Genomic DNA, 115343 nt, shown 5'->3' with positions numbered 1-115343 from the left:
GCGGACCTCGGAGCGCTGCTGCTGCGCGACCGGGACGAACCGGCCGACGCGTTCGCCGCGGCGGGGGTGCCGTGGCGGCTCGGACTGGCTCCGGCCGAATCCCTGTGGGCCGCCAGGATGGCGCTGCCGCTCGGGACCGGGCTGGCCGCGGCCACCCTGCGCACCCTGGCCCGGACCCAGACCGGAGGCAGCGGCCCCGACGCGGGCAGGATTCCGGGGCCGCTGCGCGGCGGGGGCCCGCACCTCCCGCCGGGGTGCACCGGCACGGAGGCGACCCTCGCCTTCCCGGCGGTGCTCGCCGAGGCCCGGCGCTGGGGACTGCCCGAGGAGGAGGTGGCGCGGCTGCTCCCGGCGGCGGAGCGGTGCCTGGGCTGGCTGCGGGCGGCGTTGGGGGAGGACGGGTTGCTCGCCGATCCCGACCCGGGGCCGCGGCGCTGCGAAACCCAGGCCCACGCCCACCGGGCCGCCCTGCTCGGCGCCGACCTGCTGGAGGGGTGCGGGCGGCCCGGCGCCGACGCGTGGCGGGAGTGGGCGGCGCAGCTGCGCGAGCGGTTCCGCGAGAGCTTCTGGCTCGACGGCCCGGACGGCGGACGGCCCGCCGCCGCCCTGCACCCCGACGGGCGGCCCCTGCCCCGCCTGACCGGGGCCGCCGCCCACCTGCTCGACACCGGACTGCTGGGCGGCGGCGCCCTCGCCCCGGGGCTGCTCGACCGGGTGCGCACCGAACAGCTCGCCCGCCTCCTCGGAGCGCCGGCCATGGATTCCGGGTGGGGGCTGCGGAGCATGGCCTCCCGGGAGCCGGGGCACAACCCGTTCGGCCACCGCTCGGGCGCGGTGCGTGCGTACGAGAGTGCGGTCGCGGTCGCCGGGCTCGCCCAGGCCGGCTTCGAGAAGGAGGCCGCCGGGCTGCTGCGCGGGCTGCTCGACGCGGCGGAGAGCTTCGGGTACCGGCTGCCGGAGATGTACGCCGCCGAGCAGCGCACCTTCGGCAGTGTGCCGCTCCCGCACCCGGCGGCCTGCCGCCCCGCGGCCGTGGCCGCGGCTGCCGGGGTGCACGCCCTGACGGCCCTCGCCGGGATCCGGCCGGATGCCCCCGCGGGCACGGTCACACTCGTCCCCCTGGCCGGTGCCCCGCTCGGCGCCCTGAGGCTCTCGGGACTGCGGGTGGCGGGAGAACCCTTCGCCGTCCGGATCAGCCGGCTCGGCCTGGGCATGGTGGAGGAGGCGGCAGATGCGCTCCAGCTGGGCGGGTAACCCGTGGATTGCCGCCTTCAGGATCACCAAAGCTCTGTTTATCGTCAGGCAGACGACTATGATCGCGGCATGTCGCCCTACGACCCGTCGGCCTATCCGCCCTTCGCTGTCACCGTCGACCTGGTCGTGCTCACCGTGCGGCGCCATGCGCTCTGTGCGCTGGTCGTCCGGCGGGGTGAGCAGCCGTTCCAGGGACGCTGGGCCCTGCCCGGCGGCTTCGTCCGCGGGGACGAGGACCTGGCGGCAGCCGCCGCCAGGGAGCTCTCCGAGGAAACCGGCCTCTGCGCGCACGACCCCGCCCAGCCCGGCGCTGGCAACGGGGCGCATCTGGAGCAGCTCGCCACGTACGGCGATCCGAAGCGCGATCCGCGGATGCGCGTCGTCAGCGTGGCGCACCTGGTGCTCGCTCCGGACCTGCCCGCGCCGCGCGCGGGCGGCGACGCCAACAGCGCGCGGTGGGCCCCGATCGACGAACTGCTGGCCGTGGAGGACCAGGAGGCCGCCGGGCTCGCCTTCGACCACGCCACCATCCTCGCCGACGGCGTGGAACGGGCCCGCTCCAAGATCGAATACTCCTCCCTGGCCACCGCGTTCTGCCCGCCCGAGTTCACCGTCGGCGAGCTGCGGCGGGTCTACGAAGCGGTGTGGGGTGTGGCGCTCGACCCCCGCAACTTCCACCGCAAGGTCACCGGCACACCCGGGTTCCTGGTGCCGGCCGGGGGGACGACGACCCGTCAGGGCGGGCGGCCCGCACAGCTGTTCCGTGCCGGCGGGGCGACCCTGCTCAACCCGCCGATGCTGCGTCCGGAAGTCTGACGCGGCGACACCGGGGACGGCTCCCGCGTCGACACGGGAGCGCATGCGGGCCCGGTGCCTCGAAAATCGGACATATCGCGTTATCTTGCTGCTGGTATTCACGCTGCCGCAGAGCGGTCTCACACCCCGCGAGAGAAGCGATGATCCAGGCCATCGGACTCACCAGCACCCCCCGTCGAGACCTCCCGCCCCTCGTGGACGACCTCAGCTTCGAGGCCCGCCCGGGAGCCGTGACCGCCCTGCTCGGCGAGCCGGGTTCGGGTAAGACCACCGCTTTGCGGCTCATGCTCGAACTCGAACCGGGCCGCGGCGTCACCTACTTCCGCGGTCGCCCGCTGCACCGGATCCCGTATCCCGGCCGTGAGGTCGGCGTGCTGCTCGGCGACGTCCCCGGCCATCCGTCGCGGACGGTGCGCAGCCAGCTGCGTATGCTGTGCGCCGCCGCCGGGGTCCCGGCCTCCCGAGCCGACACCACGCTCGAAGTCGTCGGCATCGCGGGCCTGCGGGACCAGCGGCTCGGTTCGCTCTCCCTCGGCATGGAACGCCGGGTGGGGCTGGCTGCGGCGCTGCTCGCCGACCCGTGCACCCTGCTGCTCGACGAGCCCGCCGCCGGAATCCCGCCCCGCGAACGCGGCTGGCTGCACGGGCTGCTGCGCGGGCACGCCTCGCTCGGCGGCGCGGTCCTCTTCACCACCGACGATGCGAAGGAGGCCGTCCGCGTGGCCGACCGGGTCGTCAGCATCGAGGCCGGCCGGCTCGTCGCCGACCAGGACGCGGCCGAGTTCGCCCGGACCCGGCTGCGGCCGCGCGTCGCCGTGCGCACCCCGCACGCCGCCCGGCTGGCCGACGTACTGGGCCGGGAGGCGAGGGCCGCCCAGCGCGCGGTCGAGATCGTCGAGGAGAGCGGGAGCCGCCTGTCGGTGTACGGCAGCACCTGCGCCGAGGTCGGCGAGGCGGCCTTCCGGAACGGCGTCCTGGTCCACCAGCTGGCCGACGAGACAGGGCCGACGGGAGACACCGGCGCGACGGGCCGCCCGGTACCCTCGGCCCGCACCGAACCGGGCGCCGCCGTCCCCGCCGACCGCAGTGCCCCCGCCGTCCCCGCCGACCGCAGTGCCCCCGCCGTCCCCGCCGAGGGCGCCGCCCCCGCCGAGGTGTCCGCCACCGAAGCCGGTGACCTGCCCGCCCCGGGAAACCCGCGGTCGGCGGAAGCGCGCTCCGGCCGCCCGCCATCGGCGGTGCGCAGGGTCGGCGGGCCGCTGCGGCCGCTGCGCTACGAGGTGCGCCGTGTCTCCAGCACGTCCGCCCCCGTCCTGACCGCGGCCGTGGTCGTCGCCGTCTCCGCCGTCACCTCCCTCGTGCTGGCCCGTGCCGGCCACACCCCGCAGAACCGGCTGCTCGCCGCCTGGCCCGAGCTGCTGCCCCTGCCGCCCGCCGCGCTCGGCGCCGGGCTGCTCGGTGCCCTGGCCTTCGGTGAGGAGTACCGCTACCCCGCGCTCGCCGCCGACCGCGGCACCGTGCCGCGCCGCCTGGGCCTGCTCGCCGCCAAGCTCTCCGTCGGCGCGGCCCTCGCCCTCCTGCTCGGTGCCCTCGCGGTCGCCGTCGACGCCGCTGCCCTGCGGCTCGTCTTCGACAGCGGCCCCCTGCGCACCCCCGCCGAGTGGGTTTCACCGGCCGTGAGTTGGGCCGGACTGCTCATCGGCTGCTCCTGGGCCGGTGTGCTCGCCTCGGGCGTCTTCCGGTCGGCGACCGCAGGGCTGGCCGCGGTGCTAGCCGTGCCCGTGATGGTCGTCCCCCTCGTGCGCAAGGCGCTGGACGGGCCCTCCGCGTACCCCGTCACAGGGCTCGCGGCGCGGCTGCGCGGACTGGCCTGGGCGCAGTGGCCCCCGGAGGCGGACCGCCTGGTCATGGGGGCCTTGCGGGTGATGGCCCAACCCGTCGGCACCGCACTGGTGTTGTCGCTGATGGTCCTGTTGTGCGCCTATGGGTTCACAGGACTGCGCAGTCGAGTCCGATGGTGATCGTTCAGGCGCCGGTAAAGGCCCTCGCGGGACCGATCGTGCCCGCATCATGCGAAGCGGACCGCAACTCCCCGCAATAGGCCCGGTTCTTTACGATAAGTCGTCAATTGCGCAGGTGGCACCGATCACCCTTTCGTGTGCTTTTCACCAAAGACCTCAAGGGACATCGAGGCACGACCGACAAAGGATTCGTGAGTACCCTTGCGCACACCATGATGACCGCCGCCCGCCACGCCGATTCCGGCCTCGCCGGCCCGGGCGAACTCGACCGCTACCCCTACGCGGAGACCCCCGGGTCCGACCGCGCCGGAGCGCCCCACTGGGACGGCGCCGACGTCGAGTTGAGCCGCGTGGGCCGCCGCGCGGCAGGCAGCCGCGGCCGCGGACTGCACGGCCAACTCGTCCAGCAGCTCGGCCAGATGATCGTCTCCGGCGACCTCGGCGCGGACCGCCCGCTCGTCCCCGAGGAGATCGGCCAGCGCTTCGAGGTCTCCCGCACCGTGGTCCGCGAATCGCTGCGGGTCCTGGAGGCGAAGGGCCTCGTCAGCGCCCGCCCGAACGTCGGCACCCGCGTCCGCCCCGTCGCCGACTGGAACCTGCTCGATCCCGACATCATCGAGTGGCGCGCCTTCGGGCCCCAGCGCGAAGACCAGCGCCGCGAGCTCAACGAGCTCCGCTGGACGATCGAGCCCCTCGCCGCCCGTCTCGCCGCCGGCCACGGCCGCCCCGACATCCAGCAGCGTCTCGCCGACATGGTCGAGATCATGGGCCACGCGCTCGGCCAGGGTGACGCGATCACCTTCGTCCGCGCCGACAACGAGTTCCACGCGCTCCTCATCCAGGTCGCCGGCAACCGCATGCTGGAGCACCTCTCCGGCATCGTCTCCGCCGCCCTCCAGGTGTCCGGGAGCCCCGCCACCTCCTGTGACCGGCCCAGCGAGGCCTGCGTCGCCCACCACGCACGGATGGTCGAGGCCCTCGCCGCCGGCGACGCCACCGGGGCCGAGAGCGCCATGCGCCAGCTCCTGACGGTGCACCCGGAGGTCGAGCGCGTGGTGCCCGCTCCGCGCGAGCACTGAGGGCGGTCGGGCGGGCCGCGGGGGTACGCGTACGTGTCGCCGGGTCCGGTTCGGGCCCGGCGACAGCAGCATCCGGGACCCTCTGGAGCCGCCCGGCACCGGCTCCGCGCCGGGCCAGCGGCCGGGCTTCGGACGGGCCGTGCCGGGCCGCGCGTACCAGCCGACCGGCATCCGCCCATCGGGGTGTGACTCGGGCCACGAAGATTGGGGCGTAACACTCCGCGAGGTCACGCGATGACCTAGAGAGGTGATGGCCGACGGAGGGAAGACAGCAGCCCTTGCGGGTGCTGTGCAGCTCCCCGGCCCCTGCCCGCGCCCCCGGCCCATTCCGTCGGTGGTCGTCGGCTCCGGTCCAGCACCACCAGGCCGGGGTCGGAAGCCGTTTCCATCGTTCCGAGAGGTTGTTCGTGTCGGCCAGCACATCCCGTACGCTCCCGCCGGAGATCGCCGAATCCGAGTCTGTGATGGCGCTCATCGAGCGGGGCAAGGCCGAGGGGCAGATCGCCGGCGATGACGTGCGTCGGGCCTTCGAGGCTGACCAGATTCCTGCGACCCAGTGGAAGAATGTCCTGCGCAGCCTCAACCAGATCCTTGAGGAAGAGGGTGTGACGCTGATGGTCAGTGCCGCGGAGTCGCCCAAGCGCGCCCCCCGCAAGAGCGTCGCAGCGAAGACCCCGGCGAAGCGGACGGCCACCAAGACCGTCGCGGCCAAGACGACGGCTGCGCGGACCGCCGCCGCCGAGGCCGCGGCTGCCGAGACGGCGGAGCCCGAGCCCCTGGACGCCCTCGCCGAGGAGCCGGGCACCGAGCCCGCCGCGAAGAAGACGGCAGCGAAGAAGACGGCGGCCAAGAAGGCCGCACCCGCGAAGAAGACCGCCGCGAAGAAGACCGCGGCGAAGAAGACCGCCGCCAAGAAGGACGCCGACGAGGCCGGCGAGGAAGAGGTCCTTGAGGAGGGCCCCGGCCCGGTCAAGGCCGAAGCCGAGGACGAGGAGGACGGCGGCGAGAGCAAGGGCTTCGTCATCTCCGACGACGAGGACGACGCCCCGGCCCAGCAGGTCGCCGTGGCCGGCGCCACCGCCGACCCGGTCAAGGACTACCTCAAGCAGATCGGCAAGGTCCCCCTCCTCAACGCCGAGCAGGAGGTCGAGCTCGCCAAGCGGATCGAGGCGGGCCTGTTCGCCGAGGACAAGCTGGCCAACTCCGACAAGCTGGCGCCCAAGCTGAAGCGTGAGCTGGAGATCATCGCCGAGGACGGCCGGCGCGCCAAGAACCACCTGCTGGAGGCCAACCTCCGCCTCGTGGTCTCCCTGGCCAAGCGCTACACAGGCCGCGGCATGCTCTTCCTGGACCTGATCCAGGAAGGCAACCTGGGTCTGATCCGCGCGGTCGAGAAGTTCGACTACACCAAGGGCTACAAGTTCTCCACGTACGCGACCTGGTGGATCCGGCAGGCGATCACCCGGGCCATGGCCGACCAGGCCCGCACCATCCGCATCCCCGTGCACATGGTCGAGGTCATCAACAAGCTCGCCCGCGTGCAGCGCCAGATGCTCCAGGACCTGGGCCGCGAGCCCACCCCCGAGGAGCTGGCCAAGGAACTCGACATGACCCCGGAGAAGGTCATCGAGGTCCAGAAGTACGGCCGTGAGCCGATCTCCCTGCACACCCCGCTCGGCGAGGACGGCGACAGCGAGTTCGGCGACCTGATCGAGGACTCCGAGGCGGTCGTCCCGGCCGACGCCGTGAGCTTCACGCTCCTGCAGGAGCAGCTGCACTCGGTGCTCGACACGCTGAGCGAGCGCGAGGCCGGAGTGGTCTCCATGCGCTTCGGCCTCACGGACGGCCAGCCGAAGACCCTCGACGAGATCGGCAAGGTCTACGGCGTCACGCGCGAGCGGATCCGCCAGATCGAGTCCAAGACGATGTCGAAGCTGCGCCACCCGTCCCGCTCCCAGGTGCTGCGCGACTACCTGGACTGACCGGGCCGCAGAAGCGGCGGTGGCCGTGCGCGGGTGCGCACGGCCACTTGGCGTCCCACTCTGGGTGGAGTCATGCACACCCAGAGTCAGGAGGCCCCATGCGTCGTCCCTTTGCCCGTGTCCTGGCAGGCGCGCTGGCCCTGGTGGCGGGAGCGGCCGCAGTGCCCTTGGCGCAGCTGCCCGAGGCGGCCGCGGACAGTGTGGTGATCGGTGGGAAGCCGGTCAAAGCGGCCGACAGCCCTTGGGTCGTGGCCCTCACCAGCCGTGACCGGTTCGGGGGTACGCGAGCCGGGCAGTTCTGCGGGGGCGTCGTCGTGGCGCCGACCAAGGTGCTGACCGCGGCCCACTGCCTGGCCCGCCAGGTGCTCGGCACCACGGTCGAGGCCGTTCCCGACCTGCGCGTGGTTGCGGGCCGCACACAGCTGACGGCGGGTGACGGCCGTGAGATCGCGGTACGGGCCGCCCGGGTGAACCCCGCCTACGACCCCAGGACCAATGTCGGGGACCTGGCGGTCCTGGAGCTCGACGAGGCCGTGCCCGCGGGGTACGTGCTTCCCATGGCGGGGGAGGGGGATCCCCGCTACGCACCGGGCTCCGAGGCGGCCGTGTACGGCTGGGGCGACACCAGCGGGTTCGGTGACTATGCGTACGGCCTGCGTGCGGCCCGGGTGACCGTGTTGGACGACGAGGTCTGCCGCCGGGCGTATCCCGGAAGCGCGGAGGGCCAGTACCGGCCGGAGTCCATGCTGTGTGCCGGACACCCGGGCGGCGGCCGGGACGCCTGCCAGGGGGACAGCGGCGGGCCGCTGGTCGCACAGGGCCGGCTCATCGGCCTGGTGTCCTGGGGGCGCGGCTGCGGCCGGGCCGACAGCCCGGGGGTCTACACCAAGATCGCTCCGCTGGTCGGCTTCGTGACGGCTGCGGAGACGGGCTCGCAGCCTGCGCCGGGTCCCGAGGCCTGGTGGGAGGCGCCCAGGCACCTTGGACCGGCCGCACGGGCCGTACAGGGGCAGGCGGCGGGCGCCTCCGACGGCTCCGCCCGGGACGAGGGCGGCGCCCCCTGACCGTGGGCACGGGGACGGCGCGGTGACGGCCCGCGGCGGAGTCGGAGGGCAGATGTGAGGACGGGCGGCGTCTCTGGGTCTCAGAGACGCCGCCCGTCGCCCGGCCTGGCCGGGCTGTGGCTCGTCGGATGCGAGGTGCAGGCCTGTGTCAGCGGTCCTCGGTGTCGGCGTTCGCCGCCGGAGCGGACGTAAGCCGCTCGGTCTCATCCTGTATTTCCGCGGCGATCTTCTTGAGTTCCGGCTCGAACTTGCGCCCGTGGTGGGCGCAGAAGAGCAGTTCACCGCCGCTCAGCAGGACGACGCGCAGATATGCCTGGGCGCCGCAACGGTCGCATCGGTCAGCGGCCGTCAGCGGGGTCGCGGGTGTCAGAACAGTAGTCACGTCGCCTCTTCTCTAGCTCGACGAGCTGTCGTACCAGGGTCAACATCCAACCAGGCCGAAAACGTTCCCGCTCTCGGCTTTTCCTCGAAACTTCCTTCCGAAGCTGGCCGGCTGTTGCCGGTTGGCGGCGAAGGAGCCGTATTGCGTTGCTTTACGGTTTCGCGTTGTCAGTCGTTCGCTTGCTGCAGTCCGTCCTCCCCGGCGTGAGTGCCGGTTTGTTCATGAGGACGTGCCCGAACCCTAAATGGTTCATGCGTGGAAGGGAACGTGATGTTTGCTTCACCCCTGCGGAGGATCGAACATCCGTGCGGATCTGCACTAGGCTGATGAAGGGCGAGGGTGGCGTTGCATCCGCTCTACCAGGCCTCGGTACCCTTCGACGGGCAACCGAGCCACCCTGCGCCCAACCGGGCCAGAAAAAGAAATTCAGCGAGGAGCGAACTGCGTGACCGCCGACACGTCCGTGCCTTCCAGCGCGCTGCTGTCCGGAGCAGACCGGGACGGCTCCAACTACACCGCGCGGCACCTCCTCGTCCTCGAAGGCCTTGAGGCCGTCCGCAAGCGCCCCGGCATGTATATCGGCTCCACCGACAGCCGGGGCCTCATGCACTGCCTCTGGGAGATCATCGACAACGCCGTCGACGAGGCCCTGGGCGGGTACTGCGACCACATCGAGGTGATCCTCCACGAGGACGCCTCCGTCGAGGTCCGGGACAACGGCCGCGGCATCCCCGTGGACGTCGAGCCCAAGACCGGGCTGTCCGGCGTCGAGGTCGTGATGACCAAGCTGCACGCCGGCGGCAAGTTCGGCGGCGGCTCCTACGCGGCCTCCGGCGGCCTGCACGGCGTCGGCGCCTCCGTGGTCAACGCGCTCTCCGCCCGTCTCGACGTCGAGGTCGACCGGGGCAGCTCCACGCACGCGATCAGCTTCCGCCGCGGCGTCCCCGGGATGTTCACCGAGCAGGGCCCCGACAGCCCGTTCGACCCGTCCAACGGCCTCCACAAGATCAAGCGGATCCCCAAGGGCCGGACCGGCACCCGCATCCGCTACTGGGCGGACCGCCAGATCTTCCTCAAGGACGCCCGGCTCTCCCTGGAGACGCTCTACCAGCGCGCCCGCCAGACCGCCTTCCTCGTCCCGGGCCTGACGATCGTCGTCCGCGACGAGCGCGGCATCGACGGCGCCGGCAAGACCGAGGAGACCTTCCGCTTCGACGGGGGCATCAGCGAGTTCTGCGACTACCTGGCCCAGGACAAGGCCGTCTGCGACGTGCTGCGGCTGACCGGCCAGGGAACGTTCAAGGAGACCGTGCCCGTGCTCGACGAGCGCGGCCACATGACCCCCACCGAGGTCACCCGCGAGCTCGGCGTGGACATCGCCCTGCGCTGGGGCACCGGATACGAGACCCAGGTCAAGTCCTTCGTCAACATCATCGCCACGCCCAAGGGCGGCACCCACATCGCCGGCTTCGAGCGCTCGGTCACCAAGACCGTGAACGAGGTGCTGCGCTCCGCGAAGCTCCTGCGCGTCGCCGAGGACGACGTGGTCAAGGACGACGCGATGGAGGGCTTGACGGCGGTGGTCACCGTCCGGCTGGCCGAGCCGCAGTTCGAGGGCCAGACCAAGGAGGTGCTCGGCACCTCGGCCGCCACGCGCATCGTCGCCGCGGTGGTCGCCAAGGAGCTCAAGGCCTTCCTGACCTCCACCAAGCGCGACGACAAGCAGCAGGCCCGCGCCGTCCTTGAGAAGGTCGTCGCGGCCGCCCGGACCCGGATCGCGGCCCGTCAGCACAAGGAGGCGCAGCGCCGCAAGACCGCGCTGGAGTCCTCCTCGCTGCCCGCGAAGCTGGCGGACTGCCGCAGCGACGACGTGGAGCGCAGCGAGCTCTTCATCGTCGAGGGCGACTCGGCCCTCGGCACGGCCAAGCTGGCCAGGAATTCGGAATTCCAGGCGCTCCTGCCGATCCGCGGCAAGATTTTGAACGTCCAGAAGTCGTCGGTCTCGGACATGCTCAAGAACGCCGAGTGCGGGGCGATCATCCAGGTCATAGGAGCCGGCTCGGGCCGGACCTTCGACATCGACGCCGCGCGCTACGGGAAGATCGTCCTGCTCGTCGACGCCGATGTCGACGGCGCGCACATCCGCTGCCTGCTCCTGACGCTCTTCCAGCGGTACATGCGGCCGATGGTGGAGGCGGGCCGTGTCTTCGCCGCCGTTCCGCCGCTGCACCGCATCGAGCTCGTGCAGCCCAAGAAGGGCCAGGACAAGTACGTCTACACCTACTCGGACAACGAACTGCGCCAGACCCTGCTGGAGTTCCAGCGCAAGAACATCCGGTACAAGGACTCGATCCAGCGGTACAAGGGCCTCGGTGAGATGGACGCCGACCAGCTGGCCGAGACCACCATGGACCCGCGCCACCGCACGCTGCGCCGGATCAACATCGGCGACCTGGACTCGGCCGAGCAGGTCTTCGACCTGCTGATGGGCAACGAGGTGGCGCCCCGCAAGGAGTTCATCACCGGCTCCGCGGCGACCCTCGACCGCTCGCGCATCGACGCCTGAGCGGAAGGCGTCCCGGTCCACGGCACACCGGTGGTCCTCGCTCCCTCACCTGAAGGAGTGAAGACCACCGGTACACCAGTCCGGAAACCGTCCATACCGCACATCCTTGTGGGCACGCGGCCAATGCGGCAGCGGACAAGGAGAGTTCGGTGGACAAGCACGAAGGTCCCGACGCCGGAACGATCCGGCTGGACGATCCCTGGTACGACGCGCTCGCCGTCGGCTGGGGCGAAGGCGAGGACGCCCCTGTGCCGCGCCCGGCCACCGGCGGGCGGGCCGCCCCAGGGACATCCGACATCTATCTGGAAGTGCAGCGCAGCGCCGCCTTCCAAGAGGTCCGCAGCCGCTACCGGAGGTTCGTCCTCCCCGCGACGGCCTGTTTCTTCCTCTGGTACGTCGCCTACGTGATCGCCGCCACCACGGCGCCCGGGCTCATGGCCCGGCCCGTCGCCGGGGCGGTCAACGTGGCCCTGCTCGCCGGCCTCGGCCAGTTCCTCAGCACCTTCCTGCTGACCTGGGCGTACGCCCGGCACGCGCGGCTGCGCCGGGACCGGGCGGCGCTGGACCTGCGCTGGACGGTCTTCGAGCAGGAGCGCGGCCAGGAGCGCAACAAGGGCCGGGAGGAGGGCCGGTGAACACCGAACACCAGATGCTCGCGCTGTCCCTCTTCAGCGTCGTCATTGCGGTCACCCTGGGCATCACCACCTGGGTGAGCCGCAACCGGCACGGCTCCGCCGAGGAGTTCTATGCGGGCGGCAGGCTCTTCTCGCCGCTGGAGAACGGGTTCGCCATCGCCGGGGACTACATGTCGGCCGCGTCCTTCCTCGGCATCTCCGGGCTGATCGCCCTGTTCGGCTACGACGGGCTGCTGTACTCGGTGGGCTTCCTCGTCGCCTGGTTGGTCGTGCTGTTCCTCGTCGCCGAACTGGTCCGCAACTGCGGCCGCTTCACCCTCGCCGACGTGATCGCGGCCCGGATGAGCGAGCGGCCCGTCCGGATCGCCGCCGGGATCTCCTCGGTCACGGTCTCGGTGCTCTACCTCGTGGCGCAGATGGTCGGTGCAGGCAGCCTGGTGGGGCTGCTGCTCGGCGATTCGGGCACCGCGGCCCGCACCCTGACCGTGGTCGGGGTCGGGGCGCTGATGGTGGTCTACGTGTCCTTCGGCGGGATGCGGGCCACCACCTGGATCCAGATCGTGAAGGCGGTGCTGTTGATGGGCGGGGCCGTCGCCCTCACCGTGCTGGTGCTGCTGCGCTTCCACGGCAACTTCGACCAGCTGCTCAGGAGCGCCGCCGAGCGCAGCGGCCACGGCCTGCGGTTTCTGAGCCCGGGGCTCAAGTACGGCGCCGACTGGACCGCCCGCTTCGACTTCATCAGCCTCGGCCTCGCACTGGTCCTGGGGACCGCCGGGCTGCCGCATATCCTGTCGCGCTTCTACACGGTGCCGACCGCACGGGCGGCCCGCCGGTCGGTGGTGTGGGCGATCGGCCTGATCGGCGGCTTCTACCTGATGACCATCGTGCTCGGCTTCGGGGCGGCCGCGCTCGTGGGCCCCGACGCGGTGCGGGCGTCCAACGCCTCGGGGAACACGGCAGTGCCCCTGCTGGCCGCCTTCCTCGGGGGCGGCGCCGAATCCACCGGGGGCGCGGTGCTGTTCGCCCTCGTGGCCGCGATCGCCTTCGCCACGATCCTGGCCGTGGTCGCCGGGATCACCCTCGCGTCGTCCGCCTCCGTCGCGCATGACCTGTACGCCTCGCTGAAGCGCCGCCACGCCAGGCAGCGCAGCGAGGTCGCGGTGGCCAGGGTCGCGGCCGTCGGGGTCGGCGCGGTGGCGATCGCCCTCGGGCTGCTCGCCCAGGACCTGAACGTGGCGTTCCTGGTGGGGCTCGCCTTCGCCGTGGCGGCCTCGGCCAATCTGCCCGTGCTGCTCTACTCGCTGTTCTGGAGCGGCTTCACCACGCGGGGAGCCGTCTGGTCGGTGTACGGGGGGCTCGTGCCGGCCGTGGTGCTGGTGGTCCTGTCGCCGGTGGTGTCCGGCAGTGCCGAGTCCCTCTTCCCCGGTGTGGACTTCCAGTTCTTCCCCCTGCAGAATCCGGGGCTGATCTCGGTCCCGCTGGGCTTCCTGGCGGGCTGGATGGGGACGGTCACCTCGGTGGAGGAGCCGGACGCCGCGAAGCACGCCGAAACGGAGGTCCGTTCGCTGACCGGCGCGGGAGCCGTGTGAGCCGCATGCCGCCTTCCGTCAGCCGCCTTCCGTCGGGCGCCAGGAGTACCGGTGCTCGGGGCGGCCCGTCTCGCCGTAGCGCAGGGCCAGGGTGATCCGGTCGGCGCGTTCCAGGAGCTTCAGGTAGCGCTGGGCGGTCTGGCGGCTGATGCCGGCACGGTCGGCGATCTGCTGGGTGGACAGCGGCCCTTCCGCGGAGCGCAGGACCCGGCGGACCAGGTCGGCGGTGGTGGGGGAGTGGCCCTTGGGCAGCTCGTTCGGGGTGCCGGCGGCGGCGAGCGCACCGAAGATCCGGTCCACTTCGGCCTGTTCGGCCTCGCCGCCGGTCCCAAGGGTGCGGCGCAGGCCGGCGTACGCCTCCAGCCGGGCGCGCAGACCGGCGAACGTGAACGGCTTGACGAGGTACTGGAGGGCGCCGAGGCGCATGGCGGCCTGCACGGTGGCCAGGTCACGGGCGGCGGTGACCATGATCACATCGGTGTGGTGGCCGAGCTGGCGCAACCGGCGGACCAGGTCGAGGCCGTTCTCGTCGGGGAGGTAGTGGTCGAGCAGGACGAGGTCCACGGGGTGGGCGGCGAGGAAGTCCAGTGCCTCCGCCGCGGAATGGGCCCGGGCCGCGACGCGGAATCCGGGAACCTTCGCCACGTACGCAGCGTTGATCCGGGCAACACGCACGTCGTCGTCGACGACCAATACGTGCATCGGGGTCTCGTTCATCGCAGGGCCTCCGGGAGTACGACGGAGAACTCCGCCCCTCCGTCCGCTGCCTCGCCGGCCCGGACCGTGCCGCCCTGCCGCTCCGCGAGGCGGCGTACGAGCGCGAGCCCGAGCCCGCGCTCCCGGTGGCCGCGGGGCTGCTTGGTCGACCAGCCCTCGGTGAAGATCTCCTCGCGCCGGGCGGGCGGCACACCCGGGCCGCTGTCCCGGACCCGGAGGATCGCCGTACGGCCTTCGGAGCGCAGCTCGACCTCGACGAGCGGCGTGGCCGAGCCCACGGCCGCGTCCAGGGCGTTGTCCACCAGGTTGCCGGTGATGGTGACGAGACCGCCGGGATCGACCAGGCGGTCGGGCAGGAGCGTGGCGTCGGCGAGGCGAAGCGGCACGCTGCGCTCGGCCGCCACGGTCGCCTTGCCCACCAGAAGGGCGGCCAGCAGGGGGTCGTGCACCCTCTCGGTGACCTGCTCGGCCGTGGTGCGGTGGACGCCGACGACCTCGGTCACGAAGGCCACGGCTTCCTCGTGCAAGCCGAGCTCCAGCAGCCCGAGGAGGGTGTGGAGGCGGTTGGCGTGCTCGTGGTCCTGGGCGCGCAGGGCGTCGATGAGGCCCCGGGTGGAGTCGAGCTCGCGGCTGAGGTGTTCCAGCTCCGTGCGGTCGCGCAGGGTGGCGACGGCCCCGCCGTCGTCGGTGGGCATCCGGTTGGCGATCAGCACCCGCGGGCCCTGGACGGTCAGCAGGTCGCGTCCGGTGACCCGGCCGGTGAGGACGTCGGCGGTGCGGCCCGCGCCGAGGACCTCGTCCAGCGGGCGGCCGGCAAGGGTGCCGGCGGTGTCGACGCCCTCGGGGACGAGGCCGAGCAGCCGGGCGGCCTCGTCGTTCAGGAGGCGGATCCGGCCGTCGCGGTCGAGGGCGATCACGCCCTCGCGGATCGAGTGGAGCATGGCCTCGCGTTCGGCGAGCAGTCCGGCGATGTCCGAGAAGGCGAGGTCGCGGGTCTGCCGCTGGATCCTGCGGGAGAGCAGGTAGGCGGCGAGCGCGCCGGCCGCCAGGGCGCCACCCGCGTAGGCGAGCAGGCCCGGGATGGCGCCGAGCAGCCGGTCGTGGACGCTGTCGTAGGCGATGCCGACGGAGACCGCCCCGATGATCTCGCCGTCGGCCGCGAGGAGGGGGACCTTGCCGCGGGCGGAGCGGCCCAGGGTGCCCTCGTCGATCTCCATGACCTCGTGGCCCGCGAGGGCCTGGCCGGGGTCGGTGGAGACGGGCCGGCCTATCCGGTCGGGGCTGGGGTGGGAGCGGCGGATGCCGTCGAGGTCGACCACGACCACGTACTCGGCGCCGGTGGCGCGGCGGATCCGCTCGGCGGAGGCCTGTACGGGGCTGTCCGGCGTCGGCCCCGAGGCGAGGAGCCCGGCCGCCAGGGACGGGTCCGCGGCCGCGCTCTGGGCGATGGCCAGGGCGCGGCGCATGGCCTGGTCGTCGAGCTGCGCGCCCAGCGGTGCCAGGAACAGGCCGGTGGCCAGCACGACGACCCCGGCGGCGATGGCCAGCTGGGTCAGCAGGATCTGTGAGACGGCCCGTCTGGGCAGCCCGAGGCGCCGTGAGCGCGGGGGGAGGAACCGCATGGGCAGCAACGGTAGGCGGGCACGGCTCCAAGCGGAATGCCAAGCCGTTCCCCGCGGAGCCGATCCGGGGCTACGGCGACACCGCCGGCGCCCGCGTCCGCCGGGACCCCCTTGGCCGCCGAGGGGCCGGCCGACCCGGCCCGGCCTGGTAGGCCGCGGCTCGCGGGCCCTGGCCGGGCCCGTGCGGGAGTGGCCGCACGGCGGCCTGTTGACCGGAGGGTGCGGGGGCCCGGGCAGGGGAGGGCTTGGCATGCGGAAGCCGCGTTCGGCCTCCCGGGCCGCGGTGCGCGGGGCCTGCTTGCCGGGCCGGGGCGGCGGCTCAGGGGAGGGGCTGAGGCGGGCGGGGGCCCGTGTAGTGGCCGGTGGGGCGCATGCGGAGGGGGCGCTCCTGGTACTCCTCCAGGGCGTGCGCGATCCAGCCCGCCGTGCGGGCCACCGCGAACACCGTCTCGCCCGCCTCGGCCGGCATCCCGAAGGCCGTGGTGACCACCGCCAGCGCCAGGTCCACATTGGCGTGCAGCCCGCGCCCGTCGCGGGCGGCCACCGCTGCCACCTCCCGGGCGGCGGCGAGCGCCGGCTCCGCCTGGGGCAGTCCTTCGAGCCGGGCGAACACGGCGGTGGCCCGCGGGTCCTCCCGCTGGTAGAGCCGGTGGCCGAAGCCGGGGAGCCGCCGCCCCGCCCGCAGGTACTCCGCCACCACCGGCGCGGCCCCGCCGCGTTCGAGGACCTCCGCCAGCATCCGGTGGGCGAGCCGGCCCGCCGCTCCGTGCAGGGGGCCTTCCAGTGCACCGAGGCCGGCCGACACCGCCGCGTACGGATGGGCCCGCGCCGAGGCGGCCACCCGTACGGCCAGGGTGGAAGCGGCCAGGTCGTGGTCGACCAGCAGCGCCAGCGCCAGGTCCAGTACGGCCAGGGCGTCCGGGTCCGGTTCCTGCGCCGTCAGCCGGGACCACAGCTGCCGGGCCAGCCTGCCGTCACCGCGCCACTGCGCCGGGGCGGCCTCGGGCAGGGCGCCGACCAGCGTGGGGATCAGGCCGCGCGCGGAACCCAGTACGGCCTGCTCGGACAGGTCGAAACGCAGCGGATCGACGACCGCCGCCGCGGCCACCGCCACCCGGAGCCGGTCGATCGGACCGCTGTGGTCCGGGAGTGCGGCCACCGCGCGCCGGGCTGCGGCCAGCAGCTCCGGGGGTGCGGTGAACCGGGCTCCGCGGTGCACGGTCCCGGTCCAGAGCCACTCGGCGACCTCCTCGTAGCGGAAGGCGGTGGCCAGCTCCACCGCGTCCACCCCGCGGAAGTAGTACCGGTCGGACTCGATGGCGGTGAGCGCGGTGCGGACGGAGAGCTCCCCGGCGGGAGCGGCCGCCTCACGCCTGCTGCGCCGGGCCAGCGCCTCCACCTCGTGTGCGTCGAAGGTGCTGCCCCTTCCGACCGCATCGCGGCGGCTCGTCAGCTGACCGCGGCTGACGTACGCGTAGACGGTGGCGGGCTTCACCCCGAGCAGCTCCGCCGCTTCCCGGGTGGTGAGCCGCCGGCCGCCCGCTGCCTGATCGTCCGTCCGGGGCGGGTGCTCGTTCATGAACACCACCCTATACATATTGATTCAATCAATATTGACAAGTATTGAGTCAAGCATGGATGGTCAATCCATGAACACCACCGTCGATGTACCCCGCGGCCTCGCCGGAGTCGTGGTCACCGAGACCGAGCTCGGTGACGTCCGCGGCCGCGAGGGCTTCTACCACTACCGTCAGTACTCGGCCGTCGAGCTCGCCGCGGGCCGCACCTTCGAGGACGTGTGGCACCTGATGTTCCGGGGCGCCCTGCCGGGTGACGCCGCCGAGCAGGCGGCCTTCGCCGCCGAGGTCACCCCGCTGCGCCGGCTGCCGGCAGAGGTCCGCGACGCCCTGCCCGCCCTCGCCAGGGCCACGGCGCTCTCCGGCCCCCTCGCCGGGCTGCGGACCGCGCTCTCGCTGCTGGGCGCCTCCGCCGGCTTCCGCCCCGTGTACGACATCGATCCCGCGCGCCGGGCCGCGGACGCGCTGGCCGCCTGTGCCGCCGTCCCGACCCTGCTCACCGCGCTGCACCGGCTGGGACAGGGCCTGGAGCCGGTCGAGCCGCGCGCCGACCTCCCGTACGCCGCCAACTACCTCTACATGCTCACCGGGCAGGAACCCGACCCGGTCAAGGCGCGGGCCGTGGAGCAGTACCTGATCTCCACCGTCGACCACGGCTTCAACGCCTCCACCTTCACCGCCCGCGTGATCGCGTCCACGGGTGCCGACGTGGCGGCCTGCCTCACCGGGGCGATCGGAGCGCTGTCCGGGCCCCTGCACGGAGGCGCCCCCAGCCGGGCCCTGGACACGCTGGACGCGATCGGTACGACCGACCGCATCGCGCCGTGGATCCGCGAGCGCGTCCTGGCCGGCGACCGGATCATGGGTTTCGGACACCCCGTGTACCGCACCGAGGACCCCCGCTCCCGGATGCTGCGCGAGATCGCCCTCCGGTTCGGCGGCCCGCTGGTGGACTTCGCCGTCGAGGTGGAGCGGCAGGTCGAGGACATCCTCGCCGAGCTCAAGCCCGGGCGGGAGCTCCACACGAACGTGGAGTTCTATGCGGGCGTGGTCATGGAGCTGTGCGGGCTGCCGCGCGAGATGTTCACCCCCACCTTCTGTGCGGCCCGCGTGGTCGGCTGGAGCGCGAACATCCTCGAACAGGCCGCCGATTCGAAAATCATCCGTCCGGCCGCCCGTTACACCGGCCCGACCCCGCCGCAGCCCGTCCCGTCCCTCGGCTGACTACGATCGGCGGGGTGAACAGCAGGCAGCCCGTCCCGAGCGTCCCGTCCGCCCAGCCCATTCCCGTCGTCGTCCTTGCCGGTTTCCTGGGATCCGGCAAGACGACCCTGCTCAACCACCTCCTCGGCAACCGCGGAGGCACCCGGATCGGTGTCGTCGTCAATGACTTCGGGTCGATCGAGGTCGATGCGATGTCGGTGGCCGGACAGGTCGGCGACTCGATGGTCTCGCTGGGCGGCGGCTGCCTGTGCTGCGCGGTCGACGGCAGCGAGCTCGACGCCTACCTGGAGAAGCTCTCCGCGCCCGTCCACCGCATCGATGTGATCATCATCGAGGCCAGCGGCCTGGCCGAGCCCCAGGAACTGATCCGGATGCTGGTCGCCAGCGAGAACCCCGCGATCCGGTACGGCGGGCTGGTGGAGGTCGTGGACGCGGCGGAATTCGACGCCACCCGGGCGAAACACCCCGAGACGGACCGCCACCTCGCCGTGGCCGACCTGGTGGTCCTGAACAAGACCGACCGGGTGGACGCGGCCGAGCGGGCCCGTATCCAAGCCGAGCTGGCCGCTCTGTGCCCCGGCGTGCCTCTCGTCACCGCCGATCACGGCAGGATCGACCCGGAACTGCTCTTCGACCGGCGCCCGTGGACCGAGACCCGGGGCCAGCTGTCCTTCGAGGACCTCCTGTCGCAAGCCGCGGACGAGGAGGACCACACGGACCACGTCCACACGGCGTACGAGAGCACGGAGTTCCACTCGGAGCAGGCCTTGAGCCCGCGCCGGTTCATCGACTTCCTGGACAGCCGCCCGGCCGGGCTGTACCGGGTCAAGGGCTTCGTCTACTTCGGCGTACCCGGCCACGAGGAGCGCTACGAGGTCCACGCGGTCGGCCGCTTCCTCCGCTTCGCCCCCGGCCCCTGGGCCGGAGGCGAACCCCGCCGGAGCCGACTGGTCCTGATCGGCTCCGGCACCGACGGCCCCGCGCTCCTGCGTGAGCTGGAAGCCTGCCGCGAACCGGCGCCGCAGCACGCCCCGCCCGAGAGCATGTGGGGCATCCTGCGCTACGTCGCCCGGCCGCCGGAGCCGGAGGACGGCGCCGAGGACCGGGCCGACGCGGTCGCCGACCCCGAGGACCTCATGGACGTCGGGGATCCGGCGGAGTTCTAGGCGACCTCGACGCCGTACTCGCGCAGGAGGTCCTCCAGCCCGCCGCGGTAGCCCTTGCCGCCGATCACGAAATCCCAGTCTCCGTTGGAGCGGCGACGGAAGGAGCCGAGGACCAGGGCGGTTTCGCCGGCGCGGCCGTCGGAGACGTCCAGACGGCCGAGTTCCTCACCCGAGGCCGACAGGAGGCGGATGCCGGCGTCGGTGAAGCCCGCCAGGTCGGCGTGCGGATCGGCCTCCGGGTCGATGGCGGCGACGAGGACGAGCCGGTCGGCGGGCTGCGGCAGGGCGTCGAAGGCGACCTCCAGTGCTGCCTTGTCGGGTGCGGTGTGCGGGCGGGTCCGGACCGAACCGTCGGGGGTCCGCGGGTTGTTGTAGAAGACGAAGTGGTCCTCGCTCAGCACCCGCCCGCCCTCGCAGACGAGCGCGCACACGTCCAGCGCCACCGCCCCCGACCAGGACATGCCCAGCACGTTGTGCTCCGCCGAAGCCGAAGCCGAAGCCGAGGCCGAAGCCGAGGCCGAAGCCGAGGCCGAAGAGGCCGCGGGGGTCCTGCGGGCCGCCTCCGTGCCGCCGCCCAGCCGGCCGCGCAGTCCGTACCGGTGCAGCAGTTCCACGAGATCGGCCCCGGGAACCAACTCCAGCGGCTTGCCGTTGGCAAAGGTGTACGACCCCGGTCCGAAGGACGCCGTGGTGACCAGCACGCCCTTGTTGGCCCCCTTGTCCTGGACCGTGCCGTACAGATCGCGCACGGCCGTCGGCGGCACCGTGCTCCGGTAGCGCTTGACCTGCACCACGATCCGCCCGCCCCGGATCGGAGCGGGGTCCAGCGCCTCCACGTCCACCCCGCCGTCACCCGACCGCTGCGTGGTCACCGCCTCCATGCCCATCGCCCGGAAGAGCTCCGCCACCAGGTTCTCGAAGGCGATCGGGTCCATCTCGAAGAGGTCGGGCTCGTCCTCATCGCCGCCGGCGTGCCCGCCATGGCTGACGACGCCGCCGACCTCGCCCGGCCGGCGCCCGGGACGTACGGCGGTCAGTTGGTCGGGCCGCGCCGACAGCTGTCCGCGCAAACCCTCCACCAGGCAGTCCACCGCGCTGACCTGCTCCAGCCGCAGGCCGGCGAAAGCCGTGCGCGCCGCCGGGACGGTGGCGAGCACGAACTGCGCCTCCTGCCCGGTCACCGGATCGTGGCAGTCCACGAAGCCGTTGACCACGACCGAGTCCAGCACGCCGAACTCGTCCGCCGCGTACAGCTCGCGCACCACGAGCAGCATGCACTGCGCCAGCAGGTCCCGGTACAGTGCCCGCCGCTCTGTGACCGGGCGGGGTCTCACCTTGTCCTGGTCCGTGCTCGGCAGGTACTGCACCGACCTGGCCTCCGGCACCACCGCGAACCCGGGTAGCTCCCAGTCGAGCACCAGCTGGCGCGCCGCCGGATCGTACGCGGCCGCCACCTGCCTCGGCAGCGCCTCGGGCCAGGCCGTCGAGGCGTACAGGGCCGCCGAGAAGTACTCCACCGCCGCCTCGGCATCGCCCGCGCGCAGGGCGGCGGCCAGCTCGGTGAGCCCGCTGTTGTGCGCCCGTATCCCGGCGAGCTGCTCGGCTGCCCACCGGTCGTACTGTCGGCGGTACGCCTCCAGTTGCTGCTGCCGCTGCGCCTCCGCGGCGTTCGCGGCGTGCCAGGCCTCGGTGTACCGCGCGTGGGCTTCCCGCTCCGCCTGGGCCCGGTGGTTCGAGCCGAGGGTCCAGCCGCTGCTCTGCTGCTGGAACTGCTCGATGCGGGGCAGCGGCACCGGCTGGGCCAGAGCCCCGGGGTTGAACGGCTCCAGCTGCTCCGGCCGGATCAGGGAGGTCATACGGAACGCCGGTGCCCGGCAGCCCGCGACCAACAGCCCCTGCAGGGCCGCGACCTCGGCATCGAGCTGTTCCGTGCGCCGCCGGGCCTCGGCCTCGCGGTGCTGCCGGTGGCTGCGGGCCGCGTCCCGCTGGTAGGCCCGCTGCCGGCGCTCGGCCTCCCGCTGCTGGATCAGCAGGGTCTGCTGCTGCCGGCGCTGGGCCTCGGCCCAGTCCCCGATCAATCCGCCCGACCGACGACTCATCAGCTGTGTACTCCCCCCACCAACACCGAGGGGCAAAACACTAGTCGGCATTCGGGTTGTACGTCCCGCGGGTCGCACCACCCGAACGCCGTCGTACGTCCTACAGCGCGCCCCCCGCCAGAGCGGCGACGGATGCGGGCAGCGCGGCCCCCGAGCCGTCGCGGCGCGGGTCCACGGCCGGCAGTTCGGCCGGGCTTCCGTTCGCCGATGCCGCGCGGACCGGCGCGTTGCCCGTCCAGGCCAGCACCAGCAGGTCCTCGCCCTTCAGGAAGCGCTGGCAGCGCACGCCGCCGGTGGCCCGGCCCTTGCGCGGGTACTGGTCGAACGGGGTGAGCTTGCCGGAGAGCATCGAATCGTCCAGCGTCCCGTGCGAGCCCGCCACCGTGAACACCAGTGCGTCCCGGGCCGGGTCCACCGCCGAGAAGTGGATCACCTTGGCGTTCTCGGAGAGCTTGATGCCCGCCATACCACCGGCCGGGCGGCCCTGCGGGCGCACCTGGGCCGCCGGGTAGCGCAGCAGCTGGGCGTCGTCCGTGATGAAGACGAGGTCCTCCTCACCGGTGCGCAGCTCGACCGCGCCGACGATCCGGTCGCCCTCCTTGAGGGTGATGACCTCCAGCTCGTCCTTGTTCGCCGGGTAGTCCGGCACGACCCGCTTGACCACCCCCTGCTCGGTGCCCAGTGCCAGGCCCTGGGAGGACTCGTCGAGCGAGGTCAGGCAGACCACCTTCTCGTCCGCCTCCAGCCCGGAGAGGAACTCCGAGACGGGGGCCCCTCCCGCCAGGTTCGGAGCGCTGTGGGTGTCCGGCAGCTGCGGCAGGTCGATCACGGGCAGCCGCAGCAGCCGCCCGTACGAGGTGACCACACCGACATCGGCCCGGGCGGTCGCCGCCACCTGCGAGACGATCAGGTCGTGCTTGGCGCGGGGCCCGTCCTCCTCGGGCAGCGGTTCGCCCGTCACCGTGCGCGCCAGCAGGCCCGTCGAGGACAGCAGCACCCGGCACGGGTCGTCCGCGACCTCCAGCGGCACCGCCCCGACCGTCGTGCCCGCCGACTCCAGCAGGACTGTACGCCGCTCGGTGCCGAACTTCTTGGCGACGGCCGCCAGTTCCGTGGAGACCAGCTTGCGCAGCTCCGTGTCGGACTCCAGGATCCCGGTCAGCTCGTCGATCTCGCCGGTCAGCCGGTCCCGCTCGGACTCCAGCTCGATCCGGTCGAAGCGGGTGAGCCGGCGCAGCGGGGTGTCCAGGATGTACTGGGTCTGGATCTCGCTGAGCGAGAAGTGCTCGATGAGCCGCTCCTTCGCCTGCGCCGAGTTGTCGCTGTCGCGGATGATCCGGATGACCTCGTCGATGTCGAGCAGGGCCACCAGCAGCCCCTCGACCAGGTGCAGCCGGTCGCGCCGCTTGCCGCGCCGGAACTCGCTGCGCCGGCGCACGACCTCGAAGCGGTGGTCGAGGTAGACCTCCAGCAGCTCCTTGAGGCCGAGCGTCAGCGGCTGGCCGTCGACCAGCGCCACGTTGTTGATGCCGAAGGACTCCTCCATCGGCGTCAGCTTGTAGAGCTGCTCCAGCACGGCCTCCGGGTGGAAGCCGTTCTTGATCTCGATGACCAGGCGCAGGCCGTGCGAGCGGTCGGTCAGGTCCTTGACGTCGGCGATGCCCTGGAGCTTCTTCGAGCCGACCAGGTCCTTGATCTTCGCGATGACCTTCTCGGGACCGACCGTGAAGGGCAGTTCCGTGACGACGAGGCCCTTGCGGCGCGCGGTCACGTTCTCCACGGTGACCGTCGCGCGGATCTTGAAGGTGCCGCGGCCGTTCTCGTAGGCGTCCTTGATCCCCGAGAGGCCCACGATCCGGCCGCCGGTGGGCAGGTCGGGGCCCGGCACGAAGCGCATCAGCGCTTCCAGGTCCGCGTGCGGGTAGCGGATCAGGTGCCGGGCGGCCGCGATGACCTCGCCCAGATTGTGCGGGGGCATGTTGGTGGCCATGCCGACCGCGATTCCGGACGCGCCGTTGACCAGCAGGTTCGGGTAGGCCGCGGGCAGCGCGACGGGCTCCCGCTCCTGGCCGTCGTAGTTGGCGGCGAAGTCGACGGTGTCCTCGTCGATCGACTCCGTCATCAGTGACGTGGCGTCCGCCATTTTGCACTCGGTGTAGCGCATGGCGGCCGGCGGGTCGTCGTTGCCGAGCGAGCCGAAGTTGCCGTGCCCGTCGACCAGCGGGAGCCGCATGGAGAAGGGCTGGGCCATGCGCACGAGGGCGTCGTAGATCGACGCGTCGCCGTGCGGGTGCAGCTTGCCCATCACCTCGCCGACGACGCGGGCGCACTTCACGTACCCGCGGTCGGGACGCAGGCCCATCTCGTTCATCTGGTACACGATGCGGCGGTGTACCGGCTTCATGCCGTCCCGGGCGTCGGGCAGGGCCCGGGAGTAGATCACCGAGTACGCGTACTCAAGGAAGGAGCCCTGCATTTCGTCGACGACGTCGATGTCGAGGATCTTCTCCTCGAACTCCTCCGGCGGCGGGGTCTTCGTGCTGCGGCGGGCCATCGCTGCGCGGCTCCTTAACCAAGAATGACGGTGTACGGGTGTGTGACAGGGGTTGACGCGGACCATTGTGGCCCGAGGCACGGACAACGCCCACTCCGACCCCGGGGCTCACCCAGGACGGAGTCCGGGGGAGTGCCCCGGGAACTTCTCCGGCCGCCGACGCGCTTGCATACAGTGGCAGGTCTGACAGAAATCTCTGCATCGCGATCGAAGGGACCACATGCCCATGGGTCACACGGCCACCGCCCAGGCCGGCTCCGGCGGCCTGACAGCGACCGAGCACCGGCTGGCCAACGGCCTGCGCGTGGTGCTCTCCGAGGATCACCTGACCCCGGTCGCCGCAGTCTGCCTCTGGTACGACGTCGGCTCGCGCCACGAAGTCAAGGGGCGGACCGGTCTGGCTCACCTCTTCGAGCATCTGATGTTCCAGGGCTCGGCGAGCGTACCGGGCAACGGGCACTTCGAGCTGATCCAGGGGGCCGGCGGTTCCCTGAACGGCACGACCAGCTTCGAGCGCACCAACTACTTCGAGACCATGCCGGCCCACCAGCTGGAGCTCGCGCTCTGGCTGGAGGCGGACCGCATGGGCTCGCTGCTGGCCGCCCTGGACGACGAGTCCATGGAGAACCAGCGCGACGTGGTCAAGAACGAGCGCCGCCAGCGGTACGACAACGTCCCGTACGGAACGGCCTTCGAGAAGCTGACCGCCCTCGCCTACCCCGAGGGCCACCCGTACCACCACACGCCGATCGGCTCGATGGCCGACCTGGACGCGGCGTCCCTGGAGGACGCCCGCACCTTCTTCCGTACGTACTACGCGCCCAACAACGCGGTGCTGTCGGTGGTCGGCGACATCGACCCCCAGCAGACGCTCGCCTGGATCGAGAAGTACTTCGGCACCATCCCCGGCCACGACGGCAAGCAGCCGCCGCGCGACGGCACGCTGCCGGAGATCATGGGCCGCGAGCTGCGGGAGGAAATCACCGAGGAGGTCCCGGCCCGCGCGCTGATGGCCGCCTACCGGCTCCCGCACGACGGCACCCGCGAGTGCGACGCCGCGGACGTCGCGCTGACCATCCTCGGCGGCGGGGAGTCCTCCCGGCTGCACAACCGCCTGGTACGCCGCGACCAGAGCGCCGTGGCGGCGGGGTTCGGCATGCTGCGGCTCGCCGGCGCCCCCTCGCTGGGCTGGCTGGACGTGAAGACCTCCAGCGGGGTCGAGGTGCCCGCCATCGAGGCGGCCGTCGACGAGGAGCTCGCGCGGTTCGCCGCCGAGGGCCCGACGGCCGAGGAGATGGAGCGCGCCCAGGCGCAGCTGGAGCGGGAGTGGCTGGACCGGCTGAGCACTGTGGCCGGCCGCGCCGACGAACTGTGCCGCTTCGCGGTGCTGTTCGGCGACCCGCAGCTCGCCCTGACCGCCGTCCAGCGCGTCCTCGACATCACCCCCGAGGAGGTGCAGGCCGTGGCCGCGGCCCGACTGCGCCCCGACAACCGCGCGGTGCTGGTGTACGAGCCGCTCGCGGCCGATGCGGCCGGCGGCTCCGCGGCGACCGAGACCGAGACCGAGAACGAGGGGGCGGAGCAGTGAGCGACACCGCAGCCGTCACGATGACCTTCCACCCGCAGCCGCAGGCCGGGCAGCCCAAGCCGTGGGCCTTCCCGGCCCCCGAGCGCGGCGCGCTGCCGAGCGGCCTGACGGTGCTGCGCTGCCACCGGCCCGGCCAGAAGGTGATCGCGGTCGAGGTCAACCTCGCCGCCCCGCTGGACGCCGAGCCGCAGGGCCTGGACGGGGTGGCGACCATCATGGCCCGCGCGCTGTCCGAGGGCACCGACAAGCACTCCGCCGAGGAGTTCGCGGCCGAGCTGGAGCGCTGCGGCGCCACGCTCGACGCCCATGCCGACCACCCCGGCCTGCGCCTCTCGCTGGAGGTCCCGGCCTCCCGGCTGCCGAAGGCGCTCGGGCTGCTCGCCGATGCCCTGCGCGCGCCGGCTTTCGCCGACAGCGAGGTCGACCGGCTGGTGCGCAACCGGCTCGACGAGATCCCGCACGAGCTGGCCAACCCGCAGCGCCGCGCCGCCAAGGAGCTGTCCCGGCAGCTCTTCCCGGCCTCCCTGCGGATGTCGCGGCCCCGCCAGGGCACCGAGGAGACGGTCGCGCGGATCGACTCCGCGGCCGTACGCGCCTTCTACGAGGCCCACGTACGCCCCGCCACCGCCACCGCGGTGGTCGTCGGCGACCTGACCGGAATCGACCTGGACGCCGTCCTCGCCGACACGCTGGGCGCCTGGACCGGCAACACCGCGGCCCCGCACCCGGTGCCCCCGGTTACCGCCGACGACACCGGCCGCGTGATCATCGTGGACCGGCCCGGCGCGGTCCAGACGCAGCTGCTCATCGGCCGGATCGGGCCGGACCGCCACGACCGGGTCTGGGCGGCGCAGGTGCTCGGCACGTACTGCCTGGGCGGCACCCTCACCTCGCGCCTGGACAAGGTGCTGCGCGAGGAGAAGGGCTACACCTACGGCGTGCGCGCCTTCGGCCAGGTGTTGCGCTCCACCGCCGACGGCAAGGGCGCCTCGATGCTCGCCATCAGCGGCTCGGTGGACACGCCCAACACCGGCCCGGCGCTGGACGACCTCTGGAAGGTGCTGCGCACCCTCGCCGAGGGCGGCCTCACCGACGCCGAACGGGACGTGGCCGTACAGAACTTGGTGGGGGTGGCCCCGCTGAAGTTCGAGACGGCGGCGGCCGTCGCGGGCACCCTGGCCGACCAGGTCGAGCAGGAGCTTCCGGACGACTACCAGGCGCAGTTGTACGCCCAGCTGGCCGAAACCGGCACGGTGGAGGCGACTTCGGCGGTCCTGGCGGCCTTCCCGGTGGACCGCCTGGTCACGGTGCTGGTCGGTGATGCGGCGCAGATCGAGGAGCCGGTGCGCGCCCTCGGGATCGGCGAGGTGACCGTCGTCGGCAACTGACCGATACGTCCAGGGCTCCGGCGGGCTTGTCCGCCGGAGCCCTTTTTGTCTGTTTGGCGGAGAGCGGGCTCGTATGGGCTGTGGCGTACGCAACAAAAGAGCGCGTCTGTTTGGCGATTGACTGATGATCCGCCTAGCGTCGGGCGTGCTGTCCGTCAGTTGTACGCGCCGCACCCGCGGCACCGGGCAGCGATCGCCGAGTCCCCGTCAGGCGCGAGCCTGGGGAGCCGGGGACCCACAAGCGTCCCTGGGGTGAATCGGACCGCCTCGCCAGAGGGGGCCCGTAGGAGACCTTCCTGCTCCGAACCCGTCAGCTAACCCGGTAGGCGAGAAGGAAGGAAAGGATCAGCCCCTTCATGGCGTTTGGCAGTCGTGCCGCCGGTAAGCACCGTGGTTCCAGCCGTCTGAGCCGCAAGACCGCCGGTTACGCCGGCATCGCCGCCCTCGCCACCACCGGTGTCGTGGGCTCCCTGGCCGGACCGGCGTTCGCCGCCTCGGACAAGGCCCCCTCGATGGAGGACACCGGCCTGAACGCCGTGGTCACCGCCGAGGACCTCGCGGGCGAGATCGAGGCCCAGGCCGAGGCGCAGCAGAACGCGGCCGATGCCGCCGCCGCCAAGGCGAAGGCCGAGGCCGACGCCAAGGCCCGCGCCGCCGAGGCCAAGCAGAAGGCCGAGGAGAAGGCCAAGGCGGAGCGCGAGGCCGCGGAGCGTGCGGCCCGCGAGGAGGAGCGCAAGCGCCTCAACACCTTCGTCTCCCCGCTCGACGAGTCGTACGTCAGCACCCAGTACCACGCGGGTGGCGGCATGTGGTCCTCCGGCAGCCACACCGGCATCGACTTCCACGCGGCCTCCGGCACCTCGGTGCACGCGGTGGGCTTCGGCACCGTGGTCGAGGCCGGCTGGGGCGGCGCCTACGGCAACAACGTCGTCATCAAGCACAACGACGGCACGTACACCCAGTACGGCCACATGTCCTCGCTGAGCGTCTCCGTCGGCGAGCAGGTCACCCCGGGCCAGCAGATCGGCCTGTCGGGCTCCACCGGCAACTCCAGCGGTCCGCACCTGCACTTCGAGGCCCGTACCGGCGCCAAGTACGGCTCGGACATCGACCCGGTCGCCTACCTGCGCCAGCACGGCGTCGACGTCTGACGGACGGGCCGGGCCTGCAACGCCCGCCTGCCGCGCACCACATCCTTTCGCAGACCCCGGCTCACCGAGCCGGGGTCTGCGCGTTGTGGCCATAAATATCCGTGGAATTTCTGTCCGTGCTCGGAAAATATCGCGTGTTGCAATAGAGTCGCACTGCGGCCCACAAGGTCGCGCCAAAATGACGTCGGCAGTCGGAAATAGGCGGAGGTCCGGTCTTGCGTATTCCTGCGCACGCGGTATGCACAGCGATCCGCGACGACATCGTCTCCGGGGTGTTCGAGCCGGGCGGCAGACTGACCGAGGAGGTCCTGGCCCGCCGCTACGGGGTCTCCCGCGTCCCGGTCCGCGAAGCGCTGCGCACTCTGGAGTCGGAGGGCTTCGTCACCACCCGGCGGCACGCCGGCGCGTGCGTCGCCGAGCCGACCGAGCAGGAGGCCGCCGACCTGCTGGAGGTGCGGATGCTGCTGGAACCGCTCGCGGCCGCCCGCGCGGCCCGCCGTCGCACGGAGGCTCATCTCAAGGTGCTGCGCGGTCTGGTGCGGCTGGGTCAGGAGCGGGCCAGGCGGGGCCAGGGGGAGGACCTGCGGGCCCTCGGAGGCTGGTTCCACGAGACGCTGGCCCAGGCCTCGGGCAGCCCCGGGCTGATCGCGCTGCTCACCCAGATGCGGCACAAGATCGCCTGGATGTACGCCGTCCAGGCCCCGGCGCGGCCGGTGGAGTCCTGGGCGGAGCACGGGGCGATCGTCGACGCGGTCGCGCGCGGAGACGCGGAACGGGCCCGCGCGCTGACGGCGGTCCACGCCGACCGGGCGGCGGGGGCGCACCGGCTGCGGGTGAGGACTTCGCAACCTGTCGTAAACATGGCGAGCGGCCCCCATTAACAAAGCCCGGATAAAAAGGACGGATATCCGGGCGAGGGATATGCGGGCTGCGGATATTCGGGTGACGCATATCCCGCGGATGCGTATGAGCGGGTCGGATTATGGGCGGGACGGAAATGCGCGCGCCCGCGTCCGTACGCCTTTTCGCCGGGCGGCCGGCGCGGCGCCCCTGCGCACCACCCGGGCAAGCGGAATCCCCGAGGGCGGAACAGGACGAAGCCGCGGCCACCGCACACCGGTGGCCGCGGCTTCGCCGCACGCGGACGCGAACCCGAAGGGGCCGGGGTCAGACGGTTTCCGGGAGCTCCTCAAGGCCCTCGGCGACCAGCTTGGCGAGGCGGTCCAGCGCCGCCTCGGCACCCTCGGCGTCGGACGCGAGGACGATCTCCTCGCCACCCTGGGCGCCCAGGCCCAGCACCGCGAGCATGGACGCGGCGTTGACGGGGTTCCCGTCGGCCTTCGCGATGGTCACCGGGACCCCGGAAGCGGTCGTCGCGCGGACGAAGATCGAGGCGGGACGAGCGTGCAGGCCCTCGGCCCAGCCGACGTTGACGCGGCGCTCTGCCATGGTGATGCCCTTCAGGTTCTAGCGGTTGTCTAGACCAGTCTCTCACGACGCCCCGAATGCTCCGACCGACCTTCGGCCCCTTTCGTCCGCCGTTCGATGCTCCCCAGCTTGCACCGATTTATCCTGGCTTGCCTCATGCGCCGCGCAGGAGCAGTTGGGCCGGCGCCGGCCTTAGGATCACCGCATGACCACCGCGTCGGATCCTTCGTACCCGGCCCACTGGGAGGCCGACGTCGTCCTGCGCGACGGCGGCACCGCCCGGATCAGGCCCATCACCACCGAGGACGCCGCCCGGTTGGTCAGCTTCTACGAGCAGGTCTCGGACGAGTCGAAGTACTACCGGTTCTTCGCCCCCTACCCGCGGCTCTCCGACCGGGACGTGCACCGCTTCACGCACCACGACTACGTGGACCGGGTCGGCCTCGCGGCGACCGTCGGCGAGGAGTTCATCGGCACCGTCCGCTACGACCGCATCGGCCCCGACGGCCGGCCCGCCTCCCTGCCCGCCGACGAAGCCGAGGTCGCGTTCCTGGTCCAGGACGCCCACCAGGGCCGCGGGGTCGCCTCGGCGCTCCTCGAACACATCGGCGCGGTGGCCCGGGAGCGGGGCATCCGCCGGTTCGCCGCCGAGGTGCTGCCCGCCAACACCAAGATGATCAAGGTGTTCACGGATGCGGGCTACCAGCAGAAGCGCAGCTTCGAGGACGGCTCCGTCCACCTCACCCTCGACCTCGAACCCACCGAGGAGTCCCTCGCCGTCCAGCGGGCCCGCGAACAGCGCGCCGAGGCCCGCTCGGTGCAGCGGCTGCTGACCCCCCGCTCGGTGGCGGTGATCGGAGTCAGCCGCTCCGGCGGCGGCATGGGCGCGGCGGCGCTGCGCAACCTCCGGGACAGCGGCTTCCACGGCCACCTCTACGCCGTGAACGAGGCCGTCACCACCGACCTGCTGGAGGGCGTGCGGGCCTACCGGGCCCTCGCCCAGGTCGACGCCCCGGTCGACCTCGCCGTGATCGCCGTGCCCGCCGAGCGGGTCCCGGAGGCGGTGGCGGCCTGCGGGGAGCACGGGGTGCAGGGGCTGGTGGTGCTGTCCGCCGGATACGGGGAGAGCGGCCCGGCCGGACTCGACCGGCAGCGCGAACTGGTGCGCCAGGTGCGCTCGTACGGGATGCGGCTGATCGGCCCCAACGCCTTTGGTGTGATCAACACCGCGCCGGACGTGGGGCTCAACGCCTCGCTGGCCCCGGCCCCGGCGCCGCTGCGCGGCCGGATCGGGCTGTTCACCCAGTCCGGGGCGATCGGTATCTCGCTGCTCTCGGCGCTGCTCCGGCGCGGCGAGGGCCTCTCGTCGTTCGTTTCGGCGGGCAACCGGGCGGACGTCTCCGGCAACGACATCCTCCAGTTCTGGTACGACGACGAGGCCACGGACGTGGCGCTGATGTACCTCGAAACCCTGGGCAACCCGCGGAAGTTCACGCGGCTCGCCCGCCGGACGGCGGCCGTCAAGCCCGTGGTCGTCGCCAAGGGGGGCCGCCACACCCCGGCGGGGCACGTGGTGCCCGGGACCAGGCTCGCGGAGACCACCGTCTCGGCGCTGCTGCGGCAGGCGGGCGTGATCCGGGTCGACACGGTGACCGAGCTCGTGGACGTCGGACTGCTGCTGGCCTCGCAGCCGCTGCCGGCCGGGCCGCGCGTGGCGATCCTCGGGAACTCCGAGTCGCTCGGCGTCCTCACCTACGACGCCTGCCTCACGCAGGGGCTGCGGCCGGGTACCCCGCTGGACCTGACGACGGCGGCCGGTCCGGCCGAGTTCCGGGCGGCCCTGGCCGCCGCGCTGGCCTCGGACACCAACGACGCGGTCATCGTCACGGCGATCCCGTCCGTCAGCGAGCGCCCCCTGGTGGACGACCTGGCCGGTGCGCTGCGTGAAGCGGTGGCTGAGCACCCCGGGAAGCCGGTGGCGGTGGTCCACGTGGAACTCGCCGACCTCGCGGACGCCCTCTCCCCGGCAGGAGGCTTCGCCGCCACCCCGCCCGGGGACGAAGCCGGGACCGGGGCCGGGGCCGTGCCCGGGACCGGGGACCCCCGGTCCGAAGCGGCGCCCCGGCCCCGCGCGGCGGATGCGGTGCGCCTGCCCGCCTACCCGGCAGCCGAGCGGGCCGTACGGGCCGTGGCCGAAGCGGTGCGGTACGGGCAGTGGCGGCAGGCCAACGCCCACGCCGGCCAGGTGCCCGCGTACGAGGACATCGACGAGGCCGGAGCCGCGGCCCAGCTCGCCGGGCTGCTGGCCGACCTCGGGCCGGGCGGTGACCCCGGTGCCGGTGCCGGTACCGGCACCGGGGCCGACCCCGGCGCCCTCACCCTCGGCGAGGCCGACGCCGCCGAGCTGCTCGCGCGGTACGGCATCCGCGTGCTGCCCACCCTGCCCGCTCCCACCGCCGACGCCGCGGTGCGGGCCGCCGAGACCCTCGGCTACCCCGTCGCGCTCAAGACCACCGCCCCGCACCTGCGCCACCGCGCGGACCTGGGCGGCGTACGCCTGGACCTGACGACCGAGGCGGAGCTGCGCCGCTCGTACGACGAACTGACCGACCTGCTCGGCACGCCCGCCGAGCTGCTCCCCGTCGTCCAGGCCATGGTGCCCCGCGGGGTCGACACCGTCGTGCGGTCCGTCATCGACCCCGCCGCGGGCGCCGTCCTCTCCTTCGGGCTCGCCGGGGTCGCCTCCGAGCTGCTCGGCGACACCGCACACCGGCTCGTCCCGGCCACCGACCGGGACGTCGCCGGACTGATCCGGTCCATCCGGACCGCTCCCCTCCTCTTCGGCTGGCGCGGGAGCGAGCCCGTGGACACCCCGGCCCTGGAGGAGCTCCTCCTGCGCCTGTCCCGGCTCGTGGACGATCACCCGGAGGTCGTCGGCGTGACCTTGGAACCGGTCGTCGTCGCGACCGAGGGGCTGTCCGTCCTCAGCGCCACCGTGCGCATCGCCCACCCCCCTGCCCGCACCGACCTCGGTCCCCGGATACTCCCCAGCTACTGAGGGCGGCCGGGGCGCCCGCCCAGGGCCTTAGGATGGACCCCATGGCGAAATCCGGTACGACGACCCAGGGGCTGCGCACGGCGATCGAGCGCAGCGGCTACTACCCGGCCCTCGTGGCCGAGGCCGTGGAGGCCGCGGTGGGCGGCGAGCCGATCTCGTCGTACCTGGTCCACCAGGAAACGACCTTCGACTCGAACGAGGTCCGCCGGCACGTCACGGTCCTCGTCCTGACCGGCAACCGCTTCATCGTGAGCCACACCGACGAGCAGGCCGCCGACGCCGGGTCCCCGTCCCCGTACGCGACCACCTCCACCGAGTCGGTCAAGCTCGCCAGCATCTCCTCGGTGGTGCTCAGCCGCGTCGTCGCCAACCCCGAGTCGTACACCCCCGGCACCCTGCCCCGCGAGGTCGTCCTGACCATCGGCTGGGGCGCGGTCTCCCGGATCGACCTGGAGCCCGCCGCCTGCGGCGACCCGAACTGCGACTCCGACCACGGCTACACCGGAAACTCCACCGCCGACGACCTCAGCCTGCGCGTCAGCGAGGCCGGCGACGGCCCGGAGGCGGTCCGCCAGACCCTCCTCTTCGCGCAGGCACTCTCCGAGGCGACGGCGGCAACCGCCGCCGGCCCCCGCTGATGGCCTACTCCGCAGCGCAGGACTGGCAGGAGCCGGAGCTCCTGGAGCCCGCGGGCGCCCCGGTGCCCGAGTACGGAGCCGGCTCGCTCGCCGATCTGCTGCCGACGCTGGTGGCCGGTCAGGGCGTCCCCGGGTTCAGCGCCGCCATCGCCGAGCTGACCCCGGCCGACCGCAACTGCGTGTTCCTCGTCGACGGCATGGGCTGGGAGCAGATCAAGGCCCACCCGGACGAGGCCCCGTACCTGACCTCCCTGCTCGGCAGTTCGCGCGGCGGCACCGGCCGCCCGCTCACCGCCGGGTTCCCGGCGACCACCGCGACCTCCCTGGCCTCGGTCGGCACCGGCCTCGCGCCCTCGCGGCACGGCCTGCCCGGCTACGCGGTCCGCAACCCGGCCACCGGCGAGCTGATGAACCAGCTCCGCTGGCAGCCGTGGACCCCGCCGGCGCCCTGGCAGCCCTACCCGACCGTCTTCCAGCAGGCCGACGCGGCCGGTGTGGCCACCGCCCAGGTGTCCTCGCCCGCCTTCCAGACCACCCCGCTCACCAAGATCGCACTGAGCGGCGGCACCTTCCTCGGCCGGATGACCGGCGAAGAGCGGATGGACCTCGCCGCCGAGCGGCTCGCGGCCGGCGACCGCTCGCTGGTGTACACGTACTACAGCGAGCTCGACGGGGCCGGACACCGGCACGGGGTGAACTCCGACGCCTGGCGCGGCCAGTTGATGTACGTCGACCGGCTGGTCCAGCGGCTGGCCGAGCAACTGCCGCCGCGCACCGCGCTGTACGTGACCGCCGACCACGGGATGGTGGACGTCCCGTTCGACGAGGACTCCCGGATCGACTTCGACGAGGACTGGGAGCTGGGCGCGGGCGTGGCCCTGCTCGGCGGCGAGGGCCGGGCCCGGCACGTGTACGCCGTACCGGGCGCCGAGGCCGACGTCCTCACGGTGTGGCGCGAGGTACTGGGCGACCGGTTCTGGGTCGCGAGCCGGCAAGAGGCCCTGGACCTGGGCTGGTTCGGTGCGCCGGGGGAGTGCGACGAGCGGGTGCTCGGCCGGATCGGCGACGTGGTCGCCGCGGCCCACGCCGACGTGGCGATCACCGCGTCCGTGAACGAGCCCAACGAGTCGGCGCTCGTCGGCATGCACGGCTCGATGACCGCGGCTGAGCAGCTGGTCCCGCTGCTCGAAGTCCGCACCTGACCCGCCGACTTCCCGGCCGCCGTTCCCCTCCTGCTCCCCCTGACCCGAAAGGTCCCGCTCCCTCCATGCCTGAACTGGTCTTTTTCTCCGGCACGATGGATTGCGGGAAGAGTACGCTGGCGCTCCAGATCGGCCACAACCGGTCGGCGCGGGGCCTGCAAGGCGTGATCTTCACCCGTGACGACCGTGCGGGCGAGGGCAAGCTGTCCTCCCGCCTCGGCCTGGTCACGGAGGCGGTCGAGGCCGGCGAGGGCATGGACCTGTACGCCTACCTCGTGGACCAGCTGTCCAGGGGCGGCAAGGCGGACTACGTGATCGTGGACGAGGCGCAGTTCCTCGCCCCGGAGCAGATCGACCAGCTGGCCCGCATCGTCGACGACCTCGACATGGACGTCTTCGCCTTCGGCATCACCACGGACTTCCGCACCAAGCTGTTCCCCGGCTCCCAGCGCCTGATCGAGCTCGCCGACCGGATCGAGCAGCTCCAGGTCGAGGCCCTGTGCTGGTGCGGCGCCCGCGCCACCCACAACGCCCGTACGGTGGGCGGCGCGATGGTGGTCGAAGGCGCGCAGGTCGTGGTGGGTGACGTGAACCGCCCGGCGGAGGAGATCGGCTACGAGGTCCTCTGCCGCCGACACCACCGCCGGCGGATGACGAGTGCCGCGTCGCGGGCGGGTTCGCTGTCGCCGGACGTGCTGCCGGTGGCTTCCGGCTGATTCCCGGTGCGGCCGGGGCCGGGCAGCCGGGCGCGTGCGGCTGAAACCCGCCCTGACCCGGGCACGTCGGTCATAGCCTCGTGCCATGACCGCGCTCAGTGACACGACGTACGAGTTCCGCATCGCCCGTCCCGAGGACGCCGAGGCCATCCAGGCCCTTGACGGGTCCTTCACCACCAGCACCGTATTCGATGTCGTCGCGACCGGCGACGGTTTCGCCCTCCGCGAGGTTCCGGTTGACCCGCCGCTGGTCAAGGTGTTCCCCGAGGACGAGGACGGCGACGACGGGGAGACGGACGGCGAGGACGCCGACGCCGACAGTCGCACCTTCGTCGCCGTCGGCGCCGACGGGGGCCTCGCCGGCTTCGCCGCCGTCTCCTACTCCGCGTGGAACCGGCGGCTGACCATCGAGGACATCGAGGTCGCCCCCGGCCACCGGGGCCGCGGCGTCGGCAGGGCGCTGATGGGGCACGCGGTGGACTTCGCCCGCGAGCGGGGCGCCGGGCACCTCTGGCTGGAGGTGACCAACGTCAACGCCCCGGCCATCCACGCCTACCGGAGGATGGGCTTCGCCCTCTGCGGCCTGGACACCGCCCTGTACCTGGGCACCGCATCCGAGGGCGAGCAGGCGCTCTACATGAGCATGCCCTGTCCCTGAGCCGCCAGCAGCCGGCCCACGGCGGGCTCGGAGCCGTCGCCCGGCGCGACGGTGACGGTCAGCAGCCAGGCGGCGGCCCCGTCGGGCGCCGCCGCCGGCGCGTACCACTCCACGCGCGCGTCCAGCAGCCGGTCCCCGGCCTCCCGGCAGGCGGCGTACCACGTGCGGAACGGACCGGTCCGCCACACCGTCAGCGGCACCGCCCGTTCGCCGGCGGTGCGCACGGAGCCCGGCCCGACCGCCCGCAGTGCGGCCTCGGCAGCGCCCGCCGGCGTCCGCTCCACCGGGACCCCCAGGACGGCGGCGAAGTGGAGCAGGTACTCCATGCGTTCGGCCTCCGGCGGCGCCCCGAGCACGGCGCGGCCCGAATCGCACCACGCGCCCCACTTGATGTTGGACACCAGGCCCGGCAGCCGGGCCATGTCGCGCGGGATCCAGAACAGGACCACGTCGGACCGGTGCATGGCGTCCTCCTCCCATGCGATCTGGTCCCCGTACGCCGGGTAGCCGCCGCCGGGCGCCGGTTCAGGCAGGAACACCACCAGCCGTCCGGCACCGGACCACGCGGACCGCAGTGCCGCCACGGCGGCCGGCCGCCACGACGGCTCGACGGGGTCGGTCGGGGTCGGGCCGCACAGGTACACGGCCGCCGCCCAGGAGTCCGGCGGCTCCTGGCCGACGTGGACGACCTCGACCTCTCCGGGGGCGGGGGCGGGGGAGTGGGGCTCAGGGGACACGGGACACTCCTGGGTCGGTCGAGGCCAAGGCGGCGAGGAAGTCCAGCAGGACGGTGTTGAACGCCCCGGGCCGTTCCAGGAACCCGAGGTGGCCGGTGTCCGGCAGCTCCGTGTAGCGGGCGCCGGGGATCGCGGCGGCGACCTCCCGGCCCAGCGGGGCGGGCGCCAGCACGTCGTCGGCGAACCCCACCACCAGGACGGGCACGGGGATCCGGCCGTAGTCCGCGAGCCGGTCGCGGACCGGGGGGCCCGGCTGGTACGCGGCCGACCCGCCGGTCAGCGCAGCGAATTCGAACAAGTCGAGCCATTCTGCGGTCGCGCCCTCGTCGGCCAGCGTCCTGGGGGAGAGGTGCTGCACCAGCCGGACGAAGGCCTCGTACTCCGCCGGCAGCCGGGTGCCCGCCCCGGCGAAGGCGGCCTCCGCACGGGCCACGGCCTCCCCCACCGCGTCGGGCCGGCCACGGGTCGCCACGAGCAGCGCCCCGCTCGCCCGGTGCGCATCGGTCAGGAGCAGCTCCTGGACGGCGAGCGCGCCGAGGGAGTGGCCGACCAGCGGGCAGGGCGGCAGGTCGAGGGCCCTCAGCACCTCCCGCGTACGAGCGGCCAGGTCGGCCGGCCCGGTGGCCGGCGCAGGCCCGTGGTCGAAGGTGACCACCCGCCGGCCGGCGGCGGTCAGTGCCGGCACCTGGTGGTGTTCCCAGATCCGTCCGGTGCCGCCCGCGCCCGCGACCAGCACCACCGGCAGGTTCCCGGTCCCGTGCAGGGCGTACGCCGTCCCGCCGGGCGTGTGCCCCGTCGTACGCGCGGAGCCCGCCGCGCCCTCCGTGCCGTCCGCCCCCTGAGGGCGCCGCCCCGTGCCCCTCACGGCGCCATCCTGCGCAGTGCCGTCTGCACCCATGCGGGGCGGCCGGTGTCCAGACCCCGCAGCGCCACGTGGACCCACAGGAAGGAGGCGCGTGCCAGGATGTGTGCCCGCATGCCGTCGCGCACCTCGCCGCCCGCCGCCCGGTAGGCCTCCAGGAGCCGGTCGAGGACGGCGGTGCCGCCGGCGTACAGCATGTCGACGAAGTCGGCCGCGGGATCGCCGACATCGGCGTTGGCCCAGTCCAGCAGGCCCGACAGAGCCGGCGGACCGGACCGCGGGCGCACCACCAGGGTGTGCCCGGGGTGCACGTCGCCGTGGACGAGCGTCAGCCGGCCGGGCCACAGCCGGTCGTCGTCCAGCCAAGCCCGCCAGCGCCGCAGCCCGGCGGCGGGCAGGGGGAGTTCGGCGCGGGCCCGGGTGAGCCGGTCCGCGATCCGGGCGCGCACGGCGCCAGGGTCCGCCTGCCCCCGGCCCGCCGGGAGGGCGGGGCTGTCCAGCGGGGTCGTGTGCACCGCGACCAGCGCCCGGGCGAGGGGCTCCAGGTAGTGGCCGGGGTGCGCCAGCGGGTCCAGGGACCAGCCGTAGACCAGGGTGTCGGGATCCTCGGTGCCCGCCGCCTCACCGGGCAGGCGGGGGTAGGCGACCAGGTCCGGGGTGTGCAGGCGCCAGTCGGGTACCGGCACGGGCGTCCGGTTGCGTACGGCCGCCAGCACCGCGCCCTCGAAGGCCAGTTGCTCCGAGGCTTCCGGCCGGCGCGGCTGCCGCAGGATCCACCAGGTGCGGTCCACCGCCCGGATGTGTGTGACCCGGAAGTCCCACCCGCTCTCGTCGGCGCGAGCGGTCGCCGGGTCGAGGACCACGCCCAGGCGGCGGGAGGCGTACGCGGCCAGGCCGGCCGGGCCGGACTCCCCGGCGGGTTGCGGCGCCCCCGCCGGCGCCCCCGTCGGCGCCCCCGTCGGCGCCCCCGACGGCGCCCCCGACGGCGCCTGCGACGGCCCCCCGGGTACCGCGGCCCGTGCGGCGCCCGCCGCGGCCCTCATCGGTTCGCCCCCGTCGTGACCAGGTACCGGTCCCTGGTGGCGTTGCGGTCCACCTTCCCGGTGTGGGTGCGTTCCAGCTCCGCGACCGGCACCAGCAGGCTGGGCACCAGGTGCGGGGCCGCCGTGCCGGCCAGCCGGGCGCGGACGCCCGTCGCCACCTCGCCGGGGTCGTGGTCGGGCAGCGGTACGAAGAAGGCGGCCAGTGTGCTGTGCTCGGCCCGGTCCACCCGCGCGGCCGCCACCTCCAGGACCCCCTCGCAGCTCCCGACGAGAGCCTCGACGTCCACCAGGTCCACCCGGTGACCGCGGATCTTGACCTGGTGGTCGGAGCGGCCCCGGAACACCAGGCCGCCTCCGGGCACCATGGAGACCAGGTCCCCGGTGCGGTACCAGCGGGTCCCTCCCTGTTCGGTGAACCTGGCCGCCGTCTCCTCCGGCGCGGCGTGGTAGCCGAGGGCCAGTCCTGGCCCCGACACGTACAGCTCGCCCGTGTCGGCCACGCGCTGGCCCACGTGCGGCAGGGGCAGCCCGATGGGCAGGTCGCCGCCGGACTCCGGCAGTTCGGGTGCGCCCGGCCCGGCCAGCTGCACGGCGTGGGTGACCAGGGCCGTCTCGGTGGATCCGTACGTGTTGAGCAGCCGCACCCCTTCGGTGCCGAGTCGCCGCCAGCGCTCCAGCATGTCGGCCCGCACCGCCTCCCCGCCGATCACGACCGTACGCAGGGACGCGGGGAGGCCGGTGCCCTGCTGCAGGAGGTCACCGGCCAGACTGTGCCAGAAGCCGGTCGGCAGCACCGCGACGGTGACCTCCTGGTCCTCGGCGACCTGCGGGAAACCCTCGCGCGCCGCGTCGTCGACGACGAGGGTGGCGCCGCCGGTCAGGGTGGGGAGGATCTCCTCCAGGCTCGTGTCGCCGCCGGCGCCGTGGAAGTGCAGCACCGCGGAGTGCGGGCCGATGCCGTACAGGTCGCGCAGCGCCGGCACCACGGCGGCGAGGGCCCGGTGTGGCACCACCACTCCCTTGGGCTCGCCGGTGGAACCGGAGGTGAACAGCACGTACGCCGGGTCCTCGGGCCCCACGACCGAGCCGTGCAGCACGGTGGCCGCAGGGGGCGGCTCCGCGGCGGGCGCCCAGCGGGGACGGACCGTCCGCGCGACCGCGGGCTGCCAGCCGGTGTCCGCGGTCGCCACGGCCTCGCGGACCCCCAGCCGGGCCAGGACGGACTCCAGCCGGGCCGAGGGGTGGCCTGCCTCCAGCGGCACGTAGGCGCGCCCCGCAGCGAGCACGCCCAGGAGGGCCGCCACGTCCCGGGCCGAGTGGTGCACGACGACCCCGACCGGCGGCTGGGGCCGCTCCGTCCGCGGCGAGACGGCGCCGGCCACCTCCCGTACCCAGGCGGCGAGGGTGCCGTAGCCGACCACGAGCCCGTTGTCGACCACGGCCGGGCGGGCCGGATCCGTACGCGCCGTCTCGAAGAACGGTTCCAGGAAATGGATTCCGGAGGACTGCATTGTGAATTCCCTCGTCCTGATGGAATATGGGCGGGTGCGTATTGTTGTGGAACACGATCTGAAAATACCGGTGCGTGACGGCACCTTATTGAGTGCCGACCTCTACCGTCCCGATTCAGGCGGCCCGGTGCCGGTGCTGGTGCGCCGGACGCCCTACGGGAAATCCGGCAGTCCGGGCGGGGCCTCCGTCGACGGCCTGCGCCTGGTGCGCTCCGGTTACGCCCTGCTGGTGCAGGACGTACGCGGCCGGTTCGGCTCCGGCGGCACCTTCGACCCGTACTGGCACGAGGCGGCGGACGGCGCGGACACCGTCGCCTGGGCGGTGGAGCAGCCCTGGTGCGACGGATCGGCCGGCCTGTTCGGCCGCTCCTACGAGGCGATGGCCGCACTGCTCGCCGCGGCCGAGCGCCCGCCCGGCCTGGGTGCGATCGTCCCGCACGTGGCCGGATCCGGCTTCGATGAGGGCTGGACCCGCCAGGGCGGCGCCTTCCAGTGGGGCTTCGTCCTGTACTGGGTGCTCTACGACCTGCTGCTGGAGGGGGCCGGACTGACCGGGGCCGACCTGGACGAGGTGGCCCGTGCCGTCGACCGGATCGACGAGCTCTACCGGGACCCGGAGGCCGCCGCGGACCTGCTGGACCGGCTGGCCCCCTACTACCGGCAGTGGCGCGCCCACCCGGGCGGCCACCCGTACTGGCGGCGCGCCGCCCCCCGGGAGTCGTATCCGTCGATCGGCGTCCCGGTGCTCCACCTCACCGGCTGGTACGACATTTTCCTCGCCGGCGCCCTGGAGAATTACCGGGGAATTCGGGAATGTGGAACTCCGTCGCACTTGGTGGTCGGTCCGTGGTCCCACTGCGTCACCGGCGGGATATTCCCACAGCGTCGTTACGGGCTGGCGGCCGACGAACGCAGCATCGATGTCACCGGTCTCCATCTGGATCATTTCGACCGCCACCTGCGGCGGCGGGTCGGCGGTCCGCAACCCGAACCGGTACGGCTGTTCGTCACCGGCGCCGACGCATGGCGCGCCTTCCCCGACTGGCCCGTCCCCGGCGCCCGGGACCTCGTCCTGCACCTGCACGGCCGCGGCCTGACGCCCGGCCCCGCTCCGGAGGCCCCCGGCTGGGACCGGCTCCGCCACGACCCGGCCGACCCCGTGCCCACGGCCGGGGGCGCCACCGCCCTCCCCGGCCAGTTCACCGGCGGCGACTGCGGTCCGATGGACCAGCGGGAGGTCGAACGGCGCGCCGACGTGCTGTGCTTCACGAGCGAGCCGCTCGCGGAGCCGCTGACCGTCGTCGGCGACACCGTCCTGACGGTGTACGTGACCCCGGACGCGGCGGGCGCCGACGTGACCGGCAAGCTCGTCGACGTGCACCCAGGCGGCCGGGCCGAGCTGCTGTGCGACGGCGTGCGCCGCCTGGAGCCGGGGGCGGACGCGGCATCCGCCCCCGACGAGCCGGTCGAGGTCACCGTCGCGCTGGGTGCGGTCGGTCACCGGTTCGGCGCCGGCCACCGGATCCGGCTGGAGATCGCGGCCAGCAACGCGCCGCGCTTCGACGTCCATCCGCGGGTCCTCGCCCACCACACCGTCCACCACGGCGGCGACCATCCCTCACGCCTGCTGCTGCCGTGCCTACCCGGCGGCTGACGCCGTACCCGGGTCGGCGGCGTCCGGGTGGAAGACCGACAGGTCGGCCACCTTCTCGATCCGCCGGCCCGCTTCCCAGTGCGCCCGCCGCAGCCGTCGCAGCTGGGCGCCGGTCAGCTTGGTGCTGTGCTGCGGGATGGACCGCACCATCCGCGCCCGTTTCGCCGAGGCGGGGTAGCGATCGCGCACCCCGTACGGGTCGTTGAGCAGGTGGTGGGCGGTGCCCGTGTGGAAGGCCGCTTTCAGCAGCGCGTAGTAGGCCGCCGCGCCCGGCCCCTTGTCGCGGGCGCAGTGCACCAGCGTCCGCGACGCCTCGAACAACCGCCACGCCACCGGCACCGCCGGAGTGGTGAACACCCCGGTCTCCTGGCCGATGCCCTCGCCGACGCCGTAGCGGAAGTAGCTGCGCATGTTGGCGAAGCCGTGCTGGGCGTCGTGGAAGATGCGCGCCTCGGGCAGGTGCACCACGGGGATGCCCGCCAGCTGGAGCCGGAAGTCGAACTCGCGGTCCTCGCACCAGTGGATCAGCTCGTCGAAGTGGTAGCCGCCGATGTGGTCGACTATGTCGCGGTTGTAGATCAGCGGCGGGGACAGCGCGCTGACGTAGTCCCCCTCGTCGAACTCGCGGACCCGTGCGGTGAGCTTGCTGAGGAGCCCGTCCGACTCCCCGTACACCACCTGCCCTTTGACCACCGGATCGGTGAGCACCGCGCGGACCATGGCGCGGACCACCCCGGGGGCGAAGGTGCAGTCGGAGTCCATCAGCAGCAGGTACTGCCGGTCGGTGGCGGCGGCCCCCGCGTTGTAGGCGGCGCCCAGGTTGCCGACGTCCTCGATCTCGGTGACGGTCAGCGGGCGGGGGTGCTCGGCGATCAGTGCCAGCACCGCGTCACTCGGTCCGTTGAGCGCGAGGACGATCTCGACGTCCTCGTCGATCGAAGCGATGCAGTCGGCGATCCGCAGGTCGTCACGCAGGGCGATGATCACGCTGGTCCGGGCGATGCCCTTGTCGACCGCCGCCTCGTCCACCGGGTCGGTGGCCATCTCTGTTCTCCCTCGTCAGGCTCGTGCGCGTACGGGTGCCCGCTGAACGGGCTCTGTCATGGAGACCCGGCCTTGAAGCGCAAGGGCAGGGCGCGCAGGGTGCGCTCGGCGATGGCCTCGGCCTCCGCCGGCTGCGCGGCGTGGGCGATCACCCCGGCCAGTACGTCGGCGCCGCCGCGGTAGGGCGGCACCACGGTGCCGGGCTTCAGGTCGAGGCCCCAGAACACGTCGTGCACCCCGGCCCGGCGGGACACGTCCCGCGGGTCGCCGACCCACTCGACGACGCCGCCGTCCGCCGGGACGAACCGCTGGACCGCGGCGCGGCTGTGCCGGGGCACCAGTTCGGCCGGCTCCAGGGGGCGGCCCAGGGCCAGCCGGACCACGTTGGGCAGCGGGTCCACCCCGGTCGCCAGCCGCATCACCTCGGTGGCGATCCGGGCACCGGTCAGCCGGCAGGTGATCTCCAGGAGGACCACCCGGCCGTCGTGTGTGCGCAGGATGTCGGTGTTGATCACCGCCGGGTCCAGGCGGAGGGCGCGCGCCCCGCGCCGCACCGTGTCGGTGACCTCCTCGATCTGCTCGGCGGTCAACCGGCTGGGAAGAGTGTCGCCGCCCTCGAAGAAGTGGGGGGCGAACTCCTCCTTGCGCCCGTACTCCCGGTCGGCGAACCCGAAGCGGTGCAGCTCACCGTCGACCATGAAGGCCGCCAGGGTGTGCTCGGTGCCCTCCAGGAACTCCTCCACCACGATCCGCCCGCCCGGGCTCAGCCGCAGCGCTTCCTCCGCCAGCGCCCGTACCTGCCCGGCCGACTCCGCCTTCAGCACCCCCAGCGACCCCGTCTGGTCGCTGGGCTTGACGACCGCCGGCAGGCCGACGTCGGCGACCGCCCGCACCGCCTCGCCGACGCTCTCGGCGGTGGCGAAGCGGGGCAGGTCCAGCCCGGCCGCACGCAGGATCCTCAGGCGCCGGTCCTTGAGCGTGCAGTCGAGGGCCGTCTCCAGCGGCAGGCCCGGGCAGCCGAAGCGCTGCGCGATCGTGCTGATCACCGGCGGGTTGTCCGCGCCGAGGGAGAACACCCCGTCGATCCGGTCGATGCCGGCCGCCGACAGCTCCGCGAGGACCGCCACGGCGTCGTTCGGGTCGCACACGAGCAGGACGTCCGCAGCCGCCTGCGCCCGGTCCGTCGGGTGGTCCGTCACCACCACCAGTTCCCGCCGGGGCGAGCGCAGTTCGGACAGGGACCGGTCCATGCCCGAGCCGAGCCCGCAGACCAGGAGGCGGTCAGTCATGGCCGCCGCCCGCCCCGCCGGAGGAGGGCAGGGAACCCAGGCTCAGCACCTGGAACACCTCCGCGTACCCGGAGCCGGCCGAGACCGCGCCGCGGTAGCGGGCCAGGCCGCGGATGCCCTCGTCCCATGCGGCGTGCCGCAGCTGGGAGGCGTACGCCCGCATCGCCTCGACCTTGGTCTCGATCTGCCCGTCGATGGCCTCGGCGTACTGGAAGCGCGCCATGGGCGCCCACACCTCGTAGCCGAGCACCAGCCGGGGTGCGGGCATCGGCCGGCCGCCCGTCTCCTGGAAGAACTCCGACTGGGCCATCCACAGCGCTTCGAGGGTGAGCTGGTGCACCATGCGGTGCTCGACATCGTCGTCGTTGTCGTGCGGCAGGTACACCACCTGCGGACGCACCTCCCGCAGGACCCGGACGAGGTCCAGATGGACCCGGCGGTCGAGGACGAAGTCCCGCGAGGGTTCCTCCAGGCGGATGCAGCGGTGCACGCCCAGGGCCTTCGCGGCGCCCTCCGTCTCGGCGGCGAACTCGGCGTCGCTGACCGAGTCGTCGAGCGCGCTGCGTTCGCGGCCGATGACGATGACCACCGTCACCCGTGCGCCGTCGCGCACGTGCTTGGCGATGGACCCGCCGCAGCCGATGACGTCGTCGTCGGGGTGCGGCGCCACGACCAGGACGTCGGTGACCCCCGTCATGCGCCGGCCCCCGGCAGTTCCCCGGCCCAGCGGGCCCACTGCCCGGTCAGGGCGGCTCCCTCGGCGAACGGGGTGCGTGCCGTGAAGCCCAGGATGCGGCGGGCCTTGCCGTAGTCGGCGCGGGCGGTCGATCGGTACAGCTCCAGCTCCCAGTCCGCGACCGGCTCCCCGGCGGGCAGCGCCGAAGGACCGCCCAGGCCGCGAAGCGTGCGGAACGCGTCGAAGAAGGTGCCCCAGCGAACTTCCTCGGCATGGCCGACGAGGAACCGCTCGCCGGCGGCGGCCGCGGTTCCGACGGCCAGGAGGACGGCGTCGGCCAGGTCGTCGACGTACACGGCGTTGCACACACCGCCCTCGGCGCCCGCCGGAAGCTGCGTGAAATCGGTTGCCGCGCGCCGCAGTTGGGCGGTGGTCCACTGGCCGCCCCACGGGCCGTAGACGACACCCGGCTGGAGGACGACCGTTTCCAGGCCGTCACCGTGGGCCTCCAGGACCAGCTGCTCGGCGGCGAGCTTCTGCTGCTCGTACTCCCGGTCGGCGGGGTCGGCCGGGCGGGCGGGGGAGTCCTCGGTCAGGGCGCCGGTGACGGCCGGGTCGTAGACGTCGACGGTGCTCAGGTGCACCACGCGGCGGACGCCGGCGGCGCGCGCCGCGGCCAGGACGGCCGCGGTGCCGTCGACGGAGGCCGCCCAGCGGCCGGCCTCGTCACCGGTGCTGCCGAACGCGCAGTGGACGACGGTGTCGCAGCCCTCGAACGCCGCGGGCAGCGAGGCGGGGTCCAGCAGGTCGCCCTGGCGGAACCCCAGCCGGTCCTGCGGCAGGACGGACAGCCGCGCGGCCCGTCCGAAGCCGCGGACCACGGGCCGGACCTGCGCTCCGGTGCCCAGGACCAGACGCTCGACGATCCTGCCGCCGATGAACCCGCTCGCGCCGGTGACCGCCACGGTGCGGCCGGTGAGCGTGAGGCCCGGGCCGGGCAGGCCCTCGCTGCCGCGCGTGGTCCACGGCTGGGCGGAGCGCCGGTGGGCGGGGCCGCCGTAGCACTCCTGGATCAGCTCGACGACGCGTACGCCGTCCTGCGGGGTGGAGTGGGCCGGCGCCGCACCGCGTACGGCGGCGGCGAAGTTGCCGAGCTGCTCGGTGAAGAGCAGTTCCCACTCGCCCTGGGCCGGGGCGACGGCCTCCACGTCGCCGCGGTGCAGTTCCACCCCGTCCGCGGTGACCAGGGTGCACTCCCCGGCAGGGAAGTCGGTGCCGATGGTGGCGGTCGCCCGGGTGCCGGTGATCGTGCAGCCCGTGCCGAGCCCGCGCAGCCGGCTGAAGTCGCAGTGCACATCGGTGGCGCCGAAGCGCAGGTGGGCCGAGGCGTCGCTCTCCACCCCGCCGAGGGAGTCGTCCTCGTAGTGGACCACCTCCGCGTCCGGACCGAGCCACCACAGCAGGGTGTCGAAGACGTGGGAGGCGGTGTCCGTGAGCACGCCGCCGCCGGCGAGCCGCCGGTCGAACATCGACCAGGAGACCGGCTCATGGGCGTAGGGGTGGCCCTCCGACCAGTCGATGCTCACCACCTCGCCGAGGTCTCCGCCGTCGATGAGCCGCTTGACCCAGGCGTAGGCGGGGAAGAGCCGCCGCGGGTGGGCCATCGCCAGCACCGGCGCGCCCTCGGCCGCGGCGGTGGCGGCCAGGTCCCTGGCGTCCTCGACGGAGGTGGTCATCGGCTTCTCCAGCAGGACGTGCTTGCCGGCAGCCAGGAGCGCCCGCACGATCGGCGCGTGCAGGGTGTGCGGCGCGACCACCACGGCGGCGTCGAACGCGTCGGCGGCTTCGGCAGGGTCCGTGGCGAGCACCACCTGGTCGGCGTCGGTGCCGCCCAGCTCCCGGTACAGGGCGAGGGCGGCCTCGGCCTTGGGCGGGTCACGGTCGATGAGCGCGGTCAGCTGCACGTCCCCCTTGAGCGGGGGCAGGGCCGGCAGGTGACAGCCGCGTGCTGCGGCGCCGCACCCGATGATGGCGAGGCGTACGGGAGGCATGGTTCTCTCCAGGGTTCGTCGAAGAAGGGAATGACACGGGGGCGGGTCGGGGAGGCGGCCCCGGCTACGGCGTATCGCGCCCGGCAGGGTGGTGGACCCACACGTTGGGCTCGGCGTACGTGCCGTAGCCGTCCTCGGAGACGCGCAGCGGTACCAGGGCCCCGGGCAGGGGGTGGTCGCCGGGGCCCGGCAGCGCGTGCCCCAGGAACTCCTCCCAGCGGGCCACCGGCTGGCGGATCACCAAGGACCGCTCGGCGACGCCGAGTTGCCGGGCGCCCAGCTCCAGATGGGTGCGCAGCCAGGGGTCGAAGCAGCGCCCGTCGGGCCGGAGCCAGGCTGCGTACTCGCCGATCGGGATCAGCGGGTAACGCGCCTTGCGGGTGGGCCGGACCGGGATGATCACCCCTCGGGGGGCCGTCCCGGCGGCCCGCCGCCGCACCTCGGTGAGCAGCCGCTCGGCGTGGCCGGCCGCCCGGTGCCCGGGATCCACGGACACCGACAGCATGCACACGGCGTCCGGCTGGTCCGGCGGGCCGTGGTCGACGGCCTCCACCAGGACCTCGTCACTGCCGGACGGCAGCGAGGAGGCGCTGCCGTCCCAGCGGACCGGCAGCCCGTTGGCCGCCGCGACCAGGCGCCCGGCCCCGTCCACCAGGCACAGCTGGTGGGCGGCGTAGCGGTCGTACATGCCGTGCCAGCGCCAGTTCCCGGGGGACTCCCAGCTCATGAACGCGGGCATGTTGGCGCCGATCAGGGCGTCCACGTCGGGCAGCAGCCACGGGTCCCGGGACAGGTCGGTCAGGGTGAGGGACACCGGCGCGTCAGCCCAGCAGCCGCGTCTGGGCCGTGGCCCGCATCTCGCGGGAGCGGCGCAGGTCGGCCGTCACGCAGACCCGCTTGAGCCAGCGGTCGGTGCCGTCGTAGCGGGCCTGGAACGGCAGCCGGCCGTGCACCGCGCGGTGGTTGTCGATGAACAGCACGTCGCCCTCGTCCGCGACCACCTCCCGCATCCCGGCGTCCACCACCTTGAACAGCGCGTCGTAGGCGCGCCGGGCGTCGGTGTCGTCCTCCGGCACGGAGGTGAAGTACGGGTCCAGCCGCATGTACGGGTCCAGGCGCGAGCCGTAGAGCAGCGGGCCGAGCGGCCGTTCGTCGATCATCCGCTGGATGGTGGCGAACCGGGCCGCCTCCTCCTCGGACGCGAGCGTGTTGTTCTTCGGCAGGTGCGACTCGTCGGGTGCGATGTGGAAGCGCGGCTCGAAGAGGACGTCGATGTCCTCGGCGGACAGCGAGGACAGGTCCAGGTCGCCGACCGTCGTGGGCACGTGGTCGGGGTTGCGCAGCGCGCCCAGGATCAGGTAGTCGCTGCGGTACGGGTGGAAGGCGTCCTCGGTGTGCCAGGTCAGCAACTCCTTGCTGCCCATCCCGAGCTGGTCGTGCTCGTGCTGGCGGATCGGGAAGATGTCGTGCACGAGGTGGCCGTCCTGCTGCGTGGCCCATCCGAAGGGCTCGCCGAGCAGCGCCGAGTACAGCATCAGCAGCAGCTCCTCGGGGAATTCCGGGCCGGGCCGGCTGCGGCCCCGCCAGTGGTCGGGGGTGGGGCCGATGCGCTGCTGGTCGAAGTCGTGCCCGCGGATCACCGTGTGGCCGTGGCGGTCGGCCAGCTTGAACTCGCGCAGGAAGTCCTGCACGCCCTCGGGGAGGCGGGCCGCGAGCCGCGGCAGGTCGCGCAGCAGTACGGGATCGCCGAAGGAGGGGTAGGAGACGGCCAGTTCGAGGCTCAGCTCCGCGATGGCGGAGGCCTCGTCGGCCGTCAGGGTGTAGCTGGGTGCGGACTGGTCGGTGAGGTTCGACATGCCAACTCTCGCTGAGTGGTCGGGGATGGTTGCTGCCCGCGGGCGGCCGGAGCCGGGTCTGCGGGCCCTCGGGTGACGCAAGTGCACGGGACCGGAGCTGGGTGGCACCCCGTCGGTGGTGCGGTGGTCAGGGCCGGCCGGTCGCACGCTCGCCGAGCGCTCCGGCGAGCAGCCGGGGGGTCGGGGAGGTGAAGAGGGCGCTCGCCCGCAGGCCGGCTGCGGCGGGGTGGGACTCGCGCAGCCGCGCGAGCAGGCGCATGGCGAGCAGGGACTGGCCGCCGTGGTCGAAGAAGTCGTCGTCGGGGCCGAGCCACGGTGCGCCCAGGACCTCGCGGAAGAGGACCAGCACGCTGTCCAGGGGCTCCCCCCGGGAGGGTTCGGCGACGCCCTGGGAGAGCGGTGCTCCCGGGGTCCGGTCGGCCGGCGAGCCGGCCTGGGCCGGGGCTTGGACCGGAGCGGCCGCCCAGGTGGCCAGCTGCCGCTTGTCGACCTTGCCGTGCGGGTTCTTCGGCAGGACGGCGACCCGGTACAGCACCCGGGGCACCGCCCAGTCCGGAAGCTGTGCCTCCAGCGGCGCCACCAGGGCGTCCCGGTCGGCGCCCGTCAGCCGCACTGCCTCGCCGGGCAGCGGCGCTGCCGCCGGGTCGGCCGGCACGACGAACGCCCACAGGACGGTGCCGGTGTCCGGATCGGGGAAGACCACGCTCTGGCCCACGCCGGCGACGTCGCACAGGGCGCGCTCCACCCGGGCCGGCTCCAGGCGGTGTCCGCGGATCTTGACCTGGTCGTCGACCCGGCCGATGAAGACCAGCTGCCCGTCGGCGTCGATCCGCCCGAGGTCGCCCGTGGCGTACAGGCGTGCACCGGGCTCGGCGGCGTACGGGTCGGGTACGAAGCGGCGGGCGGTGGCATCCTCGTCGTCGAGGAAACCGCGGGCGAGCAGCGGACCGCCGATGTGGATCTCACCGCTCTCGCCGTCCGGCACCGGGCGGCCTTCCCGCCGGATGGTGACGTCGACGCCCTGAAGGGGTGTGCCGAGCGGCACCTCCTCGGCGTCGGAGGGCAGCAGCCCGGTGTAGAAGGTGGAGCTCACGGTGCATTCCGTGAGCCCGTACACGTGGGCGAGGCCGGCGGGCTGCCGGGCCTGCCACGCGCGGTAGGGCCCCGGATCCATCCGTTCGCCGCCCACCACCACCGTGCGCAGGGCCGCCGGAGTGGTCGTGCCGCTGGCGTCGAGCCAGCGGGCGTACTCCAGCCAGTACTGGGTGGACAGCTCGACCACAGTGGTCCGGGTCCGGGCCATGGCGACGTGCAGTTCCTCGGCGTCCAGGGCCCGGGTGTCCTTCCGGCAGACCACGGCCGCGCCGGCGGCGAAGGCCGGGAAGACCTCCTCGATCAGCACGTCGAAACCGAGCGAGGCCACCTGGAGCCAGCGGTCGCGCGGTGTCAGCTCCAGCCGGGCGGCGACCGCGGCCGCGAACCGGCCCAGTGCATCCCGCTCGACGACGGTGCCCTTGGGGCGGCCGGTGGAGCCGGAGGTGAACAGCACGTACGCCACGTCGGACCCGCCGGCCCGCTGGGCGGGACGCGCCGGCCCCTTACCGTCCGTGCCGCGGACCACAGCGCCGCCGTGGTCGGGGCCGGCCGGTACGTACGCCGCCCGGGGCGCGTGGCTTCCGTCGCCCAGCCACACCACCGCACCGGTACGGCGCACCAGTTCCGCGCGGGCAGCGGGGGGCAGCCGGTCGTCCAGGACGGTGAACCCCGCGCCGGCCTTCAGCGCCGCGAGCATGCCGAGCACGGTGCGGGCAGGGTCGCCGAAGGCCAGGCCCACCAGCTCCCCCGGGCCGGCGCCGCGCTCCGCGAGATCGGCGGCCCAGGCGTCGGTGAGCCGGTCCGCCTCCCGGTACGACAGCACCCGGTCCGGGGTCACGAGCGCGGGCCCCGTGGCCAGGTCGCGGACCGACCGGTCCCAGAGGTCGAGCACGTCGGGCACCTCGGGCCCGCTCACGGCGGTCACCGCCCGGCCTCCCGTGCCCGCAGGAACTCGGACAGCCCCGCGAGGCCGGCCCGGAATCCCTCCTCCGGGCCGCCGAAGCCGAGCCGCGCACCGTGCGGCATGCCGAAGGCCGTACCGGGCACCAGCAGGGTGCGGTGGCGGGCGAGCAGCTCCAGGCAGAAGAGTTCCACCGCCTCCGGTCCGGCCGCCGCCCGCTCCAGCTCACGGAAGACCGGCAGCGCGCACACACCTCCCTCCGGCGGGGTCCAGCGGACCAGGTCCTCGTGCTCGGCCATCCATACCGTGAGGTAGGCGAGGTTGCGCCGCGCCTCGGCCGCCCGTATCCCGATCAGCTCGTCGGCGTGGCGCATGGCCCGCTCGGCGACCAGCTCGACCAGCGGGGAGAGGAACAGCGTGGTCCGGTCACGCAGCGGGAAGGTGGCGGTGATGAGCTCCTTCGGTGCGACGGCCCAGCCCACCCGCAGACCGGGCAGGCCGAACGTCTTGGAGAAGGTGCCGTAGGACACCGTGTCGCCCCCGTCGGCGCCGGGGTCGGGAAGCACCTCCCAGCGGTGCGCGATCTCGGCGGTGGCGGCGTCCCAGACGAGCACGGCGCCGGTCACCGCGGTCCGCTCCCTCAGCGCCTTGAGGCCCTGCGGGGACAGGGTGACTCCGGTGGGGTTGTGCGGGAAGTTGACGATCACGGCCGCGGTGCCGGGAGCGATCACCTCGGCCAGGACACCGGGGTCGATCTCGCCCTCGTGCAGCGCCTGCGCCGGCAGCTCGACCACGTCGCAGCCCGCTGCCCGCGGGTAGTGGCCGAGTGAGTGGTAGATGCCCTCCTGGACGACCACCCGGTCACCCGGGTGCAGCAGGGTGCCCAGGGTCAGCGCGATGGCCTCGCTGGAACCGTGGGTGACCAGCACCCGCTCGGCATCGCCGCCGGCGTAGCGGTCGGCGATGGCCTGGCGGATGCCCGCCCCGCCCTGCGAGACGCTGTCGTCCATGACGATCCCGTCGAGGTCCGCGGCTCGGATCCGGCACAGATCGCGTATCTCGGCGAAGGTGTACGGGTGGACCCCGCTGGAGCTGATGTCGTGGATGTCCGGGCCGAGGTGCCGGCGGTACCACTCCTCCAGCACCGGAGGGTCTTCACGCCGTGGACGAAGACTGCTCATGACTGTGCAACTGTCCCTTCTCTACCCTTGACGGGTTTCCCGCCACCAGCGCTGTCCGGAGAGCGGAAGCGTGTCGATCGGGTCGTAGTAGTGGTAGGAGCCGCTGTGGTTGTCCGGGTCCGCCGCTTCCAGCGGGGTGAGGTAGCTCTTGCTCCAGTGCGACACCCCGAGCTCGCGGTCGTAGGAGTCGGCCTGGTCCACCCACCGCTTGCCGGCCATCGGTACGTCGCACACGATGCGCGGCGTGGCGAACCCCGGCAGATAGCCCATGATCTGACGCTGGATCATCTGGGCGCGGTGCAGCGGCACCCGCCAGTGCTCGGCGTTCGGGATCATGTCGCACATGTAGAAGTAGTACGGAGTGATGCCGGCATGGTCGGCGAGCGCGAAGCACAGGTCGAGCAGGTCGTGGGCGCTGTCGTTGATCCCGCGCATCAGCACGCCCTGGTTGCGTACGTCGTGCAGACCGGCGTCCAGCAGGGCCCGGGCCGCCCGGGCCACCCCGGGCGTCACCTGCTGCGCAGCGTTGGCGTGGGTGTGGAGCGCGATGCGCACACCGCGGGACCGGGCCGTGCGGGCGATGCGCTCGACGCCCTGGAGTACCGGGCCCGAATTCCAGTGCTGGGGCAGTCCGATCAGGCCCTTGCTGGCGAGCCGGATGTCGCGGATCGAGTCGATGTCCAGCAGCCCGTCCACGAAGCGTTCGAGCCGCGGCCAGGGCATGTTCGCCAGGTCGCCGCCGGAGACGACCACGTCCCGGATGCCGGGGGAGGAGCGCAAGTGCTCCAGGATGCGCTCGGCACGGTCGACCGGTTTGAGCCGGAGCCTGTTCTTGGCGACCTGGGGCGTGGAGTTGCCCACCAGGTCCATGCGGGTGCAGTGCCCGCAGTACTGGGGGCAGGTCGACAGCAGCTCCGCCAGCACCTTGGTCGGGTAGCGGTGGGTGAGACCCTCCACCACCCACATGTCCTGCTCGTGCAGCGAGTCCCGGCTGGCCATCGGGTGTGAGGGCCAGTGCGAGTGCCGGTCGGAGAACACCGGCAGCATGTACCGGCGTACCGGGTCGTCGTAGAAGGCCTTGGTGAGCTCGCCCGGGCGGGCCGCTGCCGCCTCCGGGGCGATGCTGTTGACCATCTGGGGCGGCAGGAGCACCGACATGGTGGCACGCTGCAGCCGGTCCTGTTCCCAGTCCTCGTAGAACCCCTCGTCGAGCAGGTCGCCGACGACCGCGCGCAGACCCTTCGCGTCCTTGACGCAGTGGGCGCGCTGCCACTGCGGATCCGCCCATTCGGCCTCGGTGACTCCGCGCCAACCGGGGAAGCGTCGCCAGTCCGGCTCCACGAGCGGACTGCTCCGGTATGCGTAGACGCCCTCCAGTGCTGCTGATTCCGTCTGGCTGCGTGCTGTGTCCACCAACCCGCCACCCATTCCCGTCGGTTTCGGCCGTATCGCCTGACAGGAACCGATCTTGCAGAGCGCCGGCGTTGTACACGAGGCCAGGTTGTACGGGGCACCGGAGGCTGGCGCCCCTATACAATCCGGCGCCGAAGGCGGAGAGTTGTACGGGGCGCCGGGCGGAAGTGACCTTGTACACACCGAGTGGGCGTGACGGGAACCGGAACAACCGGAGAACGGGCCCCGGCGGGGGCCCGGCGTGTGAAGTTAGGTGAACCTAATTCGGACATTCCCGCACCGCAAGTGGCCGGAATCCTCGGCTGGTGATTGATGGATATATCACTGGCATGTACCAATGTCCGAGAGGTCCGGTGCGGCGATTTCTCGCCGCCTCCGGGCCCCCACGTCCGGACGTCATGCCGGACCGTGCGCCACTGCCCAGGTTGTACGGCACTACGGAACATGCGCTTCGCTCGACACCATCCATCCCCAGGGGAGAAGCATGCCCAGGCCAGAGCGGTTATTGGACCCCACAGCCGGACCGCTGGAAGAATTCGCCCACGCGCTGCGCGGACTACGAAGGCAGGCCGGGAACCCCTCGTACCGCACCATGGCGAAACGTGCCCACTACTCCGTGGCCACCCTCTCGGAGGCGGCCCGCGGACTGCACAAACCATCGTTGAAGGTGACGCTCGCCTACGTGGCCGCGTGCGGCGGCGACCCCGAGCTGTGGACCCGCCGCTGGTACCGCCTCAGCAGTGAACTGGAAGGACGCGACAGACCCGCCCGGGGACAGCCGGGAGGCTCCCGGCGGGTGCCCTCCCAGCCGACCGCCGACCGCCGCCCCGTTTCCGGCGCCCCCGCAACGGCGGCCCGGCCGGGCGGCCCCCGTGCCGCCGGGCCCCGTGCCGCCGGGCCCCGCCGGGCAGCCGCCCCCGGCCCCGCCGCGCCGGCCGCCGCCGCCGCGCGCCGCCCCGCCGCGGACGCGCTGACCGGCGACGAGCGGGCGGAACTGCGGCGGCTGCGCAGCGAGGTCGAGCAACTGCGGCACGCCAACGCGGTGCTGAAAGCCGCGTCGGCGATCTTTGCCGCGGATCTCCGCACAAACTCCCAGGTCGTGTACAACCCGGCCGACCGACAAGATCCGTTGGCGTGACCGGCCGCTGAGCCCCCCACGGGCCCGAGGCGGAGCCGGAAGATCCCGACCGACCTTTGGGGACTGACCATGCGTGTGCTCGGAGTCAACGGCTGGCCCGGCGCCAGCCACGACGGTGCAGCCTGCCTCGTGGTGGACGGCGACGTCGTCGCCCTGGCCGAGGAGGAACGTTTCACCCGTCACAAGCACGCCTACGGGGAGGCACCTCTCCACGCGGCCGCCTCCTGCCTGGCGGAGGGTGGTCTCACCCTGGACGACATCGACGTGGTCGCCCACGGGTGGGACCTTCCCGCCCTCTTCGCGGACCGCGGCCTGGACTGGTTCGACAGCGACGCCGCCGCCCTGGAACACCTGCTGCCCAAGGCGCTGTTCCCGCGCACCCGCGACCCCCGGCTGACGTTCGTCGGACACCACATCGCCCACGCCGCCAGCGCCTACCACCTCTCCGGGCGCGACCGCGGCGCGATCCTCGTCCTGGACGGTCAGGGCGAGAACGAGAGCACCACCCTCGCCGTCGGCATCGACGGCGAGATCAAGACGCTGCGGGCGCACACCCCCGGCTGGTCGCTGGGCTACTTCTACGCCGCAGTCTGCGAGTACGCCGGTCTCGGGGCCGACGCCGCCGGCAAGATGATGGGCCTGGCCTCCTACGGCACCCCCGGCGACCTCACCTTCGGGGGCGCCCTCGGCTTCACCGACGAGGACTTCACCGTCGGCGTCGTCCCACCCGACCTGCGGTCCACGGGCAGCACGGACGAGGAGACGGCCACCATCCGGTACTGGCTGGAGCACCTGGAGAAGACCCTCCCGGACGCCCCCAACCGCAGCGTGCGCCGCTTCGACCCGCGCGCCGGCCGCTACACCAAGGTCAGCGACCGGGACCCCTTCGAGTACCGCGACATCGCCGCCACCGCACAGGCAGCCCTTGAACGGGCCGTCATGGGCCTGGTCCGCGGCCTCCTCCGGGAGACCGGTGAGACCACGCTCCTCATCGCCGGCGGCGTGGGCTTCAACGCCACCCTCAACGGCAAGATCATGCGGATGCCCGAGGTCCGGGACCTCTTCGTCCAGCCGCTCGCCGGCGACCAGGGAGTCTCGCTCGGTGCGGCGGTCTGGGTCGCCGCGCAGGAGGGCGACCGGATCACACCCATGAACGGCTCGGTCGCCTGGGGCCCGCAGTGGTCCCCCGACGCGATCCGCCACGTCCTGGACGCCTCCGGCACCGCCTACACGGAGCCCGCCGACATCGCCGCCGCCACCGCCGAGGTGCTGGCCGCCGGCGGGGTGTCCGGCTGGTTCCAGGGCCGCGCCGAGGGCGGACCCCGCGCGCTGGGCCACCGCAGCATGGTCGCCGTGCCCGACCCCGAGTCCACCCGCGACCGGGTCAACGTACGCATCAAGGACCGCGAGGCGTGGCGCCCGTTCGCCCCCAGCATGCAGGAGGAGGCCGCCGAGGCCCTCATCGGCACCGCCACCCCGCTGCCGTACATGATCGTCACGACTCCCGTGACCGAGGCCGGCGCCGCGGCCATGCCGGCCGTCGTGCACAGCGACCGCACCACCCGGCCGCAGACCGTCTCCGCCGCCGTCGACCCGCTCTACCACCGCCTCATCGGCGAGGTCGGCCGGCACACCGGTACCGCCGTCATCATGAACACCTCCTTCAACGGCCGCGACGAACCGGTCGTGTGCAGCCCCCGCGACGCCCTCGCCACCTTCCACCGGCTGCCCCTCGACGCCCTCGCCCTCGGCCCGTTCCTGGTACGGCGTTCCGCCGGACACCCCGGGGAGGCCGACGCGTGACCGCCCCGGTACGACCGGAGACCGCCGGGGCGGCCCCGGGAGCCGCCCCGGCCGCCCTGTCCGTTCCGTCCGAAGAGGAGATCCACTCCCGGCTCGTGGGCTGGCTCGCCGAAGCGGTCCTCGCCCCGAATCCGGACCCCGCTTCCCCGCTGCGCGATCTCGGCGTGGACTCCCTCGACCTGATCCGCACCGCCCGCCGCATCGAAGCGGCCTTCGGCGTACGGGTGCAGCTGCGCGAGCTGTTCGCCCCCGAGCTGACCACGGCCCGCCTCGCCGGGCTCGTCGCCGAGCGGGCCGCCATGCGCGGCGACGGCTCTGCGGCCGCACCGCCCGGCACCGCCCACGGCCCGGTCGTCCTCACCCCGTCCCAGGAACAGGCCTGGGAGGAGCAGACGGGCGAGCGCGGCCACTGGAACCAGGCCATGCTCTTCACCACCCGGCCGGGAATCGACCCCGAGCTGTTCGCCGAGGCCGTCCGGCGGCTGGTCGCCGGCCACGCATCGCTGCGCCTGGCCGTCGAGGAGCGCCCGGCCCGGCGGCCCCGGCAGCAGACGTGGGCCCTGGCCACCGACGGCCCGCCCGGTGCGGCGCTCGGCGCCGTGCTCGACACCGTCGACGTCTCGGAGCTCGTCGACGCGGACCTGTCGGCCGCTGTCACCCTGCGCTGCGCGGTCGAGCAGCGCTCCCTGGACCCGCATGCCGGCCGCGTGGCCCGCTTCGTCCGCTTCGACGCCGGCCCGTCCCGGCCCGGACGGCTGCTGATCGTCGTCCATCAGCTCGCCGTCGACATGGTCTCGTGGTCCGTCCTGCTCGCAGACCTGGAGGAGGTGTACACAGCGCTGGAGGAGGGCCGGCGCGACGTGTGGCCGGCCGAGGGCACCTCCTATCCGGAGTGGGCACAGGCCCTCGCGGCCCACGCCCGCACCCCCGAGGCGGAAGAGCAGGCCCAGTGGTGGACGGAGGTGGCCCGCACCCGGGCCGCCCTGCCGCCGGACCGCCCCGTAGCCGACCCGCGGGCCGTGAACACCGCCGCCACCGCGGCCACCCACCGCGAGGAGTTCCCCGCCGACCTCACCCCCCGCCTCCACGCGGCGGCCCGCGCCCACCGGGCCCACCCGGGCGACCTCGTCCTCCATGCCCTAGGTGAGGTGCTGGCCGAACGGCTCGGCGAGTCGGCGGTCCGCGTGGACGTACTGCGCCACGGCCGCGAGGAGAGTGTCGGGAGCACGCATCTGGCCCGCACCACCGGCTGGTTCACCACGACGGTCCCGGTCCGCCTGGACCTGACCCCCGGCACCCCGGCCGAACGCCTCGCGCGAACCGTGGGCCACCTCGCGGCCCTCCCCGGCGGCGGCGTGGGCCAGGGCGCGCTCGCCCGGCACGGCCGGCCGGGGATCGCCGCCGTCCTGCGCGCTGCCCCGCCCAGCGACGTCTCGTTCGACTACGAGGGCGGCGACGCCGACGCCCTGCCCCTGGGCACCCTCCTGCCGGACGTGGCCCGGGAACCGGTCGGCGACATCACGGCTCCGCACTGGACGCGCCCGCACCCGGTCGAGGTGATCGCGACCACCGAGGACGGGACGCTGCGCGTCGAGTGGTGGTACTCCACCGCCCTGCACGAGGAGGCGACCGTGCGCGCGCTCGCCACCCGCCACCGGGCCGCCCTCACCGCCCTCCTCCACGCTCTCACCGGGTGCGACGCACCCGGTGCTCCCGAGACGCCCACCCGCTGAACGCCCCACGGACAGACCGGAAGACGCCTGCCATGACCTTGCCCAGCGTGCTGGACCCCTTCTTCACCCTCGCCCGCTCGGATCCGGACCGGCCCGCCGTCGTCGACAACGGCGTGACCGTCGGATACGGCCAACTGGCGCGCTGGGCAGGGGCGGTGGCCGACCTGGTGGCCACCCGAGCCCCGGCGGGCGCACCACCGGTGGTGGCCGTCCACACGCACCACAGCGTCCGCGACATCGCGGCGATCCTCGGCGTCCTCGCCGCCGGCCGGGGCTACGTCCCGGTCGCCGACGGACCGGCCGGCCACGCCGACCCGGCCTTGCGCGCCCTCGGTTGCCGGGAGCTGATCGCCACCGCCGATACCGGCCGGCTGCCCGCCGTCGACCGGGTGCTGCGGCCCAACTGGGGCCGCTCGCACGCCCCTCTGCCCGACGCCGGCCAACCCGTCCGGGCGCAGGACCCCGCCTACGTCCTGTTCACCTCGGGCTCCACCGGCGCGCCCAAGGCGGCCGTCGTCCCGCACGGCGCGCTGCAGGCCGTCCTGCCGCACCTGCGCCGGCAGTACGGCGTCGGACCCGGCACCGTCGCTCTCAACTTCCACCGCGCGGACGGCGACACCAGCCTGGAGGAGACCCTGCCGGTCCTGCTCTCGGGCGGGCTCGTCGTTCTCGACGAGGACAGTGAGGCGGACCTCGACCGGGTCCTGACCGATCACGAGGTCACCCTCGTCAACCTGCCCGTCGACTACTGGCACCTCTACACCGGCCATCTGCTGGAGACCGGCCGTGCCCTGCCCCGGTCCGTCGAGACCGTCGTGATCGGTGGCGAGGCCGTCCGGCCCGACATGCTGGACCGCTGGCGGCGGCTCGGCGCCGACCACGTCGTCCTGCTCAACACCTACGGGTCCACCGAAACCGCGCTGGTCACCCACAGCGCCGTCCTCGCCGGCCCGGGCGCGCCGGCGGACTTCCCGGACGGGGTGCCGATCGGCCGCCCGCTGCCCTCCGTACGGCAGGCCGTGGTGCCCAGGCCCGACGTGCCGCACGGCCCCGGGGAACTCCTCGTGGCCGGACCCCAGCTGGCCACCGGGTACGCCGACGACCCGGAGCGCACCGCCGACCGGTTCGTCGAGACGGCTCACGGCGGAGTCACCGACCGGTGGTACCGCACCGGGGACCTCGTCACCGAGGGCGCCGACGGTGCGCTCGTCTTCCACGGCCGCCTCGACCACCAGGTCAAGATCCGCGGGCACCGCGTGGACCTGATGGACGTCGAGGGGGCCTTGGGCCGGCTCCCGGGTGTGACGGCCGTCGCCGCCGCGGCGCACACCAAGGGCGAACACACGGTCCTGGTGGCCTTCGTCGTCCTCGCGAACACGGCGTCCGAGGCGTCCCGAGCCTCCCACGGATCCGGCGGACCCGGCGGGCCCGGTGCCGACACCGCCGCCGCGGCCCTGCGCGAGCGGCTGCGGGCCATCCTCCCGGGCCCCCTCGTCCCCGACCGGGTCGTCGCCGTGCCCGAGCTGGTGCACACCCGCACCGGTAAGGTCGACCGCGCGAAGACCCGGGACCGGTACCTGTGACCAACCGACTCTTCGACGCCTCGGTCGCCCCCGCCGCCGTACCCGAGGCGGACGCCCGCGGCCCCTGGGCCTACCTGTGGTGGCTGGCACGGATCCGCCCGTGGCCGCTGGTCCTCGCCGCCGTCCTCGGCGCCCTCTGGATGGTCCCGCTGGCGCTGATCCCACTGGTCCTCGGACGGGCCGTCGACGAAGCCGGGCAGGCCACCGGCCAGGCCGGGCTCTACCTGTGGTCGCTGCTCGCCCTCGGCCTCGGCCTCGTCCAGGCCCTCGCCGGCGCCGGCCTCATCCAGGCCGCCGTCGGCGCCGAGGCCCACGCCCTGTCGGTCACACACCGCGTGCTGCTGCGGCAGGTCGTGCGGCTCGGCGCCACCCTGCGCGGCAAGGCCCGTGCAGGGGACGTGGCGGCCTCCGCGACGGCCGACGTGGAGAGCATCGGCAACGCCTTCGAGGTCGTCGGCCGCACCATCGGGGCGGTCGTCGCCGCCGTACTGGTGGCCGTGGCCCTCACCCTCACCTCGCCCGTCCTCGGGCTGGCCGTGCTCATCGGCGTCCCCGCCGCCGTCCTCGGCATCGGCCCCCTGCTGCGGCCCCTCCAGGAACGCGACGAGGCCCAGCGCGAGAAGATGGGCATCGCCACGTCCCAGGCCGGCGACATCGTGGCGGGGCTGCGCATCCTGCGCGGCATCGGCGGCGAGGCCGTCTTCGCCGAGCGCTTCCGCCGTACCAGCCAGCAGGTGCGCCGGGCCGGTGAGTCCGCCGGCCGGATGGAGGCCTGGCTCCAGGCCGCCGGGGTCTTCCTGCCCGGACTGGTCACCGTCGGCATCGTCTGGCTCGGTGCCCGCCTCGCGCTGAACGGCACCATCACCGCCGGTGAACTCGTCGCGTTCTACGGCGCCTCGGCCTTCCTCACCCTGCCCGTCAGCACGGCCACCGAAGCCGCCGAGACCCTCAGCCTCGCCAAGGTCGCCGCCGGCCGCGTCTGCACCCTGCTGCGCCTGGCCCCGGAGACCGTCCGCCCCACCCACCCCGAACCGCTGCCGGCCGGAGCCCTCGCCGTGGCCGACGCCGGCACCGGCATCACCGCCGCCGCGGGCCGCCTCACCGTGGTCGCCGCCCCCGCCGACCGCATCGGCGACCTCGCCGACCGCCTCAGCCGCCCCGGCGCCTGCGGCGGCACCGCGGCCGTCCGGCTCGGCGGCGTACCCCTGGACCGGGCGGATCCCGGCGAGGTGTCCGACCGGCTGCTGCGTTCCGGACCCGCCGACATCCTCTTCAGCGGCACCGTGCGGGAGGAGCTCACCACCGGCTCCGCCCGGTCCCAGGCAGCCCTGGACCGGGCCCTGTTCGCCGCCGACGCGGCCGATGTCGTCGACGCCCTGCCCGGCGGCCTGGACGCCTGGCTGGACGAGGGGGGCCGCGCCCTGTCCGGCGGTCAGCGCCAGCGGCTGGTCCTCGCCCGCGCCCTGGCCGCGGCCCCCGACGTGCTGGTCCTGGAGGACCCCACCGCCTCGGTCGACGCCCACACCGAGGCCCGCATCGTCAACAGGGTCGCCGCCCTGCGCGCCGGCCGGACCACGGTGGTCTTCAGTGACAGCCCGCTGTGGCGGGCCGCCGCCGACCATGTGGTCCGCCTCGGCGCGGAGCCCGTCCCCGGCAGCACCGACCGCTCCGCAGGAGTGCCCTCATGACCACCGCCCCCACCCAGGCCCCCGCGGCGGGCCCGGGCACCCCACCGGACCCCGGACCCGCCGGACCGTCCGCCGCCGGCCGGCTGCCGCTGGCCGACGGGGCCGAGGTCCGCGCCTGGATTGGCCTCTTCCTCCGCGGCGAGGCCCGCCGACTGGCCCTGACCTTCGGGCTGTTCGCCGCCGCTCTGGCTGCGAGCCTGGTCGGCCCCCGACTGCTGGGACACCTGGTCGAGTCGGTCAAGGACGGCACCACCGCCGGCCACGTCGACGTGCTCGCCCTCGCCTTCGTCGCCATCCTCGTCGGTCACGCCCTCCTCGCCCGTGCCGCCCGCACCCAGGCCACCCTGCTCGGCGAACGCGTCCTCGCCCGCACCCGCGAGGACTTCGTCCACCGGGTACTCGGCCTGCCCCTGTCGGAGGTGGAGGCGGTCGGCACGGGCGACCTGCTCAGCCGCGCCACCACCGACGCCGACCGGCTGAACGAGAGCATCCGGCAGGCCGTCCCCCGCATCGCGCTGGCAGCCGTCACCCTCGTGTTCACCTTCGCGGCCATCCTGCTCACCTCACCGCTGCTCGCCCTCGGCCTGCTGGCCGGCGTACCGTTCGCGGTCCTCTCCACGTGGTGGTACCGGCCGCGCGCCACCCGCGCGTACGAGCTGCTCCTCGCGCAGGAGGCCGACGTGCTGGCCGTCACCCACGAGACCACGCGCGGCGCCGCCACCGTCGAGGCCCTCGGGCTCGGACCGCGCCGGCTCCGGCGCCACGGCACGGCCGTGGACCGGGTGGTGCGCACCCGCCAGCGCACCACCTGGCTGCAGACCATCTGGTTCCCGAGCCTGGACCTGGCCACGATGGTCCCGATGGCGCTCACCCTCCTCATCGGCGGACTCGCCTACCAGCGCGGCGAGGTGGGGCTGGCAGAGCTGACCGCCGTCGTGCTCTACGTCCAGGCCCTCGGTGAGCCCCTGAACGACCTGTTGACCTGGACCGATGAACTCCAGATCGGCAACGCTGCACTGCGCCGGATCCTCGGTGTCGAGCGGTTGCCCCGCGAGGAGCCGCGGCCACCGGCCCCCACCGACGGGCACGCCATCCGCCTCGAAGGGGTCTGCTTCGGCTACGGGCCGGGCCGCGAGGTCCTCACCGGCATCGACCTCGACATCGCCGTCGGCGAGCGGCTGGTGGTCGTCGGCGCCTCCGGCGCGGGCAAGTCCACCCTCGGCAAGCTGCTCGCGGGCGTGCACCACCCCACCCGGGGAACCGTGCGGATCGGCGGCGCCGACGTCACCACACTGCCGGTGGGGCAGCTGCGGCGGGAGATCGTACTCGTCACCCAGGAACAGCACGTGTTCACCGGCACGGTACGGGAGAACCTGCTGCTGGCCCACGACGGTGCCGGGGGCCGTGCCGAGGACCGTACGGCGGACGCGGGACTGTGGGAGGTGCTGGAGACCGTCCTCCTCGCGGACTGGGTGCGGTCGCTGCCCGACGGCCTGGACAGCGGGATCGGGCCGGGCGCGGCCCCGGTCGCCCCCTCGCACGCCCAGCAACTGGCCCTCGCCCGGCTGCTGCTGTCGGACCCGTACGCGCTGGTCCTCGACGAGGCCACCGCGCTGCTGGACTCCACGGCGTCGCGCCGGGTCGAACGCTCGCTCGCCGCGCTCATCGAGGGGCGTACGGTCATCTCGATCGTGCACCGCCTGGACGCCGTACGCGACGCGGACCGGATCGCGGTCATGGACGGCGGACGGATCGTCGAGCTCGGCAGCCACGCCGAACTCCTGGCGGCCGACGGGGCCTACGCGAGCCTGTGGCACTCCTGGGACTCGGCACGCCGCGCCTGAGCAGCGCGCGCGGAACCGAGCCGGCCGCCGGGGCGGTGCATGCGGCGCCCGGCCCGGCGCCCCGTGCGGGCAGGCCGCGTCGGACGGGTTTCAGACGACGTCGCCCGGCCGTGACTGGAGCAGGGTGAGGACCGCGCCCTCCGGGTCCGTGACCGTGACCAGCCGGCCCGTGAGGGCCTCCCGGGGCGGCTGGACGATGCGTCCCCCGAGCAGCTGGACCTGTACGGCGGCGGCGTCGGCATCCGCGACCTCGAAGTACGTCATCCAGTGCGGCCCCCGGTCGTGCGGGAGCGAACGGCCGACCCCGTGCACGGCGGCGACCGGCCGGTCGTCCAGCACGAGGGTGAGGTAGTCGAAGTCCGCGCCGGCCGCGTCGTGGCTACGGGCCTCGTGGCCGAAGACGTGCTCGTAGAACTTGCCGACCGTCGAGGTGTCCTGGGTGACCAGTTCGTTCCAGACCGGCGTCCCGGGCACGCCCGACAGCTGGGTCCCGATGTGGTCACCGGCCTGCCAGAGCCCGAAGATCGCCCCCAGCGGGTCGGAGCAGATCGCCACGCGCCCGGAGCTGCCCGCATCGAGGGGGCCGACGGCGACCGTGCCGCCGCAGGAGCGGATCGTCTCGGCCGTGGCGTCGGCGTCGTCCGTCGCGAAGTACGTCGTCCAGGCCACCGGCAGGTGCCGGTCCGGCGGCATCTCGCCGATCCCGGCCACCTCCTGGCCGCCGAGCAGCGCGCGGACGTACGGGCCGAAGGGCTCGGGGCCGGGCACGTACTCCCAGCCGAACAGGTCGCCGTAGAACGCCTCGGTGGTCCCGAGGCCGTGCACCATCAGGCTCGCCCAGCACGGGGTGCCGGGCGGGCGCCGTGTCGGTTCCACTGCCTCGGTCATGTCAGCCGTCTCCTCCGTCGTCGGGCGCGCGTCCCGCAGGAGATGCTGTCACTCCGGCGGGTCCGGCGCGCCCCGACCGGGCCGATTCGGGGGAGCGGCGCGCAGATGACCGAATCGGTGCAGCCTGTCGGAGCCGGGCGGCCCGCGGCGGCCGCGAGGTGGGAGGAAGATGGGCCGTATGACTGAGAACCCCGCGCGCTCCCCGATCCTCTCCGCGTCCGAACTGATGGCCGAGCTGGCCGGTGGGCGGCCGCCGGTGCTGCTGGACGTCCGCTGGCAGCTCGGCGGCCCCGACCTGCGGCCCGCGTACGAGGCCGGCCACCTGCCGGGTGCGGTGTACGTCGACCTCGATCGCGAACTGGCAGGTCCGGTGCGTCCGGACGGGCGGGGCGGGCGCCACCCGCTGCCCGATCCGGAGGAATTCGGGGCGGTGATGCGCCGGGCCGGGGTCTGCGCCGACGTGCCGGTGGTGGCGTACGACGGGGGTCAGGGCTGGGGAGCGGCGCGGGCCTGGTGGCTGCTGCGCTGGACGGGGCACCGGGACGTGCGGGTGCTGGACGGGGGCCTGACCGCGTGGAGGGAGGCGGGCGGCACGGTGTCCGCCGACGCCGTTTCCGCAGCGGAAGGGGATTTCAAGCCAACTCCGGGGGCGGTCGGGCTCCTGGACGCGGACGCGGCAGCTGCGCTCGCGCGCCAGGGCATCCTCCTGGACGCCCGCGCGGGGGAGCGCTACCGCGGCGAGGTCGAGCCGATCGACCCGGTGGGCGGGCACATCCCGGGTGCGGTGTCGGCCCCGACCACCGAGAACCTGGGCCCGGACGGGCGGTTCCTCGCACCGGAGGACCTGCGGGCGCGCTTCACCGCGCTCGGGGTCACGGGGCGGGCCCCGGTCGGCGTGTACTGCGGTTCGGGGGTTTCCGGCGCGCAGGAGGTACTCGCGCTGGAGGTGGCGGGGATCCGGTCGGCCCTCTACGCGGGCAGCTGGTCGGACTGGTCCTCGGACCCGCGGCGCCCGGTCGCCACGGGAGCGGACCCGCGGTAACGGCGCCCGGAGCGGGCGGCCGCAGCGGGCGGAGCGGGCGGGCGGCGCCGAGGGGCGCCCGCCTGCCCGAGCCTCCTGCTACTCCTGTTTCTTGCGGCGGGTGCCGAAGACGATCTCGTCCCAGCTGGGAACCGCCGCGCGACGGCCGGGGCGGACCCCGTCGGCCTCCGCCTGGCGGTCGGTGGTGCCGGTCAGGCGTTCCCGGTGGCCCGCCACCGTGCGCGGCATGAGCACGTCCGCGTACGCGGCTCCGGCCCCGGCGCCCGCCGACGCGGCCGGGGGCTCCTCTGCCTCCGGCTCCTCCGCGGGGACGTCGGTGCGTTCGGGAACCACCAGGTCGCCGCGGAAGCTCGGGACCGCTTCCAGCAGGCTGGTCAGGGAGTCCCGCTCCTCCTCCGGCTCGGGTGTCGGGGCCGTGTGGTTGGCGGCCCGCTCCAACTGCCGGTCGAGGGCGCGGTCCAGCGGCCGGTCCCGCGGCAGCCGCGCGATCCTCGGCACGAACGGGAAGCTCGGCTCCGGGGTCGCGGGCAGGTCGTCCGCCTCGCCGATCAGGGAGCGGGCCTCGTCGTCCACGGCGACGACCAGCCGGCGCGGCGGGTCGTACGTCCAGCTCGCCGAGTGCGGTTCCCCTGCGACCCGGTACACCAGCAGTACTTCCCAGGTGCCGTCGTCGCGGCGCCAGGAGTCCCACTGGACCGACTCCTTCTCCGCGCCGCGCAGCGTCAGCCGCTCCTGCACGGCCTCGCCGAGCTGCGGTCCGGTGTTCTCGCCGGGACGGCGTACGGGAGTCTTGCGCGCCCGCTCCGCCATGAACGCGCGCTCGGCGAGCACGGGGCCCTCGAAGCGGCGTACGCGCTCGACGGGGATGCCGGCGAACTGGGCGACCTCCTCCGCGGAGGCACCGGCCCGTATGCGGGCCTGGATGTCGCGGGGGCGGAGGTGGCTCTCCACCTCGATCTCGATCTGATTGAGGCGTGCGCGGTCGTTGCGCACGGCAGCCCGCAGCCGTTCGTCGATCGGAAGCGTGTACTCCGTGCTGTCCGCAGCCTTGAGCACCAGTCGTGTGCCGTCATTTGAGACGGCCACGACACGCAGTTCGGGCATGGGGACCTCCCGGGTGGTGCCTGCCGACGTCACGTGCGTCGCTGCTTCCGCTAGTCGAGTGTGGCCTGCCCGGGTGCAGCCTGCCACAACCTTGCCGAGTTCAACCGGCGTGTCGGGCATGCGCCCTTGATCGCCGTTATGGCACGGTTACCTGTTGGGCACACACAGTGACCGAGTGATTACTGTGCGCAGCAGGATCCGTGCAATGCCGCGGCATCACCGGTCTTGAGTGCCGTTTCTCCATCAGCCGGCTCCCTCTCCCGGGTCCGGACATCCGAAAGGAAGGACGGCCCCAGGGCTCGCCACAGTACTCCATTCGGGCCACCTGGGTGGACCGCCGCGCCGCCGAACTTGTCCGAGGCGGCGGCAGTTGGGCTGCCCCGGATCGGGCCGGACCTGCGGACCTGCCCGTTTTCGGGTGGTGTGCTTCACAGAATCCGCAGAAATGGAACTTTGGCTTCGCCGGGTCGGCGGGGGAGCGGCCGGACGCCCCGCTGCCCGGCCGCTCCTGAGTCCCGGTCAGTCCCCGGGGCGCCTCCGGTCAGTCCCCGGGGCGCCTCCGGTCAGTCTCCGAGGACGCGCCGCAGGTAGTCGTTGCCGAACAGCCGGTCCGGGTCCAGCCGGTCCCGCAGTGCGGTGAACTCGCCGAAGCGCGGGTAGGCCCGGGAGAAGTACTCCGCGTCCCGCGTGTGGACCTTGCCCCAGTGCGGCCGGCCGCCGTGCGCCGTGAAGATCTGCTCGGCGGCCGTGAAGTAGGCCTGGTACGGGGTGCCCCGGTACATGTGCACCGCGATGTACGCCGTGTCGCGCCCCGAGGCCGTCGACAGCGCGATGTCGTCCGCCGGAGCCGTCCGCACCTCCACCGGGAAGCTGATCCGCAGCCCGGAGCGGTCCACCATCGCCCGCAGCTCCCGCAGGGCCTCGACCACCTGCTCGCGCGGAAGGGCGTACTCCATCTCCACGAAGCGCACGCGGCGCGGACTGGTGAACACCTTGTACGGGATGTCCGTGTAGGTCCGGGCGGACAGCGCCCGGCTGGCGATCCGGGCGATGGACGGGATGGTGGCGGGGACGGCGCGGCCCAGCGAGTTGACGGCCTGGAAGACGCCGTTGGACAGCAGCTCGTCCTCGACCCAGGCGCTCAGAGCCCCGGGCGGGGCCGCAGGGCCCTGGCTGCGGTTGTTGCGCTTGGTGTTGCAGTTGCCGGTGTGCGGGAACCAGTAGAACTCGAAGTGCTCGTTCTCCGCGAAGTGCTGCTCGAACTCCGCGGTCACCCGGTCGAAGCCCATGGGCTCCTCACGGGCGGTCAGGAAGAACAGCGGCTCCACGGCGAAGGTGAGCGCGGTGACGATGCCGAGGGCCCCGATGCCGATCCGGGCCGCCGCGAAGACCTCGGGATTCTCCTTCTCGGAGCAGGTCAGCAGCCGGCCGTCGGCGGTGACCAGCTCCAGGCCGCGGATTTGGGCGGCGATGGAGGCGGAATCGCGGCCCGTGCCGTGGGTGCCGGTGCTGGTGGCGCCGGAGACGGTCTGCTCCATGATGTCGCCCATGTTGGTGAGCGAGAGGCCCTCGCGCGCCAAGGCCCGGTTGAGGTCCTTGAGCGCGGTGCCCGCCGCCACGGTGACGGTGCCGGCTTCCCGGTCGATCGCGCGGATCCCGGCCAGCGCCTGCGGGCGTACGAGCACCCCGTCCGTCGCGGCGGCGGCGGTGAAGGAGTGGCCGGTGCCCACCGCCTTCACCCGCAGGCCGTCCTCGGCGGCCCGCCGGACCGCCTCCTGAAGCTCCCCGACCGAGGCCGGGGTCACCACCCGGGCCGGAGTGGCCGAGACGTTGCCCGCCCAGTTACGCCACGCGGTCCCGTAGTTCGCTGCTGTCGCCGTCCCCATCGGTGGAGCGCTCCTCCCCTTGCGCCGGCCTCGTCAGCCGGCGGAATCCCGCGAACGCCACCGCCGCCGCGGCCGCCCCCGCCGAGATGGAGACGACGTACCCGGTCCTGGCGCCGGCCGCGTCGATCACCCAGCCGGCCACCGAGGAGCCGATCGCGACGCCGACCGCGAGCCCGGTGCTGGTCCAGGTCATGCCCTCGGTCAGCTTTTCGCGTGGTACGTGCGCCTCGATCAGGGCCATCGTGGTGACCATCGTGGGAGCGATGGCGAGGCCCGAGACGAAGAGCGCCACCGACAGAAACGGAAGGTTCCCGGCCAGTAGGAGGGGGATCATACTCACGGCCATCGCACAGATGCCCAGGACCCAGCGGATTTCCACCCGGCCCTGGAAGCGCAGCAGTCCGAAGACGATGCCCGCCAGACAGGACCCGAGGGCCCAGACGGCGAGGACGAAGCCGGTGGCGGACTTGTGGCCGTGCTCCTCGGCGAAGGCCAGTGTCGCCACGTCGATGGAGCCGAAGATCGCTCCGGTCGCCACGAAGGTGGCCACCAGGACCTGCAGCCCGCGCGAGCGCAGGGCCGAGGAGGCGTCGGGCTGTTCGTGGCGCGGATGGGGCTTCGGCTCGGTGCCGCGCAGGGCGGTGAGCCACCAGACGCCGACGAGCAGGCAGACGGTCGCGACGAGCGGACCGGCCTCGGGGAACCAGCTCGCGGACAGCGTCGTGGCCACGGGCGGGCCCAGGATGAAGCAGACCTCGTCCAGGACGGACTCGAAGGAGTACGCCGTGTGGAGTTGGGGGGTGTCGTGGTAGAGGGCGCTCCAGCGTGCGCGGACCATCGATCCCACGCTCGGCACGCAGCCCGCGACGGCGGAGAAGACGAACAGGGTCCAGTCCGGCCAGCCGTTGGCAGCCGCGACGAGCAGGGCCGACACGGCGGCCACGGCCACCAGGGTCGCCGGCCGCAGCACCCGCCGCTGGCCGTACTGGTCCACGAGGCGGGATATCTGCGGGCCCAGGACGGCGGCGGAGAGCGCGATGGTGGCCGTGAGCGCGCCGGCCAGGGCGTAGCGGCCGTCGATCTCGGTGATCATCGTCAGGACGCCCACGCCGACCATGGCGATCGGCATCCGCCCGATGAGTCCGGCGGCGCTGAACCCCTTGGTTCCGGGGGCGGCGAAAATCGCGCGGTAGGGGCTCGGCAAGGAGGGCTCCGTAAGGGACGTGAACAGCCCGTACAGATTACGTCCGCTCTGCGGCGCCCGCACGGGGTGAGGAGAAGGGACGAGGGAAGTAAGGGCTACCTTACCTGTGGGAACGGGTGTCCGGCCGGTGAGGCCGGTTACCGGCGGTCGGCGGCGGGTGGCAGGATTCGGGACATGTCTGACCAGCTCCCGAACCCCGCCCCGGGCGAGGGCGGCACGGCCCGCCCGTACGACGCCCTGCTCCTGCTCTCCTTCGGCGGTCCCGAGGGACCCGACGACGTCGTGCCCTTCCTGGAGAACGTCACGCGCGGGCGCGGCATCCCGCGCGAACGCCTCAAGGAGGTCGGGCAGCACTACTTCGGCTTCGGCGGCGTCAGCCCGATCAACGCGCAGAACCGCGAACTGCTGGACGCCCTGCGCAAGGACTTCGCCGAGCACGGGCTGGACTTGCCCGTGTACTGGGGGAACCGGAACTGGTCGCCGTACCTGACCGATGTCCTGCGCGAGATGGTCCAGGACGGCCGCCGCCGGATCGCGGTGCTCGCCACCAGCGCGTACGCCTCGTACTCCGGCTGCCGGCAGTACCGGGAGAACCTCGCCGACGCACTGGCGACCCTCGAAGGGGAAGGCCTGGCGCTGCCGCGGGTGGACAAGCTGCGGCACTACTTCAACCACCCCGGCTTCGTGGAGCCCATGATCGACGGGGTGCTCGGCGCCCTGGAGTCGCTGCCCGAGGAGGTCCGGGACGGCGCGCACCTCGCTTTCACCACCCACTCGATCCCGACCGCCGCGGCCGACACCTCCGGCCCCGTCGAGGACCACACCGAGGACGGCGAGGGCGGGGCGTACGTCAAGCAGCACCTCGACGTCGCCCGGGTGATCGCCGAGGCGGTCGCGCAGCGGACCGGCCGGGCCCACCCCTGGCAGCTCGTCTACCAGTCCCGCAGCGGCGCCCCGCACATCCCCTGGCTGGAACCCGACATCTGCGACCACCTGGAAGCCCTGCACGGGGAGGGCGCACCGGCCGTCGTCATGGTGCCGATCGGCTTCGTGTCGGACCACATGGAGGTCCTGTACGACCTCGACACCGAAGCCGCCGCCAAGGCGGCCGAGCTGGGCCTGCCGGCGGCGCGCTCCGCGACCGTCGGCGCCGATCCGCGCTTCGCCGAAGCCGTACGGGAACTGGTCCTGGAGCGCGCCGCGAAGGAACGCGGCGAGTCGCCCGAGGAATGCTGGCTGGGACTGCTGGGCGCGTCCCACGACCTGTGCGCCGTGGGCTGCTGCCCCTCGCGCAGCCCGCGTCCGGCCGCCGCGGGCGCCGACAGCCCCTACGCGTAGGAGGGTGGGACCGATCGTGATCCCAGAGGAACTGAAGGCCGAGCTGCTCGACGTGGGCCTGGAGGCCGCCCGGCGGGCCGGAGAGCTCCTCCGGGACGGCCGGCCCGCCGACCTGGCGGTGACGAAGACGAAGAGCAGCCCGATCGACGTGGTGACCGAGATGGACATCGCGGCGGAGAAGCTGATCACCTCCGTCCTCGCGGAGCGGCGGCCCGAGGACGGGCTGCTGGGCGAGGAGGGCGCGGACAGCCCGGGGACGAGCGGCGTGCGCTGGGTCGTGGACCCGCTGGACGGCACCGTCAACTACCTGTACGGGCTGCCGAGCTGGAGCGTCTCGGTGGCGGCCGAGTACCGGGGCGAGACCGTGGTGGGGGTCGTGGCCGCGCCCATGCGCGGGGAGACGTACCACGCGGTGCTCGGGGGCGGCGCGTGGAGCGGCGGGGCCCGGCTGGCCTGCCGGGCGGCCGCACCGCTGGACCAGGCGCTGGTCGGGACCGGCTTCGCGTACCTCCAGGCCCGCAAGGAGCAGCAGGCCGAGGTCGCCCGGGTGGTGATCCCGCGGGTACGGGACATCCGCCGGGGCGGCTCGGCGGCGCTGGACCTCAGCGACGTGGCCGCGGGGCGGCTGGACGCGTACTACGAGCGCGGCCTGAACCCCTGGGACCTGGCCGCCGGCGAGCTGATCGCCCGGGAGGCCGGGGCGCTGACGGGCGGGCGCCCGGGGCGGCCCGCCTCGGGGGAGCTGGCGCTGGCCGCCATCCCCGCGGTGTTCGCCTCGCTCCAGCCGCTGTTGGAGGAGGCCGGGGCCTGGCACGACTAGTTGTATTGACCCGCACCTAGGCCGCCGGTTCCCGGCCCCCGGGCCGCGGAGTCCGGACCCCGGACCGCGGACCCCGGACCGCGGACCCCGGACATGAAGGAACCCCGGCTGCCGGGCGGGCGGCCGGGGTCCGGGGGGTGGAGTTCGGATCAGCAGGCGGAAACCGGCACTCCGTGCTCGGCTGCGAGGCGCTGGAGGTCTTCCAGTTCCGCCTGCTCCACTTCCACGAGGAAGTCGTCGCCCGTCTCACGGGCGTGCCTGAGGTCCGACTGCGTGGTCCTGATGCGCTGCAGGAGACCTGCGGTGAATGCGTCCATGTGGGTGCGCCCCCTCTGCGTGGGTCGGCGGCGGTCGGCACGCGGCAGTCCGCCGTCAGGGAGTGGATGGGGTGTGCTCTCGTCCTCCCCGGCACCCTGGGCGCAGAAACCTCGCAAGACGAGGGAATCCTCACTTCCATGGGACCCAGGGGGCCTGAGCGGCGTCTTACAGCCGGTTTACGGCTGAAAAGGGCAGGATGGACGACGCCCATACACGTGTGTGCCCTGATGGGGGCACGTCCCAGCGGTAGCTGGGGGAGCTCGGAGGAAGGAAGCGACGTGCGCGTACTCGTCGTCGAGGACGAGCAGCTGCTCGCCGATGCGGTGGCCACCGGACTGCGCCGGGAGGCCATGGCGGTGGACGTCGTGTACGACGGCGCCGCGGCCCTGGAGCGCGTCGGGGTGAACGACTACGACGTGGTCGTCCTCGACCGGGACCTTCCGCTCGTGCACGGCGACGACGTCTGCCGGAAGATCGTCGAGCTCGGCATGCCCACCCGGGTGCTGATGCTGACCGCCTCCGGGGACGTGAGCGACCGGGTCGAGGGGCTGGAGCTCGGCGCCGACGACTACCTGCCGAAGCCCTTCGCGTTCACCGAGCTGACCGCCCGCGTGCGGGCCCTCGGGCGGCGCACCACCGTCGCGCTGCCGCCGGTCCTGGAGCGGGCCGGCATCAAGCTGGACCCGAACCGCCGTGAGGTGTTCCGCGAGGGCCGGGAGGTGCAGCTGGCACCCAAGGAGTTCGCGGTTCTGGAGGTCCTCATGCGGAGCGAGGGGACCGTGGTCTCCGCCGAGCAGCTGCTGGAGAAGGCATGGGACGAGAACACCGACCCCTTCACCAACGTGGTCCGGGTGACGGTCATGACACTGCGGCGCAAGCTGGGGGAGCCGCCGGTCATCGTGACCGTGCCCGGCTCCGGCTACCGGATCTGACGCGGGTGGCAACGACCCCGGCGCCACCGACGGCGCCGCCGAAACCGACGTGGGACCCCGGGCAGCCCGAGGGTCCCTTCCCTTGGCTGCGGCCGACCATCCGCATACGCCTCACCCTGCTGTACGGCGGGATGTTCCTGATCGCCGGCATCCTGCTGCTGTCGATCATCTACCTGCTCGCGGCCCAGGCCCTGCGGGAGGGCAACGCCCTGCCGTTCAAGATCGTGGGCGGCCAGAAGGTCCAGGTCACCAGCAGCACGTGCCCCGGGGTGGTGGGGCTTGAGCAGTCGTACGACCAGTTCAACGCCGCCATCAGCCAGTGCGTCCTCGAACAGCGCCGGCACGCGCTCGACGATCTGCTCAGCCGCTCGCTGATGGCCCTGCTGGGCCTGAGCATCATCGCCTTCGCCTTCGGCTACGCGATGGCCGGGCGGGTGCTGTCGCCGCTCGGCAAGATCACCCGCACCGCCCGCCGGGTGGTGGGCTCCGACCTGACCCGGCGGATCGAGCTGGACGGGCCGGACGACGAGCTCAAGGAGCTCGCCGACACCTTCGACGAGATGCTCGACCGGCTGGAGCGGGCCTTCACGGCCCAGCAGAGGTTCGTGGCGAACGCGTCGCACGAGCTGCGCACGCCCCTCGCCATCAACCGGACCCTGCTGGAGGTGCACCTCTCGGATCCCGGCGCGCCGGTGGAGCTCCAGCAGCTCGGCAAGACCCTGCTGGCCACCAACGAGCGCAGCGAGCAGCTGGTCGAGGGCCTGCTGCTGCTCGCCCGGAGCGAGAACCAGATCGTCGAGCGCAAGCCCGTGGACCTGGCGGAGGTCGCCTCGCGCGCCCTCGACCAGGCCCGGGTCGAGGCGGCCGCCAAGGGCGTGGAGATCCGCGGGGAGCAGGCGCCCGCGGTGGTCCAGGGCAACGGCGTCCTGCTGGAGCGGATCGCCCTGAACCTCGTGCAGAACGGCCTGCGGTACAACGTGCCGGAGGGCGGCTGGGTGGAGGTCACGACGGAGGCGCAGCACGGCGAGGCGGTGCTCGTCGTGTCGAACACGGGTCCCGTTGTTCCCGCGTACGAGGTGGACAACCTCTTCGAGCCCTTCAGACGGCTGCGTACGGAGCGAACGGGCAGCGACAAGGGTGTGGGGCTCGGCCTGTCCATCGCGCGCTCCGTGGCGCGGGCGCACGGCGGACGGATCACGGCGACCCCACGCGAGGGGGGTGGCCTCGTGATGCGTGTCACTTTGCCCCTGTGAGCCCCGCCCTTCCTGTTCGCTCTCGGCTGAATATCGTGGGAGCGGGAAGGGATCGCGCTGTGTGATCGATCACATTGTCGAGTGTTGGGTCATGTGCGTTCAGTGACCCCAGGAAGTGCCGGAAAGCCCGGGAAGTCCGGGTTTCCGGCACCTCGAACGGCGGGAAATACACGGGGTGGCGTTTGTGCACGACGGCCCCCGGACCGTGTACGGTCCCGGTCGTCATCCCAGCCGATCGCTCCTTCAGGTGGGCGGCTGGGTGTCGATTGAGTAACAGACCTTGATGTGAGGCAAAATCTCCGCCTCAGGTCGGGCACAAGTCCGGCCTCTCGCGCGTTACGTGCGCTGAGACACCGCTAAATCCCAGAGGGGGAGAGCGAACAATGGCAACGGATTACGACACCCCACGCAAGACCGACGACGACGTCGACAACGACAGCATTGAAGAGCTGAAGGCCCGGCGCAACGAGAAGTCCTCGTCCAGCGTCGACGTCGACGACTTCGATGCGGCGGAGGGCATGGAGCTCCCCGGCGCGGACCTCTCCAACGAGGAGCTGGCCGTCCGGGTCCTGCCCAAGCAGGCCGATGAGTTCACCTGCATGAGCTGCTTCCTCGTGCACCACCGCAGCCAGCTGGCGCGCGAGAAGAATGGTCAGCCGATCTGCCGCGACTGCGACTGAGAGGCGTCGGCCGTGACCGGCTCGACCCCGTTTCGGAAGCTTCGCTTCCGGAAGTCTGGTGACCCGGCGGAGTCGCAGGCGGGAGCCACGGGCCCGGAAACGGGTCCAGGAGCCCCCGGCGTGCCCGCCGAGTCCTCCCGCTCCGCCCCGGCGGAGCGGTCGGCCCCGGGGGCCGAGGAGAGCACCCGGCACCGGTCCGGGGCTCGTCGGATGCAAGCCGTCAGAAACGGTGTGCGCAGGGGCGGCGAAGGCGCCAGGACCGCCGCCCTGTACATCACCGACCGCGTCATCGAGCTCGCCCCGCGCGTACCCGTACGAGACCTCGCGACCCTGCGCGCGCAGTTCCCGGGCCTCGGTCCCGATCAGCTGGCCGACAAGCTGATCGCGGGCGCCGCGCACGGCACGTCCACGGTGGGCGCGGGCATCGGCGCCGCGGCGATGCTGCCGGTGCCGCCCGCCATGCCGGCGGAACTGGCCGCGGAGATCACCGGTGTCGCGGCCATCGAGCTGAAGCTCATCGCGGAACTCCACGAGGTGTACGGCCTGCGCCCGCCCGGCAACCTCAAGGAGCGCAGCCTCGCCTACCTGACCGCGTGGACGCAGGAGCGCGGGGTGGACCTGACCAAGCCGACGACGCTGGATTTCGCGCTCGGCGGTCAGATGAAGCGCGAACTGCGCCAGCAGATCACGAAGCGGCTGGTCCGCAACCTGCCGAACCTGATTCCGTTCATGGTCGGCGCCACCGTCGGAGCGGTCATGAACCGCCGCGACACCCGCAGACTCGCCAAGAAGGTCCGTGCCGACCTGCAGGGCCGCGCGGTGCCCTGGGAGGCGCTGCCAGCCCGTCCGCCCCTGGAGCAGCCTTCCCAGCCCCTTGACGGGGCGGCCTGGGCCGCACTCGAAGGGCCGGAACCGGAAGGCAAGGACTGAGCGCCGCCGCCGGGCCTCGGTTTCCCCGCGAGCGTCGGGCCCGGTCTTCCCCGTGAGCGGGGCCCGCGCCTGCAGCCGGCTGGGCCCGCGCCTCAACCGCAGGGCCCGCGCCTCACCTGCCGGGCCCGCGCCTCACCTGTCGGCAGAGTCCGCCTTGGCCGCCCGGATCGCTGCCGCCAGGGCCTGCGGCTCCCGGGTCGAGACGTAGACGTACGGGGTCGGGTCGCCCGGGTCGGTGACCGGGACGCGGACCGCCGTCGGGATGTAGCTGCGCATCAGCATGTAGGCGCGGACATCCGCCTTGTGCGTGCGCCAGGCGCGCGCCTCCTCCGGCTCCAGGACCTCCGGCTCGCCCAGGGCCGCCACCGGGATCCGCGCGTCCCCCGCCGCCAGCGCACCGTTCACCACGCGCACGCGCGCGGAGCCGTACGCGCTCACCAGGATCCCCGCCAGCGCCGATCCGCCGACCAGCCCCGCCAGCAGCGGCAGCGTGCCCAGCGGCAGCAGCATCAGCGCGCACGCCAGGCCGATGAGTGCGGCGATGCCCCACCAGGAGCGGGGGGCGGTCAGACGTTCGTCGTGGTGCGCGGGGGAGAGCTGCATGGCGCCAAGCCTGCCACGAGGCGACCCGCGGGTAGCGGCGCGGGTAAGGTCAGCGCCTGTGAGTGGACGAAACACAGCGTTGACGCCCCCGGCCGATGCCTCCGCACCAGTCAGGCACCCCGATGCCCCGGCGCCCGGCGAGCTCCTCGGTGCGCACTACGAGCACTGTTTCGGCTGCGGCGGGGGTCAGCCCCACGGACTCCACCTGGAGGCCCGGGCGGGCGAGGGCGTGCGCGTCACCGCCGAGTTCACCGTCAAGCCCGCCCACCAGGGCGCCCCCGGCCTCGCACACGGCGGCGTGCTCGCCACCGCGCTCGACGAGACGCTGGGCTCCCTGAACTGGCTGCTGCGCGTCATCGCCGTGACCGGGCGGCTGGAGACCGACTTCGTGCTGCCCGTGCCCGTGGACACCGTGCTGTACCTGGAGGCGGAGGTGACCGCCGTCGCCGGGCGCAAGATCTACTCCACCGCCGTCGGCCGGATAGGCGGTCCCGGCGGCCCGGTCGCCGTGCGCGCGGACGCGCTCTTCATCGAGGTGAAGGTCGACCACTTCATCGACAACGGTCGGCCCGAGGAGATCCGGGCGGCGATGTCCGACCCGGACCAGGTCAGGCGCGCACGCGCCTTCGAGGTGAACCCCTGATGGCTTTGAACAACCACGACACCCGGCACTCGATCGACGTGCTGCTCAAGCGCCTCGATCCCGAGGTGCCCGTCCCCGCCTACGGTCATCCCGGCGATGCCGGCTGCGACCTGGTGACCACCGTCGCCGCCGAACTGGCGCCCGGCGAGCGCACGGTGCTGCCCACGGGGGTGTCCATCGCCCTGCCCGACGGGTACGCGGCCTTCGTGCACCCGCGCTCCGGGCTGGCGGCCCGCTGCGGGCTCGCGCTCGTGAATGCCCCGGGGACGGTGGATGCCGGGTACCGTGGGGAGATCAAGGTGATCGTGGTCAATCTCGACCCGCGCGAGAGCGTCCGGTTCGAGCGCTTCGACCGCATTGCCCAGCTGGTTGTCCAGAGGGTCGAGAAGGTGCGCTTCCACGAGGTGGCGGAGCTTCCCGGCTCGGCGCGGGCCGAGGGGGGTTTCGGCTCCACCGGTGGTCATGCGGCCGTGGCCGGATCCGGCGCTGGTCAGCAGGGTGGGAATGGCTACGCTTCGGTCGTATCCGACCGGGAAGGACAGTGACGTGTTCGGACGTCGCAAGAAGAACGACTCCGCCAAGGACGGCGGCGCGGCCGAGCAGGTCGTGGACGGCGTGGCCGGCGATGAGCAGGACGGCAGCGAGGACATCGACGCCGCCCCCCGCCGGGTGAATCTGCCGCCGGCCCCGCGGCCCGACGGCCCCTGGGACGTCTCCGAGGTACCCGGTTCCCCGGCGGAAGGCCGGGTCGACCTCGGCGGCATCCTCGTACCCGGTGTCGAGGGCATGGAACTGCGCGTCGAGGTCGCCGGCGACGCGATCGTCGCCGCGACGGTCGTGCTCGGCGACAGCGCCGTGCAGCTCCAGGCCTTCGCCGCACCGAAGAAGGAAGGCATCTGGGGCGAGGTCCGCGAGGAGATCGCCGCGGGCATCACCCAGCAGGGCGGCATCATCGACGAGGTCGAGGGTCCGCTGGGCTGGGAGCTGCGCGCGCAGGTGCCCGTACCGATGCCCGACGGCCAGACCGGCGCCCAGCTGGTCCGCTTCGTCGGCGTGGACGGCCCGCGCTGGTTCCTGCGCGGGGTCATCTCCGGCCAGGGCGCGGTGCGCCCCGAGTCGGCGGGCCTGCTGGAGCAGATCTTCCGGGACACCGTCATCGTCCGCGGCGACGGCCCGATGGCTCCGCGCGACCCGATCGTGCTGAAGCTGCCGAACGACGCCCAGATGGTGCCGGACGGCGTGCAGAGCGAGGACCAGGAGGGCTCCCGCTTCTCCGGCGGCATGGGCCAGCTGGAGCGCGGCCCGGAGATCACCGAGGTCCGCTGACCCGCCGACCCGGCTGCGTACGGGCGACCGCCGTCGCCGCGTGCGGACGACGAGGGTCGACGACTGTTTTCGGCCGCGGGCCGTACTCCTTCGGGGTACGGCCCGCCGTCGTCATGGAAGCGTCAAGAATCGCCGGAGAGCCGGTCAACGGTGCGTGAGCGGCGCGGGCGTCCCGGAGAATGGGGCGCATGGGACGCGGCAGGCTACGGATCCACCTCGGCGCGGCACCCGGTGTGGGCAAGACGTACGCGATGCTCTCCGAAGGCCACCGTCGGGTGGAGCGGGGGGCCGACTGCGTGGTCGGCTTCGTCGAGCACCACGGGCGGCCGCGGGAGGGGACGACGTCGTCGTGGAGGCCGACGGCTTCACCGTGGACCTGGCCGCCAAGAAGGCGGTGCGTGAGGGACGCGACGTACGGCTCACGCCGACCGAATGGCACCTGCTGGAGGTGCTGGTGCGCAACGGCGGCAGGCTGGTCGGGCAGAAGCAGCTGCTGCAGGAGGTCTGGGGGCCCTCGTACGGGACCGAGACGAACTACCTGCGCGTCTCCATGGCGCAGCTGCGGCGCAAACTGGGGGCCGACCCCTCGCATCCGCGGCACTTCATCACCGAACCGGGCATGGGATACCGCTTCGAGAGGTAGCGGGCCCGCCGGTACGCTTCCTGTATGAGTGCTGAACCGCGTCCCGAGAAGTCCGCCAAGCCGCTCCGGCCGGCGGGCCGGTTCCGCCGGATGATCGAGCGGCTGTCCACCTCGCAGGAGGAGCTGCATTCGGCGGAGCTGCAGGAGGACGCAGAGGCCGCGGGGTGCACGCGGATCTGCGATTCCCACGACCGCCAGATAGTCAAGGTGACCGGCACCTTGCGTACGGTCACCCTGCGGCCGCGGGCGGGCGTGCCCGCCCTGGAGGCGGAGCTCTTCGACGGTTCCGCCGCGCTGGACGTGGTCTGGCTCGGGCGTCGCTCGATCGTGGGAATCGAACCCGGGCGCCGCATGATCGCTTCCGGGCGGATCGCGATGAGCCACGGCCGACGGGTCCTCTTCAATCCGAAGTACGAACTCCGACCGCTCGGACAGGAGCACTGACCGGTGACGCCACTCGACAAACCGCCGACCCCCGGGTCCACGCCCGCGACGCACGCCGCGGCGGAGCCCGCCGAGGACCAGAAGGCAGTGACCCAGGCGGCGCTCTTCAACGCCTTCGGGGGGATCCGGGGCACCGTGGAGACGATGCTCCCGGGCCTGCTCTTCGTGATGATCTACACGTTCAACCGGGACGTGAAGATGTCCGCGATCGCGGCGGGCGCCGTCGCCGTGGCGCTGGTCATCGTGCGACTGCTGCGCAAGGACACGGTCAAGCACGCCTTCAGCGGGGTCTTCGGCGTGGGCGTGGGCGTGGCCTTCGCCCTGTTCACCGGCACCGCGAAGGGTTTCTACCTGCCCGGAATGATCTACGGGGCCGGGCTCGGGGTGGCCTTCACGCTGTCCGCGCTGGTGGGGTTCCCCCTGCTGGGCGTGGTGCTGGGGCCGGTGTTCAAGGAGAACCTGTCCTGGCGCACCCGCAACCCGGGGCGCAAGAAGGCGTACACCAAGGCCAGTCTGGCCTGGGGCCTGATCTTCATCGCCAAGTACGCGATCCTCTTCCCGCTGTACTGGTGGGGGGACGCGACGCAGCTGGGCTGGGTGCTGATCGCCCTGAAGCTGCCGCCGATGGTGCTGGCGGTGTACTTCACGTGGGTGTTCCTCGCGAAGGCGCCGCCGCCGATCGACGTGATCGCGGAGTGGGAGGCCAAGGAGGAGGCCGAGAAGGCCGCCGAGGCTGCTGCCGCTGCCGCTCGGGAGAACCGGGACTGACGGCACCGCCGCCGCCCACCCCCGCGATTTCGATGCCCCGCGGGGAGTGAGAAGGGGCGGTCCGACCCTCGCGGTCGGTCCGCCCCTTTCCCGTGTCCTCGTCTTTGCCGTGTCCTCGTCCGGGAAACCGGTCGGGGCTGCTACTGACGGGCCTGGAGGAGGTCCTCCAGCTGCTCCTCCCGGGCCTGGGCGGCCACGAAGAGCAGTTCGTCACCCGGCTCCAGGGTCTCCTCGGCGTGCGGGGTGAGCACCCGGTTGCCGCGGATGATCGTGACCAGCGAGGTGTCCTCGGGCCAGGTGATCTCGCTGATCTGCGTTCCGGCGACGGAGGAGTCGGCGGGCAGCGTCAGCTCGACCAGGTTGGCGTCGCCGTGGCTGAAGCGGAGCAGCCGCACCAGGTCACCGACGCTGACGGCCTCCTCGACCAGGGCCGACATCAGGCGCGGCGTGGAGACCGCGACGTCGACGCCCCAGGACTCGTTGAAGAGCCACTCGTTCTTCGGGTTGTTGACCCGGGCCACCACGCGCGGCACCCCGTACTCGGTCTTGGCCAGCAGAGAGACGACCAGGTTGACCTTGTCGTCGCCCGTCGCGGCGATGACCACGTTGCAGCGCTGCAGCGCGGCCTCGTCCAGCGAGGTGATCTCGCAGGCGTCCGCCAGCAGCCATTCGGCCTGCGGGACCCGCTCCACCGAGATGGCGGTCGGCGCCTTGTCGACGAGCAGCACCTCGTGCCCGTTCTCCAGCAGCTCGCCCGCGATGGAACGGCCCACCGCGCCGGCTCCGGCGATCGCGACCCTCATGCGTGTGCCTCCTCGGGCCCCTCGGCCAAGGCGGCCTCGACCTTTTCGATCTCGTCCGTGCGCATCATCACGTGCACGAGGTCGCCCTCCTGCAGCACCGTCTGCGACGTCGGCAGCATCGCCTCGCCCAGGCGGGTGAGGAAGGCCACGCGCACGCCCGTCTCGTCCTGCAGCTTGCTGACCTTGTGCCCGATCCAGGCGGCGGCGGTGTGCACCTCGGCGAGCTGGACGCCGCCGCTCGGGTCGCGCCACAGCGGCTCGGCACCGGAGGGCAGCAGCCGGCGCAGCATCTGGTCGGCGGTCCACCGCACGGTCGCCACGGTGGGGATGCCCAGGCGCTGGTAGACCTCGGCGCGCTTGGGGTCGTAGATGCGGGCGGCGACGTTCTCGACGCCGAACATCTCGCGGGCCACCCGGGCAGCGATGATGTTGGAATTGTCACCGCTGCTCACGGCCGCGAAAGCGCCCGCGTCCTCGATCCCGGCCTCGCGCAGGGTGTCCTGGTCGAAGCCGACCCCGGTGACGCGGCGCCCGCCGAATCCGGCTCCCAGCCGGCGGAATGCGGTGGGGTCCTGGTCGATCACCGCGACCGTATGCCCCTGCTGTTCCAAGGTCTGCGCGAGGGCGGAGCCCACCCTTCCGCAGCCCATAATGACGATGTGCACGGCCGTCCTTCCGGCTGTCAGCGGCTGTGTTTCCCCAGCCTCATTCACGCTCAGGCTTAACAGGGTCTCAGACCACCGCCCACGCTACACACGGGCGGTCGCCCAGATGACTTCTTGCTGCCCGGGTACGATCCTGTCGTGTCCAAACTGACCGACGTGCCCAAACGGATCCTGATCGGCCGGGCGCTGCGCAGCGACCGCCTCGGAGAAACGCTCCTCCCCAAGCGGATCGCCCTACCCGTCTTCGCCTCCGACCCGCTGTCCTCAGTGGCATATGCCCCTGGCGAGGTCCTCCTGGTCCTCTCCATCGCGGGGGTGTCGGCGTACCACTTCAGTCCCTGGATCGCCGCCGCGGTCGTCGTGCTCATGTTCACGGTGGTCGCGTCCTACCGGCAGAACGTCCACGCGTACCCGAGCGGTGGCGGCGACTACGAGGTCGCCAACACCAATCTCGGCCCCAAAGCCGGCCTCACCGTGGCGAGCGCCCTGCTCGTCGACTACGTCCTGACCGTCGCCGTGTCGATCTCCTCCGGAGTGGAGAATCTCGGCTCCGCCGTGCATTTCGTGATCGAGCACAAGGTGCTCTCCGCGATGATCATGATTCTGCTGCTCACGCTGATGAATCTGCGCGGTGTGAAGGAATCCGGAAAACTCTTCGCGATTCCCACGTACGTCTTCGTCGGCGCCGTCTTCGTGATGATCGCCTGGGGCGCCTGGCGCGGCCTCGTCATGGGCGACGACATGCAAGCTCCCACCGCAGACCTGCAGATCAAGGCGGAACACCAGGGGCTCGCCGGGTTCGCACTGGTCTTCCTGCTGCTGCGGGCCTTCTCCTCCGGCTGTGCCGCCCTGACCGGCGTCGAGGCGATCAGCAACGGCGTCCCCGCCTTCCGTAAGCCCAAGAGCAAGAACGCGGCCACCACCCTCGCCCTGATGGGCGGCCTGGCGGTCACCATGTTCTGCGGGATCATCGGCCTGGCCATGGCCACCGACGTGCGGATGGCCGAGGCGCCCGCCACCAACCTGCTCAAGGACGGCGTCCCCGTCGGCCCCGAATTCGTGCAGCACCCGGTGATCTCCCAGGTGGCCGAGGCCGTCTTCGGCAACGGCAGCATCCTGTTCATCCTGCTCGCGACCGCCACCGCGCTCGTCCTGTTCCTGGCCGCGAACACTGCGTACAACGGCTTCCCGCTGCTCGGCTCGATCCTCGCCCAGGACCGCTACCTGCCGCGCCAGCTGCACACCCGCGGTGACCGCCTCGCCTTCTCGAACGGCATCGTGCTGCTCGCGGGCGCTGCCATGCTGCTCGTGTGGATCTACGACGCGGACTCGACGAAGCTGATCCAGCTCTACATCGTCGGCGTCTTCGTCTCCTTCACGCTCAGCCAGATCGGCATGGTCCGGCACTGGAACCGCCACCTGCGCACCGAGCGGGACCCGGCGGCCCGCCGCCGGATGCACCGCTCGCGGGCCATCAACACCTTCGGTGCGATCTTCACCGGGCTGGTGCTGGTCGTGGTCCTGGCCACCAAGTTCACGCACGGCGCGTGGGTCGCCCTGCTGGGCATGCTGATCTTCTACGGCACCATGACCGCGATCCGTAAGCACTACGACCGGGTCGCCGAGGAGATCGCGGCGGCCGAGGGGCCGAGCGACGACAGCGTGCGGCCCTCCCGGGTCCACTCCATCGTCCTGGTCTCCAAGGTGCACAAGCCCACGCTGCGCGCCCTGGCCTTCGCCAAGCTGACCCGCTCGGACACCCTGGAGGCGCTCAGCATCAGCGTCGACACGGCCGAGACCAAGGCGCTGCGGGACGAATGGGACCGGCGCGGCATCAACGTCCCGCTCAAGATCCTCGACTCCCCGTACCGCGAGATCACCCGCCCCGTGGTGGAGTACGTCAAGGGCCTGCGCAGCGAGAACCCGCGCGACGCGGTCAGCGTCTACATCCCGGAGTACGTGGTCGGCCGCTGGTACGAGCACCTGCTGCACAACCAGAGCGCGCTGCGCCTCAAGGGCCGTCTGCTGTTCACGCCCGGTGTGATGGTCACCTCGGTGCCGTACCAGCTGGAGTCCTCGGAGCTCGCGAAGAAGCGGGCGAAGAAGCGGCAGGAGTGGAACGCCCCGGGCGCGGTGCGCCGGGGCCCGGTGGACGCGCCGCGTCCGAAGGACCGCGCGAAGCAGTAGCGGACCCGCGGTGGCGATCGGCCGGACGGTATCGACGTAAACTGATGGGTCGGCTGTCCGGCCGTCGCGTGCCCCCTTGATTTTTTGGAGTCTCCCCACCATGACCGAGCAGAACGAGAAGCAGTCACTGGTCGGGGAGGAGTACGAGGTCGAGGTCGGCCCCGTCGCGCACGGCGGGCACTGCATCGCCCGCACCGCCGACGGCCGTGTGCTGTTCGTCCGCCACACCCTGCCCGGCGAGAAGGTCGTCGCGCGCGTGACGGAGGGCGAGGCGGACGCGCGCTTCCTGCGCGCCGACGCGATCACGGTGCTGGAGGCCTCGAAGGACCGCGTCGAGGCCCCGTGCCCGTACGCCGGCCCCGGCAAGTGCGGCGGCTGCGACTGGCAGCACGCCAAGCCGGGCGCCCAGCGCCGGCTCAAGGGCGAGGTCGTCGCCGAACAGCTGAAGCGGCTCGCCGGGCTGACTCCGGAGGAGGCCGGCTGGGACGGCACCGTCATGCCGGCCGAGGGCGACAAGCTCCCGGCGGGGCAGGTGCCGCAGTGGCGCACCCGCGTGCAGTACGCGGTGGACGAGGACGGCCGCGTCGGCCTGCGCAAGCACCGCTCGCACGACATCGAGCTGATCGACCACTGCATGATCGCGGCGCAGGGCGTCAGCGAGCTCGGCATCGAGAAGCAGGACTGGCCCCAGATGGCCACGGTCGAGGCCATCGCCGCCTCCGGCTCGGGCGACCGCCAGGTCGTCCTGACCCCCCGCCCCGGCGGCCGCCTCCCGCTGGTGGAGCTGGACAAGCCCGTCTCCGTCCTGCGCGTGGAGGAGAAGGACGGCGGCGTCCACCGCGTCCACGGTCGCCCCTTCGTCCGGGAGCGCGCCGACGGCCGTACGTACCGCGTCGGCATGGGCGGCTTCTGGCAGGTCCACCCCCAGGCCGCCGACACCCTGATCAAGGCCGTCATGCAGGGCCTGATGCCGCGCAAGGGCGAGATGGCCCTCGACCTCTACTGCGGCGTCGGCATCTTCGCGGGCGCCCTCGCGGAACGCCTGGGCGAGACGGGCGCGGTGCTCGGCATCGAGTCGACGAAGCGCGCGGTGGAGGACGCCCGGCACAACCTGGCGGACTTCCCCCGGGTCCGCATCGAACAGGGCAAGGTCGAATCGGTCCTCCCGCGGACCGGCATCACGGAATGCGACCTGGTCGTCCTGGACCCCCCGCGCGCGGGCGCGGGCAAGCAGACGGTCCGCCACATCGCCGGCCTCTCGGCGCGCCGCATCGCCTACGTGGCCTGCGACCCGGCGGCCCTGGCGCGCGACCTTGGCTACTTCAAGGAGAACGGCTACAAGCCCCGCACCCTGCGCGTCTTCGACCTCTTCCCGATGACGCACCACGTGGAGTGCGTCGCCATCCTGGAGCCGGTTCGGGAAGGGTCCTGACCTGCGGTTTCTTGGCCTTCACTCCTTGCTCGACGTGTTTCCAGCCAAGCAAGGAGTGAAGCGGTCCGGAGACTGCTGAAAGCCGCTTGACCTGCGGATTCAGCAGGAAACGCCCTCGCCCTTCGCTGACAGCACCCATGCAGTCTTCGGGATGCTGACGCTCAAATGACGCTCGTCCTGAAGCCCCGTCACATCGGCCCCGCCATGTCCGCTGTGCAGAGCCATGACGAAGTCGCCCAGACCGATGCTGTGCAGGCGGTTGCGTACTACGTTCAGCGCCGCGGCCTTCTCGCTGACGGAGAGCACTCTGCGGCCCGGTGACACCATCCTGAGGTCCTGGTGTGCCGGAAGTTCAGCAGCCGGGTGCGCCCGCCCATGTCCAGCAGGGACGTGCGCCGTTCCTCGAGGACGGCCTACAAATGGTCGAGGCTGGGATCGCCGCCGTGGGTGGATGGCGTGCGGAACTGGGCGGGCATACGGTGAGTACCTCCTCAGCTGGGCGCGCAGGGCGATGCCGCGACAACCCCGGAGGTCTCTGCATATCAGTTCACATCGTCCGATGTGTGGTCGGCGATCAACACGCCATCACATCTGCTGGCTGTCCGTCCTGCCTGGCGTCTTGATGCGGGGACGTCAGGCATGGCCGCCAGTATCAAGACCGGACCGTCTCACGTGTGGGATTCGGTATGGAAACGGACTGGGCCCTGCAGGGTCGTGCGCGCTCCGTCGAAGTCGGCCAGTCGTGCGGCAACGGTGGCCATCGCGAGTCGGTGGGGTAGCGCTGCTGAGAACTTCAGGCCGTGTACCGCTCGGTGGTCGACATCGGGCAGCACCAGTGCGTTTCCGCCGTCTGCACCTGCACGAGCCACTCGCCACATGTCGGGTGTCAGGTCTTCTCGCAGCCGCACGTAGCAGTCCGTCGGTCGTTGGACGGGGTCACTGATGGACGGAAGTGTGGCGGCGAGCGTCGCGTTCGCCCGGTAGCCGGCCCACGTCCACCACCGCACATCCGTCCCCAGTCGGGTGATCAGAGAGCCGTCGGCATCCGTGGTGTGAGGAGCATCCTGCTCGCGCCACTCGGTCAGGCATGTCTCGGCCCGGCGGGTGAGAGAAACCAGGGGGTCTGCTCCGAGTAGCACGTCGCGCATCGAGCGGGTCAGAGCGTACGAGAGGCCGGCGAGCGACCCGCCCGTCCATTTGGCGACGCCGCCACCATCGGCCGGCTCGACGAAGACCCGCTTGCGCCCCCAGTCGATGAACGTCACCTGCCAGCTGCGTCCGCCGAGCAGCAGTCGACGAGGGCCCGGCCGTTCCTCCGTCAACACGGAAGGGTCCGTCTGCCCGATCTCGGTACGGCCCGACAGCACCGTGAACTGCGGAGGAGCGGTGAACGAAGCGGTCAACTCGATGAAGTGACGCCGGCCGAATCGGCGCTCCGCCTCAGGACCGATGAAGAGCATGCTGCCGTCCTCATCGAGGAACCCCTCGCTCACCAGGTGGCGAAGGATGGGAGAAGCCGATCGGTCGAACGGAGCCAGTCCGTTCCACATGCCTTGCCACGACTGGTCGCCGATGCGGTGCCGCTGAAGCGTGGCGGCGAGCAACTGCTGCGCCACGAGGTGGCGAGGCTCCGGAGGGGGTGTGACTGGTTCGACCCAGCCGCGCCCCCAGAGGAGCAGCAGGGCGGCGGCTTGCAGCAGGGTGTCCTTGCCGGTGGCGAGGAACAGACAGTTGCGAGTGGACCCCGGGCGCCGGCCGGTACGGCCGATGCGCTGGAGGAAGGAGGCCACGGTGCGGGGCGAGTCGATCTGGATGACGCGGTCCAGGTCGCCCACGTCGATGCCCAGCTCCAGGGTGGAGGTGGAGACGATGACGCAGTCGCGCGCTTCGGCGAAGGCCTGTTCCGAACGGGCTCTCTCCTCGGCCGAGAGGGAGGCGTGCGAGAGGAACACCGTCACTTCGCGCGCCCGCAGGGCTGCTCCCAGCTCCTCCACCTGGCGTCTGGACTCGCAGAACACCAGCCGCTTCTCCCCCCGGTGCAGGGCCGCGATCAACTTGGACGCGTTGTCGAGGGACCCCACGTAGTCCAGTTCCACCTCGCCCGGCGGCCGAAGACTCCCGCCCGTGGCGGCCGCGGTCGGGGCCGCAGCCGGCGTCAGGGTGAGGTCGGGGGCGACGACCCGCCCCGGACGCTCACCCGCGCCGGAACCCTGGAGCCAGGTGAGCAGTTGATGAGGGTTTCCGACCGTCGCAGAGAGGCCGATCCGCTGGATGGGGTGTCCCGTGACCTGCTCCAGACGCTCCAGCACGGCGAGGAGGTGCCAGCCCCGGTCGTCGCCCGCGAACGCGTGCACCTCGTCCACCACGACTGCCCGGATCCCGCCAAGAAGATGGGCGTGGTCGGTCTTGACCCCGATGAGCATGGCCTCGAGGGACTCAGGAGTGGTGAGGAGGATGTCAGGTGTATCTGTACGGATGCGCCTGCGCTGAGACTCCTTGGTGTCTCCGTGCCACAGCTCGGCCCGGCGGCCGAGCCACTGGGCGTAGGAGTCGACACGGGTGACCAGGTTGTTGAGGAGCGCTTTGAGCGGGCACAGGTAGAGAACGGACGTGCCGGACCAGCGCTGGTGGGACATCGCAGACAGGATCGGCAGGCACGCTGCCTCGGTCTTGCCGCCAGCGGTGGGCGCGAGCAGCACTGCGTCCTCGCCGTCCATGAGCGGATCGATCGCGGCCCGCTGCAGAGGCCGCAGGTCGGGCCAGCCGAGCGTGTTCACGACATGGTGGAGGATGACGGGATCGAGCCGGTCGACGGGATCCGTGCCGTCTGGGTGGGGGCTGGTGTGGGCGGACCCTGTCCCACCCGCCGGGACTGCACCCATCACATGTCCAGGTCGATGTCGTCGGCTGATCCGGATGCCGCGTGATTGCGCTCCACGTCCGTGAGTTCGCTGGTCGTCACGGTCAGCCGATAGTGCCGACGCGGGTCGAAGTCCTCGAATTGGTCGACGCGGTCCAGCACGTCACCGACCAGTTTCTTGAGGAACAGCCGGGGCGCCACTCCTGCCTTCCCTCCGAGGGCTCCGCCCACCGCGCGCGCGAGGTCGGCGATGTACGCGTCGTCGGCGAGTGACTTCACGCGTTCCGGCGAGGAGGCACCCTCCGCATACAGATTCCGGATGGTCACTCCGAGGCCGACCAGCGACTCCTGGGTGAAGCCCGGCAGCCGCACTTGGACCGCACGGGGGTTGTCGAAGCGCGGGTCGGTGGTGAAATCGGTGGCGAGGCGCTGGGCGAGAGGAGCGAGCCGCTGAACCCCCTGCTGCCCGTCGTAGAACGCAGGAGTTCCGGTGATCAGGAGATAGAGGCCGGGGAACCGGCCGGAGTGCACCTCGTCGATGAGCTGCCGAAGGGCGTTCAACGCCTTGTCCCGAGCGTCCGAACGGACGCGCTGCAAGGTCTCGACCTCGTCCAGAACGACGAACAGGCCGTTGTGCCCTGAATCGCGCAGCACGGTCAGGAGGCCCTGCAAGAAGCCCAAGGCCCCGAAATGATCGAGGTCGCCGCGGACTCCGGCAGAGCGTCGCGCGGCCGCAGCCACGTGCGGCTGGCCACCCAGCCAGGCCAGCACGGCCGCCGCTGTCGCCTCGTCGCCTCCGGCAAGGGCTGACTTGTAGCCGCGCAGTGCCGTGGCGAACGAGGGCGCGTGCCGCGACACCTCGGCCAATCGTGCCGTCAGCAGCTTCTCGACCGCCTGCGGGAGGTCTTCCTCGTCGGCGCCGTCCGCGAGGGCGTCCTCTTCCAGGGTGTAGAACCACGAGTCCACGACTGGCCGGAGCGCGCTCGGGGGAAAGCTCGTAGTGGTGAGCCGCTCGGTCAGACGCCGGTAGACGGTCTCCAGCTTGTGGAGGGGGGTCTCCGTCTCGGAGATCTGGATCTCCGCCAGCGCGAAGCCCCTCCGCTTGGCCCGTTCACCCAGCCATCGGGTGAAGAAGGTCTTGCCCGATCCGTACTCCCCGCGGACGGCCTTGAACACCGAAGAACCGGAGGCGGCCGCGTCGAGCTCGGAATCGAGTGCTGCCTCGAACCGGTCCAGGCCGGTGGCCAGGAGGTCGAGCCCGCTTTCGGGAACGGCGCCTCGGCGCAAGGCGTCGACTACCGCACGGCGCCGCGCCGCGCTGGCCGGGGAGGGACGGGAGGAAGCAGCGGTACTCACCCCATCAGTGTCCCATTCCAGGGGCGTCCAGCGGTTGGCCGAAGTCGACTACTGGTGTGGCCGATCTCGTTGACCTCAGTGTCGCGTGATTGGTCTAATCGCCGCCCGCGTGAAGAACGCGCAGCACTGCGAGGGTGGGGAACGGGCACGTGGCAGGACTCGACAATGTGAAACTCAAGGCGCTCCTGACGGATGTGGCGTCAGGCTCCCTTCAACTGCCCGACTTCCAGCGGGACTGGAAGTGGGACGACGATCGAATTCGAGCCATTGTTGCGACGGTGACGCTCGACTACCCCCTGGGCGTGGTGATGACGCTGGAGACAGGGGCCGACTCACCGTTCCGTGCCCGTGCCCTCACCGGCGCGCAGGTGGCGGAGGAGGTGGCGCCCAGCCTGCTGCTCCTCGACGGACAGCAGCGTCTCACCTCGCTGTTCCAAGCTCTGTTCCAGGACAGTCCTGTCGAGACCACCGATGCGCGTGGCAACCCTGTCAGGCGCTGGTACTACGTGGACATCAAGAACGCCATCGGCTCGCCCGCGGACCGCGACGAGGCCATCGTGTCCGTACCGGAGGACAAGGTCCAGCGGTCCAACTTCGCCCGAAGCGTCGTCCACGACCTGACCACTGCCGAAGGCGAGTGCGCTGCCGGACTCTTCCCCCTGAGCATCGTCTTCGACACCGCCAAGGTGAATGCCTGGCGACGAGCGTACGAGAAGATGGACGACGGCCATTTCGACCGGTGGAGCCGCTTCGAGGAGCAGGTCCTGGAGCCCGTGCGCTCCTTCCAGGTGCCCATGATCAAATTGGCAGCCTCCACCTCCATGGACGCGGTGTGCGCCGTCTTCGAGCGGGTGAACACGGGGGGTGTTCCCCTCAACGTGTTCGAGCTCCTGACGGCGACCTACGCCGGTGACCGGGCCTACCGCGAGCGGACCGGAGACTACTACCAGCTGCCGCAGGTCTGGCGGGCGATCAAGGAAGACCTGGCCGGCCGCCACCCTGTGTTCGGACGGCTCGAGGCGGGCATCGACGACGGACTGAGCAGCAGCGATTTCCTGCAGGCCGTGGCACTGGTCCGCACGTGGTCCCGGAAGCAGGACGGCCTGGGCACCGGCGTCTCCTGCAAGCGCCGCGACCTCCTGGAGCTCCCCCTGGCGGACTTCGAGTCGCTCGCGCCGCGGCTTGCCCAGGCTTTCACCTGGGCCGGCGCCTTCCTCGAGAGGCAGTGCATCGTGCGCGCCGCCGAGCTGCCCTACCGGACCCAGCTGGTACCCCTCGCCGCGGTCAGGGCCATCCTCGGGGAGGCCACCGACAGGCTCGGCGCGGAAGACATGATCACGCAGTGGTATTGGTGCGGCGTGCTCGGTGAGATGTACGGCGGCTCCACCGAGACCCGCTTCACCCGGGACGTCGAACAGCTGGTGGCATGGGTCCGGCGCGAGGGGCCCGCACCGGAGACCGTCACCGACGCCTACTTCTTCCCGGAGCGGCTGGACACGCTCACCACGCGGAACAGCGCTGCCTACAAGGGAATCTATGCGCTGCTCATCAAGCAGGGCGCGGTGGACTGGCACTACACGGACGCGCCGCTGAAGCCCAGCCTGATGGACGAGTACGGCGTGGACGTCCGGCACATTTTCCCCCGGGCCTGGGTGCGCCGGAACCGGGACGGGGCCAAGATCCCCCCTGCCAACTCCATCGTCAACAAGACCCCGCTGTCCCTGCGTGCGGCCCAGGCCCTCACCGGCGCACCCGGTAGCTACCTCGACTCGCTCGCCGCTGCCTCCGACATGCGCCGTGAGTGGTTCGACGACGTCATCGCGACGCACCTGATCGATCCGTACTTCCTGAGGAACAACGACTACGAGGCGTTCTACGCGGCGCGGGCCAAGCAGCTCGAGGACATGGTGTACGCAGCCATGGGCAAGCGGACGATCCTGCGCGACATGACCGACGGCAAGGCGGTCAAGTGAACCAGAAGCCGAGCACCGAAGAGCTCCTGGCGCTCAAGGGCACAGAGGTACCCCTCGGGGAGCTGCTGGACCTGTTCGGCGTGCGGGTGCGCCGGCCGTGGAACGTGCACGAGATCGCGGAAGCACTGACCGATGCGGGGCTCGCCACCCTGCCGGACTTCGCCACCTGCGCTCCGGGCGAGCGTGTCCAGGTCGTCCCTTTCGCCACGGCCGTGCAGTCCGTGCCCGAGGCCGACGAAGCCGACTCGGGGGAGCGGGATCCACTCCCGTCGGCCGCTCTGCCCCAGCGGCTCCGCATCGGTGACCTGCCGTCGGCCCGTGGCGGGGTGCGGTGCGTGTCCCTCACCACGGAGCTGTCCCAGGCGACGTACCTGATGCGCCAGCGAGGCTATGCCCAGATACCGGTTACGACGGGCATGACCACGATCCACGGCGTCATCACGTGGCGCTCACTGGCCCTCATGTACGAGCGGGGGAAGGAGAGCAGCCTGGAGAACGCCATGCAGCAGGAGTCGCTGCCGCTGGCCGATGCGCGGCAGGAGTTCTTCGCCTGCCTGCCGATGCTGTCGGAGCACGGCTACCTTCTGGTCCGGGGCGAGGACGGAAGCCTGTCCGGCATCGTGACGCAGGCCCACGTGGTCGGCCGCTTCGAGAGCGCTGCCCGCCCCTTCTTCCTGCTCGGCGAGATCGAATCCCTCCTCCGCCGGTGGCTGGGGGCCAAGCTCAGTGAAGAGGCAATCAAGGCGGTCCAGACGAACAAGAAGCCGGAGCACCGCTCGGGCAGGGTCGAGGACCTGGCGTTCGGTGACTACGTCTACCTCCTCAACGGCGAGCAGAAGAAGCAGACCATGGCCCAACAGGCGGACCTCAACTGGGCCGCGCTCCAGTGTGAGTACCTGGACCGCGGCCAGTTCGTCCGTCACCTGCAACGCGTGAAGGATGTCCGGAACCGCATCGCTCATTTCGACGCGGAACCTTTGCCCCTCGAGTCGATGCGGGAGCTGACGGCCTTCACCACCCTGCTGCGTGACTACGCCGGCTGAGCCACCGCCTCATACCCCGAACTGCAGTTGCAGCAGACCCCTGTCGAGACGGAGCGTGCGTCCGTCCGGCAGGGTCTGCAGGACCTGCACTCCGTCGTAGTTGAGGACCTGACGCAGCACTGCGGCAAAGCCGTCCGCACGGGTGGCCGGGTAGTCGACGCGCTGCGCCACAGCCGTCACGGGCAGGGTGCCGCCGGCCTCCAGGAGTGCCAGTATCGCCTTTTCCAGCTTGTCCAACGGAGGCTTGCGGGCCAGTAGCCCGACCTGGTCCTGGAAGGCCTCGGACGCGAGCAGCGCCGTGACGAGTGCCTCGTCCGGCGCGACCAGGACGGGCGCGACCAGGGCACCCTCGCCTTCGGCCGCCGGAACCAGAGCCACGTCGAAGAGGGAGTCGTGGGTCTGGGCGAGTTCGGCCTGCGCCTTCGTCGGCTTCTGCCGGCTCGGCTTCTCCGGCGGAGCGGGCGAGGGAGAGGCCTGGGGGACGGCCCGAAGCGGCTTCTGCTCCTCCAGGAACCACCACGCCGGACGCTGATCGCCCAGCTCGCGCCAGCCCTCGGGCGGCGTCGCGCCGAACGGCAGGAAGGCGAGCACGGGGATGGTGAACTCGCTGAGGGATGCTCCCCCGTGGTAGCCCGCTTTGAGCGCGGTGTACCGCGAGTCCGCGTCCCACAGGGCGACGATCGAGCCGCCCGGCTCGGGCCAGACCACACGAGGCCCCGACAGCGCGACCTCCGCCTCCGCCAGCGGCCCGCCGGGGGCGCGGTGCCGCGCCGAGTCCGGGGCCGTGGCACTGACCTTGACATCGCGACGGTCCACGACGTGGCCGTGGTCGCTGGTGAGGATGACGGCCATGCCCTGGGCGGCGGCGACCCGCAGCAGATCGCGCAGCCGCCCTATCTCATCGAGGCGCCAGGCACCGTCGCCGAGCTTCTGTTCCTTGGCGAGGCGGTCGTCGATGGTGTTCAGAACCACCGCGACGTGCGTCCGCCCGTCACCGAGGGCTTCGGTGAGTGCGGGCCCGAAGGTGTCGCCCGAGCCCTCGGCTCGGAGCTCGTCCTTGTGGAAGACCGCGGCCGGGGCCCCGTCCCAGAAGGCGTGGGCGGGGAAGAGCTTCTTCTCCTCGGCCTGGGTTCCCTTCGTCAGCCTTCCCGCGAACAGGGACGTACGGCAGACCGTCGTCAGGGTGGGCAGGGCGGCGGCCATCGCGCGGCGGCGTGGCGCACCCTCGTCCAACGGGTCGAACTCGGCCCAGACGGACCGCAGTTCTTCACCGAGCTCGCCGGCGATTGCAGCGCTCATCCCGTCCAGGACCAGCAGGAGCACCCTGCGGTCGGCCCCACGGCGGACCACCGGCTTCACGACCCGCTCCAGGAAGGTCTCCACCGTCAGCATGGAGCCGGGTCGGGTGCCGGCGGAAGTCCAGCCGGCCAGGGCGCGGGCGAACTCACCGTCGATCTCACGTCGTTTGCGGCGCACCCGCTCGCCGAGCGTGTCGTGCGCCGACTTCAGGACGGGGGTGGGATCGCCGCCCGCTTCGATGTGTTCGAGCGCCCGGTCCACCCACCCGGTCTCGGTGATGTGTCGTTGCAGCGCGTCGGCGACGGTGTCGGAGGAGACGGCCGGGTCGCCGGCCAGCCACTGCGCCAACCGCTGTGCCATTCGGGCCCGTTCCACCCGTGGCAGGACGTCCGGACCGCCGGCCTGCTTGTGTTCGCCGAGGGCGCGTACGGCATCGGCGATGACGAGGGGCTGCCCGTCCGACAGAGCTCGGCCCACCGCTGCGAAGCGCGCCTCCAGGCCGGCCGCGAGCAGCGCACTGGCCTCGGCGGCATCCTCCGCGCCGAATTGGCGGACCAGTACGGAAGCACGGTCCAGGACGGTGTCGCTGAGCCGCCGGGCCTCGCGCGCGGTTTCGGGGTCGCCACCGGTACCGCGGGCCGCGGACGTCAGGAGCGAGGCGACGTACTCCTCGGCGGCGAGGCCGAACCGGGACACGAGGAGATCCAGCTCCTCGCCCTTGGCAAGAGGCTGTTCGCCGAACCAGCGCTCGGCCCGTCCCCGTGCCTTGTACGCGGAGGCATCCGGTCGGCAGTGCACCCACAGCGCCGCGCAGACGAGGCCGAACGCCACCGCGTCCGCGCCGTGGTCGGCCTCGACCAGTGCGAGGAGCGCCCGCCCGGCGAGGCCGGCCTGGTCCTCCTCCCCGAGGAACGCGGCAAGGCCGTCGCGCTCCGGACGGCGCAGCTTCAGGAGGAGTTCGGGTCCGCCGGCGGACAGGGACCAGCCGAACAGGGCGTGGGGGTCCAGGGCGTCCCCCGCCGGTGTCCGGCCCGCGGATTCGGCCTCCTCGTCGTACCGGCCCAGTCGTAGTCGGCGCAGGGCCAGGGAGGACAGCGCGGTGCGCCGGGAGAGCATGCCGCCGGCGACCGGCGGCCAGCCTCCTCCCTTCGGCGGGGTGGCGTCGAGCAGGGCCTCCGCGGCCCAGTTGGATTCCTTGAGACGCGGGTCGACCTGCTGGGCACGGAACGCGTCGCGGACCACGTCCCAGCTGTCGACCGTGTCGACGCGCTTCTTGTGGGCGCGCGCGAGGATGGCCGGGTCGAGCTCGTTCTGCTCGCGGTCGGTCAGGACGACGAGCACGGCCGGCCCGGGCACCCTGCCGTCGAGGTGGTCCAGCAGCAGTTCGTGTACGGCGAGCGGCGAGGGCGCGGCCGCGATGCGCGCGGCCAGCCCGTCGCCCCAGGAGGGCTCGGCCGGGCCGTCCCATTGGGGCGCGGAGCGCAGCAGCACGGCACGGCGCCGGCCGCTCCCGGCCAGAGAAGCGGTGAGAGAGCTCTGGGACGACAGGTACTGGGTAACGGTCGCGAGGTTCAGCCGGACGGCGACCGTGGTGGAAGTGCTGCTCATCCGCCGACGACCCGCCAGGTGATCTCGACCCTGGCGCCCGGCTCGGCGGCGGCCAGCTCCGCCAGCTCCGCCTGGAGCTCGGCCACCGCGCGCGAGGCCGTGGTCGTACCTCCACCACTCGTGCGGTACTTCCGCCCCGCGGTGGGGGCGGGAGACGGCTGCTGCGGCTCGTACGGGATCCGGGGGTCGCTGGTGGGTGTGTCCAGCGGGACGTCGGAGGGCCCCGGGGCGGGGATCGGTGCTACCGGCGGCGGGGAGACAGCCCGGTTCCGCTTGATCAGGGCCAGGACCTCGCGCTGGGTTCGTACGAGTGCCTCTTCCAGCCTGTCCGTGCGCTGCTGTTCACTGCGGGCCACATTGCGCAGGGACTCAAGGAGGGCTTCCCCTTCCGGGCCCTCGGCCGACGCCAGTTCCAGCGTGCTCCAGGACGCGGCGGCCAGCGCTTCGGCGACCTTTCGGGCCTGGGCGATGGACGTGCCGTACTGCTCGGCGCTCGCCTGGCCGAGGTCGAAGCGGGCCAGTGCCTCCACTGTCTTCTTCGCCCCCGCGGCTCCCTGGCCCGCCGTCCCGGTCAGGGCCTTCAGCAGTTCCACGGCCTGCCGGGCGAGGGCGAGGCGGCCGGTCTCACCGGTCTGGTCGAGGTGCAGGAACCCGGCGTGGTCCTCCAGCCGCTGGACGAGCTCGGCGGCGGGCTCCTGGAAGGCACGGGCCTGCTCGGTGATCTGGCGGGCGAACTGGTTGACGATGCGACCGCGCAGGAGGGTGGGGGCCGTCTGGCCGAAGACCGCGGCGAAGCGCTGCCGGGCCGTCTCCCAGTCCTCGGCGGAGGGCAGGGGCTGGCTGCGCAGGGCGTCGCGGTCCTTGATCTGGGTCAGTTCCGGGGCGGGGTCGAGCGGCATGCCTTCCCGCACCCAGACCCGGTCGTCCATCTCGGCGAAGGAGGCCACGACAAGCCGGACGAGGAAGTCGGGCAGTCCGCGGGGGGTGGGCTTGTCGCTCCAGTCGGTGAGCGTGATCAGAGTGAGGTCGCTGGTGACACCCTTCTCACGGGCGAGCTGGCGGAAGTGGTCGGCCCAGAAGGTGGACAGCTCGAAGTACGCCTCCTTCTGCTGCCCGAGGCGCAGCGGACCGGCGATCCGCCGCATCAGCGCCCGGTCGCCCGCCGGGACCTCGGCCCGGTGGTCGCGGGCTTCGGCCGCGGCCCGGACGTGGGTGAAGACCTTCCTGGCGTCGGCGGCCTTGACGACCGTCCCGGTGTTCTCGGGGTCGAGGTCGGGGTGGTCGGGGAACTGGGTGGCGAGCAGCTTGCCGGCGATGTGCCGGATGCCGTCGCGCAGCGACTGCCCGAAGGAGAGGGTGAGCCCGTCGACCTCGCGCAGCGACTCCAGGTGGTCGCTGAAGCCCAGCTCCACGTCCGCCGGCTTCTTCTCGGCGAGGCCGTACGCCTGCTTGAAGGCGGCCTTGACGTTCTTCAGCAGGGATTCGCGCTGGGTCTCCAGGAGGCCCTTGGCGCGGGCCCGGTTGTCGGCGTTCAGGTGGCCGGCGTACTGGCTGTCGAAGCGCTGGTCGTCAGCGAGCGCCTTGTCGATGACCACGAGGCGGCAGAAGTCGGCGTACCGCTGGCTGGAGAGGTGGGTGGGCAGCCAGGCGACGGTGCGGGACCGCTCGTCCTGCTGCTTCTCCCTCAGGCGGCGGATGCGGTTGGCGTCCTCGACGGGGCCGTACTCGCCGTCGTCGAAGGGGAGGTCGATGGCGATGCGCCAGCGGCCCTCCTCGCGGGGCATGAGGTCGTGGTCGGGCAGCTCGTCCTCGTCCGCCATGTTCCCGAAGATCACCTCGACGGCGCGGCTGGTGCCGCGCCAGACGAAGTTCAGCTCGTCGACCAGCTGGCCCTGGCTGAGGTCGAGCTCCTCGGCGAGCAGCCGCTTGGCGAGGGCGAGGCGGTTGCCCGGGTTGTTGTTGACGTTGGCGTTGGCGATGACCGAGTCGACGTCGACGCCGGAGAGCTCCAGGCGGACGCCCGGGTTGGCGTCGGTGCCGGTCTCCTTGATCTCCGGGAAGCGGCCCGCCCAGTCGGCGACCTTGTTCTTGAGGATGCCGTACTCGCGGCCGGGGATCGGGGCGACGACCGAGCCGTAGTTCAGCGCGGACAGGCGGCGGATCGTCAGGTCGGCGAGGGCCGGAACGCTCGGCGCGAGCGCGGAGAGGAGGAGGGTGCCGATGATCCGGTTGTCGCCGACGAAGGTCTTCACCCGGCCGCGCAGCTCCGGGTCGGTGAGGGTCTCGGGGCGGTGGGTGTACTGCTCTACGTCCTCCTCCGACACGTTGTACGTGGCGAGGAGGAACGGGCGCAGCTTGGTGCGGTAGAGCTTGTCGGCGGCCTCGAAGACGACCTTGAGGCTGTCGGTGAACGGCTTGTCGCCGCCCGCGGTGATCAGCGGGTACAGGTCGCCGACCGGGATCAGGTCGCCCAGGCGCAGCTCGTGGCGGTGGTCGGCGAGGAGCTGGCCCATCAGCTTCATGCCGGTGCGGTTGCGCTGCAGTGCGGAGGAGACGTGGACGAGCGTGTCCATGAAGGCGGGGGAGAACGGGTAGGTGAGCCGGAAGCTCTCCTCGTCGGCCCCGACGCCGTCGGCGCCGCGGTCGGAGCCGAGGAGGGTGTCCCACACCTCCTGGCGGACCTTGCGGGTCTTCTCGAACTCGGCGGTGATGAGGGCGGCCGCCTCGGCGTCCTTGGGCCGGAGCAGGCGGGCGTGCGCGACCTGCGGGAGGTTGCGGTCCTCCAGGGTGATCTTGTCGAACCGGCCGGAGGCCTGGTTGAGGGTGTCCTGGATGGAGGACTCGGCGGCCCCGGACAGCTCCTCGCCGACCAGCTCGCGCAGGTCGCGCTGGCGGGCGATGAACGACACGATCGGGATGGCCCGGCGGGCGTCGGCGCCTTCCACGAAGTTGGTGATCTTGCCGGCCTCGCGGCCCACGAACTTCTGGTCGTGGATGAGGGTGGCCAGCCACAGGATCAGCTCGTCGAGGAAGAGGATCAGGCCGTCGTAGCCGAGGGACTTCGCGTGTTCGGCGATCACGGACAGGCCGGCGTCGAGCGAGATGAAGCCGTGCTCGTTCTCGTGGGCGTTCTGAGTGAAGCCGGGCAGCAGGTTGGTGCTGGCGTCCTGGACCAGGCGGGCGCGCAGCTCGACGGGGGTGGAGGGGGTGACGAGGTTGAGCGCGTACCCGGCCTCGTGGATCTCCTCGGCGGCGAGCGCGGTGTCGAGGAGGGCGGGCGTCCAGGCGAAGGACTCGCCCCACTCGTCGTCCTCGTCCGCCTCCCCGCCGACCGAGCCGAGGCCCTTGATGACGGCCTCGTCGCCCATCCGCTCGCGCATGGCGTGGATGTCGGCGAAGAGGGAGTCGGTGCGGTAGACCCGGGGGGTCGGCGCCTCGGGGTGGAGCTTCTTGACGTGGCTCACGTAGGTGCCGAGGACCCGCTGCTCCAGGGCCTTCGCGCCGAGCATGTGGTACGGGACGAGGAGGAACTTCTTGCCGTCCGTGGTGAGCCACTCGTGCTTGGCGAGTACGGGGTCGAAGTCGGAGCGGCGGCGGGCGGCCGGGCTGCCGCTGAGGAGGGCGTGCAGCACGGCCATGAAGTGCGACTTACCGGAACCGAAGGAACCGTGGAGGTAAGCGGCCTTCGAGGTGTGTCCGTCGAGGGAGGCCTTGATGAGGCCGAGGGCCTCGTCGAAGTTCTCCAGCAGCCGTTCCGTGACGACGTAGTCCTTGAGCGCGAGCTCGGCACCCTCGGGGGTGGTGGCCTCGGAGAGCTGCAGGACGAAGTCGGAGGTGGAGATCGACTCCTTGATGTCGATCACATCGCGGAGGAGGGGCGGCTGCTGGGCCATTGCGCGTCTCGCTCACCTTCTGACGGCGTGCGCCGTCGCAGTCCGTGCCGGTACCGGGACAAGTTCCTCCGACATTGTCCGGCATCCTCGCTGGTTACGGGCCTGATGGGCGGAAATATCCGAGGATCGGGATGGCAGTGGCCACCGACAATGACGGGGTGCGGGAGCGGCCGGCCGCCTCAGCCGCTCGGACGGGGCCTACGGCTCCGGGCGTTGACCTCCGCGAGGCGGGCCCGGAGCACTTCCGCGGCGCTGACCGGCTCGGTGTCTTCCGATTCCGCTTCCCAAGCCCGGCCGCCGGTGAGAGGGCGGATCCGGAGGTAGGGGCCGATGCGGTCGGTGACGATGCCGAGGCGGTTGCGGCGGGTGTCCCGGAGGATCGCGCCGATGGCCGGGGCGGGGCCGGGACCGGGATCGGGCAGGTCGTCGGCCGTCATCGGGAGGCGCCCCGGGTGATCACTTCCGCGAGGGCGTGTGCCACGGGTGCCGAGCAGAGGCCGAGGTGGACGAGGGCATAGCGGGACTCATCGGCCCACGGGGTACGGACGTCCATGGCGGGCAACTGGATGCCGGCCCGGGTGAGGGCGGTGGCGAGGGCGTCACGGGCGTCCATGGCTTCCTTGATCTTGCGCTGGGCTGGGGTGGCGGGTCGGGGAGCGGGCATGACGGACTCCTTCGGCTGGCGGTGACCTGTTTTCCCGGACCGGGGCGTGTGAGGTGGATTACGGTGCGTAGCCCGGGCACTACGAGCATGGATCCCGCAGGAGGCTGGCAACACCGTGGAGGGGGGCTGGTTCCCCAGCCCGCGGCGGTAGTTCCACACCTTCCACGGAGGCCAAGGAGGGGAGCCGTGATGCCGCCACGCCGGGTGGTCACGGGCCGCAGCCAGGAGCCGCGGCAACGGTTCGCGGAGGAACTGCGGCAGCTGAGGGCGGGGAGCGGGGCGAGCCTGCGGCAGCTGGGAGAGCGGCTGGGGTGGGACTGGTCGCTCTTCGGGAAGATGGAGAAGGGCGAAACCCTGGGCGGGCCGGAGGTCGTCCAGGCGCTGGACCAGCACTACGGGACCTCGGGGATGCTGCTCGTGCTGTGGGAGCTTGCGCGCGGGGACAAGACCCAGTTCAAGGAGCGGTACCGGCGTTACATGACGCTGGAGGCCGAGGCGGTGAGCCTGTGGCACTTCGCGGTGAGCGTGCTGCCGGGGTTGTTGCAGACGCGGGGGTACGCGCGGGAGTTGCTGGCTTCCGGTGGATCCAGCGGAGTAGAGCTGACGCAGCAGGTGGAAGCGCGAATGGGACGGCGGGACCTCGTGGAAGGGGAGGGCTCACCACCATTCCGGACCATCCTCTCGGATGCCGTGCTCAGAACCGCGCTGCAAGATGCGAGAGAGTGGCGAGAGCAGCTGGAGCACCTGGTCGAGCTATCAGAGCGGTCGAACCTGACCCTTCAAGTGCTTCCTCAGAGTGCCGGGTTGCACGGCCTCTCGACGACGGACGTCATGTTTCTTCGCTTGTCCGACGGGCGTACCGTGGCGTACACCGAGCACGGCTACGGGGGCGAACTCATCGAGGAGAACGTCGCGGTGGAGCGCATGCAACGTGCGTACGATGCGACGCGTGACCTGGCGCTTTCCCCGGCCGAGTCGCAAAAGTTCATCCTGCGCATGTTGGAGGAAGTGCCGTGCGATCCATCGACCTGAGTGCCGTGACCTGGCGCAAGAGCAGCTACAGCAACCAGGACGGCGGCCAGTGCGTCGAGGTCTCAGACGACTTCGCCGCCGTCGTCCCCGTGCGGGACAGTAAGCACCCGCACGGTCCAGTGGTTGTGTTCCCGGCGAATGGCTGGGCGACCTTCGTCACGGCCGTCAAGGGCGACCAACTGCCCGGATGAGGATCGACCACGACCGAACGGCCTCCGAGAATTCCGTTCTCGGAGGCCGTCAGCGGGGTCGGCGGCCCTACTTCTTGGTGGTGCGTCGTCCTCGGGTTGCGGCGGCCGGGCGCCAGGCGCGCAGGTCGTCGTCGGTCAGGCCGTGCTCCCCTTGCACCATCTGCCGGTCGCCCCGGAAGAATGCGGCCGGTGAGGCTCCGAAGTTCGCGTCGAACTCGTTGTGCCACTGGTCAAGCCAGGGCTGGAGCTCCAGCAGCCCGGCAAGGAACGGCGTCAGCTCCTCGGAGGTCAGCGCCTCATGAGAGGCGATGTACGCGTCGAGGGCGTACGCCTGCTCCCGGTGGTCCCAGCCGGCCCAGCCGTAGAGGTCGGGCGTGGGGGTGTTGGTGTGCCCGTACGAGATGAACCGCTCCTTGGGCACGTCCAGCTTGCCGCGGGCCTTCCAGTAGGAGGGCCGCAGGAAGTCCGCCGAGGTGTACTTCGGCGGCACGGGGATCCTGTCTCGGATCTTCCGCTTGGCCGGCTCATCCGGGGCGGCGTCTTCCTGACGCTGAAGGTCCCAGACGTGCTCCCAGTCCGCGCGCTTCTTCAGCCCGGAGGGCTTATATCGCAGGGCGGGCAGGAACGGCACATGCTCGTCGGTCATCAACTCGGCGACGACGGCGGGCAGCTCCTTACGGGGTGCATAGATCTTGGCGACGGAGACGAAGTCTTCGTCGCGGGAAAGAGCATCGGTGAGCCGTGAGAGGCTGACGAGAGCAGGCTTCCCGTTCTCGTCGAACCAGTGATCACGGATCTCGATTCGGTCGAGCAACCAGGAGCGCAGCGCCTTCTCCTGAAGCGCATCCCAACCCTCGGTGGCCCACCGCCGCTTATATTCCGGCCGCTCGACCATGCCGATGGCTCGGATCGACTCGATGGCGTCGATCCGCTTCTGGACAACCTCCTGGTAGGCGGCGGGCCAGTGGCTGGGGATCTCCGTGATGGGCGTGGACCCATGCCGCTTGAACCACTCATCGCTGGCCTCGCCTGCGTCTACTCGGCGTGCAAGGACGATCTCAAAGGCGCGCTCACCGAGGGAGAGTTCGGGGATGCTGGATGAATCGGGATCCTCGGAGACGCGGAGATCTTCGTGGTGCAGACTGTAGAGAGAATAGACTTGCCAGTCCAGCTCTTCCTGCAGGGCGATCATCCGAGACCGGTCGTGATTGTAGCGCTGCTTGGCTTCGCGAAGATTTGAAGCGTCAGGGGTCGATTCCAGCAAGGCTGATGGAAGTGATTCCATCAGTCTGTTGGCGAGTGCGGACAGGGAAGCCCCCAATCTGCGCGGGTAGTCCACGGGGAGCGGCAGCTCTGTCAGGTTGCTGCTATTGAACTCGTAGAATTTTTCCCATTCTTCGCTTGCGATGCCACCCCCAATGCCGCCGTGTCCTTTGTCGTGACATACCTGCTTAAGCCAGAAGCCGGCGCTTGAGCTGTTTAGCAGCCCCAGCAAATTACAGAGATCGTCCTCGCTCCATGCTTTTCGTGGTTCGAGAGTCAGTGAGGAATGCTGGAACACGTCTCGAGGCCGGCTCAGCGCGAAGTGGTTGTGAGTCGCAACGAAGGCAGTGGCGATTGTTGGCTGATTTTTGTACCGAGACTTGAAGAACATGGAATATTCGAACCAGGCGAGCCCGCGATCGATTTGAGTTTTGCCGAAGGCGGTTCTTTCGCGCAGGATGCGGCGAGCTGGCCATAGTGCTTGCTCAAGCGCGAGAGGAGCGGCGGCTGTCAGGTCTTCTTCTGAGTACGGCCATAGAGACTCCGTTGGCTCGAGAATTGTGTAGTCCCGTAGTGTGGTCCCCTCGATCAGCGGGCGTCGTTGTTCGTTGGGGATGCGATTCCGCCGAAGGTATCCCCGGCCGAGCATGAAGGCGCTATCTTCACGAGTTACCGCACTGGCGCCGATGCTGCCCACCAATCGCGACAGCTTTCCTTTGCTGTTGTCCTGAATCAGGTTAATCAGCTCACGCCCGCCGGCCGTGAGAATCCAAGGGTGGGTGGAGAAATGCTGGGTTCGATCCAGATCGTCGACGGCTACCCATTGATCCGCCGATCCCGGGGCGTCCAATTTGGCCACTATCGACTTCCAGACGAGTGCCTCGCTTGGCCGTTCGGGGACTGACGGTTCACCGCGCACGCTCCGCACGGTGCGGATCGTTGTAGATCTGCTATTACCGCCACGATTTCTGCCCACAAGAATCACGGTCGGAGTTCCGTGTCCAGGGATGTGTGCCCCAGAGGTGTCGATGATCTCAGTCAGCTCCACCTCATGTCCAAAGTAGGCCTCGATGAGCCGTGCACCGAACTCCCGTTTCATGAAGGAGTTGGCGGTGATCTGGCCGATAGTGCCATAGCCGAGCCCGCTCTCTGCGTCGCCCACCTTAGCCAGTTCGAAAAACCGTTGTGCGAACGGGACCGAGAGCGCATACGTACCTGCACAAGCACCGTAGAGCTGTCGATAGAGTTCGTTGAGGTGCTTGTCCTTCACGGTGATGTACGGAGGGTTGCCGACTACCACGTGGTAGCGCCCCTGCGTGAGAATGTTCGGGTGTTCGTGGATATCCTCGGTCTCGTATTTGAAGTCGGCAAGCTCGTCTGTGCCTGCTTCCTCCGAGTCCTCGAATAGGTTGCCTTGGTGATGGCGGTGCTTGATGAGCGAGTCGCCGATCGCCAGGTGGATGGGCCACTCGTAGGAAGTGGCGTCCGCCATTGTCCGGATTCCACTTGCCGCCATCGCCGCAACCAGCAACCGGAAACGAGCGACAGCCACAGCGAACGGGTTCAAGTCCACGCCGTGCACCGAATCCAGTGCAGCCCGCACCCGCTCGTGGACATCCATGCCCGGCTGGCCCGCGCCCCAAAGTCGTACAAGCCGCCGGAACGCGCCGAGCACAAAGTGACCCGACCCGCACGTCGGGTCGATCATCTTCAGGCCCTCGTAGCCGAACTCGCGGACCGCCGGGTCCATTGTGCGGTCGAGGATGAACTCCTCCACGAACTCCGGGGTCTGGAGGAGCGCGTAGGTCTTGCGGGCGGCCTCGCTCAGGTCCTGGTAGAGGTCGCCCAGGAAGCGGGTGTCCCAGCCCTCCGTGCCGTCCTCGTTCAGCTTGTCCGTGAAGTCGTGGACCAGCACGCCCGCCTCGTCGCGCTCGCGCCAGAACGCGATCAGATCGCGTGCTCCGTCGTGCGACAGGGGGATCTGGAACAGCGGGTTGTGCTTGCGGTCGAACAGCAGGCGGCCCGCCTGGCCGGCGCCCAACTCCTCGAAGGCACGTTCGAGCCACCCGCGGAAGGTCGGGTCCGCGTCCTTCGCCACGTACTCCTCGTACCGGGCAAGCGCCAGGTCGCGGCGGTCCGCGTCCGGGGCCGTCAGGTAGGGCTCCGGGATGAGCTCGTTGTCCTCGCAGAAGCGGACGAAGACTGTGCCCAGGACCCAGGCCACCGCGACCTGCGTGACGCGCTCGTCCAGCCAGGAGTTCCACGTCGCCGCCGTGCGGCCCAGCTTGCGGGCCTGGTCGTATTCGGCGCGCAGCCGTGTGCCTACCTCGGTGACGGCTTTGACCTGCTTACCGAGGTCCGTCTCGACCGCTTTGACCTGCTTCTTGAGGTCTTCCAACAGGGCCTTGCGGTCGATCACTTGTTGTCTCCCTCGGTTCCGTCCGTCACTGCTGCGTTGCTCGTACTCGCGTCCTTGACCCACGAGTCCGGAAGTTCGATCCACTCGCCCAGGCCCGCCTGGTACGCCACAGCGACCTGGCCCAGCTTCGGCTCCCTCGCCGGGTCACCCTGCGGGACCAGGAGCCACAGGCCGCGGCCGCCCTGGCGGGCCGCCTCCGCCAGGCGGTCCAGGACGCCCATCGCGTCATAGCGGGCAAAGGCCGCCGCCTCCGTCAGGAGGACCGGGCCGTTACCCGCGGAGGGGGCCAGCAGGGTGCGGATCTGCGGTTCCACTGTGCCCCATGCCGTCCGGGCGTACTCCGCGAACTTCATCGCGCCTCGCGAGCCCGGCTCCGCCACGTCCGCCTTCAGTAGCGTCTCCCACGTCGGCTTCGAGCCCTCCGGGGCCAGCGCGTGCATCGCCTCCAGGAAGAGGGCCGTCACCGAGACCGCCTGGGCGCCGATGGGCGCCGCGGACAGGGCGCGCGTCGCTTCCTCCGGGCGGTGGTGGTGCACGGTCAGGACGCGGTAGCCGTCGCGGCGGGCCGACGCGGCCAGGCGTTCCTTCGCGCGGACGGCGCCCGCCAGCGCCGGGTCGTCCGCGTAGCGGGTCACCGCGCCCACATCCGTGGCCTGGCGCCAGGCACCGGTCGTGAGATAGCTGGACGCGCTGTCCATGCGGGTCGGCAGGTAGCGCAGGGTCTTGGTGTCCTCGCGCGTGGACAGGGTCAGGTCGAAGCCGGCGTCCCGGAGGGCCTTCGTCAACGGGCCGGCCGTGGGGAGCTCGTGGGTGAGGCCGCCTCGGGAGTCCGGCAGGACCAGCTCGGGGAAGCGGGCCCGGACGCGCTCGTGGACGTCCTCGCTCGTCACACCCGGCTGGCGGGCCTCCGGGACGTTCGGGATGAGGCGGACCAGGCCGGCCTGGGTGAGGCGGAGTGCCCGTACGAGGGACAGGTCGCGCGGGTAGATCTCCAGGCGGGGCGTCGCCGCCGCGTTGAGGGAGGCGGCCGCAGCCAGCTCCACCAGGCGGCGTTCGTCCCACTCCACCGAGCCCGGGGGAGGGGTGAGGGAACCGAGCTCGCTCAGTACCGTCGTCGCCGTCGGGAGTGTTTCGAGGCGCGCCAGCCGGTCGGCCGTCTTGCCCAGGCGGGTGGCGTAGTCGAGCAGGCCCGGCGCCGTCGGGGTGTCCGGGGCGTCGTCCTCGCGGACGTCCAGGGCCAGCAGGCCCGCGCCCAGTGCCTCCTCCGTCGCCTTCCGGTTCGGCTGGTGCTGGAACTCGGCCTCCTCCGGCTCCAGCTGCTCCACCTCCACCACCGCTCGCACGGCGGCCAGCGCCAGCGCGCGCCGCTGCTCGCGCTCCGCGAGCTGCGTGCCACGGCGTACGGCGAGCGCGTCGGCGATCTCCGCGGCGGAGGCGACCCGGCCCAGGCTGGAGAGGAGTTCCATGATCTCGGCGCGCAGCGCCTGCACCGCCGGGTGCTTCTTCCAGCGCTTGCGCTCCTCCTTGAGGAGCTGCGGGATACGGCCGGCCGACAGGCCGAGGGCGTCCGCGACGTCCTTCTGCTTGGGCCAGACGCCGATGTCCGGCAGGTCGCCCTGTGCATTGGGCAGGCGCAGGAGCAGGCGTACGGTCTCGACCTTGTTGTGGTTCGAGCGGTTGTTGTTGAGCTCCGGGACGAAGATCGTGGCCAGGGTGTCCAGGCTGACGGCCCGCAGCGCGGAGCCGGACAGGCCGCCGGCGTTCTCCCCGGAGGCCAGGGCGCCGAGCAGCACGGACTCGGTGCCGGACAGCTGGGCCAGCTCCTCCTTGGCCTCGGCCCGGCCCCGCGGGGTGAGCGGCGAGACCGGCGACTCCCGGAGGCGGTCGCCCCACTCGCGCTGGCGGCGCTGGACCTCGCTGCGGGTCTTCGCGCCCAGGCCGGGGGCGTTGAGCAGCTTGCGGCGGCTGTAGTCGAGGAGTTCGCCGACCGTGGTGACGTCCAGGCCGTAGAGGAAGGCCTCGGCGGCCGGGGTGAGGCCGGCGGCCGACAGGTGGGTGTCGCGGGTGACCTCGGCCGCCAGCTGCTCGCGCTGCTGCTCCGCGGTGAGCGGTTCGGCGTCCGCGATGGTGGCCTGGCCGGTCACGGCGGAAGGATGCTCCGCCGGCTCCGGGTGGCGGGAGCGGTGGCTGGACGGGACGGTCTGCGACGCGTCCAGGAAGATCTTCTTCCAGGCGTCCCGCATCGGCTTCAGCTCGGGGAAGCGTCGGGCGGCGTCCCGGTGCAGGGCCTTCTCGAAGAAGGAGACCAGGCCGTCGCGCACGGCGGGCTCGAAGGCGTCCTTCGCGATGGTCGGGTAAGGGTGCTGCTTCGGGTCCGTCATCCGGGGCAGCACGGAGCCGTCGCCCCACTTGGGGAGTTCGCCCGAGGCCATTTGGTGCAGGGTGACCGCGACCGCGTACCGCTCGGCGTGGGAGTCGTAGGCGGTGCGGGTCAGCGTCCCGATGAACGGGTCGAGGTAGCCCTCCGTACCGGCCTCGTAGTCCTTCGCCGGGTATCCGGCCAGGGAGAAGTCGATGAGGACGAGCTCCCGGGTGCGGTTCGGGCGGATGCGGATGGCGATGTTGTCCGGCTTGATGTCGCGGTGCCAGACGCTCTCGCCCTCCAGGAAGTCGACGGCGCCGAAGAGGTAGTCGCCGTACGCCTCCAGCTGGTCGATCTGGAGCCGGCCGCTCTCGCGCAGCTGGCGGGCCACGGTCTCCTCGCGGCGGCGGGTGCGGGGGGTTCCGGACTCCTCGTTCTCGCCGGATTCCTCCCGCTCGTCGCCCACGTACTCCAGAACGAGGACCGTACGGTCGGCGATCTTCAGCGGCTCCGGCTCGACGAGCCGGATGACGCGGGAGTCGGCACGCAGCCGCCCCATGACCGCGGCCTCGTGGGCGAGGATCTCGCCCCGGCTGTCGGAGAGCGCCACCTTGAGGACCGCCAAGGGCCGCGTCTTGCGCTCCTCGGCCTCCAGGTCGCGTACGAGGAAGGCGCGGCTGGTGGAGCCGGTGCCCAGGCGGCGCCGGACCTGCCAGCGCCCGCCGAGTACGTCGCCGGCGACTGCTTCGAGCGGGTCCTTCTCGGGGGCCTCCGGGGTTGGGGGCGCTGCGGGGGCGGTGAGGGAGTCCTCGACGAGTTCCAGCATCTCGAGGAACTCGTCGACGGTGGAGAGGCGCTGGCCGGGCCGGTAGGCGGTGGCCGCCTGCACCAGGTCGTCGATGTCCTCGGAGAGGCCGTCCACGAGGGAGCTGGGGCGCAGGCCCTCGCCCGCTTCGAGGCGCGTCAAGAGTTCTGCCTGGCTGGCGGCCGGGGCCTTGCCCGTCACCAGGAGGTAGGTGAGGACACCGAGGCCGTAGACGTCCAGGTAGACCGGGTCGGCATTGAGGGCGGTCAGCTCGGGCGCGAGGTAGGGGTCGGAGCCCTCCGGCAGGTGCATGGCCGACAGCGCGGTCGGCGCGAAGCGGGTGCCGCCCTGCCCGGAGCTGCCCGCGCCGCTGCGCTGCGTGGCGATCTGCCAGTCGGAGATCTGCAGGTGGGGGGAGAGCCAGGCCGCGTCCTCGCCGACGGCCTGTCCCTCGCGGCCGCGGTTGCGCGGTATGACGTGCACCGAGCGCGCGGCGAGTGCCCGGTGGTGGATGCGGCTGGAGTGGGCGGAGCGCATCGTCTCGGCGAGCTGCCGGACGAGGGCCATGCGGCCGAGGATGTCGAGCTTCTCCCCGTACTGGAGGAGGTACTCGTCCAGGCGCAGGGTCTGAGGGTGGTAGTCGAAGATCAGGGCGGGGCCCCAGGCGTGCCCGGACGGGTCGTACTGCTTGAGCTGGACCACACCGGGGTGCCGGAAGCGGCGCAGGACCGCCGCCTCGCGTCGGGCGGCGCTCTCCACGGACTGCCGGATCGAGGCGTCCGAGCCGCGCTCGCGCAAGTAGATGCGGACGCGGGCGACCTCGGGCAGCTCGGTGTGCTCGGCGAGGTAGTCGGCCCAGGTCTCGCCCGAGTCGAAGGCCTTCCGCTTCAGCTCGTACGGTCCGACCTTGTACCTGGCGTCGCTGGGGCGGACGCCGACCCGCTCCAGGGCGGTCTTGATCTCACGGGAGTCGATGGCGGTGATCCGCCGGCGCTCGTCGCGCGGGGGCTGGTTCAGCATCGCGACCAGCTCGGTGATCGTGTAGACGCCGTTCTCGTCGTGGGCGGGGAGCCGCACGCGCAGGTCGTCGGCCGTGAAGCAGACGGCCTCGGCGACCCAGACGCGCTTGCCGTTCTGGCCGAGCAGCCCGGCGAGCTCCTTCGCCTTCTTGTTGACCAGGTGCAGCGGGTTGCCGTGAGTGACGCGGCGCCCGGTGGGCGTGGTCTGGACCCAGGTGCCGTTTTCGCTGGTCAGGGAGCCGTGCCAGTTTTTCAGCTCGATCATGCAGACGCCGCCGGGGGCGACGACGAGGAGATCGATCTCGCGGACGTGTCCGGTGTTCGCGGTGAAGGTGAAGTTCGACCAGGCCCGCCAGGGATCCGAGTCGGGCAGCTTCTCGCGGATCGATTCCAAGCCGCGGTGTTCGTGCTCGTACTCGGACTCGGTGACCGTGGTCCACCGGCCTTCCCGCATGTGCGGCCCCCGCTTCGTCGCTTCCTGCTGAGAGCTGACCGGCTCGGCCATCCGGCGGAGGGGGAAGCTCTCGGCAGATCCTAACGGTGGGCAGCGACATCCGGGGCAGCTGCGACGAAGCGGGCAGCGAGATGCAGGGCGGTGGCCAGGTGTGATCCGGCCACCATGGCCGTGGTTCCGGCCGCGGGCCGGGGTGGTGCCACGCCGCAGCCGATGCCTTCTCTAAGATCACCGAACAGATTGCGGCCCGACGGGCTTCCCCGCGAGGACATGCCCCCACCCGCACGAGCTACTCGTGCCCTGGGGGAACCACCTCGTGTCCATGCTCCTGCTGAAGCTTTCGGCGCAGGATCTGCTCACCCTGCATGCGCGCCGCCACATGGTGCCGCACCTCGCTGCGCGCTGGCGGTACTTCCGCGGCGCAGACGCCTCGCTCACGGAGCGCTCGGCCTGGGCGGAGAGTCTGATCAGTCTTGCGAACGATCTGGTCGCCGCCGACCGCGGAAACGTGGAAATGGTCGTCGAGTGCGCCGCCACCATGGATGAGTCCGACCGCCCGGAACCCCGGCTGATCGACGTCGTCCTGGTCGGCCGCCATCCGCACGAGCACCGGCCCTCCGTGCAGCTCGTCGAATTGAAGCGCTGGTCGTCGGTGACCAGGATCGAACAGGCAACCGCGGATTGGGTCCACGTGTCGGGCATGGGGGCGAAGAAGCATCCCGCGCTCCAGTTGCGTGAGTACTTCGAGGCGTTCACGAGCGACAGGGGCCCCTTCAGGAACACTGAATTCGAGTGCGGGGGTTTCGCCTACCTGCACAACGCCACGGACGACTCGGTGCGTCCGCTGATCGATGTGGGCGCGCCCACGGGCGCGTACGCGCGCGTGTACACGGCTGATCGGCGGGCCCAGTTCCTCGAAGACCTCAGGGCGAGCTTCGACGCGCAGGGCGGAGCGGCCGAGGCCGTGACCATGTTGGAGACCATGGGACTGCGCAACACACCGCTGCTCGATGCGATGAACTGGTCCCGAGGTGATGACACCGTCTTCGTCCTCCGCGGGCGCCAGAAGGTGGTCGCGGACCAGATTCTCGAAGCAGCGGCCAAGGTACTGCCCGACCCGGAGCATCCCGCGCTGGTCCCCGACGAGAGGCGCGTGATCTTCCTGGTCACAGGCGGCGCCGGTACCGGCAAGAGCGCCATCGGCCTGCAGGTCAAGGCGCAGCTCGAGGCGCAGGGGCGCACCGTGAAGTACGCCAGCGGGAGCAGGGCCTTCAACGCGGCAATCCAAGAGCACGTCGGATACGGGGACAAGGAGTTCAGGGAGACCTTCACCTACTTCAGCAACTTCGTCGACACCTCGGTGCCCCCGGTGGACGTGCTGATCTGCGACGAGGCGCACCGACTGCGGGATCGCTCGACGAACCGGTTCTGGACGCCGGACCAGCGGGAGATCTGGGGGAAGGGACCGCAGGTGGACGAGCTCCTCGACGCGTCACGCCTGACGGTGTTCTTCCTGGACGAAGGCCAGTCCGTGCGTCCGAAAGAGGTCGGAACCGTCGCGCTGATCAAGGATGCGGCCGTGCGCCGCGGTGCGGACCTGCTCGAATACGGACTGCGCGAGCAGTTCCGCTGCGGTGGCAGTGGCTCGTACATCAGCTGGGTGCGCGAAGTCCTGGGCGTGACGGACAAGAAGCCGGAGCCCTGGAGGCCGGACGGACTGATGCACGTCGAGGTGGTGGAGACCCCGGAGGAGCTCGAACGGATCATCCTGACGGAGGCCCGGGCCGGCGCGTCCGCGCGCATGGTTGCGGGGTACTGCTGGCCCTGGACGGAGCCCGCGGGCGAGGAGAAACGCCTGGAGGCCGATGTCCGCATCGGGGACTGGCACCGGCCGTGGAACGCGAAGAGCGAGAGCTACTGCGCGGACGGGGTGCCGCCGTCGGACATCTGGTCCGTACACCCCAATGGCCTCGGCCAGATCGGCTGCGTCTACACGGCGCAGGGCCTGGAATGGGACTGGTGCGGGGTGATCATGGGCGATGACATGGTGCGCCGTGGCGATCAGTGGGTGTTCCAGCGAGGAAAGGAGCGGAAGGAAGGCCCGGATTCGGACATCAAGCGTGTTGATGTGCCCGGTTCGCTGGATCCGAAGGTCAGCTCGTCCAGCGTGGCCGACGAGGACTTTGCGCGGCTGGTCCGACAGGCGTACCACGTGCTGTTGACCCGGGCGAGCCGTGCGACGGTGCTGTACTCCACGGACGAGGAAACCCGCAGGTATCTGAAGAAGCTGGTGGGTCAGGTGGAGATCCACGGGCTTCGACCTACCTGGCTGAACCTTCCGAAGGAGGCTCGCACACCGCACCTGCCGCGCGCCAACGGGAGACGCAACAAGCGCAAGCGGGGGAAGTCGTCGGGCTCCGATCTCCGGCTGTTCTGACAGCGGACCGGGCTGTGGGGTGGCGGGCTCTCCGGGCCCGCCACGTACCTGCTCAGAAGAACAGGTCTGCCACCGCGGTCAGTGCCGTCACCAGAAGACTGGAGACGACTCCGGCAGCGATGTCGATCAGGATTCCGCGAATCCGCTCACGACGCGCAGGCTTGCACTCGACGGGGGTCATACGGCCACTCCAGGTTGTGAGTTCGGAATGGCAGGGGGCGCCCTACCGGGCAGCCACGCTCGCGTCGTGTGTCGCCACACGACGGGCACAACCATTCGTCACCGACAGCCTGTTCGGCCTCTTGCATGAACCGCAGCCTCGTACCCTCCGGGAAGGTGCGCAGCGGGATCATGCTATCCGCTGATCGGGGCCGTGGCTCAGGGAATGAGCGAACGGAGCTTCTCGCGTGTTTCAGGGTCCGTCGAATAGACGACCGTTCCGATCATGCCGCGGGTCAGGAGTACCTTGTACGTGTTGCGGATCAGGCGGTCGATGTCCTCGTCAGGCGTCGCCTTCGTGAAGGAGGGGTCCTTCGAGGCGGTGCGGTCGACCACCCAGCGGTCTGTCCGCCAGACCAGGTCCGGGCCCATGATCACGCCCGACCAGTCGTACTCGAAGCCCTGGGCGGTGTAGACACAGCCGACCTGGCCGAAGCCCGCGGGATCAGTGGCCCAGAGCGGAGCCGGCGGTGCACCCAACAGAGATCGGTCCCCGTACAGGTTCCACGGCCTCGACCAGTCGCCGATGGCCACGTCCGCGGGCAGCGTCGTCATCGCCAGAGTGATCTTGGTGGTCCATTTCCAGCAGTAGCCGGCGGAAAGCCGGGCGCCGTACCCCTGGGCACGCTTGTCGCTGAGGAAGTCCTCCAGTTCCCCCGGGCTGTCCACCGTTAGCAGCTGCACCTTGCCGTCCGGCTCCCACACGACCGGTCCCTCGCCCTCCAGGCCCAGGAGACTGGTCACCCAGAGCACGTACGCGTCGCTGCCTCCGCACCGGAACTGGCTGTCCAGTTCCACCAGCGTGAAGTCCACTTCCTGCTCGGCCGCGGCCCGCCTGATCTGCTCGACGGTGCCCATCTCGCCGGGACGCACCACCTGGTGCTGGTCGAGGAGGAACACCGGGACCCGGGCCGCGTCGATCAGCTCCGCCACCTGTGGGCGTCCCGTGCGCAGGGCGGCCTTGGTGTAGCGGTTGGCGGAGGTCTTGCGGAGCCGGTGTGCCTCGTCGCACACGAGCACGTCGATGTCGTTGGGCTCGGCCTCCATGAAGCTGTTGAAGTAGCGGAACAGACGCTGGACCTCGGGCTTGCGGGCGCCCGCGACCTTGCGCATGGTCTTCGTGAACGACTGCGAGCCGGTGGCGTGGAGGGCAGACACACCGCGCCGGTACAGGTCGCCGAGTACGGACAGGGCGATCACGCTCTTGCCGGACCCGGGCCCGCCGGTCACGACGACCACCTGCTTGCGGTTGGACCGGCGGGCCTTGCGGACTGCTGCCATCACCGTCTCGTAGGCGAGCCGCTGCTCGTCCAGCAGCACGAACTGTTCCCGGTCGCGGACCTCGTCGGCGGCCACGGCCATCAGTTGCTTGGACGGTCGCACCCTGGCCTGCAGGAGGTCGTCGGCGGCGGCAGCGCCCGGCTTGGCGGCCAGCCTCGAGCGCAGGTAGTCGAGGAACGCACCGCGCTGGTCGGCGGTGTACATGCGACCGCGGTGGTCCTCTTCGACCTCGCGCAGCCCGGCGACCCTGGCCTCGACTGCATTGTGCAGGAAGGCCACTCCGGTGACGGAGTCGGGGTTCTGCTCGAGAGCCCCGTTGAACGAGACGAGGTAGTCGCAGTAGCCCCGTACCTGCTCGATGGGGTTCAGCACCGGCTCGTGGTAGGAGGGCACGCTGCACCGCAGCGGATCGTCGTCCACTGGTTGGGCCTCGGTCCACTGTTTCAGTTCCACGACGACGTACGACGGCTCGCCGGAAACCGGATGCACGCCGGCCAGCATCACGTCCGCGCGCTTGCTCGTCAGCGGCAGCCCGTACTCCAGCAGCATCTCGACCTCACCGAGACCCGCTTCCACCAGAGCGTGGGTGAGCGCGGGGATGCTCCGCTCCCAGGAGCGAACCTCCGCAGCGTGCGGCTTGTGGCCGTGCCTGTGGAGGAAGTTTTCGCTCAGCAGTTCCGCCAACCGCCCCTCGAGGCGGGTGCGGTTGGCCAAGGACGCCGCGGACTCACGGAACAGCAAGAAATAGCCCCCAGGCAGCACGGAGTAGCTCGTGCGGGTGGGGGCATGTCCTTCGGTTCCACGTGAAGTGGAGCGGAAGCCCGGCGGGCCGCTGAGATTGTCCCTGTCATCTTATGACAGCGCGTGATCAAGCAGCCAGGTCGAAAATCACGATACGGACCGAGGCTTCAGGGCTGCTCACGGCATTCCGGACGGGCGGCACGCTGGATCAGGCACCTCTGTGGCGGCAGCCTCTGGGGTTCTCGCGCAGGGCTGCAGCGGCCCGCTTGTGCGCCCGCGTCAAGCCCGTTGCCTTCGGGACGTTCGTGTATTCGGACAGGGGAATGTCCGTGGCGTGGCTCGGGTCGCTCAAGAGGTGATCCACCAGCCAGTCGGCGGTCTGCACCGGGGGGCTACCAGGCATGCTTCGAGGTGGGCGGCGGCCAGCCCGGCCGCCACACCGCCGATGATCCCGTCCGAGCCGTCGATCTCCCCTTACGCCCGGGCGAGCGCTTAATCGCGGACCGTGCCAGCCCCGACGGCTCCGCTGCCGTCCCGGTCTCCGTCAGCGTGCGCAGTGCGGATGCCGACTCTGCGGCCTGGCGAACGGCCACTGGTGGCTCTTCGTCCGGCAGCAAACTCAGTTGGTGGTAACAGCCACGGTCGGCCAAGGAGATGCGGTGGCGGCTCGTGACGCTCGTATGACGCTCAGGGCCCGGACGAGGCCGTTCGGGGAGTTGGTAAACCTCCTATGACTAGTGACCTGAGTCAGAGATTCGGTGGCGGTACGCGGCGACTTTGTCGAGGATCTCGTCGGCGGTCTTTGTCCAGACGAAGGGCCTGGGCTGCTCGTTCCAGTCGGCCAGCCAGGCCCGGATGGCGCGTTCGAGGGCCTGGACGGAGCGGTGGACGCCGCGCTTGAGCTTCTTCTGGGTCAGCTCGGCGAACCACCGCTCGACCAGGTTCAACCAGGACGCGCTGGTCGGCGTGAAGTGCAGGTGGAACCGTGAGTGGGCCAGCAGCCAACGCTTGATGTCGGGTGTCTTGTGGGTTGCGTAGTTGTCGAGGATCAGGTGAACCTGCAGGTCAGCCGGGACTTCCTTGTCGAGCTTGGTGAGGAACTTCTTGAACTCCGCTGCCCGGTGGCGGCGGTGCAGGGAGCCGATGACCTTGCCGGTGGCGACCTCGAAGGCGGCAAAAAGGGTGGTGGTGCCGGCCCGGACGTAGTCGTGGCTGCGGAGTTCGGGAACGCCCGGCATT

Annotated in this window: 86 protein-coding genes, 2 pseudogenes and 1 riboswitch (2 of these 89 running past the window's edge); of the genes and pseudogenes, 48 read left to right on the top strand and 40 right to left on the bottom strand. The window is 71.9% G+C overall.

Annotation, left to right across the window (positions count from 1 at the left end):
• From AC0666_RS17600 to AC0666_RS17575, 6 genes are all read left to right on the top strand, one after another.
• Positions 1-1254, top strand: partial view of an amylo-alpha-1,6-glucosidase gene (locus AC0666_RS17600; protein WP_478707892.1) — the 3' portion only. Its footprint begins 714 nt before the window's first position; only the last 1254 of its 1968 coding nucleotides appear in the window; its start codon lies off the left edge, out of view; its stop codon occupies positions 1252-1254.
• A 69-nt stretch (positions 1255-1323) separates the two neighbouring features.
• A complete protein-coding gene (locus AC0666_RS17595; protein ID WP_356850258.1) occupies positions 1324-2070 on the top strand; it encodes an NUDIX hydrolase in 747 nt (248 codons plus the stop codon).
• Between the two features lie 140 nt (positions 2071-2210).
• On the top strand, positions 2211-4091 hold the full coding sequence (locus tag AC0666_RS17590) for an ATP-binding cassette domain-containing protein (RefSeq protein WP_478707891.1): 1881 nt from the start codon (positions 2211-2213) through the stop codon (positions 4089-4091).
• Positions 4092-4282: 191 nt separating this feature from the next.
• On the top strand, positions 4283-5170 hold the full coding sequence (locus tag AC0666_RS17585; protein WP_468971331.1) for a FadR/GntR family transcriptional regulator: 888 nt from the start codon (positions 4283-4285) through the stop codon (positions 5168-5170).
• A gap of 407 nt (positions 5171-5577) precedes the next feature.
• The gene (locus AC0666_RS17580; RefSeq protein ID WP_468971330.1) at positions 5578-7152 is read left to right on the top strand and encodes an RNA polymerase sigma factor; all 1575 of its coding nucleotides are present in this window, start codon (positions 5578-5580) and stop codon (positions 7150-7152) included.
• A 98-nt stretch (positions 7153-7250) separates the two neighbouring features.
• Positions 7251-8216 carry a serine protease gene (locus tag AC0666_RS17575; protein ID WP_468971328.1) on the top strand — a complete coding sequence of 322 codons (966 nt, stop codon included), beginning with the start codon at positions 7251-7253 and terminating at the stop codon, positions 8214-8216.
• Between the two features lie 148 nt (positions 8217-8364).
• Here AC0666_RS17575 and AC0666_RS17570 read toward each other — a convergent pair whose 3' ends face one another.
• The gene (locus AC0666_RS17570) at positions 8365-8598 is read right to left on the bottom strand and encodes a DUF7455 domain-containing protein (RefSeq protein WP_243631750.1); all 234 of its coding nucleotides are present in this window, start codon (positions 8596-8598) and stop codon (positions 8365-8367) included.
• Positions 8599-9043: 445 nt separating this feature from the next.
• On the opposite strand from AC0666_RS17570, the gene AC0666_RS17565 reads away from it, so the two are divergent.
• The 3 genes from AC0666_RS17565 to AC0666_RS17555 all read left to right on the top strand — a co-directional run bounded on the left by AC0666_RS17565 (position 9044) and on the right by AC0666_RS17555 (position 13388).
• The gene (locus AC0666_RS17565) at positions 9044-11164 is read left to right on the top strand and encodes a DNA gyrase/topoisomerase IV subunit B (RefSeq protein WP_468971326.1); all 2121 of its coding nucleotides are present in this window, start codon (positions 9044-9046) and stop codon (positions 11162-11164) included.
• Positions 11165-11313: 149 nt separating this feature from the next.
• Positions 11314-11799, top strand: coding sequence for a DUF485 domain-containing protein (locus AC0666_RS17560; protein WP_468971324.1), 486 nt, complete (start codon positions 11314-11316; stop codon positions 11797-11799).
• Positions 11800-11813: 14 nt separating this feature from the next.
• Positions 11814-13388, top strand: a complete 1575-nt coding sequence (locus tag AC0666_RS17555; protein ID WP_468971435.1) for a solute symporter family protein — start codon at positions 11814-11816, stop codon at positions 13386-13388.
• A gap of 18 nt (positions 13389-13406) precedes the next feature.
• Here AC0666_RS17555 and AC0666_RS17550 read toward each other — a convergent pair whose 3' ends face one another.
• The 3 genes from AC0666_RS17550 to AC0666_RS17540 all read right to left on the bottom strand — a co-directional run bounded on the left by AC0666_RS17550 (position 13407) and on the right by AC0666_RS17540 (position 17306).
• The gene (locus AC0666_RS17550) at positions 13407-14105 is read right to left on the bottom strand and encodes a response regulator (protein WP_468971323.1); all 699 of its coding nucleotides are present in this window, start codon (positions 14103-14105) and stop codon (positions 13407-13409) included.
• Positions 14102-15727 (bottom strand): sensor histidine kinase, encoded by a 1626-nt coding sequence (locus AC0666_RS17545; RefSeq protein ID WP_468971321.1) that lies wholly within the window; start codon positions 15725-15727, stop codon positions 14102-14104. The genes AC0666_RS17550 and AC0666_RS17545 overlap by 4 nt, the downstream gene beginning before the upstream one ends.
• Positions 15728-16046: 319 nt before the next feature.
• A complete protein-coding gene (locus tag AC0666_RS17540) occupies positions 16047-17306 on the bottom strand; it encodes a citrate synthase (protein ID WP_468971319.1) in 1260 nt (419 codons plus the stop codon).
• A gap of 55 nt (positions 17307-17361) precedes the next feature.
• Between AC0666_RS17540 and AC0666_RS17535 the strand changes: the two genes are divergently transcribed.
• Positions 17362-18528, top strand: a complete 1167-nt coding sequence (locus AC0666_RS17535) for a citrate synthase/methylcitrate synthase (RefSeq protein WP_468971317.1) — start codon at positions 17362-17364, stop codon at positions 18526-18528.
• 14 nt (positions 18529-18542) lie between these two features.
• A complete protein-coding gene (locus AC0666_RS17530) occupies positions 18543-19694 on the top strand; it encodes a CobW family GTP-binding protein (protein WP_478707890.1) in 1152 nt (383 codons plus the stop codon).
• Here the strand turns inward: AC0666_RS17530 and AC0666_RS17525 are convergent.
• The gene (locus AC0666_RS17525; protein ID WP_478707889.1) at positions 19691-21793 is read right to left on the bottom strand and encodes a restriction endonuclease; all 2103 of its coding nucleotides are present in this window, start codon (positions 21791-21793) and stop codon (positions 19691-19693) included. The two genes, AC0666_RS17530 and AC0666_RS17525, sit on opposite strands and share 4 nt — an antisense overlap.
• Before the next feature lie 100 nt (positions 21794-21893).
• Positions 21894-24347 carry a DNA gyrase/topoisomerase IV subunit A gene (locus tag AC0666_RS17520; RefSeq protein WP_468971312.1) on the bottom strand — a complete coding sequence of 818 codons (2454 nt, stop codon included), beginning with the start codon at positions 24345-24347 and terminating at the stop codon, positions 21894-21896.
• A gap of 226 nt (positions 24348-24573) precedes the next feature.
• On the opposite strand from AC0666_RS17520, the gene AC0666_RS17515 reads away from it, so the two are divergent.
• From AC0666_RS17515 to AC0666_RS17500, 4 genes are all read left to right on the top strand, one after another.
• Complete coding sequence (locus AC0666_RS17515) at positions 24574-25935, top strand: M16 family metallopeptidase (protein WP_468585222.1); 1362 nt, start codon at positions 24574-24576, stop codon at positions 25933-25935.
• Positions 25936-25955: 20 nt separating this feature from the next.
• Positions 25956-27323 (top strand): M16 family metallopeptidase, encoded by a 1368-nt coding sequence (locus AC0666_RS17510; RefSeq protein ID WP_468971433.1) that lies wholly within the window; start codon positions 25956-25958, stop codon positions 27321-27323.
• A gap of 184 nt (positions 27324-27507) precedes the next feature.
• Positions 27508-27666, top strand: a riboswitch (cyclic di-AMP (ydaO/yuaA leader).
• A 13-nt stretch (positions 27667-27679) separates the two neighbouring features.
• Entirely contained in the window at positions 27680-28474 is a 795-nt protein-coding gene (locus tag AC0666_RS17505; protein ID WP_468971311.1) for a M23 family metallopeptidase, read from the top strand.
• Between the two features lie 215 nt (positions 28475-28689).
• The gene (locus AC0666_RS17500) at positions 28690-29355 is read left to right on the top strand and encodes a GntR family transcriptional regulator (protein WP_361714054.1); all 666 of its coding nucleotides are present in this window, start codon (positions 28690-28692) and stop codon (positions 29353-29355) included.
• 286 nt (positions 29356-29641) lie between these two features.
• On the opposite strand, the gene AC0666_RS17495 is transcribed toward AC0666_RS17500, so the two are convergent.
• A complete protein-coding gene (locus tag AC0666_RS17495; protein ID WP_048477591.1) occupies positions 29642-29923 on the bottom strand; it encodes an HPr family phosphocarrier protein in 282 nt (93 codons plus the stop codon).
• A 184-nt stretch (positions 29924-30107) separates the two neighbouring features.
• On the opposite strand from AC0666_RS17495, the gene AC0666_RS17490 reads away from it, so the two are divergent.
• From AC0666_RS17490 to AC0666_RS17470, 5 genes are all read left to right on the top strand, one after another.
• Positions 30108-32960 (top strand): bifunctional acetate--CoA ligase family protein/GNAT family N-acetyltransferase, encoded by a 2853-nt coding sequence (locus tag AC0666_RS17490; RefSeq protein ID WP_478707888.1) that lies wholly within the window; start codon positions 30108-30110, stop codon positions 32958-32960.
• A gap of 41 nt (positions 32961-33001) precedes the next feature.
• A complete protein-coding gene (locus AC0666_RS17485) occupies positions 33002-33598 on the top strand; it encodes a DUF5998 family protein (RefSeq protein WP_356848460.1) in 597 nt (198 codons plus the stop codon).
• Positions 33598-34800, top strand: coding sequence for an alkaline phosphatase family protein (locus AC0666_RS17480; RefSeq protein ID WP_468971306.1), 1203 nt, complete (start codon positions 33598-33600; stop codon positions 34798-34800). The genes AC0666_RS17485 and AC0666_RS17480 overlap by 1 nt, the downstream gene beginning before the upstream one ends.
• A 65-nt stretch (positions 34801-34865) precedes the next feature.
• The gene (locus tag AC0666_RS17475; protein ID WP_468585218.1) at positions 34866-35516 is read left to right on the top strand and encodes a thymidine kinase; all 651 of its coding nucleotides are present in this window, start codon (positions 34866-34868) and stop codon (positions 35514-35516) included.
• 85 nt (positions 35517-35601) lie between these two features.
• Positions 35602-36174, top strand: coding sequence for a GNAT family N-acetyltransferase (locus tag AC0666_RS17470; RefSeq protein ID WP_478707887.1), 573 nt, complete (start codon positions 35602-35604; stop codon positions 36172-36174).
• On the opposite strand, the gene AC0666_RS17465 is transcribed toward AC0666_RS17470, so the two are convergent.
• The 4 genes from AC0666_RS17465 to AC0666_RS17450 are packed head-to-tail and all read right to left on the bottom strand — an operon-like array spanning position 36150 to position 40327.
• A complete protein-coding gene (locus tag AC0666_RS17465; protein WP_478707886.1) occupies positions 36150-36911 on the bottom strand; it encodes a nucleoside 2-deoxyribosyltransferase domain-containing protein in 762 nt (253 codons plus the stop codon). The two genes, AC0666_RS17470 and AC0666_RS17465, sit on opposite strands and share 25 nt — an antisense overlap.
• The gene (locus AC0666_RS17460) at positions 36901-37776 is read right to left on the bottom strand and encodes an alpha/beta fold hydrolase (RefSeq protein WP_468971301.1); all 876 of its coding nucleotides are present in this window, start codon (positions 37774-37776) and stop codon (positions 36901-36903) included. Before AC0666_RS17460 ends, AC0666_RS17465 begins: the two co-directional genes overlap by 11 nt.
• Positions 37773-38816 (bottom strand): phosphotransferase, encoded by a 1044-nt coding sequence (locus AC0666_RS17455; protein ID WP_478707885.1) that lies wholly within the window; start codon positions 38814-38816, stop codon positions 37773-37775. The genes AC0666_RS17460 and AC0666_RS17455 overlap by 4 nt, the downstream gene beginning before the upstream one ends.
• Positions 38813-40327: an amino acid adenylation domain-containing protein gene (locus tag AC0666_RS17450; protein WP_478707884.1), complete on the bottom strand. Its 1515-nt coding sequence runs from the start codon at positions 40325-40327 to the stop codon at positions 38813-38815. The genes AC0666_RS17455 and AC0666_RS17450 overlap by 4 nt, the downstream gene beginning before the upstream one ends.
• A gap of 70 nt (positions 40328-40397) precedes the next feature.
• Between AC0666_RS17450 and AC0666_RS17445 the strand changes: the two genes are divergently transcribed.
• Complete coding sequence (locus AC0666_RS17445; protein WP_478707883.1) at positions 40398-41981, top strand: CocE/NonD family hydrolase; 1584 nt, start codon at positions 40398-40400, stop codon at positions 41979-41981.
• Here the strand turns inward: AC0666_RS17445 and AC0666_RS17440 are convergent.
• From AC0666_RS17440 to AC0666_RS17400, 9 genes are all read right to left on the bottom strand, one after another.
• Positions 41967-43025 carry a glycosyltransferase family 2 protein gene (locus AC0666_RS17440; protein WP_478707882.1) on the bottom strand — a complete coding sequence of 353 codons (1059 nt, stop codon included), beginning with the start codon at positions 43023-43025 and terminating at the stop codon, positions 41967-41969. The genes AC0666_RS17445 and AC0666_RS17440 overlap by 15 nt on opposite strands.
• Positions 43026-43081: 56 nt before the next feature.
• Positions 43082-44314: an ATP-grasp domain-containing protein gene (locus AC0666_RS17435; protein WP_478707881.1), complete on the bottom strand. Its 1233-nt coding sequence runs from the start codon at positions 44312-44314 to the stop codon at positions 43082-43084.
• Positions 44307-45011 (bottom strand): PIG-L deacetylase family protein, encoded by a 705-nt coding sequence (locus AC0666_RS17430; RefSeq protein WP_468971291.1) that lies wholly within the window; start codon positions 45009-45011, stop codon positions 44307-44309. The genes AC0666_RS17435 and AC0666_RS17430 overlap by 8 nt, the downstream gene beginning before the upstream one ends.
• A complete protein-coding gene (locus tag AC0666_RS17425) occupies positions 45008-47041 on the bottom strand; it encodes an NAD-dependent epimerase/dehydratase family protein (RefSeq protein WP_478707880.1) in 2034 nt (677 codons plus the stop codon). The genes AC0666_RS17430 and AC0666_RS17425 overlap by 4 nt, the downstream gene beginning before the upstream one ends.
• A 64-nt stretch (positions 47042-47105) precedes the next feature.
• Positions 47106-47855, bottom strand: a complete 750-nt coding sequence (locus AC0666_RS17420; protein WP_478707879.1) for a hypothetical protein — start codon at positions 47853-47855, stop codon at positions 47106-47108.
• A 7-nt stretch (positions 47856-47862) separates the two neighbouring features.
• The gene (gene vioC / locus AC0666_RS17415; protein WP_468971285.1) at positions 47863-48897 is read right to left on the bottom strand and encodes an arginine beta-hydroxylase, Fe(II)/alpha-ketoglutarate-dependent; all 1035 of its coding nucleotides are present in this window, start codon (positions 48895-48897) and stop codon (positions 47863-47865) included.
• A gap of 127 nt (positions 48898-49024) precedes the next feature.
• Positions 49025-50917 (bottom strand): amino acid adenylation domain-containing protein, encoded by a 1893-nt coding sequence (locus AC0666_RS17410; RefSeq protein WP_478707878.1) that lies wholly within the window; start codon positions 50915-50917, stop codon positions 49025-49027.
• Complete coding sequence (vioD, locus tag AC0666_RS17405) at positions 50914-52074, bottom strand: capreomycidine synthase (RefSeq protein ID WP_468971281.1); 1161 nt, start codon at positions 52072-52074, stop codon at positions 50914-50916. Before vioD ends, AC0666_RS17410 begins: the two co-directional genes overlap by 4 nt.
• A gap of 21 nt (positions 52075-52095) precedes the next feature.
• A complete protein-coding gene (locus tag AC0666_RS17400) occupies positions 52096-53487 on the bottom strand; it encodes a KamA family radical SAM protein (protein WP_468971279.1) in 1392 nt (463 codons plus the stop codon).
• A 484-nt stretch (positions 53488-53971) separates the two neighbouring features.
• On the opposite strand from AC0666_RS17400, the gene AC0666_RS17395 reads away from it, so the two are divergent.
• The 6 genes from AC0666_RS17395 to AC0666_RS17370 all read left to right on the top strand — a co-directional run bounded on the left by AC0666_RS17395 (position 53972) and on the right by AC0666_RS17370 (position 63276).
• The gene (locus AC0666_RS17395; protein ID WP_478707877.1) at positions 53972-54625 is read left to right on the top strand and encodes a helix-turn-helix domain-containing protein; all 654 of its coding nucleotides are present in this window, start codon (positions 53972-53974) and stop codon (positions 54623-54625) included.
• A 69-nt stretch (positions 54626-54694) separates the two neighbouring features.
• Complete coding sequence (locus tag AC0666_RS17390) at positions 54695-56428, top strand: carbamoyltransferase family protein (RefSeq protein ID WP_468971275.1); 1734 nt, start codon at positions 54695-54697, stop codon at positions 56426-56428.
• Positions 56425-58161 (top strand): condensation domain-containing protein, encoded by a 1737-nt coding sequence (locus tag AC0666_RS17385; protein WP_478707876.1) that lies wholly within the window; start codon positions 56425-56427, stop codon positions 58159-58161. The genes AC0666_RS17390 and AC0666_RS17385 overlap by 4 nt, the downstream gene beginning before the upstream one ends.
• 32 nt (positions 58162-58193) lie before the next feature.
• Complete coding sequence (locus AC0666_RS17380; protein WP_478707875.1) at positions 58194-59744, top strand: AMP-binding protein; 1551 nt, start codon at positions 58194-58196, stop codon at positions 59742-59744.
• Positions 59741-61432: an ABC transporter transmembrane domain-containing protein gene (locus AC0666_RS17375; protein WP_478707874.1), complete on the top strand. Its 1692-nt coding sequence runs from the start codon at positions 59741-59743 to the stop codon at positions 61430-61432. Before AC0666_RS17380 ends, AC0666_RS17375 begins: the two co-directional genes overlap by 4 nt.
• Positions 61429-63276, top strand: a complete 1848-nt coding sequence (locus tag AC0666_RS17370; protein ID WP_468971268.1) for an ABC transporter ATP-binding protein — start codon at positions 61429-61431, stop codon at positions 63274-63276. Before AC0666_RS17375 ends, AC0666_RS17370 begins: the two co-directional genes overlap by 4 nt.
• Before the next feature lie 90 nt (positions 63277-63366).
• On the opposite strand, the gene AC0666_RS17365 is transcribed toward AC0666_RS17370, so the two are convergent.
• Positions 63367-64164, bottom strand: coding sequence for a VOC family protein (locus AC0666_RS17365; protein WP_468585212.1), 798 nt, complete (start codon positions 64162-64164; stop codon positions 63367-63369).
• Positions 64165-64342: 178 nt separating this feature from the next.
• Here AC0666_RS17365 and AC0666_RS17360 point away from each other — a divergent pair, with 178 nt between their 5' ends.
• Complete coding sequence (locus tag AC0666_RS17360; RefSeq protein WP_468971266.1) at positions 64343-65206, top strand: sulfurtransferase; 864 nt, start codon at positions 64343-64345, stop codon at positions 65204-65206.
• Between the two features lie 78 nt (positions 65207-65284).
• On the opposite strand, the gene sepH is transcribed toward AC0666_RS17360, so the two are convergent.
• The 3 genes from sepH to AC0666_RS17345 form a co-directional block, all read right to left on the bottom strand.
• A complete protein-coding gene (gene sepH, locus AC0666_RS17355; protein WP_468971264.1) occupies positions 65285-66343 on the bottom strand; it encodes a septation protein SepH in 1059 nt (352 codons plus the stop codon).
• 530 nt (positions 66344-66873) lie between these two features.
• A complete protein-coding gene (locus AC0666_RS17350) occupies positions 66874-68196 on the bottom strand; it encodes a D-arabinono-1,4-lactone oxidase (RefSeq protein WP_468971263.1) in 1323 nt (440 codons plus the stop codon).
• Positions 68153-69400 carry an MFS transporter gene (locus AC0666_RS17345; protein ID WP_468971261.1) on the bottom strand — a complete coding sequence of 416 codons (1248 nt, stop codon included), beginning with the start codon at positions 69398-69400 and terminating at the stop codon, positions 68153-68155. The genes AC0666_RS17350 and AC0666_RS17345 overlap by 44 nt, the downstream gene beginning before the upstream one ends.
• 174 nt (positions 69401-69574) lie before the next feature.
• Between AC0666_RS17345 and AC0666_RS17340 the strand changes: the two genes are divergently transcribed.
• Positions 69575-70738 carry a ferrochelatase gene (locus tag AC0666_RS17340; protein WP_468971259.1) on the top strand — a complete coding sequence of 388 codons (1164 nt, stop codon included), beginning with the start codon at positions 69575-69577 and terminating at the stop codon, positions 70736-70738.
• Between the two features lie 16 nt (positions 70739-70754).
• A complete protein-coding gene (locus AC0666_RS17335) occupies positions 70755-71558 on the top strand; it encodes an inositol monophosphatase family protein (RefSeq protein WP_478707873.1) in 804 nt (267 codons plus the stop codon).
• Positions 71559-71707: 149 nt separating this feature from the next.
• On the opposite strand, the gene AC0666_RS17330 is transcribed toward AC0666_RS17335, so the two are convergent.
• Positions 71708-71875, bottom strand: coding sequence for a hypothetical protein (locus AC0666_RS17330; protein ID WP_356848478.1), 168 nt, complete (start codon positions 71873-71875; stop codon positions 71708-71710).
• A 279-nt stretch (positions 71876-72154) separates the two neighbouring features.
• On the opposite strand from AC0666_RS17330, the gene AC0666_RS17325 reads away from it, so the two are divergent.
• The 4 genes from AC0666_RS17325 to AC0666_RS17310 all read left to right on the top strand — a co-directional run bounded on the left by AC0666_RS17325 (position 72155) and on the right by AC0666_RS17310 (position 75671).
• The gene (locus tag AC0666_RS17325; RefSeq protein WP_030036265.1) at positions 72155-72808 is read left to right on the top strand and encodes a response regulator transcription factor; all 654 of its coding nucleotides are present in this window, start codon (positions 72155-72157) and stop codon (positions 72806-72808) included.
• A 5-nt stretch (positions 72809-72813) separates the two neighbouring features.
• Positions 72814-74061 (top strand): sensor histidine kinase, encoded by a 1248-nt coding sequence (locus AC0666_RS17320; protein ID WP_468585205.1) that lies wholly within the window; start codon positions 72814-72816, stop codon positions 74059-74061.
• Positions 74062-74444: 383 nt separating this feature from the next.
• Positions 74445-74741 (top strand): DUF4193 domain-containing protein, encoded by a 297-nt coding sequence (locus AC0666_RS17315; RefSeq protein WP_030154344.1) that lies wholly within the window; start codon positions 74445-74447, stop codon positions 74739-74741.
• A gap of 12 nt (positions 74742-74753) precedes the next feature.
• A complete protein-coding gene (locus AC0666_RS17310) occupies positions 74754-75671 on the top strand; it encodes a hypothetical protein (RefSeq protein ID WP_468971255.1) in 918 nt (305 codons plus the stop codon).
• 132 nt (positions 75672-75803) lie between these two features.
• Here the strand turns inward: AC0666_RS17310 and AC0666_RS17305 are convergent, their stop codons facing one another.
• Entirely contained in the window at positions 75804-76274 is a 471-nt protein-coding gene (locus AC0666_RS17305) for a DUF3093 domain-containing protein (protein WP_468971253.1), read from the bottom strand.
• Between the two features lie 58 nt (positions 76275-76332).
• Here AC0666_RS17305 and AC0666_RS17300 point away from each other — a divergent pair, with 58 nt between their 5' ends.
• From AC0666_RS17300 to AC0666_RS17270, 7 genes and pseudogenes are all read left to right on the top strand, one after another.
• On the top strand, positions 76333-76917 hold the full coding sequence (locus AC0666_RS17300; RefSeq protein ID WP_361713983.1) for a PaaI family thioesterase: 585 nt from the start codon (positions 76333-76335) through the stop codon (positions 76915-76917).
• Positions 76917-77462 (top strand): dUTP diphosphatase, encoded by a 546-nt coding sequence (gene dut, locus AC0666_RS17295; protein ID WP_468585201.1) that lies wholly within the window; start codon positions 76917-76919, stop codon positions 77460-77462. Before AC0666_RS17300 ends, dut begins: the two co-directional genes overlap by 1 nt.
• 1 nt (position 77463) lies before the next feature.
• Positions 77464-78243: a DUF3710 domain-containing protein gene (locus tag AC0666_RS17290; protein WP_468585200.1), complete on the top strand. Its 780-nt coding sequence runs from the start codon at positions 77464-77466 to the stop codon at positions 78241-78243.
• Between the two features lie 188 nt (positions 78244-78431).
• A pseudogene (locus AC0666_RS17285) lies at positions 78432-78575 on the top strand (sensor histidine kinase KdpD); the annotation flags it as partial.
• A pseudogene (locus tag AC0666_RS17280) lies at positions 78533-78886 on the top strand (winged helix-turn-helix domain-containing protein); the annotation flags it as partial. The pseudogenes AC0666_RS17285 and AC0666_RS17280, both read left to right, overlap by 43 nt.
• 24 nt (positions 78887-78910) lie before the next feature.
• Entirely contained in the window at positions 78911-79330 is a 420-nt protein-coding gene (locus AC0666_RS17275; protein WP_361713975.1) for an OB-fold nucleic acid binding domain-containing protein, read from the top strand.
• 3 nt (positions 79331-79333) lie between these two features.
• Positions 79334-80098, top strand: a complete 765-nt coding sequence (locus tag AC0666_RS17270; RefSeq protein ID WP_468971251.1) for a DUF3159 domain-containing protein — start codon at positions 79334-79336, stop codon at positions 80096-80098.
• Between the two features lie 140 nt (positions 80099-80238).
• On the opposite strand, the gene AC0666_RS17265 is transcribed toward AC0666_RS17270, so the two are convergent.
• Complete coding sequence (locus AC0666_RS17265; RefSeq protein WP_361713973.1) at positions 80239-80901, bottom strand: potassium channel family protein; 663 nt, start codon at positions 80899-80901, stop codon at positions 80239-80241.
• Complete coding sequence (locus AC0666_RS17260; RefSeq protein WP_361713972.1) at positions 80898-81566, bottom strand: potassium channel family protein; 669 nt, start codon at positions 81564-81566, stop codon at positions 80898-80900. Before AC0666_RS17260 ends, AC0666_RS17265 begins: the two co-directional genes overlap by 4 nt.
• A gap of 138 nt (positions 81567-81704) precedes the next feature.
• On the opposite strand from AC0666_RS17260, the gene AC0666_RS17255 reads away from it, so the two are divergent.
• Together AC0666_RS17255 and AC0666_RS17250 are read left to right on the top strand one after the other, a co-directional pair.
• Positions 81705-83753, top strand: coding sequence for an APC family permease (locus AC0666_RS17255; protein WP_468971248.1), 2049 nt, complete (start codon positions 81705-81707; stop codon positions 83751-83753).
• 100 nt (positions 83754-83853) lie between these two features.
• Positions 83854-85185: a class I SAM-dependent RNA methyltransferase gene (locus tag AC0666_RS17250; protein ID WP_478707872.1), complete on the top strand. Its 1332-nt coding sequence runs from the start codon at positions 83854-83856 to the stop codon at positions 85183-85185.
• Positions 85186-85284: 99 nt separating this feature from the next.
• On the opposite strand, the gene AC0666_RS17245 is transcribed toward AC0666_RS17250, so the two are convergent.
• The 3 genes from AC0666_RS17245 to brxD all read right to left on the bottom strand — a co-directional run bounded on the left by AC0666_RS17245 (position 85285) and on the right by brxD (position 89401).
• Positions 85285-85512: a hypothetical protein gene (locus tag AC0666_RS17245; protein ID WP_471030043.1), complete on the bottom strand. Its 228-nt coding sequence runs from the start codon at positions 85510-85512 to the stop codon at positions 85285-85287.
• A gap of 341 nt (positions 85513-85853) precedes the next feature.
• Entirely contained in the window at positions 85854-88067 is a 2214-nt protein-coding gene (locus AC0666_RS17240; protein WP_478707871.1) for a DEAD/DEAH box helicase, read from the bottom strand.
• Positions 88067-89401, bottom strand: coding sequence for a BREX system ATP-binding protein BrxD (gene brxD / locus AC0666_RS17235; RefSeq protein WP_478707870.1), 1335 nt, complete (start codon positions 89399-89401; stop codon positions 88067-88069). Before brxD ends, AC0666_RS17240 begins: the two co-directional genes overlap by 1 nt.
• A gap of 149 nt (positions 89402-89550) precedes the next feature.
• Between brxD and AC0666_RS17230 the strand changes: the two genes are divergently transcribed.
• Both AC0666_RS17230 and AC0666_RS17225 read left to right on the top strand, forming a co-directional pair.
• Entirely contained in the window at positions 89551-91374 is a 1824-nt protein-coding gene (locus AC0666_RS17230; RefSeq protein WP_478707869.1) for a GmrSD restriction endonuclease domain-containing protein, read from the top strand.
• A complete protein-coding gene (locus AC0666_RS17225) occupies positions 91371-92417 on the top strand; it encodes a CBS domain-containing protein (RefSeq protein WP_478707868.1) in 1047 nt (348 codons plus the stop codon). Before AC0666_RS17230 ends, AC0666_RS17225 begins: the two co-directional genes overlap by 4 nt.
• A gap of 9 nt (positions 92418-92426) precedes the next feature.
• On the opposite strand, the gene pglZ is transcribed toward AC0666_RS17225, so the two are convergent.
• The 4 genes from pglZ to AC0666_RS17205 form a co-directional block, all read right to left on the bottom strand.
• Positions 92427-95324 carry a BREX-2 system phosphatase PglZ gene (pglZ, locus tag AC0666_RS17220; protein WP_478707867.1) on the bottom strand — a complete coding sequence of 966 codons (2898 nt, stop codon included), beginning with the start codon at positions 95322-95324 and terminating at the stop codon, positions 92427-92429.
• Positions 95321-99217: a BREX-2 system ATPase PglY gene (pglY, locus tag AC0666_RS17215; RefSeq protein WP_478707866.1), complete on the bottom strand. Its 3897-nt coding sequence runs from the start codon at positions 99215-99217 to the stop codon at positions 95321-95323. The genes pglZ and pglY overlap by 4 nt, the downstream gene beginning before the upstream one ends.
• A gap of 179 nt (positions 99218-99396) precedes the next feature.
• Positions 99397-99654: a hypothetical protein gene (locus tag AC0666_RS17210; protein ID WP_478707865.1), complete on the bottom strand. Its 258-nt coding sequence runs from the start codon at positions 99652-99654 to the stop codon at positions 99397-99399.
• Entirely contained in the window at positions 99651-99881 is a 231-nt protein-coding gene (locus AC0666_RS17205; protein WP_478707864.1) for a hypothetical protein, read from the bottom strand. Before AC0666_RS17205 ends, AC0666_RS17210 begins: the two co-directional genes overlap by 4 nt.
• A gap of 189 nt (positions 99882-100070) precedes the next feature.
• Here AC0666_RS17205 and AC0666_RS17200 point away from each other — a divergent pair, with 189 nt between their 5' ends.
• On the top strand, positions 100071-100913 hold the full coding sequence (locus tag AC0666_RS17200; RefSeq protein WP_478707906.1) for a helix-turn-helix domain-containing protein: 843 nt from the start codon (positions 100071-100073) through the stop codon (positions 100911-100913).
• Positions 100895-101104 (top strand): DUF397 domain-containing protein, encoded by a 210-nt coding sequence (locus AC0666_RS17195; protein ID WP_478707863.1) that lies wholly within the window; start codon positions 100895-100897, stop codon positions 101102-101104. Before AC0666_RS17200 ends, AC0666_RS17195 begins: the two co-directional genes overlap by 19 nt.
• Before the next feature lie 67 nt (positions 101105-101171).
• Here AC0666_RS17195 and pglX read toward each other — a convergent pair whose 3' ends face one another.
• Positions 101172-104786 carry a BREX-2 system adenine-specific DNA-methyltransferase PglX gene (gene pglX / locus AC0666_RS17190; protein ID WP_478707862.1) on the bottom strand — a complete coding sequence of 1205 codons (3615 nt, stop codon included), beginning with the start codon at positions 104784-104786 and terminating at the stop codon, positions 101172-101174.
• A complete protein-coding gene (gene pglW / locus AC0666_RS17185) occupies positions 104783-109426 on the bottom strand; it encodes a BREX system serine/threonine kinase PglW (RefSeq protein ID WP_478707905.1) in 4644 nt (1547 codons plus the stop codon). Before pglW ends, pglX begins: the two co-directional genes overlap by 4 nt.
• 322 nt (positions 109427-109748) lie before the next feature.
• Here pglW and AC0666_RS17180 point away from each other — a divergent pair, with 322 nt between their 5' ends.
• Entirely contained in the window at positions 109749-111863 is a 2115-nt protein-coding gene (locus AC0666_RS17180) for a DUF2075 domain-containing protein (RefSeq protein ID WP_478707904.1), read from the top strand.
• A gap of 52 nt (positions 111864-111915) precedes the next feature.
• On the opposite strand, the gene AC0666_RS17175 is transcribed toward AC0666_RS17180, so the two are convergent.
• From AC0666_RS17175 to AC0666_RS17165, 3 genes are all read right to left on the bottom strand, one after another.
• A complete protein-coding gene (locus AC0666_RS17175) occupies positions 111916-112044 on the bottom strand; it encodes a DUF6408 family protein (RefSeq protein WP_221888720.1) in 129 nt (42 codons plus the stop codon).
• Positions 112045-112241: 197 nt separating this feature from the next.
• Entirely contained in the window at positions 112242-114104 is a 1863-nt protein-coding gene (locus AC0666_RS17170; protein WP_478707861.1) for a DNA/RNA helicase domain-containing protein, read from the bottom strand.
• A 734-nt stretch (positions 114105-114838) separates the two neighbouring features.
• A protein-coding gene (locus tag AC0666_RS17165; protein WP_478707860.1) for an IS630 family transposase crosses the window boundary here: on the bottom strand, positions 114839-115343 show its 3' end. 587 nt of this gene lie beyond the right edge of the window; the window shows 505 of its 1092 coding nt (coding positions 588-1092); its start codon lies off the right edge, out of view; the stop codon is at positions 114839-114841.

It is taken from the genome of Streptomyces sp. NPDC043680, assembly GCF_056436685.1.
The sequence above is the reverse complement of the archived record's forward strand: the minus strand, read 5'-3'. Positions and strand labels throughout refer to the sequence as shown.

What these genes read in the sequence shown, in the direction of transcription:
- AC0666_RS17595 (WP_356850258.1), top strand. Translation starts at nt 1,324, where the DNA reads ATGTCGCCCTACGACCCGTCGGCCTATCCGCCCTTCGCTGTCACCGTC.
- AC0666_RS17590 (WP_478707891.1), top strand. Translation starts at nt 2,211, where the DNA reads ATGATCCAGGCCATCGGACTCACCAGCACCCCCCGTCGAGACCTCCCG.
- AC0666_RS17575 (WP_468971328.1), top strand. Translation starts at nt 7,251, where the DNA reads ATGCGTCGTCCCTTTGCCCGTGTCCTGGCAGGCGCGCTGGCCCTGGTG.
- AC0666_RS17555 (WP_468971435.1), top strand. Translation starts at nt 11,814, where the DNA reads ATGCTCGCGCTGTCCCTCTTCAGCGTCGTCATTGCGGTCACCCTGGGC.
- AC0666_RS17550 (WP_468971323.1), bottom strand. Translation starts at nt 14,105, where the DNA reads ATGAACGAGACCCCGATGCACGTATTGGTCGTCGACGACGACGTGCGT.
- AC0666_RS17545 (WP_468971321.1), bottom strand. Translation starts at nt 15,727, where the DNA reads ATGCGGTTCCTCCCCCCGCGCTCACGGCGCCTCGGGCTGCCCAGACGG.
- AC0666_RS17540 (WP_468971319.1), bottom strand. Translation starts at nt 17,306, where the DNA reads ATGAACGAGCACCCGCCCCGGACGGACGATCAGGCAGCGGGCGGCCGG.
- AC0666_RS17535 (WP_468971317.1), top strand. Translation starts at nt 17,362, where the DNA reads ATGGATGGTCAATCCATGAACACCACCGTCGATGTACCCCGCGGCCTC.
- AC0666_RS17525 (WP_478707889.1), bottom strand. Translation starts at nt 21,793, where the DNA reads ATGAGTCGTCGGTCGGGCGGATTGATCGGGGACTGGGCCGAGGCCCAG.
- AC0666_RS17520 (WP_468971312.1), bottom strand. Translation starts at nt 24,347, where the DNA reads ATGGCCCGCCGCAGCACGAAGACCCCGCCGCCGGAGGAGTTCGAGGAG.
- AC0666_RS17515 (WP_468585222.1), top strand. Translation starts at nt 24,574, where the DNA reads ATGGGTCACACGGCCACCGCCCAGGCCGGCTCCGGCGGCCTGACAGCG.
- AC0666_RS17510 (WP_468971433.1), top strand. Translation starts at nt 25,956, where the DNA reads ATGACCTTCCACCCGCAGCCGCAGGCCGGGCAGCCCAAGCCGTGGGCC.
- AC0666_RS17505 (WP_468971311.1), top strand. Translation starts at nt 27,680, where the DNA reads ATGGCGTTTGGCAGTCGTGCCGCCGGTAAGCACCGTGGTTCCAGCCGT.
- AC0666_RS17495 (WP_048477591.1), bottom strand. Translation starts at nt 29,923, where the DNA reads ATGGCAGAGCGCCGCGTCAACGTCGGCTGGGCCGAGGGCCTGCACGCT.
- AC0666_RS17490 (WP_478707888.1), top strand. Translation starts at nt 30,108, where the DNA reads ATGACCACCGCGTCGGATCCTTCGTACCCGGCCCACTGGGAGGCCGAC.
- AC0666_RS17485 (WP_356848460.1), top strand. Translation starts at nt 33,002, where the DNA reads ATGGCGAAATCCGGTACGACGACCCAGGGGCTGCGCACGGCGATCGAG.
- AC0666_RS17480 (WP_468971306.1), top strand. Translation starts at nt 33,598, where the DNA reads ATGGCCTACTCCGCAGCGCAGGACTGGCAGGAGCCGGAGCTCCTGGAG.
- AC0666_RS17475 (WP_468585218.1), top strand. Translation starts at nt 34,866, where the DNA reads ATGCCTGAACTGGTCTTTTTCTCCGGCACGATGGATTGCGGGAAGAGT.
- AC0666_RS17470 (WP_478707887.1), top strand. Translation starts at nt 35,602, where the DNA reads ATGACCGCGCTCAGTGACACGACGTACGAGTTCCGCATCGCCCGTCCC.
- AC0666_RS17455 (WP_478707885.1), bottom strand. Translation starts at nt 38,816, where the DNA reads ATGAGGGCCGCGGCGGGCGCCGCACGGGCCGCGGTACCCGGGGGGCCG.
- AC0666_RS17450 (WP_478707884.1), bottom strand. Translation starts at nt 40,327, where the DNA reads ATGCAGTCCTCCGGAATCCATTTCCTGGAACCGTTCTTCGAGACGGCG.
- AC0666_RS17440 (WP_478707882.1), bottom strand. Translation starts at nt 43,025, where the DNA reads ATGGCCACCGACCCGGTGGACGAGGCGGCGGTCGACAAGGGCATCGCC.
- AC0666_RS17435 (WP_478707881.1), bottom strand. Translation starts at nt 44,314, where the DNA reads ATGACTGACCGCCTCCTGGTCTGCGGGCTCGGCTCGGGCATGGACCGG.
- AC0666_RS17430 (WP_468971291.1), bottom strand. Translation starts at nt 45,011, where the DNA reads ATGACGGGGGTCACCGACGTCCTGGTCGTGGCGCCGCACCCCGACGAC.
- AC0666_RS17425 (WP_478707880.1), bottom strand. Translation starts at nt 47,041, where the DNA reads ATGCCTCCCGTACGCCTCGCCATCATCGGGTGCGGCGCCGCAGCACGC.
- vioC (WP_468971285.1), bottom strand. Translation starts at nt 48,897, where the DNA reads ATGTCGAACCTCACCGACCAGTCCGCACCCAGCTACACCCTGACGGCC.
- vioD (WP_468971281.1), bottom strand. Translation starts at nt 52,074, where the DNA reads ATGAGCAGTCTTCGTCCACGGCGTGAAGACCCTCCGGTGCTGGAGGAG.
- AC0666_RS17395 (WP_478707877.1), top strand. Translation starts at nt 53,972, where the DNA reads ATGCCCAGGCCAGAGCGGTTATTGGACCCCACAGCCGGACCGCTGGAA.
- AC0666_RS17390 (WP_468971275.1), top strand. Translation starts at nt 54,695, where the DNA reads ATGCGTGTGCTCGGAGTCAACGGCTGGCCCGGCGCCAGCCACGACGGT.
- AC0666_RS17380 (WP_478707875.1), top strand. Translation starts at nt 58,194, where the DNA reads ATGACCTTGCCCAGCGTGCTGGACCCCTTCTTCACCCTCGCCCGCTCG.
- AC0666_RS17370 (WP_468971268.1), top strand. Translation starts at nt 61,429, where the DNA reads ATGACCACCGCCCCCACCCAGGCCCCCGCGGCGGGCCCGGGCACCCCA.
- AC0666_RS17365 (WP_468585212.1), bottom strand. Translation starts at nt 64,164, where the DNA reads ATGACCGAGGCAGTGGAACCGACACGGCGCCCGCCCGGCACCCCGTGC.
- AC0666_RS17360 (WP_468971266.1), top strand. Translation starts at nt 64,343, where the DNA reads ATGACTGAGAACCCCGCGCGCTCCCCGATCCTCTCCGCGTCCGAACTG.
- AC0666_RS17350 (WP_468971263.1), bottom strand. Translation starts at nt 68,196, where the DNA reads ATGGGGACGGCGACAGCAGCGAACTACGGGACCGCGTGGCGTAACTGG.
- AC0666_RS17340 (WP_468971259.1), top strand. Translation starts at nt 69,575, where the DNA reads ATGTCTGACCAGCTCCCGAACCCCGCCCCGGGCGAGGGCGGCACGGCC.
- AC0666_RS17330 (WP_356848478.1), bottom strand. Translation starts at nt 71,875, where the DNA reads ATGGACGCATTCACCGCAGGTCTCCTGCAGCGCATCAGGACCACGCAG.
- AC0666_RS17315 (WP_030154344.1), top strand. Translation starts at nt 74,445, where the DNA reads ATGGCAACGGATTACGACACCCCACGCAAGACCGACGACGACGTCGAC.
- AC0666_RS17305 (WP_468971253.1), bottom strand. Translation starts at nt 76,274, where the DNA reads ATGCAGCTCTCCCCCGCGCACCACGACGAACGTCTGACCGCCCCCCGC.
- dut (WP_468585201.1), top strand. Translation starts at nt 76,917, where the DNA reads ATGGCTTTGAACAACCACGACACCCGGCACTCGATCGACGTGCTGCTC.
- AC0666_RS17275 (WP_361713975.1), top strand. Translation starts at nt 78,911, where the DNA reads ATGAGTGCTGAACCGCGTCCCGAGAAGTCCGCCAAGCCGCTCCGGCCG.
- AC0666_RS17265 (WP_361713973.1), bottom strand. Translation starts at nt 80,901, where the DNA reads ATGAGGGTCGCGATCGCCGGAGCCGGCGCGGTGGGCCGTTCCATCGCG.
- AC0666_RS17250 (WP_478707872.1), top strand. Translation starts at nt 83,854, where the DNA reads ATGACCGAGCAGAACGAGAAGCAGTCACTGGTCGGGGAGGAGTACGAG.
- AC0666_RS17245 (WP_471030043.1), bottom strand. Translation starts at nt 85,512, where the DNA reads ATGGTGTCACCGGGCCGCAGAGTGCTCTCCGTCAGCGAGAAGGCCGCG.
- AC0666_RS17240 (WP_478707871.1), bottom strand. Translation starts at nt 88,067, where the DNA reads ATGGGTGCAGTCCCGGCGGGTGGGACAGGGTCCGCCCACACCAGCCCC.
- pglZ (WP_478707867.1), bottom strand. Translation starts at nt 95,324, where the DNA reads ATGAGCAGCACTTCCACCACGGTCGCCGTCCGGCTGAACCTCGCGACC.
- pglY (WP_478707866.1), bottom strand. Translation starts at nt 99,217, where the DNA reads ATGGCCCAGCAGCCGCCCCTCCTCCGCGATGTGATCGACATCAAGGAG.
- AC0666_RS17210 (WP_478707865.1), bottom strand. Translation starts at nt 99,654, where the DNA reads ATGACGGCCGACGACCTGCCCGATCCCGGTCCCGGCCCCGCCCCGGCC.
- AC0666_RS17205 (WP_478707864.1), bottom strand. Translation starts at nt 99,881, where the DNA reads ATGCCCGCTCCCCGACCCGCCACCCCAGCCCAGCGCAAGATCAAGGAA.
- AC0666_RS17200 (WP_478707906.1), top strand. Translation starts at nt 100,071, where the DNA reads ATGCCGCCACGCCGGGTGGTCACGGGCCGCAGCCAGGAGCCGCGGCAA.
- pglW (WP_478707905.1), bottom strand. Translation starts at nt 109,426, where the DNA reads ATGCGGGAAGGCCGGTGGACCACGGTCACCGAGTCCGAGTACGAGCAC.
- AC0666_RS17180 (WP_478707904.1), top strand. Translation starts at nt 109,749, where the DNA reads ATGCTCCTGCTGAAGCTTTCGGCGCAGGATCTGCTCACCCTGCATGCG.
- AC0666_RS17175 (WP_221888720.1), bottom strand. Translation starts at nt 112,044, where the DNA reads ATGACCCCCGTCGAGTGCAAGCCTGCGCGTCGTGAGCGGATTCGCGGA.